Consider the following 115,343-nt stretch of genomic DNA (forward strand, 5'->3'; position numbering starts at 1 on the left):
GGTCAGCGCATCCTCGTCGACACCCGGCGCGAAGCTGATCTGGCCCTTGCGTTCGAACAGGTAGGCCACCGAACCGTCGGTACCGAGGTTGCCGCCACACTTGCTGAACGCGTGGCGCACGGCCGCGGCGGTACGGTTGCGGTTGTCGGTCATGCACTCGACCATCACCGCGACGCCACCCGGGCCGTAACCTTCGTAGGTCAGCTCTTCAACGTTGTCCGCTTCGGTCGCGCCGGCGCCACGGGCCACCGCACGATCGATGATGTCGCGGCTCATGTTGGCACCCAGCGCCTTGTCCAGGGCCAGACGCAGACGCGGGTTGGAACCCGGATCGCCGCCGCCCTGACGGGCCGCAACGGTCAGTTCACGGATCCACTTGGTGAAGATCTTGCCTCGTTTGGCATCCTGACGTTCTTTGCGGTGCTTGATGTTCGCCCACTTGGAATGACCTGCCATATCTCGCTCCGAATTCTCTTTGAAACGTTGCCCGCCGCGCACATCGCACAGCCAGCAAACAAAAAATCTCGACCTGCTCTCTATAGAAAGAAAAAAGGCGCATCCGAAGATGCGCCTTCAGGCCCGTCTTACTCAGCCTTTGGTGTTTCGCGCAAACGAATGTGCAGTTCGCGCAGTGCCTTGGCGTCCACGACACCCGGCGCCTGCGTCATCACGTCGGCAGCACTCTGGGTTTTCGGGAAGGCGATCACTTCACGGATCGACTGGGCGCCGGTCATCAGCATCACCAGACGGTCCAGACCGAAGGCCAGACCACCGTGCGGCGGTGCACCGTACTTCAGCGCGTCGAGCAGGAAGCCGAACTTCTCTTCCTGTTCCGCTTCGTTGATGCCCAGCAGACGGAATACCGCTTGCTGCATCTCCTTGCGGTGGATACGGATCGAACCGCCACCCAGCTCGGTGCCGTTCAGAACCATGTCATAGGCACGGGACAGCGCGCCAGCCGGGTTGGCTTCGAGCTCTTCCGGGGTGCACTTCGGCGCGGTGAACGGGTGGTGCAGAGCGGAGAAGCTGCCGTCGTCGTTCTCTTCGAACATCGGGAAGTCGACGACCCACATCGGTGCCCATTCACAGGTCAGCAGCTTCAGGTCGTGACCGAGCTTGATACGCAGCGCGCCCAGGGCTTCGCTGACGATCTTGGCCTTGTCGGCGCCGAAGAACACGATGTCGCCGTCGACTGCACCGACGCGATCGAGGATCACGTTCAGGTTGGCTTCCGGGATGTTTTTCACGATCGGCGATTGCAGACCTTCAACACCGGCAGCACGCTCGTTGACCTTGATGTACGCCAGGCCCTTGGCACCGTAGATGCCGACGAACTTGGTGTAGTCGTCGATCTGCTTGCGCGGCATGCTCGCCCCGCCTGGAACGCGCAGTGCGGCGATACGGCATTTCGGATCGTTGGCCGGGCCGCTGAAGACTTTGAAATCGACTTCTTTCAGCTGATCGGCTACGTCGACCAGTTCCAGCGGGTTACGCAGGTCAGGCTTGTCGGAACCGTAGCGGCGCATGGCTTCTTCGAAAGTCATGTGCGGGAATTCACCGAATTCCAGATCCAGCACTTCCTTGAACAGGTTGCGGATCATGCCTTCGGTCAGGCCCATGATGTCTTTTTCGTCGAGGAAGCTGGTCTCGATGTCGATCTGAGTGAACTCAGGCTGACGGTCGGCACGCAGGTCTTCGTCGCGGAAGCACTTGGCGATCTGGTAGTAACGGTCGAAGCCGGCGACCATCAGCAGTTGCTTGAACAGCTGAGGCGATTGCGGCAGTGCGAAGAACGAACCGGCGTGAGTACGGCTCGGCACGAGGTAGTCGCGCGCGCCTTCCGGAGTCGCACGGGTCAGGATCGGCGTTTCCACGTCGAGGAAGCCGTTCTCGTCGAGGTAGCGACGGATGCTGGTGGTCATGCGCGAACGCAGGCGCAGCTTCTCGGCCATTTCCGGACGGCGCAGGTCGAGGAAACGATAGCGCAGACGGGTTTCTTCACCGACGTCGGAGAACTCGTTCAGCGGGAACGGCGGGGTTTCCGACTCGTTCAGCACTTCCAGTTCGTAGCCCAGGACTTCGATCATGCCCGACGCCATGTTGGCGTTGGTGGCACCGGCCGGACGCAGACGCACCTTGCCGGTGATCTTCACGACATATTCGCTGCGCACGCGATCGGCGGCGGCGAAGCTCTCGGCGCGATCCGGATCGAAGACCACCTGGGCCAGACCGTCACGATCACGGATATCGAGGAAAATCACCCCGCCGTGGTCGCGGCGACGGTGAACCCATCCGCAAAGGGTAATTTCCTGGCCTTCCAGGCTTTCGTTCAGTTGGCCGCAATAATGGCTGCGCATCATGGTAGTGTTTTCGCTTCTCGTAATTCGAAATTCGGTGGAGATCCGCCGCACTCAAGCTCTGTGCGACCGGTGGATGCTCGCGCGTGTCGTAAGACCTGGGCCTGAACCCTAGTCAGATTTGTCGCCACCGGCCAGATTCTTCTTCGCGCCGGTCTTGAAATCGGTTTCGTACCAACCGCTGCCGCTGAGGCGAAAGCCTGGCATGGACAGCTGTTTCTTTAGCTCTGGTGCCTGACAGGCAGGGCAATCGACCAGCGGTGCATCACTGATCTTTTGAATGGCTTCCAACTGATGACCACAGGAAGCACATTGGTAATCGTACATCGGCATGGAGTTGTCTCGGCGATCAGATTGCCAGCTCCCGCAGGGCGGTGTGGCGAAAGAGCGGGATTATATCCATTAAATGCGGCCTGTGCAGCCGGAAGACTGCACGGGCCGCCCGGTCACTGGCAACCCCCGATAGTCACCGGGGCATCCCGCAGGCCGTGCACGACACACACCACCCGCACCAGACCGCTGAAGTTCTTCACCCCCCCGTGACGCAAGTGCACCTCACGATCGACACGGGACAGCAAGGTGCCGACCGAACAGCAATTATCCTCGGCCATACGGCCCAGAATATTCCAGTAGACCTGCTCCAGCCGCATGCAGGTCGCAAACCCGTTCAAGCGCACCGACCGGGCCAAGGGCCGGATCAATGCCATGTCGAACTCCTCAAGAAACGGCGCCACGGCCCTGTCCTGCCGCGAGCCGATGACGATTCCACTTCGCCTGTCTCCAACTTCCATATCGTTGACACTCCTTTGCCATCTCTGCTTGTTGCCAAGGCAACATCCTGTGACCTCATTAAAAGCGCAGGGACAAAGGCATGGCCAGACGACTTTTTGACCGTCCTCGTAGGATAAGCCAACAGAAAAGGGAGGATCATGGACCAGCGAAGTGCTTTCCTCGCATCCTACAAACACGAGTGCTTTTTCCTCGTCAGGACGGGCGCACGGCCGACAATTCGTGTCCGTGCGCCACGGGCGATCAGGCTTCGAGCAGCGCCCTGAGCATCCACGCGGTTTTCTCGTGGACTTGCATGCGCTGAGTCAGAAGATCAGCCGTCGGCTCGTCACTGACCTTATCCAGCAGCGGGAAAATCCCCCGCGCCGTGCGAGTGACCGCTTCCTGGCCCTCGACCAGTTGTTTGATCATGTCTTCGGCACTCGGCACGCCCACCTCTTCCTTAATAGAGGAAAGGCGCGCGTAAGTCGCATAGGCACCCGGCGCTGGGAAACCCAGAGCGCGGATACGTTCGGCGATTGAATCCACGGCCAGCGCCAGTTCGTTGTATTGCTCCTCGAACATCAGATGCAGGGTCCGGAACATCGGTCCGGTGACGTTCCAGTGGAAGTTGTGGGTCTTCAGATAGAGCACGTAGGTGTCCGACAGCAGACGCGACAGCCCTTCGACGATGGATTTGCGGTCTTCTTCACTGATACCGATATCGATTGCCATGCTTACCCCCTAACGGCGATTGAATTCATCCAGCAGGTGTCGGATCACTGTAGCAAGGCCTCCATCCCATGGCAGCCCCCGTATCGACCCGATAGAGGCGACAAATCGCCCCACGCAGTGCCGCTGGCCGGCGTGATTTGAGTAGCTGTGGGCTTTGCTGTTAAATAGGCAGTGTGTCGCTATGCCCTGTTTTCCGGGCGTTGCGCATAGGCTGATGCCGGGTACGTGTCCAACGCCTCTTATTGTTTCGAAGCGAACCGTGCGCCTTCAGCTCTTCCTTGTGAGCCGTCATAACGTGAGTCAATAAAAATGTTGAAAATCGTCCACCTGCTAATGGGCGCAGCGGCGTTGCTGCTGTCGTTCATACCTAGCTTGAAATCCGAAGCCGTTCCTTACCTGCAACAACCCGATGCACTTTACCTGGCCTTTTTCGGCCTGCTGAACCTGGTCATTGCCCCGGTGATCCCTTACTGGAACAAAGGCCCGCGCCAGCATCTGCAAAATCTGGTCAGCGCACTGCTCGTGCTGACCGTCGTCCTGCAAACCCTGACCCTGATCGCGCCGATGCCTGTCATCGCCGGCCAGCCAGCCGTGCTGTTCAGCCTGGTGATCGCCCTGGTCGCCGTGGTCCTGCACCTGGCCGTCAGCTTCTACAAATCCTCACCGGCCGCCGCCGCGCAAAGCTACGACATGAGCAACCGCGATACCGGCACCGTCAAGTGGTTCAACACCTCCAAGGGCTTCGGCTTTATCTCCCGGGATTCCGGCGATGATATTTTCGTGCACTTTCGCGCCATCCGTGGCGAAGGCCACCGCGTCCTGGTCGAAGGCCAGCGCGTGGAGTTCTCGGTAATGAACCGTGACAAAGGCCTGCAAGCCGAAGACGTGATCGCCGCCCTGCCGCGTCGCTGATCCAGAACGAAAAAAACCGCGAACAGCCTGGCTGCTCGCGGTTTTTTATTGCCCTTGCGAAATACGCAAACTCAGTAGTGCGGCGGCGGTGCGTCTTCCTCAAAGGACCCGAACTGGCCGACCATTTCCTCCTGGCGCTTGAGCAGCGCGGCCATCTGCAATTGCAGACGCTCCACGACTCGCTGCTGCTCCACCAGCACATCATTCAACGCCTGAATGGTGTCGTCCTGAAATGCCAGGCGGCTTTCCAGATCGGTAACGCGTTGTTCCAGGCTCATGATCAGCCCTCCAGAAACTTGAAGTCTTCGTCCAGCACCAGACGCAGTCGCTCGCGGATCGCGGCCACCTGCTCGGCGCTGTAAGGCCTGGCCGGGTGCTTGCCCCAGACCGGCGCCGGCCACGCGGCGTCATCACGTTTGCGCACGATCACATGCATGTGCATCTGGCTGACGACGTTACCCAGGGTGGCAACGTTCATCTTGTCGGCATCGAACGAGTCCTTGAGCACCTCCGCCAGGGCCGTGGTTTCCTGCCACAGACGCTGCTGATCGGCGACATCCAATTGAAACAACTCGCTGATATCGTCGCGACGAGGCACCAGGATGAACCACGGGTAGTTGGCGTCGTTGGACAGCAGCAACCGGCAGAGCGGGAAGTCGCCGATGGTCAGCGTGTCCTGTTGAAGGCGTGAATCTAAAGCAAACACTGGGTGTACTCCCGGCTGATCGACAATATTCAGCTTAGTGGACCTGCCCGGTGGAAGGCGCACTAAACGACAGGACGGCAGCATACCTTCGAATGCCCTGCCCTTCACGATGAAGCGGCGCCCCGCCATGGAACATTTCCGGCGATCACGCACCAGCACGAGACCCGCCGTGCCAGGCAATACGCCGAAATGACCGTGACTCACTACCGCGTTCAGGGTCATGACAGGGCTCAAGTGTTTGAATTCAGTACAGCCGAAAAAATTATTTGCACCAAAACCGTACAGCGGGTCTACGCTCAATGGCTCGGGCATCCGCCAAATACTCACTGACAGGGTGAACCGGTAACGTTTTTGGTTGTCATGCGCAAAATCGAGCGAGACAACACCAAGCGAGGAAGCGCGTCAACCCTGATCAAAAAGGCGCGCGCGAGCCCGCATTTACAAGGCTTTTACAGCAGCAAGCGGGGCCATGGAAAAATAACCGCATCATTTTTGCGGTTTGTGCACGCTTGTTGCATTCGTACTCATATGGGCTATGAACCCGCCACGGGAAGTGGTGGTTCAAACCCCGAAAAAAACAGTGGCAGGGTTGCCCGATGGAGATTCAAGTGTTTTGCCAGGGACTCTTTTTTACCGATGCAAAAAGGCCCAGAAACAGCGACAAAGTTGTCAGCCCGACTGCATGGGTACTGTGAATTTGCGACATCAACCAAGCCATTTGCGACAGCGTCGTAAAGAACATGAAAGGTTGTATGTGCAAGTATCGCCAACATTGTCGGCGTGATATAAGTTTGCGCCGACACAAAAAGAAAGAGCCGCCCAGATAATAAAACAGGTGGGACGGCAGTACTCTTCTAAAACCAAAGGAGCAAATCACGATGCGCGTGATGAAGTGGAGCATGATCGCACTGGCCGTTACAGCAGCCAGTACTCAGTTGGCTACGGCCGCACCGTTTGTTAGTGATCAATCTGAAGCCAAAGGCTTTGTTGAAGACGCAAAACTGACCGAGACGTTGAAGAACTACTACTTCAACCGCGACAACAAGAACGGCAGCCGCGACCAGAAAGACTGGACCCAGGGCTTCCTCACCAACTTCAACTCCGGTTACACCCAAGGTACTGTCGGCGTAGGTATCGACGCATTCGGTTACCTGGCTGTCAAACTGGATGGCGGTGACGGCACTTCCGGTTCGGGCAACATGAGCCGTAGCGACACCCCGAATGCCAAAGGCGTTCGTGAAGCGGACAATAGCCAAGGCAAAGCCGGCGCGGCCATCAAGTTCCGAATCTCCAAAACCGAGCTGAAAATCGGTGATCAACAGCCAAGCACTGCTCCAGTGTTCGCTGTCGGCGGTTCCCGTATCCTTCCTCAGACTGCCAGCGGCTTCCAGCTGCAGAGCAGCGAAGTCAAAGACCTTGACCTCGAAGCCGGTCACTTCTACTCGGCGACCAGCCAGGACAAGAACGCCCGTGACGGCGAGCTGTGGGCAACCTACGCCAACGTCAAGGCTGACTCGATCGACTACTTCGGCGGCAAATACGGCATCACCGACAACCTGTCGGCTTCGCTGTACGGCGCCAAGCTGGAAGACATCTGGAACCAGTACTACGCCAACGTGAACCTCACTACCCCATTCGGTGGTGACACTTCGCTGAACACTGACTTCAACATTTACCGCACCACCGACACCGGCAGCGCCAAAGCTGGCGAGATCAGCAACACTGCGTTCTCCCTGGCAACCGCCTTGTCGTTCCTGAAGGCACACACCTTCACCCTGGCCTTCCAGAAGGTCAATGGCGATACTCCGTTTGACTACATCGGTGTCGGCGGCCACGGTCCTTCGAACCGCGGTGGCGACTCGATCTTCCTCGCCAACTCCATCCAGTACTCTGACTTCAACGGCCCAGGCGAGAAATCCCTGCAAGCCCGTTACGACCTGAAAATGGCCGAGTATGGCGTTCCTGGCCTGAGCTTCATGGTTCGTTACGTCAAAGGTTGGGACATCGACGGTACCCACACTCCAGCGGGCAGCTCTTACACCGGTGCTTACGGTGAAGACGGCAAACACCACGAAACCAACTTTGAAGCCAAATATGTGGTTCAAAGCGGTCCGGCAAAAGACCTGTCCTTCCGTATTCGTCAAGCGTGGCACGTTGCTAACGCTGATGAAGGCGAAGGCGACGTTAAAGAGTTCCGTCTGATCACCGAGTACCCACTGAACATCTTGTAATCGTCAGTGGTTAGTTTGGTTGAATGAAAAAGGCCCATCTTCGGATGGGCCTTTTTTATTGCCTGTTGCTTGTAATACATGCCTGACCGATAAGTCAGGCAATTAATTAGCAACCTATCATTAAACCGCCGATTCCTGAACCACACGAATCACGCGCTGTGGAAACGGAATATCAATACCGGCTGTTTTCAAACGATCACGGGACTGTTCGTTAAACATGAACATCACATCCCAGTAGTCTGCCGTCTTGACCCAGACACGCAACGAAACAGTGATCGAACTATCGCCCAAGGTGGAAATGACAGCCTGAGGCGCCGGATCCTGCAAAACGCGATCATCTTTGGCCAGATCCAGCAGCACCTGACGGGCCTTTTGCAGATCGGCTTCGTAATCGACACCCACATCGAACACAACCTTGCGGGTTGGCTGACGGTTGGTGTTGGTAATGATGCCATTCGACAGGTTGCCGTTCGGCACGATGATGGTCTTGTTGTCGCCGGTACGCAGTACCGTGTGGAAGATCTGGATGCTGTCGACAGTACCTGCCACACCCTGAGCTTCGATCCAGTCGCCGATGCGGAAAGGACGGAACAGCAGAATCAGCACGCCGCCGGCGAAGTTCGCCAGGCTGCCCTGCAACGCCAGACCGATGGCCAAGCCGGCCGCACCGATCGCCGCGACGAACGAAGTGGTCTCGACACCGATCATCGACGCCACGCTGACGATCAACAGCACCTTGAGAATGATGTTGGCCAGGCTGCTGATGAAACCTTGCAGCGCCAAGTCGGCATTGCGCAGAGCCAGCAAGCCGCCGAGTTTTTGCGTGACCTTGTTGATCAGCCACCAGCCGATCGCCAGGGTAATCACTGCCAGCAGCACACGGCTGCCGTATTCCATGATCATCGGAATCCACGCCTGGGACGCCTTGACCAGGTTGTCTACCTCAGCATTCAAATCCATCTTTTATCTCCTGATTGCCGGCTTCCCGGGCTGAAAAAATCAGCGGCAGAACGACCGGGCCTGTGGGGGCTCAATCGTTTCTGCCGCTGCTTGGGCCTCGGACGCTGAAAACGCCGAGAGGTTCCCGACTCGGATGGCTCAGTCGCGGAAGTTGTTGAATTGCAGTGGCATGCCGAATTCCTTGGCACGCAGGGCCGCGATGGCTTCCTGCAGGTCGTCACGCTTCTTGCCGGTCACACGCACCTGCTCGCCCTGAATGGCGGCCTGTACCTTGAGCTTGGCTTCCTTGATGTGGCCGACGATCTTCTTCGCCAGTTCCTTGTCGATGCCTTCTTTCAGAACGGCGTCCTGCTTCATCAGCTTGCCCGAAGCGAACGAGTCTTTGACTTCGAGGCACTGCACGTCGATCTTGCGCTTGACCAGGGCCAGCTTGAGGATCTCGATCATCGCTTCCAGCTGGAAATCGGCTTCAGCGGTCAGGTGGACGGTCAGGTCCTTTTCCTTGAATTCGAAGCTGCCCTTGCCTTTCAGGTCATAACGACGATCGAGTTCCTTCACGGCGTTCTCGACCGCGTTGGTGAGTTCGTGTTTGTCCAGTTCGGATACCACGTCGAACGACGGCATGTAATCTCTCCAATAAAAAGGCGCGCTCGTTCAGGACGCGGCGCGCTTGGCTTGCGGTTAAAATCGGGCTCATTATAACGGGTCTTTTCCCACCGACACGGCGAGCCTTGCATGCCTGTACCTTACCGAGTGAAAAACTGATGTCCACCCCCTGGCACATCCTCGGCGCCGGAAGTCTCGGCACCCTCTGGGCCACACGTCTGGCCCGGGCCGGATTGCCGGTCCGGCTGATCCTGCGCGACATTGACCGCTTGCATGACTATGCGACGGCGGGCGGTCTGACCCTGGTGGAACAAGGCGTGGCCAGCAGTTATGCCATCCCCGGAGAAACCCCGGACAGTCCCGGACCGATCCGTCGCCTGCTGGTGGCGTGCAAGGCCTACGATGCCGAAAGCGCCGTGGCCGGCGTCGCGCATCGACTGGCGCCGGACGCAGAACTGATTCTTCTGCAAAACGGCCTCGGCAGCCAGGAAGCGGTTGCCGCGCAAGTCCCGCAGGCTCGCTGCATCAGCGCCTCCAGCACCGAAGGCGCGTTTCGCGACGGCGACTGGCGCGTGGTGTTCGCCGGCCACGGTTACACCTGGCTCGGCGATGCCGGTCATCCCGTGGCACCGTTCTGGCTGGATGATCTTGAAGCGGCAAAGATTCCTCATGAATGGAGCGCCGACATCCTCACGCGTCTTTGGAGAAAACTGGCGCTCAACTGTGCGATCAATCCCCTGACTGTGTTGCACGACTGCCGTAACGGCGGATTGCAGGACCATCATTGTGAAGTAGCCACTCTGTGCGCCGAACTGACCGAGTTGCTGGAGCGTTGCGGCCAGCCCGCGGCGGCAGACAACCTGCAACAGGAAGTCGAACGGGTGATTTCGGCCACCGCCGCCAATTTCTCCTCCATGTATCAGGACGTGGCCAGCAAGCGCCGCACCGAAATCAACTATCTGTTGGGCCATGCCTGCAAGGCTGCGCAGCGGCACCAGCTCAACCTGCCGCATCTGCAACAATTGCAGCAACGGCTGACAGCCCATCTGCACAGTCTCGGATTGCCCGTGGACTGAGCAGCGGCTACGCTGCCCACTTGTTCCTTTGTTGCGATAAGCCCGATGCCATTGCGCCAGCGCCTCGAAAACCTGCCGGTCGGCCAGAAACTGCTGGCCGCCCTGCTGGTGCTGTTGACCACCGTGTTACTGGTCGCCAACCTGACTTTCATCAGCGCGGCCTATTACATTTCCCAGGAAAGCATGGCGCCCCAGGCGCTGCAGACCATTGGCCGTCTGGTGGCGAACCCGAGCCTGATCGCCGAAGCGCTGCAATCACCGCAGAGCGCCGAACGCCTGCTCAAGGAGCTCGACAGCTACTCGCCACTGCGGGCCGCCGCCCTGTATGACGGCAAGGGCGACCGCATCGCTCAGGTTCAACGCGGCGACAAGCTCAACCTGCCGGAACGCTACCGGCACATCGAAGCCTGGCAGCTCACCGAGTTTCGCAGCAATCAATTGATCACCCTGCCCCGCCCCGGCACTGCGCCGGGTCATCTGCTGCTGGTGGCCAGCAGCGAACTGCCGATGGCGTTCTATACCGGCACCCTGACGGCGAGTCTGGGGATCCTGATTTTCAGCGTCCTGCTGTGGCTGGTGATCGCCCGTCAGATCAAGCGCCTGATCACCCGCCCCATCCACGAACTCGAAGAACTCTCCCGCCAGGTCACCCGCGAAGAGAACTACGCCTTGCGCGCCTCGCGCGGCAACCACGACGAGATCGGCAGTCTGGCCGAGGCGTTCAACACCATGCTTTCACGCATCGAGGCGCGGGAGCAGCAGCTCAAGCGCGCCCGCGATGACTCGCAAGCCGCCTACGATCAGGCACAGGGGCTGGCCGAAGAAACCCGCCACACCAACCGCAAGCTGGAGCTGGAAGTCCAGGTGCGGAGCAAAATCGAGAAGAAGCTCACGGGTTTCCAGAACTACCTCAACAGCATCATCGACTCCATGCCCTCGGCGCTGATCGCCCTCGACGAGCAGCTCTACGTCACGCAGTGGAACCAGGAAGCCAGCGCCCTCTCCGGCACCCGGCTGGACGAAGCACTGAATCAGCCGATCTTCCTCGCGTTCGAACCGCTCAAGCCGTTCCTGCCGCAGCTCAAGCAGACCGTCGAACAACACACCGTGGCGAAAATCGAGCGGGTGACCTGGTTCAAGGACGACGAGCCCAAGCATTACGCCCTGACCTTCTACCCGCTGATGGGCGGTGCCGGGCGTGGTGTGGTGATCCGGATCGACGACATCACCCAGCGCCTGTCGCTGGAAGACATGATGGTGCAGTCGGAAAAAATGCTCTCGGTCGGCGGCCTCGCGGCCGGCATGGCTCACGAGATCAACAACCCGCTGGGGGCGATCCTGCATAACGTGCAGAACATACGCCGGCGTCTGTCGCCCGACCTGCCGAAAAACCTCGAACAGGCCGAGCAACTGGGCATCGAACTGGAAACCGTGAACCGTTACCTGCAAGGCCGGGAGGTCCCGCAACTGCTCGACGGCATCCAGCAGGCCGGGGCCCGGGCGGCAAAAATCGTCACCCACATGCTCAGTTTCAGCCGCCGCAGCACTCGACAGATGGCACCGTGTGACCTGCCGGCGCTGATCGATCAGGCCGTGGAAATCGCCGGCAACGACTTCGACCTGGCCATCGGCTTCGACTTCAAGGGTCAGGCGATCATCCGTCAGTTTGACCCGGCGCTGGGTCCGGTTCCGGGCACCGCCAACGAGCTGGAACAAGTGCTGCTCAACCTGCTGAAAAACGCTGCACAGGCGATCCACCTGCGCGAAGACGACAGCGAGCCGGGTCGGATTATTCTGCGCACGAAGCTCAATCCGCCGTGGGCCGAGATTCAGGTCGAGGACAACGGCATCGGCATGAGCGAGAACGTGCGCAAACGCACCTTCGAGCCGTTCTTCACCACCAAGGAAATCGGCCAGGGCACGGGGCTCGGACTCTCGGTGTCGTACTTCATCATCACCAACAATCACAAAGGGCAGATGGAAGTGCAGTCGGCACCGGGGCAAGGCACCTGCTTCACCCTGCGCCTGCCGCTCGCGCAACCGGCACCCATCGCCGCCGAAACCAATCAACTACCGAGGTAAACCATGGGCTTTCGCTTGTCGAAGATCTACACCCGCACCGGCGACAAAGGCGAAACCGGCCTCGGCGATGGGCGCCGCGTCCCCAAGGACCATCCGCGCATCGAAGCCATTGGTGAGGTCGACACATTGAACAGTCAGGTCGGCGTGCTGCTGGCCGGGTTGATTGCCGAACGCGAAAACTGCCCCGGGCTGAATGAATTGATCGACGTGTTGGCGCCCTGCCAACATCGACTGTTCGACCTGGGTGGCGAGCTGGCGATGCCGGAATATCAGGCGCTGAACACGGCAGAAATCGAACGGCTGGAAGCGGCCATCGATGTGTGGAACGAGGAATTGGGGCCGCTGGAGAACTTCATTCTGCCCGGCGGTTCGATGCTGATTGCCCAGGCGCATGTGTGCCGCAGCCTGGCGCGCAGTGCCGAGCGGCGTTGTCAGCATTTGAATGCGATCGAACCGCTGGCCGGGGTTGGCCTGGCTTATATCAATCGCTTGTCGGATCTGTTGTTTGTGGCGGCGAGGTTGATTGCGCGACGCCAGGGCATTGCAGAAATCCTGTGGCAACCGGCGGCGAAGCCCGAAAACTGATCACTCCCACGCGTGGCGCGGGAGTGATCGGATGCCCATTCAGGCTTCAGGCCAGAACGCCCGAATCCCCGCCACGCCCTGAGCGCCGGCATGCCACGCTTTCTCGCGTTCGGCCGGGCCGACGCCCCCCAGCAGAAACACCGGTTTGCTGAAGCCTTCGATCAGTGTCGAAGCCTGCTCCCAGCCCAACGGCTGCGCATCCGGGTGAGTCAGGGTCGGCTGCACCGGCGACAGGGTGACGAAATCCACGCCCATCTGCTCGGCCAGTGCCAGCTCTTCAGCATTGTGGCAGGACGCCGCCAGCCAGCGCTCCGCCGGTAGCGGGCGCCCCGCTGCCGCGTACTTGCGCAGTTGCGCCGAGGTGATGTGCCAACCGGCGGACGGGAAATCCCCCAGCCACTCGAACGGGCCCTTGATCATCAGCTGAGCCTTGCCGGCACACAGGCCGACCGCGTCCACCGCGAGGTCGCGGTACTTCGGGTCATAGCCATTGGGCGCACGCAGCTGGATCAGCTTGATGCCACCGGCAATCGCCTTCTGGATGCCGCGCAACAGGGCCGGGGCTTCCAGGTCTTCCGGGGTGATCAGGTATTCAGCGGGCAGACGCGCCGCCGCGACGATCGGCTGGTTGGCCGCCGGGAACTCGTAGTTCGCCAGTTCTTTGGCCGAAACCCAGGCCAACGGCTGGCCTTCGGCGCCGTGGGGTTCGCCGGTGAAACTCGATACTTCCCAGACATCCAGCAATACCTGCTTGTCCGGGTAATCGTGACGGACCTTGATCAGCGGGCGTGCGGCGCCGACGACAATACCCAATTCTTCGTGCAGCTCACGGGCCAGCGCGGTCTGCACCGACTCGTCGGCTTCGACCTTGCCACCGGGAAATTCCCAGAGACCGCCCTGATGCTGGGTATCGGCCCGGCGGGCAATCAGAATCTTGCCGCTGTCGTCACGAATGACGGCGGCGGCGACGTGTACACGTTTCACGACTGCAATTCCTCCAGTCCGGCCTTTTGCCAGGCCTTGAAGGCCGGCCATTGGTAGACGGTTTCAACATAGGCTTCATCTTCGGCCGGCAGCTTCACCTGATAGGTACGCAGGCGTACGGCAATCGGCGCGAAGAACGCATCCGCCAACGACACGCGACCAAACAGGAACGGTCCCGGCTCGGTGGCAACGGCACGGCATTCAGCCCACAGCGCAAGCATGCGCTCGACATCGACCTTCACCTCTGGCGGCACCGGGTTGAGCGGTGCATCGTGGCTCAGGTTGAACGGCATGTGATTGCGCATCGCAAAAAAGCCACTGTGCATCTGCGCGCAGGCAGAGCGCGCCTGGGCGCGGGCCGCAATATCGGTCGGCCAGAGCTGTTCGGATGGAAACTGTTCGGCCAGGTATTCGGCAATCGCCAGGGAATCGGCGATGGTGCCTCGTGCGGTGGTCAGCAACGGTACCTTGCCGGTGGGCGAATGCTTGAGCAGGCGCTCGCGGGTGTCGGGCTTGCCGAGCTTGATCAGTTCTTCGGTGTAGGGCGCGCCGGTCAGCTCAAGCGCCAGTGCCGCGCGCAGGGACCAGGAGGAAAGCAGTTTGTCGCCGATGATCAGGTGAAGGCTCATGTTCGGGTCCTTTCATGGGACAGAAGAAAAGGAGGTCCGCAGACCTCCCTCTTCGGCAGGGATCAGGTGCGGTATTCGGCGTTGATCTTCACGTACTCGTGGGACAGGTCGGTGGTCCAGATGGTTTCGCTGCAATCGCCGCGACCCAGCTCGATACGGATGGTGATTTCTTCCTGCTGCATCACTGCCGAACCCTGGGCTTCGGTGTAGGTCGCGGCGCGGGCGCCACGGCTGGCGATGCACACGTCGCCGAGGAACACATCGATCTTGCTCACATCCAGATCCGGCACGCCGGCACGGCCGACAGCAGCGAGGATGCGGCCCCAGTTCGGGTCGGACGCGAACAGTGCCGTCTTGATCAGCGGCGAGTGGGCCACGGTATAGCCGACGTCCAGGCATTCCTGGTGATTGCCGCCGCCATTGACTTCAACGGTCACGAACTTGGTCGCGCCTTCGCCGTCACGCACGATGGCCTGGGCCACGTCCATGCACACTTCGAAAACGGCCTGCTTCAGCTTGCCGAACAGCTCGCCTTCGGCGCGGGTGATTTCCGGCAGCGCAGCCTTGCCGGTGGCGATCAGCATGCAGCAGTCGTTGGTCGAGGTGTCGCCGTCGATGGTGATGCGGTTGAACGACTTGTTGGCGCCGTCCAGCATCAGGTTGTGCAGCACGTCGCGGGAGACTTTGGCGTCGGTGGCGATGTAGCCGAGCATGGTCGCCATGTTCGGACGGATCATGCCCGCGCCCTTGCTGATGCCGGTGACGGTGATGGTCACGCCGTCATGCTGGAACTGGCGGCTCGCACCTTTTGGCAAGGTGTCGGTGGTCATGATGCCGGTGGCGGCAGCTTCCCAGTTGTTTTCCGACAGATCGTCCAGCGCGGCCTGCAAGGCGCCTTCGATCTTCTCGACCGGCAGCGGCTCGCCGATCACACCGGTGGAGTACGGCAGGATCTGGCTGGCATCGACGCCAGTCAAATCAGCCAGTCTGGCGGTGGTGCGCTCGGCGGCGGCCAGGCCCGGCTCGCCGGTGCCGGCGTTGGCATTGCCGGTGTTGGTCAGCAGGTAGCGCACAGCGTTCTGCACGCGCTTCTTGGCCAGGATCACCGGCGCTGCACAGAAAGCGTTCAACGTGAACACGCCCGCCACGGTCGAACCTTCGGCGCAACGCATCACGACGACATCCTTGCGCCCAGGGCGCTTGATGCCGGCCGAAGCGATACCGAGTTCAAAACCGGCAACCGGGTGCAACGTTGGCAAAGGACCAAGACCAACAGCCATGAATGCGCTCCTTACTCAATGATGTCAGCACCGCCAAGCGTAGTGGCGGTGGTGTAAATGGCAAAACGCCGCGACGGCTGGTGCCGGTCGCGGCGCGGGTATTTCAGCGATTGAAACGGGTTTTACTGGATCTGCCCGTGGCAATGCTTGAATTTCTTGCCCGAACCGCAGTAGCACAGTTCGTTGCGGCCCAGCTTCTGCTCGTTGCGAACCGGCGCGGTGGCCAGGGCCACATCGACCTCTTCACCGACCAGTGCTTCCGGCTGCTCCAGACCTGGGGCTTCGGCGTGTTCGAACTGCATGCGAGCGGCCAGTGCCTCGGCTTCCTGACGCAGACGCGCCTCTTCCTCGGCCGGATCTTCGCGGCGAACCTGAACGTGCGACAGCACACGGATCGAGTCGCGCTTGATCGAATCCAGCAACTCGGAGAACAGCGTGAAGGACTCGCGCTTGTATTCCTGCTTCGGGTTCTTCTGCGCATAACCACGCAGGTGGATGCCGTGACGCAGGTGATCCATGGTCGACAGGTGGTCTTTCCACAGGTCGTCCAGCACGCGCAGCACGATCTGTTTCTCGAAGGAGCGCAGTGCGTCGGCACCGGCCTGGTCTTCTTTCTCGTTGTACGCGGCGATCAGCTCGTTCATCAGCTTCTCGCGCAGGGTTTCTTCGTACAGGTGATCGTCTTCGTCGAGCCATTGCTGGATCGGCAGCTTCACGCCGAAGTCGCTGGCAATCGCGGCTTCCAGACCGGCCACGTCCCACTGCTCAGGCAGCGATTGCGGAGGAATGTGCGCGCTCACGGTGGCGTTCAGGACGTCCTGACGGAAATCAGCGATGGTTTCGCCGATGTTGTCCGCAGCCAGCAACGTGTTGCGCATGTGATAGATCACTTTACGCTGCTCGTTGTTGACGTCGTCGAACTCCAGCAGTTGTTTACGGATGTCGAAGTTGCGACCTTCAACCTTGCGCTGGGCCTTCTCGATGGCGTTGGTCACCATGCGGTGCTCGATCGCTTCGCCAGGCTGCATGCCCAGGGCCTTCATGAAGTTCTTCACCCGGTCGGAGGCGAAGATGCGCATCAGGCTGTCTTCCAGCGACAGGTAGAAGCGGCTGGAACCGGCGTCGCCCTGACGGCCGGCACGGCCACGCAGCTGGTTGTCGATACGACGGGATTCGTGACGCTCGGACGCGATCACCTGCAGACCGCCGGACTCCAGCACTTGCTGGTGACGCTTCTGCCAGTCGGCCTTGATCTGCGCGATCTGCTCAGGGGTCGGGTTTTCCAGCGACGCGACTTCAACTTCCCAGTTGCCGCCCAACAGGATGTCGGTACCACGACCGGCCATGTTGGTGGCGATGGTCAGGGCGCCCGGACGACCGGCCTGTGCAATGATTTCAGCTTCTTTTTCGTGGAACTTGGCGTTCAGAACCTTGTGTTCGATGCCTTCCTTCACGAGCAATGCGGACATGTGCTCGGAAGTTTCGATGGTCGCAGTACCCACCAGCACCGGACGGCCGGCAGCCATGCTTTCCTTGATGTCGTTGACGATCGCCGCGTATTTCTCTTCGGCGGTCAGGAACACCAGGTCGTTGTAGTCCTTACGGGCCAACGGCTTGTTGGTCGGGATCACGATGACCGGCAGGTTGTAGATCTGGTGGAATTCGAACGCTTCGGTGTCTGCAGTACCGGTCATGCCGGACAGTTTTTCGTACAGACGGAAGTAGTTCTGGAACGTGGTCGAAGCCAGGGTCTGACTTTCGGCCTGGATGTTCAGGTTTTCCTTGGCCTCGATGGCCTGGTGCAGGCCTTCGGACAGACGACGGCCCGGCATGGTACGACCGGTGTGTTCGTCGACCAGTACGACCTGACCGTCCTGCACGATGTATTCGACGTTGCGGTTGAACAGCTTGTGCGCACGCAGGCCGGCGTAGACGTGAGTCAGCAGGCTCAGGTTGTGCGCCGAGTACAGGCTCTCGCCCTCGGCCAGCAGACCGATGCTGGTCAGCTGGTCTTCGATGAACTGGTGACCGGCTTCGTTGAGTTCGACCTGACGGGTCTTCTCGTCGACGGTGAAGTGACCTTCCTGGGTGACTTCGCCTTCGACTTCTTCAACGTGCAGCTTGAGTTTCGGGATCAGCTTGTTGATCTCGATGTACAGCTTGGAGCTGTCCTCGGCCTGACCGGAAATGATCAGCGGAGTACGCGCTTCGTCGATGAGGATGGAGTCGACTTCGTCGATCACGGCAAAGTTGAGTTCGCGCTGGAATTTCTCTTCCATGCTGAACGCCATGTTGTCGCGCAGGTAGTCGAAGCCGAATTCGTTGTTGGTGCCGTAAGTGATGTCGGCGGCGTAGGCGGCGCGCTTCTCTTCCGGCGGCTGGAACGGCGTCACGATGCCGACGGTCAGGCCGAGGAATTCATACAGCGGACGCATCCAGTTGGCGTCACGGCGGGCCAGGTAGTCGTTCACGGTCACAACGTGCACGCCCTTGCCGGACAGCGCGTTGAGGTAAACGCCCAGGGTACCCACCAGGGTCTTGCCTTCACCGGTACGCATTTCGGCGATCCGGCCTTCGTGCAGGGTCATGCCGCCGATCAGCTGGACGTCGAAGTGGCGCATGCCCATGACGCGCTTGCCGGCTTCGCGGGCGACCGCAAAGGCTTCCGGCAACAGCTTGTCGAGGGTCTCCCCCTTGGCAATGCGGTCCTTGAACTCTGCGGTCTTGGCGCGCAGTTGATCGTCCGAGAGGGCGACCATCTTCTCTTCGAAGGCATTGACGAGCTGCACCGTCTTGAGCATGCGTTTGACTTCACGCTCGTTCTTGCTTCCAAAAAGTTTCTTTAACAAAGGCGCAAACATATCGGCAGGATCTTCCACACTAAAGGGATGGAGGGCGGCCCCGTGAGTCGCCCGTGCAGCCCTCATGGCCGCATGCGAACGAGCATTCTACCCGGAAACGGTGGTGAGGAAAGTGGCGATATTCCACGATGCTGGCACTGCGCTTTGACGGGGCTCACTTAAAATAGGGGCGTTTTGCTCAACTTCAAGCCGTTGGCGGCAGAAGTTAGTCGTTGATTTAATGGGCAAAGCAGGGACAAAAGCAATGGGCGAGTGAAATGGGGCCTATCTGCTACCATGGCGCCTCTGTAACTTCAGGTCCTAGATCATGGCATTTCGCCCTCTTACAGCCAGAGCGCCCGCCGTTCTGCTACGCGAAGCCAGGCCGTTGAAAGCCATCCTCGGCCATGCTCAACGACTGGCCCATCTGCAGCGCCTGCTAGACAGCCAGCTGCAACCTGCCGCCCGCGAACACTGCCATGTGGCCAAGTGGCGCGAAGGCGAACTGTCGCTGGTGGTCACCGACGGTCATTGGGCAACACGCCTGCGCTACCAGCAAAAACGCCTGCTGCGGCAATTGCAGATGTTCGACGAGTTCACCGGTTTGACGCGGATCAAGTTCTCGGTGCGACCACCAGCCATCCCGCCAAGAGCAGCCGGACACACGATGGATCTGTCGACGGATGCCGCAGCGACCATTCAATCCACCGCCGACGGGATCAGCGATCCAAGCCTGCGGGCGGCGCTGGAGCGACTGGCAGCGCACGCCAAGGCCAAATCCTGACCCTGGCGCGCCTGCCCAGGTCCTAGCGGCGCTTGCTGCCACCGAGCAACGACCCCATCAATCCCCGCACCAACTGCCGGCCCAACTGGTTCGCCGCCTGGCGCATCGCCGACTTCAAAGCCTGCCCCGCCGCTGTCCCGAGAAATTCTCCGGCCTTGTCCGCCAGGCTTGGCTCTTCAGGCGCCGGTTTGCCAGGTATCGCCTCGGCTTCAGGCCCCAGGTTCTTGCGTCCGGTGAGAATTTCATAAGCCGACTCGCGGTCGATCGGCTTGTCATAACGCCCCTTGAACGGTGACCCGGCAATCAGCATCGTGCGTTCAGTCTCGGTCAACGGCCCGATCCGCGATTGCGGCGGCGCCACCAGCACTCGCTGGACCATTTCCGGCGTACCCTTTTCCTGCAAGGTGCCGACCAGCGCCTCGCCAATCCCGAGTTCGGTCAACACCGACAACGTATCGAACGCCGGATTCGGCCGGAAACCGTCCGCCACCGCCCGCAGGGATTTCTGCTCCTTGGCGGTGAACGCCCGCAGACCGTGCTGCACGCGCAACCCGAGTTGCGCCAGCACGTTGTCCGGCAGATCGCCCGGTGACTGGGTGACGAAATACACGCCCACGCCCTTGGAGCGGATCAGCCGCACCACTTGTTCCAGACGTTCCTGCAAGGCCTTGGGCGTATCGCCGAACAACAAGTGCGCTTCGTCGAAGAACAGCGCCAGCAGCGGTTTGTCGGCGTCGCCCCGCTCCGGCAGTTGCTCGAACAATTCAGCGAGCAGCCACAGGAGAAACGTCGCGTAGACCTTCGGCGCTTCATGCACCAGACGACTGGCGTCCAGCAAATGAATGCGCCCGCGACCGTCGGCGGCCGGTTGCAGGATGTCTTCCAGTTGCAGCGCCGGCTCGCCGAACAAGGCTTCGGCGCCCTGCTGTTCGAGGATGGCCAGACGCCGCAACAGCGCCTGGCTGGAGCCGGTGGTGAACAACGCCGCGTCGTCGCCGAGCAGCTGCGGGTTGTCCTTGAGGTGATTGAGCAGTGCTTTCAGGTCTTTCAGATCCAGCAGCAACAGCCCTTCACGGTCCGCGACCTTGAACGCCGCGTACAGTGCCGACTGCTGGCTGTCGGTCAATTCCAGCAAGGCACCGATCAATAACGGTCCCATTTCACTCAGGGTGGTGCGCAGCGGATGACCGGACTCCCCGTGAATATCCCACAAGGTCACGGGATAAGCCTGGGGCTTGTAATTGAGCCACGGCATCCCGGCGATACGCTCGGCGACCTTGCCCTGAGGGTTGCCGGCAGCGCCGAGACCGCACAGGTCACCCTTGATGTCGGCGGCGAACACCGCGACCCCGGCGTCGCTGAAGGCTTCGGCCAGACGCTGCAAAGTAACGGTCTTGCCGGTGCCGGTCGCCCCGGCCACCAGTCCGTGACGGTTGGCCAGGCGCATCGCCTGGGCGATCGGTTGCCCGGCGAGGTCGGCGCCGATAACGAGTTGCGAGGAGTCAGGCATTTGGTCACCCAATAGTTAATCTTTGTCGAGCATGGCCGATAGAGAGGAGTGAGAGACCCGATCAAAAGTCCGGTCTGAGATTTCCCTAAGGAGAGACGGAAATATCAGTGAGCTTTCACCCCTGCCCATATTGCGCGCCTTTATAAAAGCACGCCCTGGACATTAAGACCTTAGCGGAACCCCAAGCCATGAACAAAAATCTACGCTTCAGCCATAAAATCTTGCTTGCCGCCGCCCTCATCGTCATTGCCGCCTTCGCCTCGTTCACGCTGTACAACGACTGGCTGCAGCGCAATGCAATCCGCGACGACCTGAACAACTACCTCAACGAGATGGGCGAGGTCACTGCCGACAACATCCAGACCTGGCTCAGCGGGCGCATCCTGCTGATCGAGAACGCGGCACAGAACATTGCGATCAACCCCGAGCCAGCCGCCGTCGCCAGCCTGCTGGAACAGAAAGCCCTGACGTCGACCTTCATGGCGTCTTACCTCGGCGATGCCACCGGGCACTTCACCATCCGTCCGGATGCGAAGATGCCGGACGGTTTCGATCCGCGGGTCCGCCCTTGGTATAAAGGGGCCGAAAGCAGCAGCACCTCGACCCTGACCGAACCGTACATCGACGCCGCTACCGGCCAGACCATCATTTCCATCGCCACCGCCGCGAAAAAGGCCGGTCAGAGCGTCGGCGTGGTGGGCGGCGACCTGAGCCTGCAAACCCTGATCGACACCCTCAGCGCCCGAGACTTCTCCGGCATGGGCTACGCCTTCCTGGTCAGCGCCGACGGCAAGATCCTGGTGCACCCGGACAAGGCCCTGGTGATGAAATCGCTCAAGGAAGCCTATCCGCAGGACACCCCGCGCATCAGCAGCGATTTCAGTGAAATCACTGTCGACGGCAAGACCCGCATCGTCACCTTCGCCCCGATCAAGGGCCTGCCGTCGGTGAACTGGTACATCGGCCTGTCCGTGGACAAGGACAAAGCCTTCTCGATGCTCAGCCAGTTCCGTACCTCGGCGGTGATCGCGACCGTGATTGCCGTGGCGATCATCATCGCCCTGCTCGGCATGCTGATCCGCATCCTGATCCAGCCGCTGCACGTCATGACCCGCGCCATGGAAGACATCGCCGACGGCGAAGGCGACCTGACCAAGCGCCTGACCATCCAGAACCAGGACGAATTCGGCGTGCTGGGTACGGCATTCAACCGCTTCGTCGAGCGGATTCACGGTTCGATCCGCGAAGTGTCGTCCGCCACCGGGCAAGTCAACGAAGTCGCCCTGCGCGTGGTCGCGGCGTCCAACTCGTCGATGTACAACTCCGACCAGCAGGCCTCGCGCACCAACAGCGTGGCCGCCGCGATCAACCAGCTCGGCGCTGCCGCCCAGGAAATCGCCCGCAACGCCGCACAAGCTTCGACCCAGGCCAGCGACGCCCGTGGCCTGGCCGAAGACGGCCAGCAAGTGGTGGATCGCAGCATCAAGGCAATGAATCAGTTGTCGAGCATGCTCAGCGCATCCAGCAGCAACATCGAATCGCTGAACAGCAAGACCGTGAACATCGGCCAGATTCTCGAAGTGATCACCAGCATTTCCCAGCAGACCAACCTGCTGGCGCTCAACGCCGCCATCGAAGCGGCGCGGGCCGGTGAAGCCGGTCGCGGCTTTGCCGTGGTGGCAGACGAAGTGCGTAACCTCGCCCACCGCACCCAGGAATCGGCGCAACAGGTGCAGACCATGATCGAGGAGCTGCAAGTCGGCGCCCGCGAATCGGTCAGCACCATGAGCGACAGCCAGCGCCACAGCCAAGACAGCGTAGAGATCGCCAACCTCGCGGGCGAGCGCCTGAACAGCGTGACCCAGCGCATCGGCGAGATCGACGGGATGAACCAGTCGGTGGCCACTGCCACCGAGGAACAGACCGCCGTGGTCGAGTCGATCAACGTCGATATCACCGAGATCAATACGCTGAACCAGGAAGGCGTCGAGAACCTGCAGGCGACCTTGCGTGCCTGCTCGGATCTGGAACAGCAGGCTTCGCGTCTGAAGCAACTGGTCGGCAGCTTCCGCATTTAAACCCCTCCCCCGGATGCCTTCGCAGGTCAGCCCGCGAAGGCATCTCACCTCCCGCAAAACCTCCCCCACCGCACATCCCGACCGAACATCTATTCTGGAGTAAGGTCAACACGGGACATCAACGAGCGAAGGGGCGTTCTCTGTGCATATCGCTGAAATCATGCTGACGCGCCTGCAAGGACATAGCGCATGAGTCGCGGCATTCTGTTGCTGATCGGTCTGCTGGCCGCCGTGCTGATCCCTTCGTTACTGGGCGGCGGGGAAACCTGGACGCGCCTGCAAGCCTTTCCCCTGCACTGGCTGTCGATCCTGCTGGCCATGGTTCTGCTGTGCTGGGGCATCAATACCTTGCGCCTGCGTCTGCTGCTCGGCGATCAGCGGGAACGGGTCACGCCGCTGAAGAGCCTTGGCGTGGTCATGGCCGCCGAATTCGCCTGGTGCGCCACACCCGGCGGCACAGGCGGGCCGTTGACGATCATGGCGCTGCTGGCCCGCAGCGGGGTTCGCCCGGCCCGGGGCAGCGCGGTGTTTGCAATGGATCAGTTGAGCGACCTGCTGTTCTTTCTGTGTGCGTTGGGCGGGATTCTGATTTATGCCTTGTTCCAGCATCTGAGCGACCGGATGGAATGGCTGCTGATCGTCAGCGCCATCTCGTTGTTCGGCGGGCTGTTCGGTTGTGTGCTGGTGGCGCGTTATCACCGGATGCTGATTCGCTTGAGTGGCCGGCTGCTGGCGCGCATGAACGTGCAACCCGCCACACGATGGCGCTGGGCGCGCAAGCTGCTGCATTTTCTGGCGGCGTTCACCGATGCCCTGAAACTGCCGCGACAAACGCTGTTCAAGGTGTTTGCCCTGACGTGCGTACATTGGTCACTGCGTTACAGCGTGCTGTATCTGGCGCTGCGCGGGCTGGGGGCGGACGTGCAGTGGGCCTGGACGTTCCTGATTCAGATGCTTTCGCTGGGGGCGGGACAATTCAGTCTGCTGCCGGGCGGGGCCGGGGCGGCGGAACTGACGTCGGCGGCGCTGCTGGCGCCCATGGTGGGGGCGTCGACCGCTGCGGCGGCGATCCTGATCTGGCGGGCGATGACGTTTTACTTCTACCTGCTGGTCGGCGGGCCGATTTTCCTGCTGATGCTCGGGCGTCCGCTGCTCAGGAAGCTGATGAAGGTGCGCCAGGCTTGACGTCGTCCGGCTTCTCTTCGTTGAGCTGCTCCCACAACGCGGCGGCGTCGGGGAAGTCGGTGCCATCCTCCGGGCTCAAATCATCCGGGTCATAGCGGCTCAGGCAGCCTTCGCCCAGAGTGGCGGGCGCTTTGGAGGTGGCTTTGTCCAGTGGATCGCTCATGGGCGTTTTCTCCGGGGCTGAAACAAATAAGGGCCTGAAGCGATTGAACGCCCAGGCCCTTGGTTTTTCAACCGAAAGGTTCGATCAGAACACCACGGTCTTGTTGCCGTGCACCAGCACGCGGTCTTCCAGGTGATAACGCAGGCCACGGGCCAGCACCATCTTCTCGACGTCACGGCCGAAACGCACCATGTCTTCGATGCTGTCGCTGTGGCTGACGCGCACCACGTCCTGCTCGATGATCGGACCGGCATCCAGCTCTTCGGTCACGTAGTGGCAGGTGGCGCCGATCAGCTTCACGCCGCGCAGCGACGCCTGGTGATAGGGCTTGGCGCCGACAAACGACGGCAGGAAACTGTGGTGAATGTTGATGACCTTGTGCGCGTATTCGCGGCACATGTCCGGCGGCAGGATCTGCATGTAGCGCGCCAGCACCACCACCTCGGCGTCGTGCTGTTTGACCAGACGCGACACTTCGTCGAAGGCCGGTTGCTTGTCCTGCGGATTGACCGGGACGTGGTAATAAGGAATGCCGTGCCACTCGACCATGCTGCGCAGGTCGTCGTGGTTGGAAATCACGCAGGAGATCTCGCAATCGAGCTCATCGCTGTGCCAGCGGTGCAGCAGGTCGGCCAGACAGTGAGACTCACGGCTGGCCATCAGCACCACGCGTTTTTTCTGCTCGGTGTCGGTGATGCGCCAGTCCATCGAGAACTCTTCGGCGATCGGTGCAAACTTCTCGCGCAACACCTCGATACCGAATGGCAGGGAATCGGCACGGATTTCGTGACGCATGAAGAACCAGCCGACCTGATTGTCCGAGTGGTGGCTCGCTTCGGTGATCCAGCCATTGTGGGCCGCCAGAAAGTTACTGACTTTGGCAACGATGCCAACGCGGTCCGGGCAAGAAATCACCAGCCGAAAAGTGCGCATGAGGGGGAAACTCCAGAACTTCGCAAAGGCGGACATTCTAGCGACTACGCCGCAAAACTGCAGTATCGATAAGCCTTGAGCCCCGCCAGGCCTCGCCGCAGCTTTTTTGACGCGGGCAATCGTCAGGATGATGGCGCGGCAATAGCCCTGCACCAACCGGTCTCTGTGAATATCTGTGAAGACTGCATCACATTATTTAACTGAATATTCAATTCAGGGCTTTTCAACGTAACTAATCCAAATAAAAAGCCCGGTTAAATGTTTACTTGATGAAACAGCCTGACTATTATTGCCGCACTGTCCCCTGCCATCGCGCACTCCCAATAAGGTAGTAATCATGTCCTTGATCAACGAATATCGTGCCACCGAAGAAGCCATCAAAGAGCTGCAAGCCCGTTTGAAGAACCTGTCGCAAGACGACAAACTGCAAGCCGAGCTGGAATTCGAAGGCAAACTGCGCACCCTGATGGGCGAATACTCCAAGTCCCTGCGTGACATCATCGCGCTGCTGGATCCAGAGTCCAAAACCAAGGCCCCACGTGGCGGCGCAGTAAAAACTACCGGCACCAAGCGTGCACGCAAAGTTAAACAATACAAAAACCCGCACAACGGCGAAGTCATCGAAACCAAAGGTGGCAACCACAAGACTCTGAAAGAGTGGAAAGCCAAGTGGGGCGGTGACGTGGTTGAAGGCTGGGCTACCCTGCTGGGCTAAGCCGCAACCCTTGTCGCAGACCCGTCCGCGACACAAAAAAACGCCAGCATCCGCTGGCGTTTTTTTATGCCCTCCGTTCAGGCAACGGACATGTTCGATTTCAAAGATTCAAACGTTTGCGCAATGCCTGGACATAACTCTGCCATTCAATCAGCACCTCGCGCTGTAATGGCGAGGCACTAAGCAACCATTGCTCCGCGGCCTCTGTAAAAGATTGCAAGGTATTAGGGGCGCCCCATTCAGGCTCGGACAAGCGCTGCCGACAAAAGATTTGCCAGCGTTCTTGCTCTTCGAAATTCAACGTATCCGGAAAGTTACGTGCGCGATATCGAAACAACAACTCAGGCAAACGTTCGTCATCGAACGGCCATTGCTCTCGCGTCAATTGCGCAGGATCCACCGTCCTCACTTGCTCACATAAACGACGATCACGATCGCCGATAAATCCGTCGTACAACTGTTGTTCGGGATCTTCACTCGAGGTGAAATCTTCGCTGGCATAAATCGCCGGGACTTTATCTTTCCAAACTTGTTGTGCGTCACTTAGTCGCAATGCGCGGGCCTGATACAGCGCCATGTCCAGCCCCAGACGCTGCTGATCTTCAGCCCTCAACACCGACAACGGCGCCACCACCGGGCACTTGTTGATGTGGATGAGCTTGAGTGGCACCGGCAATTCGTCTTCGGCCAGGTCGTCACGACGGGTATACAGGCGCTGGCGCAAGGTCTGCGCATCCAGATCGAGCAGGCCCTGCGGATCCAGGTGCAGATCACAGACAATCAGCGCGTTCTTGTTGCGCGGATGCCAGGCCAGCGGCAGTACCACACCGACAAAACTTCGTGCCGCCGAGAAGCGTCCGGAAATGTGCACCATTGGCTGCAACAGGCGAATCTGGTCCATGACCTTCTGCTTGCTGCGCAGCTGGAACAGCCAGTCATACAACTTGGGCTGCTTCTCGCGGATCAACCGGGCCAGGGCGATGGTGGCGCGAACGTCCGACAACGCCTCGTGGGCATTGCCGTGATCGATGCCGTTGGCGGCGGTCAGGCGTTCGAGCTTGAGCGTGACCTTGCCTTCGTCATCGGTGGGCCAGACCAGCCCGTCGGGACGCAACGCATAAGCGGCGCGCACCACATCGATCAGATCCCAGCGGCTGTTACCGCCCTGCCATTCACGGGCATAAGGATCGAAAAAGTTGCGGTACAGGCTGTAACGAGTCATCTCGTCATCGAAACGCAAAGTGTTGTACCCCGCGCCGCAGGTACCGGGAGCCGCAAGTTGCGCATGAACCCGGGTCATGAAATCGGCTTCGCTCAAACCTTGTTCGGCAAGACGGCTCGGGGTGATACCGGTGATTGCGCAGGCCGCCGGGTGCGGCAGGATGTCTTCGCTGGGCTGGCAGTAAAGATTGACCGGCGCGTCGATTTCGTTGAGTTCGTGGTCGGTGCGGATCCCGGCCACCTGCAACGGACGGTCACATCGGGGATTGATGCCGGTGGTTTCGTAGTCGTACCAGAAGATGGAAGTCACGGGCGGTTCCTGAACTGAAGATCGGCAAAGTCTAGGCGTTCGACTGCCGTCGCGGCCAGCACCGCATCATTCAGTCACCTTTGGTTGAACGATGTGAATGACATAGTTATGTCGTTTTCCCCCGAGAGGCTGCTAGCATCGGATTCACTCGCATCCCGATCCGGCAACATCAGGTAGCCCATGCTCGAGACCACAGCACCGCCAAGGAAAGCAACGCTGGCCCCGCCGCTGGACACACGGCACCAGGTCGAAACGCCGGAAGGCATCGACCTGCCGCTGCGTCCCGCCGGCCTGATGGTGCGTGCCGTGGCCTTCACCATCGACTTGGTTTTGCGCGGGGTGATCCTCGGGCTGCTGTTCATGCTGCTGGCGCTGCTCGGCAAACTCGGCGTCGGCCTGGGCTCGCTTCTGCTGTTCGCGGTGAGCTGGTGGTACATGGTGCTGTTCGAAGTGCTGCGTCAGGGCCGTTCGCCGGGCAAGCAATGGATGGGCCTGCGGGTGGTGCACGACGATGGCACGCCGGTGGGTTGGTCGGCCTCGCTGCTGCGCAACCTGTTGCGCTTTGTCGACCTGATGCCGTTCGGCTATTTCCTTGGCGCCATCAGTTGCCTGCAACATCCGACCTTCAAACGCCTCGGCGACATCGCTGCCGGCACGCTGGTGATCTACAGCGAACGCCCGCTCAAGCGCCCTCAGCTGCCCGATGCCGAACCTCGCCGCTCACCGATCCCGCTGACCCTGACTGAACAACGCGCCCTGCTCGCTTTCGCCGAGCGTCAGGGCGAACTGTCGACGGCGCGGGTCAATGAACTCGCGGCGTTGCTCGCTCAGCCACTGCACATCAGTGCGCCGAAAGCCGTCAGGGAACTCAACGGCATCGCCCGCGGCCTGCTGGGGCCGACATGAAGCAAAGCCTTTTCGAAACCCGCCACAAGGCCGAATGGGAGCGCTTCACGCTCGCCCTCGAACGCCTGGAACGCGGCAAGGACACTTCGCAGGTGGCGGAATTTCCCAAAGCCTACCGCCGACTCTGCCAGCATCTGGCCCTGGCGCAGGAACGTGGTTACAGCAGTTTCCTCGTCGACTCGTTGCAACAGTTGGTACTGCGCGGCCATCAACAGCTTTACCGTCACCGCAGCCAGCTCGGCGCCAACCTGCTGGGCTTCATCCTGGCCGGATTTCCACGGCTGGTACGCGCCGAATGGCGCTTCGTACTGGCTGCGGGGCTGTTGTTCTTTGGCAGCCTGATCGGGTTCGGATTACTGGTGTACCTGTTCCCCGAGCTGGTCTACAACCTGATCCCCGCCGATCAGGTGCGCGAGATGCAGAGCATGTACGACCCCGCCGCCGGCCACCTCGGGCGCTCGGCCGAACGTGCGGCCAGCGAAGACTGGGTGATGTTCGGCTACTACATCATGCACAACATCGGCATCGCCTTTCAGACCTTCGCCAGCGGTTTGCTGCTGGGCGTGGGCAGCGCGTTTTTCCTGTTCTACAACGGTTTGATCATCGGCACGGTGGCCGGGCACCTAAGTGAAACCGGCTTCGGCCAGACTTTCTGGTCCTTCGTGATCGGGCACGGAGCGTTCGAACTCACGGCTATTGCATTGGCCGGGGCGGCGGGACTGAAACTGGGGTGGGCGTTGATCGCGCCGGGACGCCTGACACGCGGCGAGGCCTTGAGACACGCGGCGCGCCAGAGCGTATTGCTGATCTGCGGCGTGATGCTGTTCCTGTTGATCGCCGCGTTTATCGAGGCTTATTGGTCGTCACGCACCGGGGTCACGCCGCAGACCAAATACCTGGTCGGTGCCGGACTCTGGCTCTGCGTGGCAACCTATCTGCTGTTCGCCGGAAGGGCCCGCCATGCGCCTGAGTGACGCCACCGTGGTGATCCGCCCGCGCAGCACCTGGGAAGCCATGGACCTGGGCGTGCGCATGAGCCAGCAGCACCGGCGTCTGTTGATGACCAGTTGGGCCATCGTCACCCTTCCGTTGTTTGCTGTTCTTAGCCTGTTGCTGTGGGATTCGCCTTCGCTCGCGGTGTTCATCTTCTGGTGGCTGAAACCCGCCTATGAACGCTTGCCGCTGTACATCCTGTCCAAAGCCCTGTTCGGCGAAACGCCCACGCTGAAACAGGCATTGCACCAATGGCCAAAACTGCTCAAACCGCAGTTGCTGGCGAGCCTGACCTGGCGACGCCTGAGCTTCAGTCGCAGCTTCCTGATGCCGGTGGTGCAACTCGAAGGCCTGGGCGGCATCACACGCCAGCAGCGTTTGCGGGTACTGCTGCAGCGCAATGCCGGCGCGGCCCAGTGGCTGACGATCATCGGTGTCCATCTGGAAACGGCGCTGTGGATCGGCCTGATGGTGCTGTTCTACCTGCTGCTGCCGCAACAGGTAGAAACCGATTGGGACTGGCAAAGCCTGATCTTCGCCGCCGACCACCAATGGCGCTGGCTCGAACACCTGACCAATGCCTTCTACGCACTGATACTGGTGATCTGGGAACCGATCTACGTCGCCTGCGGTTTCAGCCTCTACCTGAACCGGCGCACGGTATTGGAAGCGTGGGACATCGAACTGGTATTCCGCCGCTTGCGCCAACGTCTGAACAGCAGTGCACTCGGTTTGCTGCTGGCGGTCTGTCTGCTGCTGCCCGGATTGCCCTCGGCATGGGCCGCCGCCCCTGCCACCGCCCCGGATGCGCCCCGGCTCCTGAATCAGCCACTGACCAGCCAGGCATCCCGCGACAGCATCAAGGCCTTGCTGGAACAACCACCGTTCAAGAACAAGGAAACCGTCACCCGTTATCGCTTCGGCGAAGATCCTGCCACCGTCGAAAAGACCAAGGACAGCAAAGCCCCGCAATGGCTGAAAACCCTGCTGGGCTGGCTCAATGGTCAACACCTCGACGGGCTGGCCAAGGCGATTGAAGTGCTGCTGTGGGCCGTGGTGATCGGAGCGTTCGGCTGGTTGATCTGGCGTTACCGCGAATTTCTGCAAACGTTCGTCAGCCGTCGCCCGCGACTGCCCGAGCGAATAAAGCGCCCCATGCCACAGCAAGCCTTCGGTCTCGACCTGAGCAAGGAAACCCTGCCCGATGACATCGCCGCCAGCGCCGAACAGCTCTGGCAGACTCAGCCCCGTGCGGCGCTCGGTCTGCTGTATCGGGCGCTGCTCAGTCATCTGCTGCACGACTTCAACCTGACCCTGAAACCGGCCGACACCGAAAGCGAAGTGCTGGCGCGGATCGAACATTTGCAGCGTCCCGACCTGCTCGCCTACAGCCGTCATCTCACCGGCCACTGGCAGAACATGGCCTATGGGCACCGCGTGCCGGCGGCGTATCTGCAGCAGGAACTGTGTGATGGCTGGCGATCCCTGTTCGGCCACGGAGCTGCCCGTTGAACCGTCGCGCACTCTGGCTGATCGGCGCATTGATTGTTGCCCTGTTGGGTGCGCTGGGCGTTTATCTGTACCTCAAGGCCACGCCTTACCAGGCCGTGGTCGATCACGGTCCCTCCCCCGCCGCGCAAGCCAATCCTTATCTGGCGGCGGAGATGTTTCTACGCAGTCACGGGATTATCGTCGGCCATGCCGAGAGCCTCGCCGTGTTGCCCGAGATTGACCCGCGCCGACACACGCTGCTGCTGTTCAACGACCGTTCAAAAATGACGCCGCGTCAGGTCGATCAGGTCTTGAACTGGGCCCGGGCCGGCGGACGACTGGTGTTCGTCGCCGAGTCGCTGTGGGATGAAAAGACCGGCCAGAGCAATGACCTGCTGCTCGACCGTGTGCAACTGCATCAGTCCCTGAGCAAGGATCTGAAAGACCCGCCGCCGGATGCCGACGAAGACCCCTGGCCCAATCTGACCAAGCTCTATCTGGAAGACGAAGACGCCCCCGCCTACGCCGGGTTCGACACCGCGTTCCACCTCGACGACCCGAAAAACCTCGCCCAGGCCTGGGCCAACAGCGCCCGCGCCACGCACATGATGCAACTGCCCTACGGCGTCGGCACGATCACCGTGGTCACCGATGCCGACCTGTGGAAAACCCCGGCCATCGCCCGACACGACAATGCCTGGCTGCTCTGGTATCTGAGCGCCGACACCGCCGTGACGCTGCTGTACAACACCGAACACGACGGTCTGCTGACCTTGCTCTGGCGCTATTTCCCGCAGGCCATCATCGCTCTGCTGGCGCTGATCGGTCTGTGGTTGTGGCATGTCGGCGTGCGTCACGGCCCGGTGCAGGCTCCTGCTCCGAGCGGTCGTCGTCAGTTGATGGAACACCTGCGCGCCAGCGCCGATTTCATCCTGCGCCACAACGGTCAACAGACCTTGCTGCAAGCCTTGCAGCAGGACGTCCTGCGCCGCGCCCGCCATCGTCACCCCGGTTTCGACCAGTTGAACGTCGCCGAACAATGGCTAGCGCTGTCGCGCCTGACCCGCCAGCCGACCCGTGCCATCAGCCAGGCCCTGAGCCCGGCACCGAAGCGGCGCTTGTCCAGCGCCGAATTCTGCCGTCAGGTCGCCCACCTGCAAGCCTTGAGGAACTCGTTATGACCGAACACATCGAACCCGGCTCGCCCAGCCATGCCGCCCAGCAACGCCACCGAGCCAGTCAGTTGGCGCAAGCGGTACGCGGTGAATTGCAGAAGGCGCTGATCGGCCAGAACCCGGTGATCGACGACGTCCTGACCGCGCTGATCGCCGGCGGCCATGTGCTGCTGGAAGGTGTTCCCGGCCTCGGCAAAACCCTGCTGGTACGCGCGTTGGCGAAGTGCTTCGGCGGCGAGTTCGCGCGCATCCAGTTCACCCCGGACCTGATGCCCAGCGACGTCACCGGCCACGCGGTCTACGACCTGCAAACCGAGCAGTTCAAATTGCGCAAAGGCCCGCTGTTCACCAACCTGCTGCTGGCCGACGAGATCAACCGCGCCCCGGCCAAGACCCAGGCCGCCCTGCTCGAAGCGATGCAGGAACGTCAGGTCACCCTCGAAGGCCGGGCCCTGCCGATTGCCCAACCGTTCATGGTGCTCGCCACGCAAAACCCGATCGAACAGGAAGGCACCTATCCCCTGCCCGAAGCAGAGCTCGACCGCTTCATGCTCAAGGTGCGCATGGACTACCCCGACGCCGATCAGGAGCTGGACATGGTGCGCCAGGTCAGCCGCTCGACCCGAGCCGACATGCTCGACGTGCAACCGCTGCGCACCGTGTTGCAGGCCAAGGACGTGCAAGCCCTGCAACGTATCGCCAGCGATCTGCCGCTGGACGATCAAGTCCTCGATTACGCCGTACGCCTCGCCCGCAGCACCCGCACCTGGCCTGGGCTGAGCCTCGGCGCCGGGCCACGCGCCTCCATTGCACTGGTGCGTTGCGCCCGCGCCCGGGCTCTGTTGCGCGGTGGCGAGTTCGTGATTCCCGACGACATCAAGGGCTGCGCACTGGCGGTGTTGCGCCACCGCGTGCGCCTCGCCCCGGAGCTGGACATCGAAGGGCTGCAAGTCGATCAAGTCCTGCAGCAACTGCTCGACCAAGTGCCGGCGCCGCGCCTGTGAAACCCTCGCGCCTGCTGTTGATCTGGCTGACGATCCTGCTGGCCATCGGCATTGTGCTGGGCACGTTGCAGGCGCTGGACGTCGAAGTGCCGTCGAGCCTGTTGTCGATCAACTGGGGATTGCTGCTGGCGCTGTTTGCGCTGAGCCTGCTGGACGCGCTGCGCCTCAAACGCCTGCCCTCGCCCCGCGTGCAACGACAGATGCCCGGCAGCCTGGCCCTAGGTCGCTGGAGCGAAGTGCGGCTGGAGGTCGAACATGATTTCGACCAACCACTGCTCATACAAATCTTCGACCATGTCCCCGATGGCCTGACTTTCGAAAACCTGCCACTCGACACCGAGCTACAACCCGGCCAGCGCAGCCTGATCGGCTATCGCCTGCGCCCGCTCAAACGCGGCCACTTCACCTTCGACACCTGCGAACTCAACCTGCCGAGTCCCTTCGGCCTGTGGTCCGGCAAACGCCTGCTGAACCTCACCGACCACACCCGCGTCTACCCCGACTTCGCCCGCCTCTACGGCGGCCAGTTGCTGGCGGTCGACAACTGGCTAAGCCAGCTTGGCGTACGTCAGCGTCAACGCCGTGGTCAGGGAATGGAGTTTCATCAACTGCGGGAATTTCGCGAAGGCGACAGCCTTCGCCAGATCGACTGGAAAGCCACCGCCCGCCATCGCACACCGATTGCCCGGGAGTACGAGGACGAGCGGGATCAGCAAATTGTTTTCATGCTCGATTGCGGGCGGCAGATGCGAAGTCAGGATGGGGAGCTGTCGCATTTCGATCATGCGTTGAATGCGTGTTTGCTGTTGAGTTATGTGGCGCTGCGGCAGGGGGATGCGGTGGGGTTGATGACATTTGCCAGTGATCAGCCGCGATACGTCGCACCAGCCAAAGGGGCGGGGCAGCTCAAGGTGTTGCTCAACGGTGCTTATGATCTGGATAGCACGCAACGGCCGGCGGACTATTCGACAGCGGTGAATCAGTTGCTGGTGAGGCAAAAGCGTCGGGCGCTGGTAGTGGTGCTGACCAATTTTCGGGATGAAGTTGATGAGGAGCTGGTGAATGCTGTCAAACGCCTGACCCAGCAGCATCGGGTACTGTTGGTAAGTATATGTGAGGTGCTGCTCGACAATGTACGCCATACCCCCTTACAAACGCTGACGGACGCACTCGCCTATTGCGGGACGATGGATTACTTGAATGCCCGTAACGACCTCCGTGAGCGATTGAGTACTCAAGGTGTGATAGTGCTGGACTCACGATCCAGCAATCTGGAAATAAGGTTACTGGATAGATACTTGGCATTGAAAGAAGCAGGTGGATTCTGAGACCGAAACAAACATTGCCATTCGATTTTCAAATGGCATTACTTACCTAAAACAGCCCCCATCATCACGGATAAGTACCATCGTATTTGTTCAGAATTGAAAACAAAGGAGACTCCCTCACAAAACTGACACTCAGCACACCATCCCCCCGAGTGAATTCATCCCTAGAAGAAGATCCCTGAATTACGCTGACAGGAAACCCAGACAATAATTGATTCGTAAAATATGACGTAACTTCAATAGATGACCACGAAATAGAACCGGGAGCACCCTGGTCAGTCCAGCGACGAGCTACTACCTTGTTATGCGCTAGATCCATAGCTAGCTCCGCAATTTTCAGCCCCCATTCAGCAATTGAAAAAACCAGTGAAAATTTTCCATTCTTACTACCTCTAGAACAATCCAAGGCATAGGATATCCCTTGTTCGGTCAGTTGCTGCATCTCGGCCGACTTAAACTCTATACCCAAACTTTCGGGCGCATCGCCTTTCCATTCAACTTTTACGTTTTTATTCAGCAATCTGCTCCCCAGTTTTGGAAACAGTGTGACTACGTGCTTTGCGCCCAAGCAAGGAAATACATCGTCCTTGCTTTTTTTCACTTCAGTATCAAACTTCACCTCCAAGGCACCCTCAACATCAACGACCCACCCAGAAAGTAGCGGGGAGTGCGGCATCCACTCCCAAAAAGGCAATTTAAAAAACAGGACAAAACTTCGCCCCGTCGTTTTCAATGCAGACATAGTCCAAGTTAGGCTTTTGCCCCCCTCCTCCATCTTCACCGGCGTTCCAAAAGGCGGAAAACAATCAATGTCCTGCCCTGTTTCGCCAGGCTCGCATTGCAGACTGACAAACGACTCAGGCAGCCCAACCAACCAACTATCTGCAAAATACAATTTCAGAATAGCATTCGCACCTTCAATTAACAAAACCTCAGTAAATGACCAAGCCGCCTTCAGACCATTTACATAAGGTGTAAATTCTTGCCCCCAAACTTCATCATAAGTATGCCCGCGTATTTCTGAAGACTTCTGCACACGACTCAAGCCTGGCATCGAGAACAGTATTGAAAATGGCAAGCTACCCGTATTTGGCCTCAAGAAAAAATCCCAAGCGAGATACTTTGTATCCGACTCGATGGGACGCGAAACACCCTTCCGCGGGTCTATGATCAGACCATCCCCACCGGCACCCGGCTGTAACTCAAGAGCCAGACTGGCACCCTCCAAGCCGCGCACTGAACTTCTCTCACAGTTTACTGACAGTGTGGAAAGCTTCCCACCCACTACAGTGACAAACAGATCGTTAAATTTTATTGGGAAACCATTTAGTTCAAAATCAAATTCCCCCCATAAATTATTTAAAATATTTCCGCAAACAGTTGGTGATGCCGGCACGCCAGGAACACCATGAATATTCCAACGCAATTCAAAAGGTCCATTAGCTGCTTCCGGCCTTAACGAAATTTCCCAAGTGATAGAGGCTTGCCCAGCAATGTAAACCGCCTGTCCCAATTCCGGCTTTACAATCAAGCCGTCTATCAGTGCGCCGGGCTTCGAATCCAAACTCAAGGCCACACCCGGCAAACCTGGAAGGGCACTTCCCCCAAAGTCCAGCTTCAGCGTGACCGTTTCTTCATTTACTATATAAAACCAAAGATCAACGAAGCTTACTTCAACATCATTTATCCATACCGAAAACACCCCCCATATATCATTCAGTATATTTCCCGACAACAATGGTGACGGCAACATCCCAAGAAGCTTAGGCATTACCAACCTTACTTTAAAAGGTGCATTACCCGCATCAGGCGTCGATTGAATATCCCAACTCATGGAGCTTTCTCCATACACCATGGGTGTCAAATCGCCAAATTTCGGATTAGCAATTAAATTTGGAACACCTCCACCAGACTCGGATTCCAGGGCAACAACAGCTTCTCTCAAACCAATCAGCGGACTCCCCGAGTAGTCCAACGTCAACTTACACCCTTCTCTACCGACTATAGCCAAGTACGCATCGGACCAGTCTTTTTCTTTCCCGTTAACCAAAACAGTGAAGTCGCTCTGCCACGAAACATCAATAACTTGACCTGGCAATAATGGAGATTTCGGCATCCCCACATACTCAGGCATCTCAAATTGAAGTGAAAAATGCTCGGCCACCGCCGACTCATCCAGGCTAAACGTGTACGTAATGACTTTTTCTTCTCTCACAAGCGGAGTCAACTGCCCAAAAGGAGGGTCGCAGTTTATCCCTTGCACTTCCTTCCCCGGTGCAAATTGCAATCGTACTGACGACTCTGGATCATCACTCAAATAACTATCCTGATGATCAAAGACGAGAACATTGGTAGAACCTTTAACCAAATTCAAAGCAAGTTCTTGCCACCTGACGTAATTCCCATTCAAAAAAAGAGTGAACTGTTGAATCCAGGTATCCGTGGTTATCTTACTCATAGCCGTACACTCCAAAAAAAATTGAAAAATCTTATGAACAGCACTCACCAAAAAATGATCTCGAATACCCACGCCTAGCTCAAACCAGCCTGGTTCCCATAACTCACCCAGAACATTGCGTTCAAGAAGTCACCTCTCAAACAACGGGGGTCCCTGTAAATTCAATCTGCCTGACTACCCGCCCAACAATCCCCCCTTCAACGCTTGCTCGAAGCACTTCACTTTTGAAGGCTGGTAACCGGAACCTCAACGTCGAGTTCCCTTCGACATCTGTGGAGGTCGGTTCAAACTGCAAACCGCGAAATACCCAATCGACTTTGACGTCCACCAGAGGCCTGCCATTTCTGGCCGAGATCACATTGATTTGAGCAGTTACCGTCTCTCCTGGAGTACCGCCCGGCACATCGGCGAAAAAGGCTTCAATCTTGCGAGGTTCGTTCATGAAGTATTGGAAATCGACATACGCCGAGTCAGCGCCACCCTCTACTGACGCACGAACTGCGCCAGGACCAGGAAAGTCCTGGACGAAGCTGATCCGCGTCATGCCCCGATAATCAGTGGTCGTAAAAGTCGCCTCATGTTCCGGCCGCTCCCACTTGACCCGCATATTTGCCATCGACTTGCCGGTCAACGCACTCGTCAACCTAACTTCGCAAACAACAGATTTCCCCCAATTGACAGTCTGAAACACACCGGCGCTCGCATTGATGTGCGCAGCAATAGCTTGGGTACCCAAAGACATGGGTTGAGGAGGAGACAGTTCCAGCAAACGACTGGCGGCCAATCGGACGGACACGCTGCCGTCCTTGATATCGCCGGCACTGAACGAGTATTCCAGCCCCTCACTCGTCCAGTCCCGGAACTCACCCAACCTCTCGGTGAATTCAAGCCCGAGCTCTCTCGGGGCAGGATGACTCAGGCCGAGAGCCAGCCGTTGATTTTGCAAGGGATTGTCGTCATCGGCCTGTAGATGAAAGCTAAACAGTTCATCGCGCCTCGGGAACAAAGCACGTTGCCCCCAAAGACCATCGGATGACTCGGTGACCAATCGCAGACTTTTCCAGGGATCGTCCAGCAAGGTCTTGAATTCAAAATGCTGCTCGGCCGTTGTTTGATCGTACAGATTGAGAGCGGTCGCGCTTACGGTACTGATACCGGCGCTTTGCGACTGTGCGTCATACACTGACCAGCCATCTGAATCTGTCGGTGCGTTGACTGGTCCTGCACTCCCCACCTGCCATTCAATCAGCGAAGACTCAACCGGCCGATCAGCAAATGCCGAGTAGAACTGCGCTTGAACTCGCGCACGTTGTCCTTTGCTCAATACCGGATCAATGGCCGGCCCGAGAGCGGCAACCGATTTGATTTTATTGTGACCCAGCTTCAATTGAGTCTGCGCCGTCAGCGGCTCATCACCGACCATAACGATCTCGGTCAATGTCATCTCGGCATTGGCCGAGCTATCGGCTAAATCCAGTTCCCTGCGTGCGCCCCCTGCTGTCATGACAACATCAGTTGCCAATGGTGGGGTGATTATCAGCCCGGCGGGCATCGGTGAAACGGTGGTCTTCACCGGCAATCCGTGCAAAGCACTGATCCCTTTTGGCATCAGTGCATATTGGTGAGTAGCCCAGTGGCAAAGGTGCAGCGTGTCTTTACCCGGTTCAGCTGAAACATGATCAAGCATCGCCCGGGCCTCACTGGCGAGATCGGCGGCCAGCAGCCGCAATGGAAACTCGCGTTTTTCCGGCAAATGAGAGCTGCTGAACGCCAGGGTCGAGAATCCACTCTTGTCAGAGCCTGAGCTGATGTCCCACTCAAGGCCGGAAATGCTCATCACCCGGGCAACACCGGCTGCCGGACTCATCTGAAATCCCGGTAAAGGGGGCGTATCCCCGTTCCAGCCCAGTGCAATCGACTTGCCGATAAAACTGCTGTCCGCAAAGGGATCAATACGCAGCTTGTGGGCTCTGCCTCGTCGGCAGATTACGCCCTGCACTACCCGGTCGATCGGCTTCCCGTCCAGCAAAAAGTTGACTTGTCCGTTCCAGCCATTGGTGGACAATGCTTTGACGGAGAATGAATGCTCCTCCACAGGAGCATCTTCGTGGCGCTGTACCCGTGCGACGATATCGTAATCAGCGCCAATGGCCGGCAGGTGATCCACACTTGCCCAGCCATCCACGCCCGTGAGGGATCTGACCCTACCGGTCGGTGTATAAAACCTGACCTCGACATTGCCGACAGGTTGTCCGTCGCGCCTTTGCACATACACCATGCACGTAACGGCATCACCTTCGCCCACCACCGGCGACTTGTTCGGCCCCCAAATCTCGCCGATCTCGACTCTGTTGTAAGCCAGCGACATGGCATTGCTACGGGATAAATGCTGCAACATGGAACAACCGAGGTTCCAGTAAAACAACCCGTTGCGTTTGTCCTTGAAGTCCACTTTCCAATGGGCTGTACTGTCAGCAACAGACGCTGGAGCCCCGAAATCCGGTTGAGCAGTTGCCCCCACGTCTGTTTGAGAATCACCACTTACCCAGTTCAGGAAAAACCGGGCGGTGCTCAGAGGATGCCCCGCAGGTATGTCCAGATTGACGGAAAAAGGCTCTCCGCGCTCCGGATAGCGAGTTTGCTTCCCCCAGATGTCCGGTGCCCCGCCATCGAACCGAGCCAGCAAGGTTTTGAACGGGTCAATCGCGAATGCCCGAACCTCGAAGGTATGCGTCGCTTCGCCATCGTCGGACAAAAGACTGGCAACCGAGGCGGTAACCCTGCTCACCCCCTCCTCGGTTGGCGTGTACAGATAGGTCGCACAACCTTGAGCATCGGTGGGTGCCCGGTGCAGAACCGTCCCCGCCTTACCCTCAACCCGCCAGACCACCTCACGCGCTACCGGTGCGTGGGTATAGAAGGATTTGACCTGAACCTGCAGCACCTCCGATTGGTTGTACTCGATGACCGGGTACGTCTCGGCCTGTTTGAGCACGAGCAACTCCAAACGATGATGCCCCCAGGAAACCGACAGCGAATACGGTGGCGCCGAGTATTTGCTGTAAATCTTCGCCTTCAGTTCATAAGGCTCTTTACCTGACGGCTCTGGACAATCCAGCAACCAGTCCAGACCGATAAGCTGGGATTTTCCCAACTCGGGCTCAGCGGTAATGGCCTCCAGCGGGTTATCTTCAAGCCACAGGCTGGCCTCAAGATTTTTCCAGACACTCTGCGGATCAACCTCAAACGAAACCCTGTGACGTTGATCCCCGGTAGCACCCAGGCAGATCGGCAGGGTGCTGCCCGAGTCGAAACGTTTGCCATCATTGAGAACGGCCAGCAAATCCAGCGCCGGAAGATTCAGTTTTATCTCCAGGCCCGTCAGACGAATTTCCACAGTGCTGGGTTCTCCCACAGCCCTTGCCGGGCTGCTCATATTGATCTCCAGCTCATCACCCGCCTGTAAACCCAGGCTGTCCGGTAAATCCTTGCGCATCTCGGTCAAATCAACCGCCAAAGGATCGGCATCCTGCACCCCAGCCTTCGCCGGCAATTCGATTTCAAACTTTTCTGCACTGCTCCTTTTATTGACCACCACTAGCCCGGCCGATGAAGGGTAAGTGTTCTCGTAAAGAAAACGCAGGCTATAACGGGCCTGCGCCTGCTGTCCGATCGGCACGATCATCCTTTGCCGAACCGCCGCGCGGTTAGTCAGCGCCATGTAGGATACGTTGCCGTCGCTCCGGATATTGACACCGCCCGGATTGGCTACATCCTCCCAGTGGTCATAGCCCTCAGTCATGTCGGGGTTCTTCACGAAGTTGTAATTCGTGTCGATGTCTCTTTCGCTCATGATTGCGCTCCCTTCGCCTCGACCTTGCCCTCAGCCTCGTTCACCAGTTCCTGTACCTTTCTGGAAAAAGCCAGATCCCCGACCTTGGCGGTGTAGAACACCTTGATCACGATATCGGTCAGCGATAACAGCATCGGCTGTTGCTTCACATGCCAGGGAAACACGATCCGCCAGCGCGACACGGCACCGGTGTTTTCGAACGGCAGTGTCATGCCCTCCTCAGGCTTGAGAGAAACCATGCCGATGTCATCCACCCCGGTGGACAGGGAAACCTGCTGCCCGCTGCTCAGGTTGATCAGCACATCGACCGGCGCCACGCCCTCTCCGGAGTGCAGATACTCCAGCGATTCGCTCGACGGTTTTGTGGCGATGTAGCTACCGACCTGTATCAGGTTCGCCACCACATTTTCGAAGGGCCCGGTGAGCACTGGCAGACCGACTTCAACGCGAGAAATCTGGCGACAGTAGTGATCGTGGTAGTCACGGTCGAACAGCAGCTGAATCAGCTCGAAATCCAGTACGCCCGTTGCCAGCAAGTGCTCCAGTGCATCAGTCCAGTTGTCAAAACCCTTTGACCGGGTTGCCGGATCATTGAACAGCTGTTGCAGCGATACGGTCTTTACGATCTCCTGGCGTCGCTCCCGGCGTTGCAAATATTCCGACCGCATTCGCAACAGACCGGCCTGCAATGTTGCTCCAGCCGTCAAGCCGCGCCGCTGGTCGCGCCAGACATCGGTGTCCAGTTGATAGGCCTCGAACTCACAGGTTTCCGCTCGCAAGGCTGTCTGGGCACTCAGGCACAGTGCAACAGCGGCGTCATACGCCTGAAAGTGCAAGGTCTGCAGTTGCCCCATCAGCCACTGGTAAAGCTCCAGATTGGTCGCCCGGGCCTGCAGGAACTCGAACAGTTTGAGCGCCTGGTCATTCGCGGCAAGGGTGTGCTCCAGATTGATCCTTGCTGCATTGATGGCCCGTTCCTGGCCCGCAATCTGGGCACTGATCGCGTGCTTTTCAGTAGTGGCCTGATTACGCAGCAACCGCCATTCCTCCCGGCGGCGACGATAGCTTTCGGAGGTGGCCGTCTTGTCGGCATTGGCGCGCTGCACGTCTGCTGCGATCTGGAAACCAAACCCCACGGCGCTTACCAGGTGACCTGGCTGATGACCGCCATTGGCCAATCCGAAGATGTTGGGGAACGCATGGATGACCGCCGCCCCCAGTTGAAAGCCAGTGGCCAGAGCAACGAAGCCCGAAGCTGCTTCAACATGCTCCATGACTTTGAACTCATCGGGAGAAATGTGCTTGTCGTACAGATCGGCGTAGTGCAGCTCACGTTCTTCGGCCATGGTTCTGCTGTGTTGCAACGCCGTCAGGCTCTCGACCTCACGTGCGATGGATTCTTCCTGTGCCCGACGAGCGAATTCGCCCAGCTCGGTCAAATGGCGTTGCTGCAACGTCTCCTGCTGGACACGATCCTGATGTTCAAGCAGACGCTGTACTTCGTTCCCCAGCTCCTGCAACTGCTGCACCATCTGCAACGCGGCATCGAACAGCACGTTCCAGCGATAGACCGCCACTCGCAACTGTCCACCCATCGGTCGCACCGGTCCCGCGTTACCGGCTGCCAGGCGACTCAACAATTCTCGTGGATCCATGGCGGTAAAAAGAGGGATGGATGCAAGCTTGCCGTCGATTGTCCGACCATGACGAATGTTGTCGATACGCTGATGAGGCAAGTCAAAGAACCTCAGCAAACGCGGACTGACCGGTATCTTGAAAGAAGACGTGCCGTAGACACCCAAATGCTGAGTGCGCGCAGCCCTGACCGGCAAACCCTCCTCCTGCAGCAGTAGCGTCTTTTCAAAATCCGCAAGGGCCGATCGGGTCTGCATCTCCTTCACGAGATCACCCAGTTCCCTGGCAACCCAGCGATTGACGCTACGGGTATCCGGCCTGGCCCCCATCAACGATCGGGCCCGGACATACTGCAGCTTGGCGGCCGTCAGGCTGTCTCGCGTCATCTGGCGATAGAGCCAGTCGCCCCAGGCGATGAGGTTGTTCACGTAGTCGAGGAAAATCACGGCCTGGTAATGCCATGGCGAAGAATAGGCAATGGCATCCGGATCCCCCGGTGCAAAGACTTCATAGGCGATGTCGGGCTTTTTCACGTTCAGAGGCCGGCAATGCCAGTATTGCGGCCTTGCCGGAGTATCACCCTGCGCCGGTTTCGCGGGCGACTGCGGCTCGAAGATGAAATGCAGCCAGCGCTGGGCCGCTTCAAAACGGTTCTCGTCACGCAGCCGGGCGGCAATCAGGTGGGGCAAGTGAAAAAACAGCTCCCAGAAAAACAGACCGTTGGCGCCATCGAACGGACCGTTCGGCTCGGCCAGGCCATCGGGCATCGACGGTTCCTCCGGAAACTGCGTCGCCCAGTCCAGCAACGCACCGATCGATACACTGGAACGCAGCACCAGTTCGTGACCGATCAATGTATTGAGCCGAACATATTTCAGTTGAAGAACATCCGACGGTTGGTTGAAGGCCAGAAACTGGGCGCCCTGCGGATTGGTGTCATGGATATACGGCAGAGGTCCATGATCACCGAGCGTGTTGGAGACCGTCAGGACGAGGGTTCGTTCTCCGTAGTTTTCGGCACCTGTCAGTTTTATGGTGATCGTGCTGTCGTAGATCCCTGATCGCACGAACTCTTGCCATTTCGTTGCCCATCCACCGGAACTCGGATACTTGGAAGTATCCGGCTGCGGGTCGTCATCGGTGGAACCCTTGACGTCCAGTGTGAACTCCACCTCTGAGCCACTGCCAAGTGAGACGTGAGCACAATACCCCTGGACCCAAAGCGAATAGTTCGACTCATTGCGCACGATATAGGCCTTGATACCCAGAGATTCCGCTAGCGTGCCGTCCACGGTGATCTGACTGTCAACGGCCGGAAACAACTGCGGCCGCATTTTTTGCTGAAGCGTACGGCGCTCGACAAACAAGTCGTTGGCCAGATAATCCATGACCGCCGTTTCGTCCTTCACCTTGCGAAACAGCGAGTCACGGGTTTCATAGATAGCGACAGACAGCTTTGACAACGTACTGACTTTGGGATGGCCATTGGTCACATGTACCGCCAGTCTGCCCTTGGGATACAAGGTATCGATCTCATCGCGCAAAATCACCGCGACCAGCCGGCATCCCTTCGATACGTCCTTGTCCGTCTGCAGCAGATGCAAGCGGATGGGTGGCGACCAACTGTCGTCCAGCGCGATGAACGCCACCATGACTTCCAGCTCATGGAGGCTTTGCAGTTGACCCGCATTATCGAAAACGCCCGGGCGCCATTGGACCCAGACCATACATGGCCGGCCTTCCCAAAAGACCATCCGACAATCGAGCACAGTGTCATCGGTGGGAATGTCGGCAGGTTTCCATTCTCGCCAGGCTGTCGGGTTAACCGATGGCGAGCCGACCAGGAGCTCGATGTTCGCCTCACGCCAGAACCAGTCATAGGGTGCGACGCGTTGCCTGCCCACCAGGAAATAACGCGTCCTCAGCGGATTGGGCCCATCCAGATAACCGGTCATGACCTTCAGATTGCAAGTTCCTTCAAAACTGCGCAGGTAACGCTGCACACCCTTGAGCACCGAATCGTCAGTGATCGAGGTCTGATTCACGTAACTCTCAAGAGACTTGAACAATCCGGTTTTGCGGATGCGCACATAAGGCGTGATGTAATCCTCAGGTGTGCACAACAGCAACATCATCGCCGACCACGGCCCGTAACTGCCGGCCAGCTCCCACTCTTCCAGAAGGCCGGGATCGAACTCCCGCCCGTCGTACCCCGGTTCGAGCTTCTGGAACACCGCATGAATGTAGGCCTGCAAACAACTCACGGCCTCCGCCACCCACGAGGTTTCAATCTCATCGCTGTCCAGCGGGTCGGAGCGCAGCCACTCCCAGAGGTCATCCGCCGACTGGGTGTTCATCGGAAAGGGATGACCGGCCTTCTCATGCTTTGCGTGAAGACAGAAATCAATCAACGCATTGCGACGCCGAGCTGACAACTCACCTGAAGTTTTGTTGAGCATCATCGTCTCCTGTCACTGTTTGCGTTGCTTGCGGGGCGCTGGCTCTCGCCGGCGCGGGGAGAGGGCTGCGACAAACTTCACATCGCGAAACATAACGGCCGTCGAGTTTTCAGCCGTCGCCTTAACCTTCACGGTCAGAGGCTCGGCACTGGTGAATGTCACTTCGGTGCGTCCGTCTTTGTCAGTCACAGTCTTGATTTCACTCTGAGGAAGCGGATCGAGCTTCCAGCTCACCGATGCGCCTGCGATGGGGTTGTCGTAGTTGTCCAGGACGATGGCGCGGTAGGTCACCGGCGTTCCGGTCAGCACGGTGCTGGCGGGCACGGGGAAAGGGTTTTGGGATCTCAAATGGAGTGTGGTCATATCCGGCCCGATCTCGACCCTCGGTGCGGGCGTTTCCTCACCCAGATCGAGCCAGAAAACGGGAGTGACGCTGCCCATCCGGCTGCCCGGGAAAAATTTCACCGTCGCCGTGCCGTTGATTCCAGTGGTGATCATTGAAGTTTCAAACCGGCCCAGCGTGGTGGCGCAATGAACATTGACGTTCAATCGCGCCTGGCCTTCGCGGTTCTCTACCGTTACGGTAAATTCGGCAAATTCGCCCGGATTGTTGGCGATCAAACTGACGGGATCGGGTACCGTCGTCCAGCGCACCATCACGTCCAGCCCCACGGCCATGACGTCGTCAGCATAAGTCGGTTCGGTCGTGGTCGTCAGGCTGGCCCTGACAAGGTCTGCGACATGCTCATAGTCGGTGTATTCGCTGTCCGGTGGCAGCTTCCCAAGCTCAAGGAGTGTCCTCGCACTCTGACCGGTCTTTTTGGCAAACAAGCGAACGCGTGTCAGCACATCGAGCTGTTGCAGGGTCACGACCAAGCCTTTCGACGGGTTCACATGGGCGGCGCAGATACGCACTTCATCCACGCTCCAGTTGAACAGCTCGGCGAGCCACTTCGCGGCACGCTCCTGAACCAGCTCAAGACCGTGATTGCTCAGGTTGGCCGGCAACGCGTTTATGCGGCGCAGATAGTCGACCAGCCTCGTTTCCGGCTGATCGCTCATGCCCAGGGCACGTTTGTAGACTGTCAGGTGATACAACGTTGAAAGGTCGAATGCGTCGACCGAGTTCAGACCGAACCATTGGCGATACCCGGTCGCGATGAAGTGAGTGAAGAACTCGACGCTGAGTTCCAGCCTCTCGACCACGGCGCTGCGCCTCGAGAACTCGGCCAACACCTGCAGAACAGGATCGCTCGGCGGATCTTCCCGACGCAGCACAGTACCGCTGTCCTTGTAAGCTTCCGGCAATGCGAGTACTTGAGCCAATACGAAATGCACATTGGCGCCGGACCAGCCAAGCACCTGCAGAACCAGATCCGGCTTCAGACCGCTATACGCAGCCAACCCCTCCTGCACCATACTGTTCTGACTGGCGCGGCAACGCAGCACGACCGCCAGAATCAGCTCCACCAGACCTGGATTGCGGCTCCCCGTTTCCAACACCACGGCCCGCTCCGTCATCTCCCGGGCATGGGCTTCGTAGGTCTGATCCGCTGATTCAACAAAATCACGAATCAGTCCCTGTTCGTCAACCAACGCCCTCAACGCCCGCAACCACTGCCGATTGTTCGACAAGGGCTCGACACCGGCAATTCTCAGCATATCTTCCGTGACCTGTGCCACCGGGGCTTGCCGACGCCATTGATCGAACAGCATGAGTTGTCTTTCATCGGGCTGGTTCGCTGGCCAGACTGTCGCTTGTTGCACCACCCAGTGCACCGGTAACTGCGCGGTCCGGGCCCATTGCACGCAATCCATCAAGGCATGCATCACACTCAATACGTCCGGTGTATCAGCTGACTGTCGGTTGTTGATCTCCGGCACGCCGGCCAGCATGTTCACCCAGACCTGACCTCCTTTCAGGTTCAACAACAGGACCGCCTCGATCGGAGTAATCCCCAGTAACCGGGGCAGCCTGACCATGCGATAAAAACCGGACACGATCGGCAAGCTGCACTTGAGCTGAGTCAGGCCGTGAGCGGCAGCAATCAGGTTGGCGAGGTAAAAATAGGTTTCCAGATCAATGCCCAGGCCTGCGCACAATTGCTTGACCGTAAGCAGGTCGGCAGCGGTCACGGGAATCACCGGGAAGGATCGGTCATCAAGCACCAAAGAACGGAAAACGGTGGCACCACTGTTGAAAATCCGATCGTATTGGGCACGCTCCGTGCCGCGTCCGAAAACGGAAAGCGGCCCGATAAAAGCGGCGAATTCTTCTGCGGTGCATCCAAAGGCTTCCCGCAGTTCCTGGAACAGGCCGAGAGCTCGCAGGGTATTGGCTGTGATCCAGTAGCGAGAAGGGGTCGGCGGGGGCACTTCAGCGAGCATTGCCGCAACGATCACTTCATCAGTCTGATGATGTTCCAGGCCCAGCCAGTCGCTCAACCTTATGATTCGATTGATACGGTCAATCCGGTCTGGCGTCATCTGTTCAAAACGGTTGAGGCCGTCGACTTCCCTGTGCTGGATAGCAATGGGCAAACCTTTTGCTTCATGAATGAAAACAGATCCATGGTCCTTGCCGTTCACCGGACCGGCACCGTGGCTCATCACATATTCGGACAGCGAAGGTAAAAACGCTTCGACGGACAGCAGGGCTTCAAGGCTCGCGACATCGAGTTTCGTTCTTTCATTGAAAAGCCCCACATTCGCCAGATTGGGGCCTTCCAATGCCTTTAGGCCGAAGTACCGAGGATAGAACTCTCCCCCACCTCCTCCACCCGAGAAAAAGGCAGCCTCAATCAGCAAGGCACGCTGAGAAGGGCTTAATCGCGAGGCTTGAATCAGCGCCGTATCAGACTGATTGCTCCACGGCTTTGAACGAAGAAAGTACGGATACTGCAAATCGCACAGACGCACCACGCTGCCCACCGATTCGCCGTGCCCCTTCAGCACATGATCGAGCGTGACCCAGGGCCAGTGAAAGGGCAGCTCACGGGGAAATGCCTTCCGGCTCAACACCTCGTCGAGGTTTTGAATGGACCCCAGCGTGGCGGTGATGAAGCGCTCCATGATGTGGCTGATCACTTCCACCGACGACACTGCACCATGGACGGCCTTGACATCGATCAACAGTTTTTCGAGATCCGTACGTCGGCCCACCAGCGGAAGGTCCTTGCCATCGGTCACGCCCAGCCGATGCAATGCCCAATGCAACAGGGCTGTCAGATACGCCGCAGGCGAGTGAATGGCTTCAATCGCACCCGGCGGGCACAAAGCGTCGAAGTTCGGATTGAACAACAAGGCGTAAGTCGGACCGTTATTGAGCCCCGTACGTGCAACAGTCCTGGCATCTGCGGCAGTCAACTGGTGCTCGATGAACTGCCGCAATACCACGGTCGACAGCACATTGAGGCGCTGCTGGAACTCCCCGGCCTGTTGCCGGTTCAGGCCAAAATCGTGCATCAACCCCTCGACGCCTTTCTGTGCCAATACGGCAACCGATCCCCCCGCCTTGAAAAAGCGTGTCAGTGCCGTCGTCGACGAGCGTTTGGGTTTATCGACCGCCTGGGTGAACATCTTCTGAGCGATTTGAGCGGGAGAGCGGTTCATGTCGATGCTCCTGGGTCCGAAACGGCTTCCAGTGAAGGAACGGCGCATTTCGAATGGTGCCTGCAAAGGATTTGTCGTCATTAAGCGGGCGGCGTCTACTGTCAGAACTGACAGTAGACGCGACCATTGGTCGGATCACTCGGGAGTTGGATGACGGTGTGGCGGCTCGTCCAATGGCGCTATTTCGAATCGTTTGCTGTCAGCGGGTATGGAGCGTTGTCCACCCACGACCTGCACGGCACGGGCCCATTGCGGGCCGGCAGGCAGATTTCGTTCGGATGCGCCGGCCCAACGTCCTCCGTTGGTCACAAGAGCGTTGGCATGTTTCTCCTCGGCGTTGTGCCAGGGGAGCACATCAACCTTCGACCCTGCCAGAGCACCGCCTGCGAATCCGGCCCTTGTTGCCTCCCACTTGCCCTCCTGCGGTTCGTCAAAAGTGGGGGGGGCCGCAAGCCGCTGCAACGCTCGGGGTTCAGACCAACCCGAGTGAAATTCACCCTTGCGCTGCTCGGTGACGAGTGAAAGGTCGGTGCCGGTCTCTGGGATTTCGATCAAGCAAAACCATGTGCCATCCTCATGGACCTTGGCCCGCCCCAGCTCCATACCACCAGGCAAGGCAACCACAACTTCATCTTCCGGATAACCGAACCCGCAGATCACCGGGTTCTTTTCGACAGCCTCACCAATAGCTGGCGTTTCAATGAGTGCCTTGTCGGGAACGATCGTGACCAGCACATCCTGGCTGGGTGGCGACTCCTGATCCTTGAAGTACTGCCGGGCTTTCAGTACGCATGGCCCCAATGGCCGTGTGAAATGTTGCTTGAAATATCCATCGCCAAAAAACGGATACACACGATGGGAAACGTCGTCGAGGTAAATCTCGACCTCAGTCCGGTCGAATCCTTTCCCCGCTCTGGCATAGCCTTCTACCGTGAATGTCCGGGGGACCGATGTTCTTGTTTTTGGAAAGTCGATCCTTGGCGCAAACAACACCACATTGAAAGCGACCGAAGTGCTGGGTACCGATTGCAAATCACCCAGCACCTGTATGGCGAATACGGTGTGGGTCAGGTAGTCGAGTTCCTTGAGCGGCACCGACCAGGCATTTCCTGTTGCGAGCGCCTCTCCCAACAGGTCGTGGGTCACGTAATCGAAAACGCTGATCGTGAAGCCGTCGATCCCGCCGGTGCCTTGCAATACCGGCAAATGATCCATTTCCCCTCCGGGTGGCGGAGTGATCACCAGTACGCTCACCGCTATTTCGAAGGGCAGGGACACCGGGTTGGAGGTTTGCCCACCGAACGTCTGCGTGACCGTGACCGTGTACCTGCCGGGGCGAAACGCCGTGGGGCGCTGGAAGTCCCATTGCCCGTCCCTGTCCGTATCCGTAACCGAATGGGAGGCAGGATTGTCGCTGAACGTGATCGTCAACTGCGCTCCCGGCCAGCATTGGCCAGCGACCTTTGCAAACAAGCCGTTCGGGGTCACTTTTTCGATAACGGCAGGGGGTGCGGAGATGACTACGGAAACAGGCGGTTGAACCCATCCTGATTGCAGCGTTGTGAACCACTGAGTGGCCGTAACCTGATACGTACCGGGAGCCCAGCGTGCGGTTGCCGTGCTGGACCAGGTCGTATCTGCGCGAACGTCGACGATCGGCACGATCGCGGAGCCAGTGTTGTTCAGCCGAACCTCTACCCTGGAAGCCGGTTGACCTGCCCAGTTCCTGCCAGTACCGGAGAACGTGGGAACGCCCTCCGGACTGACGCGGAAACTCAATGTCGGGGGAGGAACAGGCACCGCCACCGAGGTGTTCTCCGGCGCCCAATCCGAATAGATCGGCTGCCCTGCACCGTCGGGCACACTTTGTCGGCCGACGATCTGCGAAGTACCCGGCAACCAATCGGGAAAGAGCACTGTCCAGGGAGACGTTGTCACGGTAAAGGAGCGGAACGGCGTCCCGTTGTTCACGACATGGAGATAGAACGTCGCGCCGATATGCCCGGTGCCTCCAAGGGTCACGTTGCCTTGGGCATCGACCTGTACCGTCAGTTTGGTTGGTTGTGGGGGTTTTATTTTAAATGGCCGATAATCGCTTCGATCGGATGGGGCACCGTTTAGCGTCTGCTGCGCCACCAAACGGACTTCCCCTGGCGGGATACTGTCAGGAAGAACAACCGGCACACTCCAGTCATTTCCTGTGACCGCCTCATCACCGACTTTAATCTGCGTCAAGTCGATGAACACCTGCATGGTGGATCCCGACACACCATTTTTTCCTGAAATTATGAACTTCCGGTCTTGGACAGTTCCCGCTAACGGCAAAGTAATCTCGGGAGTCTTATTGCTTGGAGCCAATACATAAGTGACTCGGTGGGGAACATGAGATCCACCCAGGCCGTCGTGAACAGCTTCAATAATGAATGATGTACCCGAGGTAGGTGCGACGATCTGCATTTCCCAATAGCCTCTCGCACCAGGAATGCGAGTGCCCAAAATGAGGCCAGCAGAAACATTTGTTACCGTAACAGTAGACCCCGTTATACCTTGGCCCGTTATGGTAAAGGGTTGCCCCTGAGGAAGAACTGTCCCGCCAGCGGGGAAACCAATGAACGATGGACAGTTCTTTTGCCAGGTAACAGCCCTCGAAACTCTTAGCATCGGATTACGGATCATGGCGGCAAATATTATGGTCGGATAAGTCAAGCTCGTAAGGTCGTCTTCTACTTGCCAATAACCGTTAACGTCTCTGGGCGGATACAAAGTTCGGTTTACTTCAACTACAACCTCCTCGGAAGGATTTTGCGGAACAGCCCGTCCTCGGACAATGACTTTGCTGCCCAGTAAGGCATTATTGGGCGGAAAATCAATTTGCAGTATCTGGGCCTTTTCGCCATCCAATTGTGCCGAGAATGAGTTATCCGTTCCCGGATCGATGGACTCACCAACACCACTTTCAGACTTATCCATCATCTACTCCTCAGTGGGCAATATTGCTAAACGCGAGACTTGAAACCATTGAATGCCGATAGCGTTCATTGCCACACCTGACAGATCTGACAGTCCCGACAAACGGTAACTCTTCCCACACTCCACTCCGGCAGCGTCCTGCAAGTCGTAACAGCGGGCTACGACGCCTTGTGCCATTGCCTACAAATCCCTCAGAATCCGCCGGCTTGTGCGCCTTGGCGTTGCCCCGTAACTTGATCCGTGTCGCTGCCAATCAGCGGCCGGGTTTAGTCGCCCGGCTTCAGTACGATGCGCATAAGCGTCATCCAGTCGGGTATTCCCTATCCCCGCACTCGATGGTGGCTGTTCGCAGGGCGCTCTCGGGCGCGCCGGTTCTCGTACTCGCCGGTCGACTAACCTGCTTACAGCCGCCACCCTTTTCTCGTTTAGTCGCGAGCCGATGGTGGCCCTAACGACGAGTACGAAATACATGAAGAAGCCAGTTCCAAATCCCCCTTCGGACACCGACCCAAAGGACCCGACCGATCAACCCGATCCGGTCTCCCCCTACGCATCAATCGATTCAAAAAAACTCCACGACGCAGCCCACAAGGCCCTCGACTTCTACCTCAATCCCAAGGCCGAAAAACCGCGCAACTCCGTGGATCGCGGCATGCAGATGTTCAAGGTCGATCCCGAGATCAATTCCGAGGCGATCGCCATCCAGACCTACGAGACCTTTTCTTCGGTGAGCATTCTGCTGCTGGACCTGGCCGACAGCCTGGACGACAAGCCGCGGCATCTGGCGATGGCGATCTATCAGTTGAGCGAGATGGGATTGTTGCTGGCGGAAAAGACGCTGGATAACGAGCGGGCGATTGCGATAGGCGCGTAACAAAAAAGGGTCATGACCTGTGGCAGGTCATGACCCTTTTGTTTTGTCAGGCCGAAGCCGGCAACGGCTGAAAACTGAAGTACTGCTTCAACGCCTCGACCAGTTGCCCGTATTCCGGCGGCGTGCGGAACAGGCTGAAACCGGCGTCGTAATGCCGGGGCGTGGCGTCTTCATGGCACCACAGGCAGTAGGCGTTGAGGTCGATCACCTGCTGGCAGCCGTCGCCCACGGGGATCTTCAGACGCAGTTTGAATTCGGCACCGATCATCATCGGCAACTGGCTGATGAGCATCAGCCCGTCTTCGGAGACGTTGCCCAGAAACCCGATGGGTTTGTCGGTGACGCTGTTGAACACTCGCAGAAAATACGGCAACTGGTGCCGTTCGATTCGACGGTCGGTAAACATGAGCGTATCGCCATGCAGGGCCCGGCAAACGGGCCGCACTGTGCTTCGGAACGAACCTGCCCGACAGGCCCGCTCTCCCCGCTTCCGGTGTGGCGCTCGCCACGTACTGCTCATGCCGGTCGCAGGTGTTGCGCCGGTACAGAATGCATCTGCACCAGTGTCATTCGACTATAGCTCACCTTGTACAGCCGGCCAGCTTTTGTATGACAACCGCCATCAGAAGCGGGCGGGTGGCACCACGGCGGCGCTGCGGGTCGGGTAGTGGCCCAGGCTCTGCAGGGTTTCCAGTCGCGCACGGGCGCGGTAGGCGTATTCGCTGTTGGGGTACGAGGCGATGATGAACTGATAGGTCTGCGCCGCGTCGACAAACATTTTTTGCCGTTCCAGGCACTGACCGCGCATCATCGACACTTCCGGCCACACGTAGGGGCGGGCGCGGCTGGCGCGTTCGACCTTGGACAGTTCGAGCATCACCTGCTCGCAATTGCCCCGGTCATAGGCGCTGTAGGCGTTGTTCAGATGATGGTTCATCGACCAACGGGTGCAGCCCGAAGCGGCGAGGACGCTGAGGGCAAGGGCGGCAATGGGCAACAATCGCATGGGGGTTCTCCTGTCTTGTGCTCTGTATCGACCCGTTGAGAGAAATCTTCAGAGCCGTTTGCGCCGATTGTCGCGTTCAAAAAAGAAAATCGTAAGTAGTGCAAACGAACAATGACTACACCCTTCGAGCATAGTAGCCTTCGCTGGCGCTTGAACCTGAGGAGTCTTTGCATGTCCGTCCGTCGTACCAAAATCGTCGCTACCCTTGGCCCGGCCAGTAACTCGCCGGAAGTTCTCGAACAGCTGATTCTGGCTGGCCTGGACGTCGCCCGTCTGAACTTCTCCCACGGCACCCCCGACGAGCACAAGGCTCGCGCGAAGCTGGTGCGTGACCTGGCTGCCAAGCACGGCCGCTTCGTCGCCCTGCTGGGTGACCTGCAAGGCCCGAAAATCCGTATCGCCAAATTCGCCAACAAGCGCATCGAGCTGAAGATCGGTGACAAGTTCACCTTCTCCACCAGCCATCCGCTGACCGAAGGCAACCAGCAGGTGGTCGGCATCGACTACCCGGACCTGGTCAAGGACTGCGGCGTGGGCGACGAGCTGCTGCTCGACGACGGCCGCGTGGTGATGCGCGTTGAAACCGCCACCGCCACCGAACTGAACTGCGTGGTGACCATCGGCGGCCCGCTGTCCGACCACAAAGGCATCAACCGTCGCGGTGGCGGCCTGACCGCTCCGGCCCTGACCGAGAAAGACAAGGCCGACATCAAGCTCGCCGCTGAAATGGAAGTCGACTACCTCGCCGTGTCCTTCCCGCGTGACGCTGCCGACATGAACTACGCCCGTCAACTGCGCGACGAAGCCGGCGGCACTGCCTGGCTGGTGGCGAAGATCGAACGCGCCGAAGCCGTGGCCGACGACGAAACCCTCGACGGTCTGATCAAGGCTTCCGACGCCGTCATGGTTGCCCGTGGCGACCTGGGCGTGGAAATCGGCGACGCCGAGCTGGTGGGCATCCAGAAGAAAATCATTCTGCACGCACGCCGCCACAACAAGGCGGTGATCGTGGCGACCCAGATGATGGAGTCGATGATCCAGAACCCGATGCCGACCCGCGCCGAAGTATCCGACGTGGCCAACGCCGTGCTCGACTACACCGACGCCGTAATGCTCTCGGCCGAATCCGCTGCCGGCGCTTACCCGCTGGAAGCCGTGCAGGCGATGGCGCGCATCTGCGTCGGCGCTGAAAAGCACCCGACCAGCAAGACTTCCAGCCACCGCATCGGCAAGGAATTCGAGCGCTGCGACGAAAGCATCGCGCTGGCGACCATGTACACCGCCAACCACTTCCCGGGCGTCAAGGCGATCATCGCGCTGACCGAAAGCGGCTACACCCCGCTGATCATGTCGCGTATCCGTTCGTCTGTGCCGATCTACTGCTTCACCCCGCACCGCGAAGCCCAGGCCCGCGCCGCGATGTTCCGTGGCGTGTACACCGTACCGTTCGACCCGGCTTCGCTGGCACCGAACGAAGTCAGCCAGAAAGCCATCGACGAGCTGGTCAAGCGCGGCGTGGTGGAGAAAGGCGACTGGGTCATCCTGACCAAGGGCGACAGCTACCACACCACCGGCGGCACCAACGGCATGAAGATCCTGCACGTGGGCGACCCGCAGGTCTGAGTGACTGGTTGCTGAAAACGAAAAGCCCTGCCGTGTGAATGGCGGGGCTTTTTTGGTTTTAGTGTGTTGGACCTGAATTTTGTGCCCGGCTTGAGATCCTTCCCCCCTCACCCCAACCCTCTCCCCCCAAGGGGGGTGAGGGGGAAAGGGAGCCGATCTCTATGAATTTCAAATCCGGGTTCAACTCGTAAATTCAGGTCGACGTAGAACGCCTAAGCGCCTCGGTCGGCTCCCTCTCCCTCCGGGAGAGGGTTGGGGTGAGGGCTGGCTTTTCAATGCCGTTTGATGAACCCGGTCAACGCCGCCAGTGCCTCCGGCGATCTGAGCCGCTGGGTAAACAACGCCCCCTCCTCCTCAATCACCTTGCGAATCAACTCGCGATCCGGCGCCCGCATCAACTGCTTGCTGATGCGCACTGCCTCGGCCGGTAACTCGTCAAACCGCAGCGCCATCTCCCGCGCCTTGGCCAACGCGGCTTCGCCGCTGCCCAGCGCCTCGGTGGCGATCCCCCATTGCGCCGCTTGCTCACCGGTGAAACCCTCACCGAGCAGCAACAATTCCGACGCTTTGGCCTGCCCGAGCAATCGCGGCAGGATCAGGCTGGACCCGAACTCCGGGCACAACCCGAGATTGACGAACGGCATGCGCAACCGCGCATCCCGCGCCACGTACACCAGATCGCAATGCAGCAACAGCGTCGTACCGATCCCCACCGCCGCCCCGGCCACGGCGGCGATCACCGGTTTGCGGCATTCGAGGAGCTCGAGCATGAAGTGAAACACCGGGCTGTCGAGGTCGCTCGGTGGTTGCTGGATGAAGTCGGCGATGTCGTTGCCGGCGGTGAAGCACTCGGCGCTGCCAGTGATCAGCACGGCGTTGATTTCGGGGTCGTGATTGGCTTGCTTGAGCGCTTCGGCCAACTGGCTGTACATGGCGCGGGTCAGGGCGTTTTTCTTGTCCGGGCGGTTGAGGCGAAGGGTCAGCAAACCGCGTTCACGGTGCAGGAGGATGGCTTCGGGCATGGCAGGTCTCGCGTCTGAGAAATCAGCGCTCAACCACGGCTCAGGAAGACATCGGCCAGCAGTTGATTGCGCGGCAGTCCGGCCAGGAACAGACGCTTGGCAAACGCGTCGACGCTGGCGGTCGAACCGCAGACTAAAGCCAGCGTTTGCCGGGAGACAAGGCGCAGTTGCGCCAAAGCGCCCGGCAACTCGGCCGCCGTCCACCATTCGACGCTGAGGTTTTCCCGCTGCGCGGCCAGTGCCTCAAGGGGTTTGGCCAGGTAATGCCCGCGCTCGTCATGGGCCAGGTGAATGACGCGGATGGCGCCTCGATGATCCTGACGCAAGGCCTCGCGCAGCACACCGAACAACGGGCCGAGCCCGGTGCCGGCGGCGAGCAGCCACAGCGGCCGGTCGTGCCAGTCCGGGTCATAGTGCAGCGCGCCGCCGCGCAGTTCGCCGAGGCGGATCGGGTCGCCGATCTGCAAGCGCCGGGCGGCATCGCTGAATTTGCCGGGCTGGCGACAATCGAGGTGGAATTCCAGAAAACGGTCTTCTTCGGGCAGGCTCGCCAGTGAATACGGCCGAGCGATGTGACCGGCCCACAACACCAGATGCTGGCCGGCGCTGTAGCGCAACGGTCGCTGAGGTGTCAGGCGCAGACGCAACACGCTGTCGCCGAGCCAGTCCAGCGCTTCGACCGTGGCCGGGCGACCGTCGGTAATCGGGTCGAACGTGTGCACCTGCAAGTCTTCGATCACCTGACACTGACAGGCCAGCCGCCAGCCCTGATCACGCTGCTCGGCGCTCAGGGCATCCGGGCGGCTGTCGGCGGGCAAGCCTTGCACACATTGCACCAGGCAGGCATGGCAACTGCCGGCGCGGCAGCTGTAAGGCACCGCCACACCGTTCTGATTGAGAGTGTCGAGCAGGTTGCTGCCCGCCGCCACCGACCATTGTCGTTCACCGACCCGCAGTTCAGGCATCGACGTTCTCCCACGCGGCGGCGCAACGGTTGCGCCCGTCACGCTTGGCCCGGTACAGCGCCTGATCGGCGCGCTGCAAGGCGTCATCCAGATCATCGCCCAGCTCCAGCAGGGTCATGCCCGCCGACAGGCTCAGGTTTTTCACATTCAGGCCCACCAGTTCGACGTCGGTGAAAGCGATGCGCAGGCGTTCGCAGCAAGCGGTCAGGCGCTCGGCGTTGCAATCGGGCAGCAGCACCACGAATTCCTCACCACCATAACGCGCCAGCACGTCGCCGTCGCGCAGACAGGCTCCGGCCACGCCGGCAAACGCCTGCAGCACCTGATCGCCGGCGGCATGACCGTGCAGGTCGTTGATACGTTTGAAGTGGTCGAGGTCGATCAGCGCCAGACCATGCACGACGTCGGCTTCCATCGCATTCAATTCGCGGGTGGCCAGGCGCAGGAAATGCCGGCGGTTGAACAGCCCGGTCAGTTCGTCGGTGGCCACCAGATCTTCGAGCTGGCGCATCATTCCGCGCAACGTGTCCTGATGCGCCTGCAAGGCAAAGCGGCGCTGGCGCATGCGTTGCCGTGAGGTCTGGACGAAGCGTGCGTAAATCACCAGCCAGGCCAGCACGATCAGCAGGATGCAGGCCTGCAACGCGGACAGCGCCGGGTCGTGCAACCGAAAGTGGTAACCGTCCCACAGCGTGATGGCACAGAAGCTGAAGAACACCAGCATCGCGCAACGCACAAAGGCCCGCCGCGACAGATGGAACAGGCCGAACAGCAGGATCAGCACATAGAAGACCAGGAACTCGCCCCGGGCTTCTTGCAGATGCGCGATCAGCCACGTCTGCCAGCCGAGGCCGAGCAGCACTTGCGCTTCGGTCAGGCTCGGGTCGGAGAAGCGCAGGTTGGCGCCCGAGAAAAACACCGCGAACAGGGTCGCCTGGCTGATGACCACCAGGGCGCTGCCGACGGCGACGCCTGCCAGCGAATCTTCGTAGTGTCCGGTGAAATACGCCAGCCACAGCAACAGCAAGGCCAATCCGTAGGTGGCTGCAGCGAGGGCGAAGCGTTTGAGCAAAAGACGTTGAATGGCGTTATGGGTCAATCGTTGACTCACCGTGCGATAAGAGGCTGACCGAGTGTCCTACTCTACAGACCGGCTGCCACTTTAGTGGCCCAGTCGATAAATGACCATTGATTTTCGGGCCGGATATTTGGCGTCAAAAAAGCCCTTGAGCCCGTCCCTCCCGGGTTCCCGGAGCGCCCGCCAAAAGCGCCGGTCACGCGTGATTTTTTGTCGGCCTTCACGGCCCCGGAACAGCGCGCCGGACACGCGTGCGGAAAACCACGACGACCGGCTCCCGCCATGCGACCAACGAATGACTGCCGGCGCGTGTCACCACCAAGTAGGCGCGGTATACTGCCGCGCCTTTTTAGCGTCGCGCCAGCAGCCCCGGCGTGCCTTGAAAGGTGTCTGCGACCGACCGATGCACCCAAGCCGCAGGCACCTTATTGAATGTTCCCGTCTTTTAGAGGAGCGCGACTCATGACCGTGATCAAGCAAGACGACCTGATTCAGAGCGTTGCCGACGCCCTGCAATTCATTTCCTACTACCACCCCGTGGACTTCATCCAGGCGATGCACGAAGCCTACCTGCGCGAAGAATCGCCAGCGGCCCGTGACTCGATGGCGCAGATCCTGATCAACTCGCGCATGTGCGCCACCGGCCACCGGCCGATCTGCCAGGACACCGGCATCGTGACCGTGTTCGTGCGTGTGGGCATGGACGTGCGTTGGGATGGCGCGACCATGAGCCTGGACGACATGATCAACGAAGGCGTGCGCCGCGCCTACAACCTGCCGGAAAACGTCCTGCGTGCCTCGATCCTCGCCGACCCGGCGGGCGCTCGTAAAAACACCAAGGACAACACCCCGGCGGTCATCCACTACTCCATCGTCCCGGGCAACACCGTGGAAGTGGACGTGGCGGCCAAGGGCGGCGGTTCCGAGAACAAGTCGAAAATGGCCATGCTCAACCCGTCCGACTCGATTGTCGACTGGGTACTGAAGACCGTTCCGACCATGGGCGCCGGCTGGTGCCCGCCGGGCATGCTGGGCATCGGCATCGGCGGCACCGCCGAGAAAGCCGCTGTGATGGCCAAGGAAGTGTTGATGGAATCCATCGACATTCACGAGCTGAAAGCCCGTGGCCCGCAGAACCGTATCGAAGAAATGCGTCTGGAGCTGTTCGAGAAGGTCAACCAGCTGGGCATCGGCGCCCAGGGCCTCGGTGGCCTGACCACCGTGCTCGACGTGAAGATCATGGATTACCCGACCCACGCAGCCTCCTTGCCGGTGTGCATGATCCCGAACTGCGCCGCCACCCGTCACGCGCACTTCGTGCTCGACGGTTCCGGCCCGGCTTCGCTGGAAGCGCCACCGCTGGACGCCTACCCGGAAATCGTCTGGGAAGCCGGTCCGTCGGCCCGTCGCGTCAACCTCGACACCCTGACCCCGGAAGACGTGCAGAGCTGGAAGCCGGGCGAAACCGTCCTGCTCAACGGCAAGATGCTCACCGGTCGCGACGCCGCGCACAAGCGCATGGTCGAGATGCTGAACAAGGGCGAAACCCTGCCGGTGGACCTGAAGGGTCGTTTCATCTACTACGTCGGCCCGGTTGATCCGGTCGGTGACGAAGTGGTTGGCCCGGCCGGCCCGACCACCGCCACGCGGATGGACAAGTTCACCCGTCAGATCCTCGAGCAGACCGGCCTGTTGGGCATGATCGGCAAGTCCGAGCGCGGCCCGACCGCCATCGACGCGATCAAGGACAACAAGGCTGTGTACCTGATGGCCGTCGGCGGCGCCGCTTACCTGGTGGCGCAAGCGATCAAGAAGTCCAAGGTCCTGGCGTTTGCCGAGCTGGGCATGGAAGCGATCTACGAGTTCGAGGTCAAGGACATGCCAGTCACCGTCGCGGTGGACAGCAAAGGTGAATCGGTGCACATCACCGGTCCTGCGATCTGGCAACAGAAGATCAGCGAAAGCCTGGCGGTGGAAGTGCAGTAAGCGCTTCAGCTGCTTGTGAAAAACCGGGCGGTCAGCGATGACCGCCCGGTTTTTTTTCGCCTGCCGTCAGTCGGCACCTGTCAGATCTGACAGGTGCCGCAGCCAACACCCTCTGTTAGCGTGGAAACTCGGCGTTCACAGGTTGCGTTGCCATGGCCCTTGATGCAGATGCGCTTGTCACTCCTCCCTCCATTGCCAAGACTGCGTCCATTGCAACGAACGGACGCAGTTGGGGGGAGATCGGTGCGACCGGGCAGCGTTCTTATACCCTGCCCCTCCCGACCCTGAATGCGCGCACGCTCAATCCCGAGTTGCAACTGGTCTACGACGGCAACGCGGGCAACGGCAAATGCGGGCTCGGCTGGGATCTGCCGCTGCCCGCCATCTCGCGCAAGACCAGCAAGGGTGTGCCGAAATACGAGGCCACCGATGTCATGCAGGCCGACGGCACCGACCTGCGGCCCGAGCTGACGGCCCGCGGCAGGATCAAGGCAACCCGGCGCACTCGAGGAAAAGGCAAGAACGCCAGAAAATTTTCCGTAATGCGCTACATCCCTCGTCTGGAAAGCACGTTCGACCGTTACGAGTTCTGGACACCCGATACCGGTCATCCCTTCTGGGTGGTGTCCCGTGCCGACGGTTCGCAACATTGCTACGGCAACTCTCCGCAATCGTGCATTTACGACCCTGAAGATCCGACCCGCGTTGCCGTGTGGCTGCTGGTGGAAATCAGGAACACCGTCGGGGAAAACATCTTCTTCGAATACAAATCCGACGACACCGACGCAGACCTTCGCTTTGACTATCGGGCCCAGCGCTACCTGCGCCAGGTCTGCTATTGCAACAAGACCGCCAGTACCGATCTGTATTGCCTCGATCATGCACAACCAGAGCTGCTGGACTGGCTGTTCCGATTAATCGTTGACTACGGGGAGCGCGTCACCCGTAGAGAGGCTGTTCCATCTTTTTTGGCCGCCGAAGATAAATGGCTACCTCGCAGCGACCCGTTCCGCAGTCATCGCTTCGGCTTCGAGTTAGGCACCCGACACCTGTGCCGGCAGTTTCTACTGTTCAACCACATCGGCCCAGAGCCGACGCTGGTCAATCGCCTGTTGCTGGAACATGAGCCGACACTGCATGGATACAACCACCTGAAAGCCGCGCACTACATGAGTTACGACGCTACAGGTCGCGTCAAGCACATGCCGCCCCTCGAATATTTTTATGAAGCGCTGATACTCGACACCACGCCCAAACCGTTCCTGCAACTCGATCACATGCCTGGTCTCAACGACGGCCAGCCCTACCATTGCGTCGATCTTTACGGCGAAGGCCTGCCCGGTTTTCTCTGCCAGTACGACGGGGCCTGGTACTACCGCGAGCCCTTGCGTGGAGCGCCCGGCAGTGACGAAATCGTCTACGGTCCCTGGACTTTACTACCGCTGATACCGAATGCAGACAGCAGCAAAACGGTGGTGCAGATCCTCACCGACCTCACCGGTGACGGGCGTCTGGACTGGGTCGTCGCGCAGCCCGGCGGCAGCGGGTATTACACGCTCAACCCGGACGGCACCTGGTCGCTGTTCAAACCGTTCAGCCGGTTCCCAGTGGAATTTTTCCATCAACTGACACGGATGGGCGATTTGAGCGGCGCAGGTCTGGACGACCTCGCGCTGATCGGCCCGAACAGCGTCCGGGTGTATGCCAACCTGAGGGAAAAAGGATTCGCGCCCGGCAAGGATGTGCCTCATTCCCCGGATCGCTTGCCGCTGTTCAGCGACGCCCGTTCCGAACTGGTGTCATTCAGTGGCATGGGCGCCAGCGGCATGGAGCTGTGCCGGATTCGCCACGATGAAATCCGCTGCTGGGCCAGCCTCGGACATGGTCGGTTTGGAGTGGGTTTCAAACTGAGCGACCTGCCGTTCGACCATGGCGAATTCGATGCGGACCGGGTGCGCATCGCCGATCTGGACGGCTCCGGCGCCCCGGCCTTCATTTACCTGTCTTCGGATTACTTCGAAATCTGGTTCAACCAGGGTGGCAATGGCCTGGCCTCGACCCCCGTGCGTGTCCCATGGCCAACCGGCATTCGCTACGACAACCTCTGCCAGGTGACCTTCGCCGACCTGCGCGGCATCGGTTGCGCCAGCCTGCTGTTCACCAAACCGCACATGACACCGCAGCACTGGGTGTATCACTTCGTCAGTGAGCGGCCGTACCTGCTCACCGGCTGCAACAACAACATGGGCTACAGCGCCACACTGCAACATCGCAGCAGTGCGCAGTTCTGGCTGGATGAAAAACATCTGGAACTGATGGCGCGCCGGCGTCCCGTCTGCCTTCTGCCCTTTCCCCAGATGGTGCTTCACTGGTTGCGCCAGGATGATGAAATCACCGGCAATTACCTGATGCAGTTCCACGAATATTTCGAGGGTTACTACGACGGTTACGAACGTGAGTTTCGCGGCTTCGGCAAAGTCTGCCAGACCGACAGTGAGCTGGAACCGGGCAAGGCCGAAAGTGGCCACACGGCGCCGATGCGCGTGACGCACTGGTTTCATACCGGCAGAAGCATCGATCTCGTCTTGAAAGGCACCTGCGAACTCGACGACGAGATCACGCCGCTAGGCCCCACAGCTATTTCAACGTTCGATGCCAAAGGCCGAAAGGAGCGTGTTCGCAAAAGGCGCAAGGCCGACGACCATCGCGAAATTGCCTACGCCCTGGCCGGTCGCCCGTTGCGCACCGAGGTGTGTCAGGCGGATGACCCAGCCCCGGCGCGCCTGTTCTCCCTCAGCGAATCGCGCTATCGGGTACGGGTGGTCAAAGACAATCCGTCCAGCGTGCTGGTACTCGAACTGGAAACCCGCAGCCATCAATACGAAAAGTTCATGGACGATCCGCGTTGCGAGCATACGGTCAATCTGGAACGGGACGAGTACGGCCATCTGACTCACGGTTTCACGGTAGCCTGTGCTCGCCGCCGCATCGAGACGGACAAACCGCCCTTTGATCGGGAGGATCAAATGCGAGCATGGGAGGACAGTCACGATGAACAACAGCGGTCTTTCTATCTGACAGAAACCCTTGCCGGATTCACTCACCTGACCACTGAAGGCCACTGGCTGCTCGGCCTGCCCGAGCGTCAGCGCGGCAACGCAATGAAGCTGCCCAAGGGCGCACTGCCGGGTGGGTTGCGCGCGGCGGACATCAGTTTCGAAAATTTCGATCGGTATAAAGACAGCGCCGAATGGACAGCCGCGCGGGAATTGACCTCGCTCGCGCAACACACGTATCTGGAGGCTGCCGGCAAGATCCTTTACCCGCCTCGACAAGGGCCGACCGAACAGGCTGTGTTTGACAAAAAGGCCCTGGCGGCCTACGACGACGTTCCGATTGTCATTCGGGACGAGCTGACAAAGATTGGCTACTCGCCCATGAAGCTGTTCTTCCCGGAAGACCCTGCACAGGATCTGCTGCAAAACCTGTGGTCAGCGCAAAGCGGCTTTTTCACCTACGCCGATGCCAGCGGTTTTCATCACGTCACCGAGGTGCAGCAGACCGCCAGCCATGGTGTAACGCACATCACCTGGGACGCAGACCATCTGCTGACCATTGCCATCACCCTGCCGGACGGCTGCGTGACATCGGTGAAATACGACATGCACACCCTGCAGCCGCTCAGCATCACCGATCCCAACGAGAACATTCAGGAAGTTCTTTACGACGCAGGCGGTCAGCCCATGGTGCTCAGTTTTCATGGCAGCGAAGAAGGATTGCCGGCCGGATTCGTGCCTTTGTCCGCTTACCCGCCGCAGTCTGATCTGAGCGTCGAATACGCCCTTGCCCATCCGAAAACAGTAGTGGCATCCGCCGCCAGCGCAGTACGCACCGAGCTGTTCAGCTGGATGCCCGTACTCTCGCGCAAAACCCTGTCGCGCAAAAGAAAGGAATGGATCGCCAAGGGCCTGATCCTGCCCGATGGTCACATCCGTGCTTCGGCACTGCGCTGGCTGAACCAGCGTAAAAAACGCACGGCCAGCGAGCAGACACTGCTCAGGATCATCCGCACCGCCCCGAGGCAACCGGTGCATAGCCTCAGGCTTGTTGCCGACCGCTACCCCAATGATCCACTGCAGTTGATTCAGATGATCATCGCTTACTTCGACGGCTTTGGCCGCGAGTTGCAAAGCAAACAGCTCGTGCCGCCGGGCGATGCCTTTGTGGCCACCCCCGAGGACAATCTCGCAACGGGCGCCGACGGCAAGCCGATTGAACTGCCGGCCATTCAGCGCTGGCGGGTGCAGAGTCGCGTCGAATACAACCACAAGGGCGAAACCATCCGGGTCTACCGGCCCTATTTCCTCAACACTCATCGCTGCATCAATGACAGCGCGATGCGCCAGCACGGCTACCACGACCGGATGTTCTACGACGCCCCGGGCCGGCCGATCCAGACGATCAATGCCCTCGGTCATCTGGCATTCGACGTTCTGCATCCGTGGTTCAAGCTCAGCTACGACTTCAATGACACAGACGACTCGCTACTGGCCAGACCCGCGAAAAGACCGGCGCCTGCCAGACCCGCAAAACGGATCAAGTCATGAAAGCCAACGTGCACCATCTCACACCGACGCTGTCGGTCATCGGCCCTCGCGGCGAAGCCGTCAGACAAGTCGAGTACCTGCGCACGGTGGCCGGAGAAGAAGTGCGCGCGCTGATCAGTCGTCTGCAATATGACGCCGTCGGTCATCTGGCTGCACAACAGGATCCGCGTCTGCCCACGCCCAATACAACAACGGTGTACAGACTGGACGGCACGGCGCTCAAGACCCGCAATGTCGACGGTGGCGAAAACACGCTCCTGCCAGGACTCGGCGGCGAACTTTTGCAGAATTGGGATGCGAACGGCAATCACCGGGAGATGAGCTACGACCCGCAGATGCGTTTGCGGGCCGTTGCAGAGAACGGTTCATCGAGCTTCGAAACGTTCAGCTATGAAACCGCTTCGGCCGACCCGACATACAACCTGCGCGGACAAATGACAGCGTTGAGCGATCCATCGGGCACGGTGCAAATCAACAGCTTCACGATGAGCGGCCAGGTACTGGGAGAAACCCGCACCTTCGAGGATGGCAAAGTCTGCACCAGCCGTCAGCGCTACAGCGCCAACGGTGCACTGCTGCAAACCAACGACGCTGGCGGGCATGTTCAACAATCGACTTACGACATCGCCGGGCAGCTTGCCAAGGTGCAACTGCAACTCAGCGGGCAATCCTTCCAAACCATTTTGAACGGCGCGGATTACAACGCCGCCGGCCAGATCATCGAACAGCGCCTCGGCAATGGCGTAACCAGCCACTGGCACTACCGGGAGGCCGATGGAAGCCTGCTTCGGCACTATGCGCAAAAGGCTTCGGAACCGGCGGTTCAGGATTTCGAGTATGAATATGACGCTGCAGGAAACGTCACCCGCATCATCGATCACACCTACACACTGACGTTTTTCCGCAACCAGCGGGTCGACGGTGAACGCACATTTGGCTATGACTCGGTGTACCGCCTGACCCGCGCCACCGGTTACAGCGACGCCCCGCCCGCGGACAACCCCGGGCGGCCGCAACCCACCGATCCCAATGACCGACGCAACTATGTCGAGTCTTTCGAATACGACGACGGCAACAACCTGAAAAAACTGACCCACGTACGCGACGGCAATACCTACACCCGCGAGATGTTCATCGACCCTGCCAGCAATCGCGGTGTGCGCTGGAAACCGACGGATCCGGTCCCTGACTTCAGCACCCTTTTCGACCACGCCGGTAATCTGCTGGCCCTGCAGCCCGGCCAGCCGATGAAGTGGAACAGCCGCAATCAGCTGGAATCGCTGATCCTCGTGGAGCACGCCAGCGGGCCGCCCGACCAGGAGCTTAATCACTACAGCCAGGGCGCAAGGGTCTACAAACGCCATGAAACCCACACCGGCACCGTCAGCCATATCGCTGAAGTGCATTACGTTGGGAGTCTGGAAATCCGCACCAAAAGCAGCGGAGAAGAGTTGCACCGGATCACCGTCGCCACCGGTGTCGGCGAGGTAACGTGTCTGCACTGGGTCGCGGGCAAACCACCCGGTATCGATGCTGATCAGGTGTGTTATTCCCATTCCGACCACTTGGGATCGAGCGTGACGCAGATTGATCAACGGGCACAGATAATCAGCCGCGAAAGCTACTACGCATTCGGCAACACCGCGACGATGGCAGCCCGCTCGCTGATCGAAGCGGACTACAAGCTCACCCGCTATTCGGGCAAGGAAATGGATGTCACCGGGCTTTATTACTACGGGGCGCGATATTACGCGCCCTGGTTGTGTCGCTGGGTGAGCGCCGATCCGGCCGGGGATGCGGACGGGCAGAACCGGTATGCGTTTGTCGGAAATAGTCCGCTGCGTTACGTTGATCCGTCGGGAGGAACCAGAGCCGAAGCCACCATCATGTTATACGCGGGCTTCCTGGGCTACGTGAGTGAATATGCGGAGCAAACCAATGCACAACTTCACAACATCATTCACCAGAAAGGCTTCAAAAATGCGCTGTTGACCAACGCTGTGGTGGAAGGCGTAAAGGGCACCATCGGCTATGAAGCCGGGTTGATCGGGGGTGCGCAAATTGACATGGCAATGCCACATGGACTCACTCTTCCACCCCATTTGACCACCGGAGGGCTGATCGGAGGAAACATCGGCGGCGATGTATCCGGCGCGATGGCGGATGTCCCCCTGAATACTGTCGGTCTCATCGGCGGCGGGATGATTCCGAAAACCTCGAAGATGTCCGTTGATGCGATTGATCACGACCTGGGAATCAAGCGGGCCGTCGGGGATATTCGTAACTTCAGCGATTTCATGAATGAGCGAGGCACACCGGCGCTCGACAAAATCCTCAATCCAGAGTTCATGATGAACAGGGTTATGGCCACATGGATTTCGATCATTCCCGGCGCAATCAATATGTTTGCCCTGGCTATCGAAGTCGAAGACATCAAGAACCGCCTGGACCCGGTCAAGGTCGGAAAAATCGAGACAATGCTCAGTGACTGGCAGACCGCGCTCGAAGAGCGTTCGGCATGGATGGAAAACGCTTTCGATGCAATGGGCACAGACGTCCTCTATCCAGCCGATGTGCTGCCGAATGTAAACAACATGACCACAAAAGAAACGCTGGCACCGATCACCCGTTCGGGGTTGCGCCGGCAAACCGCAGCCACCCGATATGAAATCGCTCACGCCCAGCGTGGTCTGGCCGCCTACAAAGAGATGGGCACTACGGACAATCAGTACTTGCGACGCATGGCTCACCCGCCCAAACAGCGCTCCGGCAACTGGTTCACCCGAACTGCGTAGCCAGGCCCAGGTTCAGGGTCAATCCGGCGGGGGATAACGCGCGAAGCACAACGCCTCATGGTATGGTGCCAGCCCCATTTCCCCCTCAGTTCCTCAGCATGCTGCCGACTTCCCGTACCCTGCGTCTGTCGTTGTATACCCTGCTGATCATCGCCGGTGCCGCCCTCGCCGCGACGCTTGCGATCCGCCATGCCGAGCGCCAGGCGCTGGAAGAAGACGCCGCGCGGGCCAATCAACAGCTGGCGCTATACGCCAATTCGCTGCACACCCTGATCGACCGCTACCGCGCCCTGCCCGCCGTGCTGGCGCTGGACCCGCAATTGCGTGCGGCGCTGGCAGGTCCCGTGGATGCCGAACAGCAAGCGGCGCTGAATCTGAAGCTGGAAAAGATCAACGGCGCTGCGCAGTCCTCGACGCTTGAGCTGCTTGATCACACCGGCCTGGCGGTGGCGGCCAGCAACTGGCGTCTGCCCAGCAGTTACGTCGGCCACAACTACGGCTTTCGCCCGTACTTCAGTCAGACCCGCACCCAGGGCACCGGGCGTTTCTACGCGGTCGGCGTGACCAGCGGGATTCCCGGTTACTTCCTGTCCAGCGCGGTGCTTGGCGACAACGGCGAGTTCCTCGGGGCGATGGTGGTCAAGCTCGAATTCCCGGAGCTTGAACGCGAATGGAGCCATGGCAACGACACCCTGCTGGTCAGCGATGCCCGGGGCATCGTCTTCATCGCCAACCAGCCCGAGTGGCGCTATCGCCTGCTGCACCCGCTGACCCCGGCCGATTACCGGGAGATCAAGGCTACCCGCCAATACGACAAACAGTCGCTGGTGCCGCTGACTCATCTGTCGCTGCGCCGCTTCGACGACAACAGCGACCTGCGTCGTGTCGAGGCTCCGCAAGGCACGGCGGATTACCTGTGGGAATCCCTGCCGCTGATCGCCGAAGGCTGGACCCTGCACCTGTTGCGTCGCCCGCAATTGTCCTTCGAGGACCAGCGCAATGCCGGACTCGCCGCTGCCGGGGTGTGGCTGGCGCTGGTGTTCCTGTTGCTGTTCCTCAACCAGCGCTGGCGTCTGGCGAAAATGCGCCAGCGCAGTCGCGAAGAGCTTGAGCAACTGGTCGAGGAACGCACCCGGGATTTGCGCACCGCCCAGGATGGTCTGGTGCAATCGGCAAAACTCGCGGCACTCGGGCAGATGTCCGCCGCGCTGGCCCACGAAATCAATCAGCCGCTGACCGCCCAGCGCATGCAGCTTGCAACGCTCAGGCTGCTGCTCGATCACGGCCGGGTCGATGACGCCTACAAGGCACTCAAACCGGTGGATGAGATGCTCACGCGCATGGCGGCCCTCACCGGTCATTTGAAAACCTTCGCCCGCAAGAGCCCCAGCGGTTTGCGTGAGCGGCTGGACCTGTCGACGGTGGTCGATCAGGCCCTGCAATTGCTCGATGCGAGGATGCGCGACGAGCAGGTCAGTCTGGTGCTGCACCTGACCCGTCCGGCCTGGGTGCGCGGCGATGCGATCCGCCTCGAACAGGTGCTGATCAACCTGCTGCGCAACGCCCTCGATGCGATGCAGGGCAAACCTTGCAAGCGCCTGGAAATCCGCCTGGAGGCCGACGAGCAACTGTGGCGCCTGAGCGTCATCGACAATGGCGGCGGCATCGCCGAAGAACATCTGGGTCAGGTATTCGATCCGTTCTTCACCACTAAACCGGTGGGTGACGGCCTCGGTCTCGGACTGGCAGTATCCTTCGCCATCGTCCACGAATCCGGCGGGCGCCTGAGCGCCGAGAACGGCGACAACGGCGCGGTGTTCAGCCTGACCCTGCCAATCGATCTGGAGGCGCACCTCTGATGCTGAATCACGTGATGGTGGTCGATGACGAAAGCAGCATTCGCAGTGCGGTCGAACAGTGGCTGAGCCTGTCCGGGTTCGAGGTGCAACTGTTCAGCCGCGCCGAGGAATGCCTGGCGGCGCTGCCCGCGCATTTTGCCGGAGTGATTGTCAGCGACGTGCGCATGCCCGGCCTCAGCGGTCTTGAACTGCTGGCCGAAGTGCAACGCCGGGATGCCGACCTGCCGGTGATTCTGCTCACCGGCCACGGCGATGTGCCGATGGCGGTCGAAGCGATGCGCGACGGCGCCTACGATTTTCTGGAAAAACCCTTCAGCCCCGAGACCCTGCTCGGCAGCCTGCGCCGGGCGCTGGACAAGCGCCGACTGGTGCTGGAAAACCGCGCCCTGCACGAGCAGGCTGACAATCGCGCGAAACTCGATGCCACGCTGCTCGGTGTGTCCCGTGGTTTGCAGACCTTGCGCCGGCAGGTGCTGGATCTGGCGACGCTGCCGGTCAATGTGCTGATCCGTGGCGAAACCGGCAGCGGCAAGGAACTGGTCGCCCGCTGCCTGCACGACTTCGGCCCGCGCGCCGACAAACCCTTTGTGGCGCTGAACTGCGCGGCGATCCCCGAGCAGTTGTTCGAGGCCGAGTTGTTCGGGCATGAAAGCGGCGCGTTCACCGGAGCCTCCGGCAAACGCATCGGTAAGCTGGAATACGCCGATGGCGGCACGCTGTTCCTCGATGAAATCGAAAGCATGCCGCTGGCCCAGCAAGTGAAGCTGCTGCGGGTGTTGCAGGAACAGAAACTGGAGCGGCTGGGATCGAACCAGAGCATTCGGGTGGACTTGCGCATTGTTGCGGCGACCAAACCGGATCTGCTCGATGAAGCCCGGGCCGGGCGTTTTCGCGAAGACCTGGCGTATCGCCTGAACGTCGCCGAATTGCGCCTGCCGCCGTTGCGTGATCGTCGGGAAGACATTCCGTTGTTGTTCGAGTCCTTCGCCCAGAGCGCCGCCCAGCGCTTGGGCCGGACTTTCCCGCCGCTCAGTGGCGCGCAATTGAGCCACCTGCTGAGTCATGACTGGCCGGGCAACGTTCGCGAGTTGGCGAACGTCGCCGAACGGCAGGTCTTGGGACTGGATGAACCGGTGCAGGGCATCGATCCGGGCCAGTCGCTGGCGGCGCAGCAGGAGGCGTTTGAAGCGCAGTGTTTGCGGGCGGCGTTGACCCGGCACAAGGGAGATGTGAAAGCCGTACTTGAAGAGCTGCAACTGCCGCGTCGCACGTTTAATGAAAAGATGCAGCGACATGGACTGACCCGGGAAATGTTCGTACCTGAATGAGCGGAAATCCGCTCATTCATTCCGGTCCATCGGCAAAATCCCGCTCAACCCATCTCCCCACCCCCTCTAAACCGGCCCTCTCCCCGTTGGCACAGCTCCTGCTATAGCCCCCGCAGGCTGCGTTTCAACGCGCTCCACAAAAACAATTAAACGAAGGATCCTTCAATGGATAACTCCAACGCCCTGCCTCTTGGGTCGGCTGCCGTGCCGGTCAAAGAACGAACCACCGCCAGTCGCATCAAGTCGATCTTCAGCGGTTCCGTCGGCAACATGGTCGAGTGGTACGACTGGTACGTCTATGCCGCCTTCTCGCTGTACTTCGCCAAGACCTTCTTCCCCGCCGGTTCCACCACCGCCCAGTTGATGAACACCGCCGCGATCTTCGCCGTGGGCTTTCTGATGCGCCCGATCGGTGGCTGGCTGATGGGCCTGTACGCCGACAAGGTCGGCCGTAAAAAAGCGCTGATGGCCTCGGTGTACCTGATGTGCTTCGGCTCCCTGCTGATCGCCCTCAGCCCGAACTACGAAACCATCGGCATCGGCGCGCCGATCCTGCTGGTGTTCGCCCGTCTGCTGCAAGGCCTGTCGGTCGGTGGCGAATACGGCACCTCCGCCACTTACCTGTCGGAGATGGCGACCAAGGAACGTCGTGGCTTCTTCTCCAGCTTCCAGTACGTGACCCTGATTTCCGGCCAGCTCATCGCGCTGGGCGTGCTGATCGTGCTGCAGAACATGCTGACCACCGAACAGCTGTACGCCTGGGGCTGGCGCATCCCGTTCGCCATCGGCGCGCTGTGTGCAATCGTCGCGCTGTACCTGCGTCGTGGCATGGAAGAAACCGAGTCGTTCACCAAGAAAGAGAAGTCCAAGGAAAGCGCCATGCGCACCTTGCTGCGCCATCCGAAGGAATTGCTCACCGTGGTCGGCCTGACCATGGGCGGTACGCTGGCGTTCTACACCTACACCACCTACATGCAGAAATACCTGGTGAACACCGTCGGCATGAGCATCTCCGATTCCACCACCATTTCCGCCGCCACGTTGTTTCTGTTCATGTGTCTGCAACCGATCATCGGCGGCCTGTCCGACAAGATCGGTCGTCGCCCGATCCTGATCGCCTTCGGCGTGCTCGGTACGATCTTCACCGTGCCGATCCTGATGACCCTGCACACCATCCAGACCTGGTGGGGCGCGTTCTTCCTGATCATGGCGGCGCTGATCATCGTCAGCGGCTACACCTCGATCAACGCCGTGGTAAAGGCCGAGCTGTTCCCGACCGAAATCCGCGCTCTGGGCGTCGGCCTGCCGTACGCACTGACCGTGTCGATCTTCGGCGGCACCGCCGAATACATCGCGCTGTGGTTCAAGAGCATCGGCATGGAAACCGGTTACTACTGGTACGTGACCGCGTGCATCGCGGTGTCCCTGCTGGTGTACATCACCATGAAAGACACCCAGAAACATTCGCGCATCGTCACTGACTGATCGCAAAAAAAAACGCGCGAAGGTGCAAGACCTTCGCGCGTTTCTTTCCTGTCCGATATCCCGATCAGGACAACTCGGCAACGCCCTGTTTGCTGCCATAGCGCTTCTGCGCATAAGACGCGCCCACGATCATCACCAGCAGAATCCCTGCCAGCACCGCCGACGAACCGATGGTGCCGAAGTCCAGTCCACCCTTCTCATGGGACTTGGTCATCAGGTCGCCCAGGGTCGCGCCAAACGGCCGGGTCAGCACGAACGCCACCCAGAACAGCGCCACCGACGAAATCTTCGTGAAGTACTTGAGCAGTACCACCACCGCAATCGCCGAGCCGATCAACAGCGCGCCACCGGCAAAGCCCAGGCCCGAGTCGTCCGCCAGGTAATCGCCGAGCGCGGTGCCAAGGGTGTTGGAGAACAGGATCGCCATCCAGTAGAACATCTCGCCGCGAAAGCTCTGCACCTTGGTGACGTTGAGCGAATCGCCGCTCAGGCGCCACGCCGCGAAGATCGCCAGCAGGATCGCGATCAGGATCATGGAACCGGTGGCGTAGCCCAGCTCCAGCGTGCGATCCATGAAGTCGGACATGGTGGTACCGGCGGTGCTGGTCGACAGGATCACGATCCAGTACAGCAGCGGCTTGTAGGTCTTGGACATCAGTTGCGTGACCAGCGTCAGGACGAACACGCTGATCAGGATCAGCGAGCTCATGGCGTAGCCGACGTTCAGGGTCATCGACAGCAAATCCCCCGCGGTTTCCCCCAGGGTCGTCGCGCAGATTTTCATGACCCAAAAGGCCAGGGTGATTTGAGGCAGTTTGTTCATTGCAGGTAAAGCTCCAGTGTGAGACGGCCGGTTCTTGGTTTTCTGGCCGCCGGCAGACTGGCGTTACGAGGGTGAAAAACCGGTCGGGAATGTATGAAAAATCTGTCACACAACCCAAAAGCGGCGATTAATCACCGGTTAATGCCCCTGCTGCATCCTGCACCTACCTGATCGATGACCTGCGCGACGCTCGCTCCGACGACGAAAGCGAATTGAATGCGTCGCCCTTAATATCAAGTTAATCGATTGTTTTTAGCATTATTTTGCGCTTTTTAATCAATTTATTTGGCGTAGCATGAACCCCATGCAAGACACACCGCCAACGAATATCGAATCTGGAGAACGACCATGAAAACCAAACTGATCCTCGCCCTGACCCTGTCCGTACTGGCCGCCAACACCTTCGCCGCCGATGGCTCGGACAAAACCAAATCCGCCGATTTCATCAACGGCGCCAGCGCCGCCATCGAAACCAGCCACTCGGGCGCCTACGCTGCCGATGGTTTCGATAAAACCAACGTCGGCAAAGCCGTTGCTGCCGATGGCTTCGACAAGACCGGTACTGCTGCTGCCATCGCGGCTGACGGTTTCGACAAGACCGGCACCGCTGCTGCCATCGCAGCCGACGGTTTCGATAAAACCGGCACTGCTGCAGCCATCAGCTGATCGGCAGAATGCAGACACCAAAGCCCGGCCATTGCCGGGCTTGTTCATTTCCAAAGGTCGGGATTTGATCTTCGCGGACCGGACTTGCACTATTGGCCGCTTATAAAAGCCTTCAGGAACACCCCGCCATGCCCGATGACATCCATTTCTACGAACCGGCCAACGGCCACGGTCTGCCCCACGATCCTTTCAACGCGATCGTCGGTCCGCGCCCCATCGGCTGGATTTCTTCGCAGGATGCCGAGGACCGGTTGAATCTGGCGCCCTACAGCTTTTTCAACGCGTTCAACTACATTCCGCCGATCATCGGGTTCTCCAGCGTCGGGCGCAAAGACAGCCTGAACAACATCGAGCAGACCGGTGAGTTCGTCTGGAACCTCGCGACCCGGCCGCTGGCCGAGCAGATGAACCAGAGCTGCGCAGCGGTCGCGCCGGGGGTCAACGAGTTCGAACTGGCGGGGCTGACGCCGGTGGCGTCGAAGGTGATTGCCGTGCCGCGCGTGGCCGAAAGCCCGGTGTCCTTCGAGTGCAAGGTCACGCAGATCATTCAATTGCAGCGCGCCGACGGCGAGACGGTGCCGAGCTGGCTGGTGCTCGGCGAAGTGGTCGCCGTGCACATTGCCAAATGGCTGTTGAAGGACGGGATCTACGACACCGCCGCCGCAGAACCGATTCTGCGCGGCGGCGGGCCGGCGGATTATTTCCAGCTGGGGCCGGAGGCATTGTTCAAGATGTGGCGCCCGGGCGCCGTCAAGTAAACGGAGTTACCAGATCAGCTCGGCGTCATCAGTGACGCCCTTGAGCTTGTCCAGCTCATTGATGGCCGCTTCATCGGCGGCAATGGCGCCAGGGAAGACCTGGTCATTCAACAGTTTGTGAAAGCGTGGCGCACCGCCGTCAACCAGGGCCTTGACCGCGATTGCCGCGAAATAACCCTTGTTGCTGCCCAATTCGACGGGGACTACAGCGGAAACCGCTTCGAAGTGTTCGAACTCTTTACGTGCCATGTCGCAGGTCCTGGCTCAGTCAGATAGGCCGGCCATTAAACCCTCAACCGGCAAGTTTGTGTATCGGCGCGCAACTCTGACCCAGCGCCTGCGCTGCCGACACGTCTTTAAACGTATGGAAATCCAGGCTGTTGACCACCAGGTCCTGCACCAGCTCGGCAAAAACCTCCATCGACGGGCTGCTGAAATAGGCGGTCATCGATTGCTGGTTATTCCAGAAACCGGAAACCAGCCACAACTCCGGATCACACTGCGAATGCTGCAGGGAAAAGCTCAGGCAACCGGCGGCGGCACGGGATGGTTCGATCAACGCGCTGAGGCGCATGCCGAGTTCCGCCGAGCGCCCGGCGCGCGCTCGAACGAAGGCCATATGACTGACGGGAATCTGCTTGGACATGTTCAACCCTCCCAGGGAGTCGCGTGGCAGCCGGGGACGGGCTGCGACAGGATCCAAGGTTAAGGGCCGGGCAATGCTCGCCGTTAGTCGATTCCTGCCGTCGCGTTGCACAATCCTGCGAGACTGTCTTCCAGACCTGTAACAGATCGTGAATTGCTGTCACCGTCCTGTCACACCGGTTTCGAGCAAGTTTTCCGGGAGGCGCCCTGTCATGTCTGGGCAGGCCAGCAACGCCATGCAGGATCAGGCAAGCATTTCGCAGGATGTGTCTACCGCTTGCGCTTGCACAAACTTATGCTCTGCTCCCATTCCATCCCTTGCCGAGGAGGCTGTGCATGACGTCATTCGATCGTTTTCAGGCGCCGCGCGATGCCGACATGGAAGCCGACATGGAAAAGCAGCGCGAGGAACTGGCGGCGATCATTCGTCGCAACACCTCCGAAGATGGCAGTTATGCCACCGCCGTCGGCTCGCTGTTCATGTCGCGCCACACCAAATCCCACGATTTCGCCCCGGTGCTCGCGCAACCGGCGCTGTGCATCATGGCTCAGGGTCGCAAGGAGGTACGGCTGGCGGACGAGTACTTCAATTATGATCCGCTGAATTACCTGGTGGTGTCGGTCTCGATGCCGTTGAGCGGTCGGGTGGTGAATGTCTCGCCTCTGGAACCGATCCTCGCCGTGCGCCTGGACATCGACCCGGCTGAAATCACCGCGCTGATCGCCGACGCCGGCCCCATGGGCGTGCCGACCCGGCCGACCGGGCGTGGTCTGTATGTGGAAAGGATCGACAGCGCGATGCTCGATGCGGTGCTGCGCCTGGCCCGACTGCTCGACACGCCGAAAGACATCGCCATGCTCGCGCCGCTGATCCGCCGGGAGATTCTCTATCGCCTGCTGCGCAGCCCGCAGGGCCATCGGCTGTACGAAATCGCCATCGCCAACAGCCAGAGTCACCGCATCAGCCAGGCGATCAAATGGCTCAACGGCAACTTCGAACAGCCGTTGCGCATCGATGATCTGGCGAAGGAAGTGAACCTTAGTGTCTCGACCCTGCATCACCGCTTCAAGGCGATGACGGCGATGAGTCCGTTGCAGTATCAGAAGCAGCTGCGCCTGCAGGAGGCGCGGCGTTTGATGCTGGCCGAAGGGTTGGAGGCTTCGGCGGCGGGGTATCGGGTGGGGTACGAAAGTCCGTCGCAGTTCAGCCGCGAGTACAGCCGGTTGTTTGGGGCGCCGCCGTTGAGGGATCTGGCGCGCCTGAGATTGAGTGTCTGACTCTCAAAAGCCCCTCACCCTAGCCCTCTCCCGGAGGGAGAGGGAACCGATTGGGGAATATTCTAGAAATACACCGACCTGAAATTGCTTTACCGAATCCATAATCGACTCGATCTCTCAGGTCGACGGATAGCGCGAGACACCTCGGTCGGCTCCCTCTCCCTCGGGGAGAGGGCTGGGGTGAGGGGGATTAGGGGGCAAGTCCGTATCAGGCGCCGAGCACCCGACACGCCTCACTCGGCAACGTCACCGAAACCGGATGCCCGATCCCCAACCCAATCCCCTGACACGGCGTACTCAGCGCCGTAAACGTCACCCCGGAACACTCCACCGTAGTCTCGATAGTCGCGCCGATATCCCGCACAAACGTCACCTTGCCCAGCAAGCGATTGCCCGCCGTGGCCTGGGGCGCCGACAGTTGCAGATCCTCGGGGCGAATCAACATCTTCACTTTCTGCCCGACCACGATGCTGCTGCAGATCGGCACTTGCAGGGCATCGCCGCCCGGCAGCACGACCTTGCCGTCGCCCAGCGCGGTGGCCGGGAAGATATTGCCGGAGCCGATGAAGTCCGCCACGAATTCGTTGGCCGGGTGCCGATAGATTTCAATCGGCGTGCCCACTTGTTGTACCCGATGTTCACCGAGGACCACCACGATATCGGCCATGGTCATGGCCTCGCGCTGATCGTGGGTAACCATGATGGTGGTGATGTTCAGGCGTTGTTGCAGTTGGCGGATTTCCACCTGCATCGACTCACGCAATTTGGCATCCAGCGCCGACAGCGGTTCGTCGAGCAACAGGATTTTCGGGTGCGAGGCAATCGCCCGGGCAATCGCCACTCGCTGACGCTGACCGCCGGAGAGTTTCGCCACCGGACGGTCGATCATCGGTTGCAGCTGGATCAGTTCCAGCAACTCAACGACCCGCGCCTGTTGATCAGCCTTGCTCACGCCGCGCAGTTTCAGCGGATAGGCGATGTTCTCGCCCACGGTCATATGCGGGAACAGTGCCAGCGACTGGAACACCATGCCGAAGTTGCGCAGGTGCGCCGGGGTGTGGCCGATGTCTTCGCCGTCCAGGCGGATCTCGCCGCCGGTAAGGGTTTCCAACCCGGCGATCATTCGCAGCAAGGTGGTCTTGCCGCAGCCCGACGGACCGAGGAAACACACCAGTTTGCCCTCGGGCAAATGCAGGTTGACGTCTTTTACCGCGCAGGCCGAGCCGTAGTGTTTCTCGACGTTTTCCAGAATCAGTCCAGTCATGTTGCACCTCACAATCAAAAGGAAACGCCGCCCTCGCCCACCAGCTTCTCCAGCGCCCAGATCAGGACGAAGTCGATCAGCACGATCAGCACGGCAAACGAGAACACGGTAGGGTCGAGCGATGACACGGTGCGGCTGTACATCCAGATCGGCACGGTCATGACGTCGATGGTGTAGAGGAAATAGGTCACGGTGAATTCGTTGAACGAGACGATGAACGCCAGCAGCATCCCCGCCAGAATCCCCGATTTCATCAACGGCACCACCACATCGACGATGGCCCGCAGCGGCGAAGCGCCGAGCATCTGCGCCGCCTCTTCGACTTCACTGCCGATGGAAAGCATGGCCGCCGTGCAGTTCTTCACCACGAACGGCAGCGCCAGAATCACATGGGCAATCACCAGCCGCGAGGTGGTCATGTGGAACGGCAGGCTATCGAACACCAGCAGCAAGGCCAGTCCCAGCACCACCATCGGAAACACCAGCGGCAGCGACATCAGTTGCAGCGCCACGCCCTTGCCACGGAACTCGCAACGGGTCAGTGCGTAAGCCGCCGGCACTGCAATCAGCGTGGCGAAAATCATCGTCAGGCACGCCACCAGCAGACTGGTGCCCATGGCCTGGCCGAGGCTCAGCACATCGCTGGCGTCCGGCGAAACGAAGGTGTGCCACGCGGCCTTGTACCACTGCAGGCTGTAGCTGCTCGGCGGGAAGTCGAGGTTCGACGCACCGCTGAACGACATCACGATCATGGTCAGGATCGGCAACACGGCCAGGAACAAAATGATCCCGGAAAGAATGCCGGCTAACTTGCCGGTATCGCCCGGCAACAGCGACTGGCGCTTCTTGATCAGGGCACTCATTGCGAAGCCTCCAGCAGACGGCGACGGCGGCCGGTGATGTATTCGGACAAGGTCATGATCGCCAGGGTGGTGACGATCAGTACCACCCCGGCGGCGGACGCGGCGGGCCAGTTCATCAGCGGGGCGATCTGGTCATGCACCATCACCGCGAGCATCGGCACGCGCCGACCGCCGAGCAGCAACGGCACCACAAAGCTGCTGGCGTTGTAGGCGAACACCAGCGTCGCGCCGGTGATGATCCCCGGCAGACTCATCGGCAACACCACCTGACGGAACACCTGGAAACGGCTGGCGCCAAGCGTCGCGGCAGCTTCTTCGTAGCTGCGGGCGACGCCGCGCATGGCGCTGGCAATCGGCAGCACGGCCAGCGGAAACGCGGTCTGCACCAGGCCCATCAACACGCCGTTCTGGTTGTAGAGCAACATGATCGGACGCTTGATCAGACCGAGGCCCATCAGGGTCTGGTTGAGCATGCCGCCGGGGCCGAGGATCACCAGCCAGCCGTAGCTTTGCAGCAGCAGGTTGACCAGCAACGGCAACAGCACCGCCGCCAGAAAGATCCGTCGCACGAATGGCGATGTCAGGCGCGACATGGTGTACGCCACCGGGATCGCCAGCACCACGGCGATCACCGCGCTGATCAGCGCCAGACGCAAGGTCAGCAGCAACGATTTGAGGTAGTAGGGTTCGAGCAACTGGGCGTAACTGGCCAGGCTGAAACCGGACCACTCCGCGCCCTTGGTGCCGACGCTCATGCGCAACACCAGCAGGCTGGCGGCAATCAGCACGCCGAGAAACAGCATCGACGGCGTAAGGAAAAACCATGCTCGCGCAGTCGGCGAAACACCGCGCGCCGGGCGCACGTCGCCCGCGCCGACCGGTTGGGTCAGGGATTGATGTTCCATAGCAATGATCTCGTCAATGGAAAAACAACTGACAGACACAGATTTCCAAACCACCGCGAGCCTTGTGGGAGCTGGCTTGCCAGCAATGACGGCCTACCTGTCGACCATGATGTCACTGACAAATTGCTATCGCTGGCAAGCCAGCTCCCACAGGTACTTCGGTGTTTGAAGAACCTGCGTCCATCACTCGATCAGGAAGAAAAGATTTCCGTGTAGCGACGAATCCACTGGTCATGCACGGTCGCCAGGAAGGCGTTGTCATGCATGATCGCCTTCTCCGCGATCTGCTCCGGGGTGAGGATGAACGGGCTCTTGCGCGCTTCGGCGGAGATGATCGCCTTGGCGTTGACCGGGCCGTTGAAGATGTCCTCGGCCATCTTGCCCTGCACCAGCGGGTCGAGGGAGTGATCGATGAAGGCGTAGGCCAGGTCGGTGTCGCCCGGACGGTTCTTCGGCATCACCGAGAGCATCAGGTCGGTGTAGAAACCTTCCTTCATGCCAAACGTGGCACCGAGGCCATAGTTCGGGTCGCGGATCTGCTTGGGGAAAAACGCCGGGGCGTAGAGGCCGCCCATGTCCAGGGAGCCGGTGCGGAACAGCTCGGCAATCTGGTTGGGGTTTTCGCCCAGGGTCACTACGCGGTCTTTCAACTCCGCGAGTTTCTTGAAGCCCGGCTCGATGTTGTGCTCGTCACCACCGGCCAGTTTGGCGGCGATGATGATCAGGTCCATCGCCTCGGTCCAGTTCGGTGGCGGCAAGAAAATGTTCGGTGCCAGATCGGCGTCCCACAGCGCGGCGTAACTGTCCGGCGCTTCCTTCTGGGTGCGCGTGCTGTAGACCAGACTGTTGCACCACAGCAGGTAGCCGATGCCGTGACCGTTTGCCCCGGTGCGGTATTTTTCCGGGACGTCGATCAGGTTGGGAATACGGTTGAGGTCGGGTTTTTCCAGCAGTCCGGCAGCGGCCAGACCTTCGGCGCCGACCCCGGCCAGGGTGATGATGTCGTACTGCGGACGGTCACCGCCGGCCTTGAGTTTGGCGACCATTTCCGAGGTGCTGCCGGTGCGGTCGGCAATCACTTTGGCGCCGGTCTTGGCTTCGAACGTTGCAGCGATGTTGCGCAGTGCGGCCAGACCCGTGTCATCGGACCAGGTCAGCAGGCGCAGGGTCTTGCCGGCAAATCGGGTGTCGCTGGCGCTGGCCCGGATGAAGGGCATGCTCATGGCCGCCGCAGCCACCGAGGCCACGCCGACGGTTTTGATGAATTGACGCCTGTTCAGATCGTGCTCGCCCATTTGGGACTCCCATTATTCTTGTAAGTATGAGATTGACCGCAACCCTTGCCGTGCGTGATCGGAATCGCTCAAGCCCCCGATTTCAAAGGGCTTGAACGTGATCAGCGGGTTCATCCTGAGGTCGTGCAAAACACCTGACTATCGATAAAAACTCATTGGAGCCATGACGCCGGCGCATGCCTCGTTGCGAGGCATGCGCTGACCTTTTTCGGGCATTCAGAGCGCGCGGATCACGTGCTTGATTTCCTGAAATGCCGCCAGACCCCACGGCCCCAACTCGCGGCCGATACTGCTCTGTTTGTAGCCACCCCACGCCGTCTGCGGAAAGATCACCTGCGGTGCGTTGAGCCACACCAGCCCCGCCTGCAAGGCGTTGGCGACCCGATCCGCGGTTTCGGCATTGCGCGTGACCACACTGGCCACCAGACCGAACTGACTGTCGTTGGCCAGGGCAATCGCCTCCGCTTCCGAAGCAAAACTGCGCACGCAGATCACCGGGCCGAAGATCTCTTCACACCACAGCGCACTGTCGAGGGGCACTTCGGTGAAGATCGTCGGCTGCAAGAAATATCCGCGCGGCAGATCTACAGGACGATTGCCGCCACAGATCAGCTTGGCACCGGCGCTCAGACCGCGGTCGATGTGACCGAGCACACGCTGGTACTGCGCCTGATTGACCAGCGCGCCCATCTCGACTTCAGGATCGAACGGGTCGGCCACACGGATTTTTTCCGCACGGGCCTGCAGACGAATCAGGAATTCATCGGCCAGCTCATCGGCGACCAGCACCCGGCTGGTGGCCGAGCACATCTGCCCGGCGTTGAAGAAACCACCGCCGCAGGCCAGTTCCACCGCCAGATCAAGGTCGGCATCTTCCAGAATCAGCAGCGAGGATTTGCCGCCCAGTTCCAGGCTCACGCCCTTCACGGTCTCGGCGGCGCGCTGCATCACTTGCACACCCACGGCGTTGCTGCCGGTGAAGGAAATCTTGGCGATGCGCGGGTCCGCCGACAGCGGCGCACCGACCGCCAGGCCGGTGCCGCACACCAGGTTGAACACGCCTTTGGGCAGGCCGGACTCGGCGATGATGGCTGCCAGTTCCAGCTCCGGCAGCGGCGTGACTTCCGACGGTTTGAGCACCACGCAGCAACCGGCGGCCAGGGCTGGCGCGAGTTTCCATGCGGTGGTGACCATCGGGAAATTCCACGGCACGATCAGGCCGACCACACCGCACGGTTCGCGGCGCAGACGTGCGCTGAAGTCGTCGCTCGGCAACGGCACATCGCTGTCCTGTTTCACATCGAGGCCTTCGGCGAGTTCGGCGTAATACTCGAAGGTGGCGATCACGTCATCGACATCGATGCCCGCCTCGAACTGCGGTTTGCCGTTGTTGCTCGACTGCAACTTCATCAAGTGATCACGTCCGCTGCGCACGCCATTGGCGATGTTGCGCAGGATCGCGCCGCGCTCGGCACCGGTGGTTTTCGACCAGTCCTTGAAGGCTTCGGTTGCGGCCGTCACCGCTTGGTTGACGGCGCTTTCGTCACCGCCATTGACCGTGGTCAGCAGCGCTTCGGTGGCCGGGTTGATCACGCGCAGGTGTTCGCGGCCGGCGGACCATTGGCCGTTGATGTACAGGCCGTCGAGTGTGGTCGGGAAATTGATCATTTGGCCACCGCCTTCATCCATTGGGTCTGGTCGATTTCGATCAGGGTCGGGCCCTGACGATCGGTGGCGGCGCGCAGGGCGCCACGCAAATGTTCAGCCGAGCTGATCGCTTCCGCCGCGCACCCCAGGGCCTTGGCCACACCGATGAAGTCCGGGGTGTAGATGTCCACGCCCACTGGTTCGATGGCGCGGTTGACCATGTATTTCTTGATCTCTTCGTAACCCTGGTTATTCCACAGCAGGATGATCACCGGGGTGCGGGCTTCCACGGCGCTGGCCAGTTCCGGCAGGGTGAATTGCAGACCGCCGTCGCCGATCAGGCACACCACCGGCGGACGTGCGCCGTGTTCGAGGTTGCCGCCGAGCCACGCGCCAATCGCCGCCGGCAAGGCGTAACCGAGGGTGCCGTAACCGGTGGACGAGTTGAACCAGCGACGCGGACGCTCCGGGTTGAACGTCAGGTTGCCGGTGTATACCGGTTGCGTGGAGTCACCGACGAACACTGCGTTCGGCAGTTCGTGCAGCACGGTTTCGAGGAAACGGGTCTGAGCCAGCGTCGGCGCGTCCCAGGTTGCGGACAGGTCTTCACGCAGACGCGCGGCGCGTACCTGACCCCAATCGTTGCGGCGTTCGGCCAGCGGCTTGTGCGACAGCGCGCTCAGCAATGCTTGTGCGGCGTTGCGCGAATCGGCAACTAGCGCCACGTGCGGTGGATAGTTGCGCACGGTCTGGTCCGGATCGATGTCCACGCGCAGCAGTTTGCCGGGGATTTCAAAGCCGCCGGCGAAGGTGACGTCGTAGTCGGTTTCCGCCAGTTCGGTGCCGATTGCCAGGATCACGTCGGCATCCGCCACCAGGGCGCGGGTCGCCACCAGGCTCTGGGTCGAACCGATCAACAGCGGATGACTGGACGGCAACATGCCTTTGGCGTTGATGGTCAGGGCCACTGGTGCATCGAGCAGTTCGGCCAGTTCGGTGAGTTCGGCAGCCGCGTCGATGGCGCCGCCACCGGCAAGGATCAGCGGACGCTGGGCGCCGGCCAGCAGTTCAGTCATGCGGCTCACCGCAGCCGGCGCAGCACCGGCGCGGTCGATGTGGACCGGCACGCTGGCCAGCAGGTCATCGGCTTCTTCGACCAGAACGTCCAGCGGAATCTCGATGTGCACCGGACGCGGACGCCCGGCCTGGAACAGCGCAAACGCACGGGCCAGTACACTCGGCAATTCGGACGCCGACATCAGGGTGTGAGAGAACGCCGCCACGCCGCCGACCAGTGCGCTCTGGTTCGGCAGTTCATGCAGCTTGCCGCGACCGCCGCCCAGTTGACTGCGCGACTGCACGCTGGAGATCACCAGCATCGGGATCGAATCGGCGTAAGCCTGGCCCATGGCCGTGGTGATGTTGGTCATGCCCGGGCCGGTGATGATGAAGCACACACCCGGTTTGCCGCTGGTGCGGGCGTAGCCGTCGGCCATGAAGCCGGCGCCTTGCTCGTGACGCGGAGTCACATGGTTGATGCTCGAACGGGCCAGCCCGCGATACAGCTCCACGGTATGCACCCCGGGAATGCCGAACACCTGCTCGACCCCGTAACCTTCGAGTAACTTGACCAGTACTTCGCCACACGTCGCCATGTCTTTGCCCTTCTTGTTCGTTGAGGCACCGGGCCTTTAGGGAACCGGTGAATGGCCTCATTGAAACGGGCGACCCGTAGCCGCAACAATCGATAAAAGCTCATACTAGCCATGTCCTCACGTCATACCTTGGATCCACATGAAACGACTGCCTCCCCTGCCCGCCCTGCACACGTTTCTGATCACCGCGCAGTGCTGCAACTTCACCCGGGCCGCCGAGCAGTTGCACATCACCCAAGGTGCGGTGAGCCGGCAGATCGCCGGGCTGGAGGAGCATCTGGGTTATGAGCTGTTCATTCGCCTGGCCCGGGGCCTGGAGCTGACGGCCGAAGGTCGCGAATGGCTGCCACGGGTGCAGCAGGTATTCAGCCTGATCGGCGATTCGATGGAGCAGATCGGCGCCAAGCGCGAAACCCTGCAACTCAAGGCCCCGAGCTGCGTGATGCGCTGGTTGTTGCCGCGCCTGCTGCAATGGCAGCGCGAACGCCCGGACGTGCCGGTGAAACTCACGGCGTCGTTGCAACACGGGGTGGACTTTCATCGCGAGCAGTTCGACGCGGCGGTGATCTACGGCACCGCGCCCCACGACTCCCCTGCCACGCTGCATCTGTTCGATGAACAACTGACGCCGGTCTGTTCGCCAACGCTGCTCAACAGTGGCCCGGCGCTGCACACGCCGGCAGACTTGCAACAACACCTGCTGCTGCATCCGACTCACACCGATGACGACTGGACGCTATGGCTTGAAGCCGCCGAACTGCACTTGAGCAACATCAGCAGCGGTCAGCATTTCGAGACGCTGGATCAGGCGATGTCGATGGCGTCCCACGGGACGGGCGTGGCGATTGGCGACTGGTCACTGATCGGCGATGACTTGAATGCCGGGCGGCTGGTGATGCCGTTCGATCTGAAGGTGAAGACGGGATTGGGTTATTACATCGTGGCGCCGGCGTCGGAGCCGTCGGCGAAATTGCAGGAATTGATGGGGTGGCTGGTGGAGCAGGCTCATACGCGGTGAGCCCGCCTTCACCTGATGATCGTTCCCACGCTCTGCGTGGGAACGATCAATACTGTCAGTAACCGACCGTAAACCGCTGACGCGAATGCTTCGGCGTTTCCACTTCGTCGATCAGCGCAATCGCGTAGTCGGCAAAGCTGATCGAGCTCTGGCCTTCAGCACTCACCAGCAAGTCATCCTTGCCGACGCGGAATTTGCCGGTGCGCTCGCCTTCGAAAAACAACGCCGACGGCGACAGGAACGTCCAGTCCAGCTCCTTCTCCTGACGCAGGGCTTCGAGAAACGCCGCACCGGCACTAGCCTCGGCCTTGTACTCGGCCGGGAAACCGGCGCTGTCGATGACGCGGGTGCCGTCCGGCAGCAACAGCGAACCGGCACCGCCGACCACCAGCAGACGTTTCACCCCGGCCTGTTTCACCGGGCCGAGCAGCGCGCTGGCCGGTACCGTGGCGAAATGCGCGGCGCTGATTACCACATCGTTACCGGCGACTGCCGCTTGCAGTGCGGCGGCATCCAGCACGTCGACGTTCTTGCTGACCACACCGGCACGGGCGCCGATCTTCGAGGTATCCCGGGCGATGGCGGTGACGCTGTGGCCGCGACGCAGGGCTTCTTCCAGCAGTTGGCTGCCGGCACGGCCGGTGGCACCAATGATTGCGATCTTGCTCATGACATTCTCCAGTTGGCTTGAGAGTGCTGCGTTTTCAGAATCGGGTTACCACTTCATTTCGCCCTTGGCGACTTTGGCGCTCAGCTCCAGGGAGCTTTCCTCGCCCAGTTTCGGGTAGCGTTTTTTCATCGCGGCGATCAGCGCGGCAGAGTCCTTGGCCTTGGCGGTTTCTTCGTCGAAGGCCTTGATGTAATCGGCGGTGAACTTCACGGCGGCCAGCGAACGGGCGCTGTCACCCAGGTAGTGACCCGGCACCACGGTTTTCGGTTTCAGGGTTTCGATCGAGTGCAGGGTTTCCAGCCAGTCGGCGTGGGATTGTGCAGTCTGGGTATCGGCCATCCAGACGTGGATGTTCTCGGCAACGACGACACCACCGACCACGGCTTTCAGCGAAGGGATCCACACGAAGCTGCGATCCGGTTGCTTGCCTTCCAGGCCGACCACCTGCAGTTTCTGGCCTTCGAGCATCAGGCTGTCGCCCTTGAGCACACCCGGCACGATGGTTTTGGCCGGCACGTCGGCGCCCATTTTCGGCCCCCAGAATGCGAGCTTGCCGTCGACGGTTTGCTTGATGTGATCAACGGTCGGCTGCGAGGCCAGCACCTTGGCATTCGGGAAGGCCTTGGTCAGGGTGTCGAGACCGAAGTAGTAATCCGGGTCGCCGTGGCTGATGTAGATGGTGGTCAGTTGCTTGCCGCTGGCGCGGATCTTTTCCACCACTTGCTCGGCCTGGGATTTGCCGAACTGCGCGTCTACCAGAATCGCGTCCTTCTCGCCGCTGACCAGCACCGAGGTCACCGGGAAGATCGCGTTGGTGCCCGGGTTGTAGACGTCGAGGCTCAGGTTCGCGGCCGCTGCGTGGGCAGCAAAGCCGAGGGTGGCGGTGGCCAGTAAAACGCGCTTGAGAGTGGTGAAGCCGATCATGGGTTGCTCCGCTGTTCGAATGCCGTGCTTGGCGATGGGACAGAGCTTAGTTGCCAGACTCGTTACAAAAAATGCGATGCTTAAACATAGTTTGTTTCTGAAAGCGGGCAAATCATGGATCGTCTCCAAGCAATGCGGGTGTTTGTCACGGTAGTGGATCTGGGCAGCCAGTCGGCGGCGGCCGATCACCTGGACCTGTCCCGGCCGGTGGTGTCGCGGTATCTGGCGGAACTGGAAGACTGGGTCGGCGCGCGCCTGATGCACCGCACCACGCGCAAACTGAGCCTTACCGCCGCCGGCAACGAAATCCTGCCGCGCTGCCGGCAGATGCTGGAACTGTCGAGCGACATGCAGGCCGCCGTCAGCGAGCCCGACGATGCACCGCGGGGTCTGCTGCGAATCAGCGTCAGTACCTCGTTCGGCCAGGCGCAACTGGCCGATGCCATGGCCGCGTTCGTCAAGCGCTACCCGGGCGTCAACATCGACCTGCAAATGCTTGATCGCACGGTGAACCTGGTGGACGAACGCATCGACCTGGCGATCCGCACCAGCAACGACCTCGATCCCAACCTGATCGCCCGCCGCCTGACGGTATGTCGCTCGGTGGTCTGCGCCGCGCCCGCCTATCTGCTGGAACATCCACAGCCGCAACGGGTAGAAGATCTGAGCCGGCACAACTGCCTGACCCACTCCTATTTCGGCAAGAGCCTGTGGCATTTCGAAGAGGATGGCGAACCGGTCTCGGTGCCGGTGCAGGGCAACATCAGCGCCAACGAGGCCAGCACCCTGCTGCGCGCGACCCTCGCCGGTGCCGGGGTGGCGATGCTGCCGACCTATCAGGCCGGCGTGCATATCCACAGCGGCGAACTGGTGCGCCTGCTGCCCAACGCCGAACCTCGGCGGATGAACATCTACGCCGTATATGCCTCACGCAAGCACATGCCGGCGGCACTGCGCAGCATGCTGGATTTCCTGGTACTGCGCTTTCCCGAAAATCCGCAATGGGATGTCGGGTTGTAAACCCGTGCGCAGAGCGGCTGGCAACTCCCCGGCGCTGACCTATGCTGAAAGTAGTACCCAAGGGTATTCGTTCAGAGGTCAACGCCATGATCATGAGCACCAGAACAAGAAGATACCTCGCGATTTTCATCACCTGCGCGGCCACGCTGGCGCTGTACGGCACCGCGGCATGGCGCGTGGAGCAGTTGCGGCAACTGCCCCGTGAGTACGCGAGCTGCAACTTCGAGCGCTGCATCCCTCACAACGCCACCCTCAACGCCCTGCGCTGATACAGGACGTCAGGCGTCGTCGTTCTGCTCGGCCTTCAAGCGGTCGCGGAACGCCTTTGGCGAGATCCCCACCCGGCGCCGGAACAGGCGCGTGAAGTTGGTCGGATCGGAAAAACCCAATACCTCGGACATCTCGTAAATCGTCATGCTGGTGTACGTCAGCAGACGCTTGGCTTCCAGCAACTGACGCTCATGCATGATCTGCAACGCCGGCTGCCCCGCCAGTTCGCGGCAGGTGCCGTTGAGGTGCGAGACGGAAATCCCCAGACGATGGGCCAGGTCTTCGACCTTCACATGCTGGCGGTACGTCTCTTCCACCAACTGAATAAAACCGTTGAGGTACTCACGTTGACGCTGTGGACGTTGGCTCGCGTTATGCCGGCGGATCGCCTGACGGCTGACCCAGACCATGATCACGCTCACCAGCGAATGCATGAGCATTTCCCGCGCCGGTTGATGGCCGTTGTACTCGGCCTGCAACGCGGCAAACAGACTGTTGAGATACTCCGCGTCCTGCCCCGCCGGATAGCTTTCGGCCTGGGCCAGAGCCTGCACCGCGCTGCCCAGTTGCGCCTGCAAATGGTTGATCAACGGTGTGGCGAGGGTGACGACGAATCCTTCGACGTCCTCGGAAAAACGGAAACCATGCACCGATAACGGTGGCAGGATCTGGATGGCGGCTTCGTTCAGTTGCGTGCGTTGACCTTCGATTTCAAGCTCTGCCTGACCTTTGAATACGAAGAGCAACTGGCACAAATCGGCGTGGCGGTGGGGTTTGATTTCCCATTGATGTTCGCGGCTGCGTTTGGAAATGGTTTCACAGTGCAGCAAGTCAGGGGTCGGCCAGTCCAGGCTTTCACCGTAGAGCTTGAACACCGGAATCGAAGGCAGGTCAGGCTTGTTCATCACTTCAATCCAGGCCTCGAAGGTTGCGGGCGATAATCGCACCGATTGGCAGAATGTACAGGTATCGGCTCAGTTTTCACCTTCAATTGACAGACCCGCAAGGGAAAAATGCAAGCACTCGAATCCTGAAAATCATTCACCGGCCATTGTCGTGTGAAGCTTGCGAGTCATAAAAACAATGAAAACGCTGAAAACCCAAGTCGCCATCATTGGCGCCGGTCCGTCCGGATTATTGCTCGGCCAACTTCTGCACAACGCCGGCATCGACACCCTGATCATCGAGCGCCAGACACCTGAATACGTGCTCGGCCGAATTCGCGCCGGAGTCCTTGAACAGGGCATGGTAGAGCTGTTGCGCGAGGCTGGCGTGGGTCAGCGGATGGACGCCGAAGGGCTGGTCCATGGTGGGTTCGAACTGGCCCTCGACGGGCGTCGGGTGCACATCGATCTGCAGGCGCTGACCGGTGGAAAAACCGTGATGGTCTATGGCCAGACCGAAGTCACCCGCGACCTGATGGCCGCTCGTCGGGAGACCGGCGGACAGACCGTCTACGAAGCACGCGATGTCGTTCCCTGTGGCATGAAAAGCGACGAAGCCTTCGTCACGTTTGAAAAGGACGGCGAAACCTGGCGCGTCGATTGTGATTACATCGCCGGTTGCGACGGTTTCCATGGCGTGGCTCGTCAGTCGATTCCAGCCGAATGCCTGAAGATTTTCGAGCGCGTCTATCCGTTCGGCTGGCTGGGGATTCTCGCCGACACACCACCGATTCACGACGAACTGGTCTACGCCCGCCACGAACGCGGCTTCGCCCTGTGCAGCATGCGTTCGGCAACCCGCACCCGCTATTACCTGCAAGTGCCGGCCGAAGAGAACGTCGACGACTGGTCGGATCAGCGCTTCTGGGATGAACTGCGCAATCGTCTGCCGGAGGATCTCGCGCAGAAACTGGTGACCGGTCCGTCGATTGAAAAGAGCATCGCGCCGCTACGCAGTTTCGTGGTCGAGCCGATGCAGTACGGGCGCATGTTTCTGGTGGGCGACGCGGCGCACATCGTTCCGCCGACCGGGGCCAAGGGTTTGAATCTGGCGGCCAGTGACGTCAGCACGCTGTTCAGGATTCTGCTGAAGGTCTACCGCGAAGGGCGCACGGAGTTGCTGGAGAAGTATTCGCAAATCTGCCTGCGTCGGGTGTGGAAAGCCGAGCGGTTTTCCTGGTGGATGACTTCGATGCTGCACCGTTTCGACGAACACGATGACTTCAGCCAGCGCATCAGTGCATCGGAACTGGACTACTTTGTCAGTTCAGAAGCGGGACAAAAAACCATTGCAGAAAATTACGTCGGACTTCCTTATGAGGCTATCGAATAGCCTGCTACCGACTTACACTGGCGAGCATCCCCGCTCGCCTGACGATCTGCGGGACCCTCACTGCCCGCAGGTTTTGCCCGTGACCAATCTCAACCACCCCGAAACGCCCAAACCGGCCATTCGCAGCGTGCTGGTCGCGCTGATGCTGGCGATTTTCCTTGGCGCGCTGGACCAGACCATCGTCGCGGTTTCCATGCCGGCCATCTCCGCGCAATTCAAGGACGTCAGCCTGCTGGCCTGGGTGATTTCCGGCTACATGGTGGCGATGACCGTGGCGGTGCCGATCTACGGCAAGCTCGGTGACCTGTACGGGCGGCGCAAACTGATGCTGTTCGGCATGGGCCTGTTCACCCTCGCCTCGCTGTTCTGCGGCATGGCCCAGAGCATGGAACAACTGGTGCTGGCGCGGATTTTCCAGGGCATCGGCGCTGGCGGGATGATCTCGGTGAGCCAGGCGATCATCGGCGACATCGTGCCGCCCCGCGAGCGTGGTCGCTATCAGGGTTACTTCTCCAGCATGTACGCGGTGGCCAGCGTGGCCGGCCCGGTGCTCGGCGGTTACATGACCGAGTATCTGTCATGGCGCTGGGTGTTCCTGATCAACCTGCCGCTGGGCCTTGGCGCGTACTGGGTGGCGCGACGCAATCTGGTCGGCCTGCCGATTCCCCAGCGCAAACCGGTCATCGATTACCTTGGCACACTGCTGATGATCATCGGCCTGACGGCGCTGTTGCTGGCGATCACTCAGGTCGGCCAGGGTCATGCGTGGCGCAGCAGAGAAGTGCTCGGTCTGTTCGCTTGCGCGGTGGCGGTGCTGGCGGTGTTCGTCTGGCATGAGCGTCGTGCCCGCGAGCCGTTGCTGCCGATGCACCTGTTTACCAACCGCAACGCCCTGCTGTGCTGGTGCACGATTTTCTTCTGCAGCTTCCAGGCGATTTCGCTGATTGTGCTGATGCCGTTGCGCTTCCAGAGCGTGACCGGTGCCGGCGCCGACAGCGCGGCCCTGCACTTGCTGCCGCTGGCGATGGGTTTGCCGATCGGCGCGTATTTCGCCGGGCGCCGCACCTCGATTACCGGGCGCTACAAACCACAGATTCTCACCGGCGCGCTGCTGATGCCGATCTCGATCCTCGGCATGGCCTTCAGCCCACCCGATGCGACGCTGATCAGCAGTCTGTTCATGTTGCTCAGCGGTATCGCCGGCGGCATGCAGTTCCCGACCTCGCTGGTCGGCACGCAGAACTCGGTGGAACAAAAAGACATCGGCGTCGCCACCAGCACCACCAACCTGTTCCGCTCGTTGGGCGGCGCGGTGGGCGTGGCGTTGATGTCGGCGCTGCTGCTGGCCTTGTTGCAGGACTCCAGCTTTGCCCACCTGACCGGCGCCTCGCTGATCGGCGAAGGTCACTCCGGCAACGTACTGCTCGATGGCCTGAACGCGGCGCCCGGCGATGCACAGAATGCCTTGCGCGCCGAATTGCTGGTGACGTTCCGGCATTTGCTGATGGTCAGCGCCGGGGTGTCGCTGCTCGGGCTGGCGGCGGCGATTGCTATGCCGAACCGCTTGTTGCGCGGGCGTGAGCACGGCGCCCGCTGATGGATGCATTGGCTCCCACGCAGTGCGCGGGAGCCACAGGGATCAAGCGCTGTAATAACCGACCGCCACCAGGAACCCGCCGACCTTCTTCAGGTAGGCATGCTTGTCCTCGACCTTGCCGGTCACCGGGTTCTTCCAGCGGTATTCGTACTCGCCCTCATCCTGCTTGCCGATCAACGTCAGAATCGGTTCGCCCACCGGTTTGCCTTCCGGGTCCTTGACCTTGGCGAAGTCGGTGTTGATCAACCGCAGGTTGGTGCCATGGGCGACGTAGCGCTGGGTGTTCAGATCCACCACGAACACGTACAGGTCATCCTGCAGGTAACCGCCCTTGAGCGAGTTGATCGCCGTCAGCGTGCCCTTTTCGTCCTTGGTCAGATCGGTGGCGGCTTTGTCGAGTAACGATTTCGCCTGCTCCGCCGACGCCCGTGGCAAGTAGTAACCCACCGCCAGAATCCTCTGACCGATGCGTTGATAGAACACGTGCTTGCGCTCGACCTTGCCGTCGGCCTGGTTCTGCCAACGGTACTCGGCCTGCTGGATGCCGTTGCCTTCCGGCACTTTCAACGCGTCCTTGAACGCCTTCTGCAAATCCGGACCAAGCACTTCGCTCACATCCCGGCCGATCAACGCCGAAGACGGCCCGCCGCTGGCGAGCATCACGCCTTTGGTATCGACCACGAACACGTAGCGATCCTTGTCGACGAATTCACCCTGGCGGCTGAAGGCCGCGAACGCCTTGTCGCCGTTGTCGTGATAGTAGGCCAGAGCCTTTTCCAGCAAGGCGATGGCGGCCTTGCTGTCGTCCTTTTCCGTGGCCGCATTGGCCTGTCCGAAACTCAGCAACAGCACCGCGCCGAGCCAGGCCAGTTTTTGCACAAACCCCATGACGCATCCCTCGTTCTTGTTGGTGTTTCAAGAGCGTAGACGGCCTGAAGGCAGGTATGGATATTCAGAAAGCTTCTGAATGTTGCGAGGGGGTTGCGGCGAGGGAGCACGTTCCCTCGCCACAGAAGGGGCTTACGGCCGGGCGTTGATCTGCTGTTGCAGGTTCTGGATCTGCGCCTGCAGGGTGTTGATGTTGCGGGTCATCTGCCCACGAAACGCATCGAACTCGGCGGTGCTGGAGCCGCCCTGCGCAGCGGCCGGACGGTTGTCCTGCTCGCTCTTGAGTACGACGATTTCCTGCTCCAGACGCTCGATGGCGGCGTTCGAACTGCCTTGTTTCTTCAGCGCCGTGATGTCGGCACCGAGGCTCTTGAATTGCGCGTCGAAGCCCTTGAGTTGCGCATCGACCTTACTGGTATCGGCCGGTGTGCTTTTCAGTGTCGCCAGCTCTGCACTCAGGGCTTTGACCTGAGCCTGCAATTGAGTGTTGGCGTTCTGTTGCTCAGTGGTCTGGGCGGTCATCTGCGCGAGGCGCTTGTCCAGATCCGTCGCCTGTCCGGCCACACCCTGCTGCTGTTTGCTCTGATCCTGCAGTGCGCTTTGCAGCTGTTTGATCTGCAGTTTCAGCGCTTCGCTGTCGGTGTTGACGTTTGTCTGGCTGGCCACGACCTTGCCGGAAATGTCCTGCAGGCGCCCCGCCGCTTCTTCGCTGATCCGCGCGAAGCTTTCCTGGGTCGCCACCAGTTGCTGCTCCATCAGCGAGATCTGCTGGAAACTCCACCAGGCCAGGCCGATGAACGCAAAGAACAACGCACCGACCAGCGCCCACAGCGGCCCGGTGCTCGCAGACTTGACCTTGACCACCGGCGGCGTGCGCGAATGCACGGAAGTGCGGGCGGTGGTCGGGAAATCGTCGTCATCGAGTGTGTCGGCGCGCAGGCTCGGAACATCGTCGAAATCGTCGTGGGCATCGTTACGCATGGACATTGAGGCAACCTTTGTGAAACCCGGTAATGGCTGATTGCGGCGCAGTATAAACCCCGCAGCCGCAGGGATTGACCCCCAACCCGCGGCGGGGTTCAGCACTTCGTATCAACGAATGTCCTGGGCCTTCCACCAGCCACAGAACTCATCGAGGGCCGTCCAGAGACTGACTTTCGGATCGTAGTCCAGATAATGCCGGGCGCGACTGATGTCGAGGGTGAAATTTTTGTTCATCACCTGCATGCCCAGGCGCGACAGGGTCGGCTCGGGCCGTCCCGGCCAGAGTTTGCACGCGCCTTCGTTGAGCGCCGCCACACTGTAGGCCAGCCCGTAGGACCGGTACTTGGTGACCTGTGGGACTTCCATCTTGCGCATGACGTAATTGACCACATCCCACAACGGCACCGGTGCACCGTTGCTGATGTTGTAGGCCTTGCCCAACGCCGAACCGGCCGCCAGCAGACTGCTCAGCAAGGCTTCGTTGAGATTGTGCACGCTGGTGAAGTCGACCTTGTTCAAGCCGTTGCCGATGATTGCCAAACGCCCCTTGCGCTGCATCTTCAGCAGACGCGGAAAAATGCTCATGTCGCCGGCGCCAGTGACGAAACGCGGACGCAGGGCCAGGGTTTCGAGGCCGAATTCCTGGGCGCCGAAGACCTTTTGCTCCGCCAGATATTTAGTTGCCGCGTAATGATGTTTGAAACGCTTGGGCACCTGCTCTTCGGTCAGGCCAAGGTGATCGCGGCCGTCAAAGTAGATCGATGGCGATGACAGATGCACCAGGCGCCGCACCCGCTGCTTGAGGCAGGCTTCCACCACGTTTTCGGTGACCTGCACATTGCCCTGATGAAAGTCCTGATAGCGCCCCCACAGCCCGACCGCGCCGGCGCAATGCACCACGGCTTCGACGTCGGTGCAGAGCGCACGCACCAGGTCCGGGTCGCTCAGGTCGCCCTGGACGAACTCGGCGCCGCGACGCACCAGATGCTCGACGCCTTCGGCCCGGCGGCCGTTGACCCGCACGTCCAGGCCCTGCTCCAGGGCAAAACGCGCAAAGCGTCCGCCAATGAAGCCGCTTGCGCCGGTGACCAGAATTTTCATGTAGAGCTCCGCTGTCTTTCGTTTTGCCTGATTCGTGAGTCTTGACGCTGGCCGTCAGTCCAACGGCACCAGCCATTGCGACGACGAACGCACCAATTGCTCGGTCAACAACCCCAGCAACTGGCCGCCATTGCGCCAATGATGCCAGTACAACGGCACGTCGATCGGTTTATCTGGCAACAGTTCGCGCAACACGCCGCGTTCCAGTTGCTCGCGCACCTGTAATTCCGGCACCAGCCCCCAGCCGAGCCCGGCTTCGGTCAGGCGGATGAAACCTTCGGACGACGGGCACAAATGATGTTCGAAACCACCATCGACGCCGAGGGACGCAAGGTAACGGTGTTGCAGAAAGTCGTCCGGGCCGAACACCAGCGCTGGAGTGCGCGGTAATTGTTCAGCCCGCACGCCGTCGGGGAAATGCCGCTCAATGAACGCCGGGCTGGCCAGCGCCCGATAACGCATGGCGCCGAGCAGCACGCTGCGGGCGCCCGCCACCGGTCGTTCACTGGCACACAGGCAGGCGGCTACTTCGCCGGCGCGCATGCGCTTGAGGCCGACGGTCTGGTCTTCGACGATCAGGTCCAGCAACAGATGCTGTTCGGCACAGAAGTCGCCCACCGCCTCGGCCCACCAGGTGGCGAGGCTGTCGGCGTTCAGGGCGATGCGCAGACGTTCCGGCAGGCCTTCTTCGTCCAGTGCCGGCACCAGCGTCTGCAGATCCCGTTCGAGCAGGCGCACCTGCTGCACATGGTTGAGCAGGCGCCGACCGATCTCGGTGGGTGACGGCGGTGTCCCGCGCACCAGCACCGGCTGGCCGACCCGCGCTTCCAGCAGTTTGATCCGCTGGGAAATCGCCGATTGCGAAAGGCCCAGCACCTGCGCCGCCCGTTCGAATCCGGCCTGCTCGACCACGGCGGCCAGAGCGGAAAGCAATTTGTAGTCGAACATCAGTTTTCCTAATGAGCGATCAGCACTATTGGTTTTTCTTATACAGCGTCTGCCCGGAGAATAGCCAGCAAGCACTCTTTATCAAGGACCCTCCCCATGGCTGGCGAAACCTCGTTGTCCACCCTGCTGCGCAGCATGAGCCCGCAACTCAATGCCGGCGAATATGTGTTCTGTACTTTGCGCGACGGGCAGTTGCCGAGCGGTCTGGAAGTTGTCGGAAGTTTCCGTGAACAGGAAGGCCTGACGGTGATTCTCGAACGCTCCCACGCCGAACGCGCCGGTTTCAGCTTCGACTATGTCGCGGCCTGGATCACCTTGAACGTGCATTCGGCGCTGGAAGCCGTCGGCCTGACCGCCGCCTTCGCCACTGCATTGGGCAAGGCCGGTATCAGCTGCAACGTGATTGCCGGCTATTACCACGACCATTTGTTCGTCGGCCAGGCCGACGCTGATCGGGCCATGCAAGTGCTGCGCGATCTCGCAGCCAACGCGGAGTAATTGTCATGTGGCAAAGCTATACCAACGGTCTGCTGGTGGCCTTCGGGCTGATCATGGCGATCGGCACCCAGAATGCTTTTGTACTGGCCCAGAGCCTGCGTCGCGAGCATCACCTACCGGTCGCCGCGCTGTGCGTCGCCTGCGATGCGTTGCTGGTAGCGGCTGGCGTATTCGGACTGGCCACGGTGCTGGCGCAGAATCCGACGTTGCTGGCGGTTGCCCGCTGGGGCGGTGCGGTGTTCCTGATCTGGTACGGCAGCCAGGCGTTGCGCCGGGCGTTCTCGAAACAGAGTCTGCAACAGGGTGAAAACCAGACCGTGCGTTCATTGCGGGCGGTGATGCTCAGCGCGCTGGCGGTGACCTTGCTCAACCCGCACGTCTATCTGGACACCGTGCTGCTGATCGGCTCCCTTGGTGCGCAACAGTCGGTGCCCGGCGCCTATGTAGTGGGCGCGGCGAGTGCTTCGCTGCTGTGGTTTTTCACCCTGGCGTTCGGCGCGGCATGGCTGGCACCGTGGCTGGCGCGGCCGGGCACCTGGCGAATTCTCGATCTGTTGGTGGCGGTGATGATGTTTACCGTGGCCGGGCAATTGATATTGGCTTCGTGATTTATTCCAAAAGGCTCTGGAACCTCTATCCCACACAGTTGTTGCGTGGTTATGCCGCACCCCCGGTGCTATGATCCGAACCCTGCGCCGCAAAGAGTAAAAACTCGCCGGTGCATTTCTGGCCGCCCGTGATCGGCCTTGCGCTCACCGCAACAGACCTGATTAGGAGAATCATCATGGCTTTCGAATTGCCGCCGCTGCCTTACGCACACGATGCCCTGCAGCCGCACATTTCCAAGGAAACCCTGGAATTCCACCACGACAAGCACCACAACACCTACGTCGTGAACCTGAACAACCTGGTGCCAGGCACCGAGTTCGAAGGCAAGACCCTGGAAGAGATCGTCAAGACTTCCTCGGGCGGCATCTTCAACAACGCCGCTCAGGTCTGGAACCACACCTTCTACTGGAACTGCCTGGCGCCAAACGCCGGCGGTCAACCAACCGGCGCACTGGCTGATGCCATCAACGCGGCGTTCGGTTCGTTCGACAAGTTCAAGGAAGAGTTCAGCAAAACCTCGATCGGCACCTTCGGTTCCGGCTGGGGCTGGCTGGTGAAAAAGGCTGACGGTTCCCTGGCCCTGGCCAGCACCATCGGCGCCGGCAACCCGCTGACCAGCGGCGACACTCCGCTGCTGACCTGCGACGTCTGGGAACACGCTTACTACATCGACTACCGCAACCTTCGTCCGAAGTACGTCGAGGCGTTCTGGAACCTGGTCAACTGGAAGTTCGTGGCCGAGCAGTTCGAAGGCAAGACCTTCACCGCTTAAGCTGCGCGCCAGACAAAAACCCGGCTATTGCCGGGTTTTTTTATATCTGTGCAATCAGGTCGGCGAATCCCGTCACAAACAAGGCCATTTCCCACACGCAAAGCAGCCCTTGCCCCCTTGCTCCCAAGCCACAGCGGACTAACATCAAACAGAGGAAAAATTGTCCGACGCCCCTCAAGTTGGAGAGCAAAACTACCGACACAGTACAATCAGGGCCAATACTCCAGGCAGCCGCATTTCGGCCAAGGCCACGGACAAACTTTCCGCGGTTCGATTGTCCCTTTGACTGCCAACACGGGATTGCCAATACTCATGGCAACTTGACGCTACCCGCACGGAACAAGGAATAACCCTTTGAAGCTGGAACTCAAGAACAGCTTGTCGGTGAAGTTGCTCCGGGTCGTGCTCCTGTCGGCATTGATCGTCGGCGTGGTCTTGAGCTGCGCGCAGATTGTCTTCGATGCCTATAAAACCCGTCAGGCCGTCGCCGGCGATGCCGAACGCATCCTCGACATGTTCCGCGATCCTTCCACTCAGGCGGTCTACAGCCTGGACCGGGAAATGGGCATGCAGGTGATCGAAGGCCTGTTCCAGGACGACGCCGTTCGCCAGGCTTCCATCGGGCATCCCAACGAAGCGATGCTCGCGCAAAAGTCCCGTGAGCTGCAGCAATCCAGCAGTCGCTGGCTGACCGACCTGATCCTCGGCCAGGAACGAACCTTCACCACCCAACTGGTGGGGCGCGGTCCCTACAGCGAATATTACGGCGACCTGAGCATCACCCTCGACACCGCCACCTACGGCCAGGGTTTCATCGTCAGTTCGGTGATCATCTTCATTTCCGGCGTACTGCGCGCCCTGGCCATGGGCCTTGTGCTGTATCTGGTCTATCACTGGCTGCTGACCAAGCCGCTGTCGCGGATCATCGAGCACCTCACCGAAATCAACCCGGACCGCCCCAGCGAACACAAGATTCCGCAGCTCAAGGGTCACGAGAAGAACGAGCTCGGGATCTGGATCAACACCGCCAACCAGTTGCTCGAATCCATCGAACGCAACACCCATCTGCGCCACGAAGCGGAAAACAGCCTGCTGCGCATGGCCCAGTACGACTTTCTCACCGGTCTGCCGAACCGCCAGCAGTTGCAGCAGCAACTGGACAAGATTCTGGTGGACGCCGGCAAGCTGCAGCGCCGGGTCGCGGTGTTGTGCGTCGGGCTGGATGATTTCAAAGGCATCAACGAACAGTTCAGCTACCAGACCGGCGACCAGTTGCTGCTGGCCCTGGCGGATCGACTGCGCGCCCACAGCGGCCGCCTCGGCGCCCTCGCCCGCCTGGGTGGCGACCAGTTCGCCCTGGTGCAGGCCGACATCGAGCAGCCTTACGAAGCAGCGGAACTGGCGCAAAGCATCCTCGACGACCTGGAAGCTCCGTTCGCCCTGGATCATCAGGAAATCCGCCTGCGCGCCACCATCGGCATCACCCTGTTCCCGGAGGATGGCGACAGCACCGAGAAGCTGTTGCAGAAAGCCGAGCAGACCATGACCCTGGCCAAGACCCGCTCGCGTAACCGCTATCAGTTCTATATCGCCAGCGTCGACAGCGAGATGCGCCGCCGTCGTGAACTGGAAAAAGACCTGCGCGATGCCCTGCTGCGGGATCAGTTCTACCTCGTCTATCAACCACAGATCAGCTACCGCGATCACCGTGTGGTCGGTGTCGAGGCGCTGATTCGCTGGCAGCATCCGGAGCACGGACTGGTGCCGCCGGACCTGTTCATTCCACTGGCCGAACAGAACGGCACCATCATCGCCATCGGCGAGTGGGTGCTGGATCAGGCCTGCAAGCAACTGCGTGAATGGCACGATCAGGGTTTCGTCGACCTGCGCATGGCAGTCAACCTGTCCACCGTGCAACTGCACCACGCCGAGCTGCCGAGAGTGGTCAACAACCTGTTGCAGATGTACCGCCTGCCACCGCGCAGCCTGGAACTGGAAGTCACCGAAACCGGCCTGATGGAAGACATCAGCACCGCCGCCCAGCACCTGCTGAGCCTGCGCCGCTCCGGCGCACTGATCGCCATCGACGACTTCGGCACCGGCTATTCCTCGCTGAGTTATCTCAAGAGCCTGCCGCTGGACAAGATCAAGATCGACAAGAGCTTCGTCCAGGACCTGCTGGATGACGACGATGACGCGACCATCGTTCGCGCCATCATTCAACTGGGCAAGAGCCTGGGCATGCAGGTGATCGCCGAAGGCGTGGAAACCGCCGAGCAGGAGACCTACATCATCTCCGAAGGCTGCCACGAAGGTCAGGGCTATCACTACAGCAAACCGCTGCCGGCGAGGGAACTGAGCGTGTATCTCAAGCAGGCACAACGCAGCAACGCCGCCATTCTCTGAAACCTCCGGCACTGGACTCCCCGCCGCCGATACCGGGAAGAACCCACGCCGTTGATCCAGCGCAACCCCTGCGCAAACAGGAAATATTTCCAGCTACAACCCTTTACACATAATGCGAAAGATTTGCATTATGTCGCAGCTTTTGCGCACCCCCGCGCCTGTCCACTCAATTACCGAAGCAGGATGTTCGCCATGATTCGTATGCCTCTGGCTACCGCCAGTCTGCTGGCCATCGCCATTTCCCTCGCCGGTTGCGGCGAAGGTAAAGACAAGGCCGCCGCTCCAGCTGCGCCGACGCCAGCCGCCAGCACCGCCGCACCGGCGACGCCTGCCGCTGCCGGTAAAGTCGACGAAGCCGCTGCCAAGGCTGTGGTCGCGCACTACGCCGACATGGTCTTCGCCGTCTACAGCGATGCCGAATCCACCGCGAAAACCCTGCAGACCACTATCGACGCATTCCTCGCCAAGCCGAACGCCGATACGCTGAAAGCCGCACGTGAAGCCTGGATCGCCGCCCGCGTTCCTTACCTGCAGAGCGAAGTGTTCCGCTTCGGCAACACCATCATCGACGACTGGGAAGGTCAGGTTAACTCCTGGCCGCTGGACGAAGGTCTGATCGACTACGTCGACAAATCCTACGAACACGCACTAGGCAACCCGGGCGCCACCGCCAACATCATCGCCAACACCGAAGTACAGGTCGGCGAAGACAAGGTCGACGTCAAGGACATCACTCCGGAAAAGCTCGCCAGCCTGAACGAGCTGGGCGGCTCCGAAGCCAACGTTGCCACCGGCTACCACGCCATCGAATTCCTGCTCTGGGGCCAGGACCTGAACGGCACCGGCCCTGGTGCCGGCAACCGTCCGGCGTCGGACTACCTGGAAGGCGCCGGCGCTACCGGCGGTCACAACGATCGTCGTCGTGCCTACCTGAAAGCCGTGACGCAGTTGCTGGTCAGCGACCTGGAAGAAATGGTCGGCAACTGGAAGCCGAACGTGGCCGACAACTATCGCGCCACCCTGGAAGCCGAACCGGCTGAAAGCGGCCTGCGCAAAATGCTGTTCGGCATGGGCAGCCTGTCCCTGGGCGAGCTGGCCGGCGAGCGCATGAAAGTGTCCCTGGAAGCGAACTCCCCGGAAGACGAACAGGACTGCTTCAGCGACAACACTCACAACTCGCACTTCTACGATGCCAAAGGCATTCGTAACGTTTACCTGGGCGAGTACACCCGCGTCGACGGCACCAAGATGACCGGCGCCAGCCTGTCGTCGCTGGTGGCCAAGGTTGACCCGGCTGCCGACACCGCCCTGAAAAACGATCTGGCCGCTACCGAAGCCAAGATCCAGGTCATGGTCGATCACGCCAACAAGGGTGAGCACTACGACCAGTTGATCGCCGCCGGCAATACCGCCGGCAACCAGATCGTCCGTGACGCCATCGCCTCGCTGGTCAAGCAGACCGGTTCGATCGAAGCGGCTGCCGGCAAACTGGGCATCAGCGACCTGAACCCGGACAACGCCGATCACGAGTTCTGATCGACACTGTCTGACTGAACAAGGCGACCTTCGGGTCGCCTTGTTCGTTTCGGCCGGCCTGACTTGTATCAAGCAAACGATAATTCCTCTTATTCAAACCCCCTCGCCCTGTTAGACTTTGCGCCTTTATTTTCGCCCGTCCGCAGGAAGTCTGATGCCGTCGCTGCCTCTTCGCTTGTCCGCACTGTTTCTGGCCCTTGGCCTGAGTGCCTGCGATGACGCCCCGCGTTTCACCAAGGCCGAGCCCGGCGAAGCCCGCTCCGGCGGTGCCGCGACCGTGCGCAAGACCGATCAGAATTCATTCTCCCTGCCCTCGGCCAACCTGCCACCTTCGCGTCGGGTGGATTTCAGCGTCGGCAACAGTTTCTTTCGCAGCCCCTGGGTGATCGCGCCGTCGACCACCACCGCCCGCGATGGCCTCGGCCCGTTGTTCAACACCAACGCCTGCCAGGGTTGCCACATCAAGGACGGTCGCGGACATCCGCCGCCTCCGGATGCGCCAAACGCCGTATCGATGCTGGTGCGTCTGTCGATTCCCGATGCGCCGCAGTACGCCAGATTGATCGAGCAGGTCGGCGTGGTGCCGGAGCCGGTCTACGGCGGACAGTTCCAGGACATGGCCGTGCCTGGCGTCGCGCCGGAAGGCAAGGTGCGGGTCGATTACACGCCAGTGCCGGTGCGCTTCAAGGACGGCACCGAAGTCGAGCTGCGCAAACCGGTGTTGCAGTTCTCTCAGCTTGGCTACGGGCCGATGCACCCGGACACCCGTTTCTCCGCCCGCGTTGCGCCGCCGATGATCGGTCTGGGTCTGCTCGAAGCGATCCCCGAAGAAGCCATCCTCGCCAACGCCACCGCACAGGCCAAAGAGAAAAACGGCATCAACGGCCGGCCCAACCGGGTCTGGGACGACGCGCAGCAAAAGACCGTGATGGGCCGATTTGGCTGGAAAGCCGGGCAACCGAACCTCAATCAACAAAATGTTCACGCGTTTTCTGGTGATATGGGCCTCACCACGAGCCTGAGACCGTTTGATGACTGCACCGACGCGCAAATCGCCTGCAAACAGGCGCCGAATGGCAATGGCCCGGACGGCGAACCTGAAGTCAGCGACAACATCCTGCGTTTGGTGCTGTTCTACACCCGCAACCTCGCCGTTCCCGCACGCCGTGGCGTCAACGATGCTCAGGTGCTGGCCGGCAAGAACCTGTTTTTCCAGGCGGGGTGCCAATCCTGTCACACGCCGAAATACACCACCGCCGCCAACGCGGCCGAACCTGAACTGGCCAATCAAGTGATTCGCCCGTACAGCGATCTGCTGCTGCATGACATGGGCGAAGGCCTGGCCGACAACCGCAGCGAATTCCAGGCCAGCGGCCGCGACTGGCGCACCCCGCCGTTGTGGGGCATCGGTCTGACACAGGCAGTCAGCGGTCACACCCAGTTTCTGCACGACGGCCGCGCCCGCAACCTGCTCGAAGCCGTGCTCTGGCATGGCGGCGAAGCCCGGGCGGCGCAGCAACAGGTTTTGTCTTTCAATGCCGAGCAGCGTGCCGCGCTGCTGGCGTTCTTGAATTCACTTTAAACACTTAAAAGAATCGGGAGCCCGACATGTTCCGTCCCAAGCTGTTGTTCACCAGCCTTGCCGCACTCGCCCTCGGCGCCTGCTCACCGCAGGATCCGCAAGCCGTCACCTCGGCCGCCATCGCCAAATCGGTGATCCTGCCGACCTACACCCGCTGGGTCGAAGCTGACCGGCAACTGGCCGTCAGTGCCCTCGCCTACTGCCAGGGCAAGGAAAACCTGGAGACCGCCCGCGCCGATTTCCTGCACGCGCAGAAAGCCTGGGCCGAACTGCAACCGCTGCTGATCGGCCCGCTGTCCGAGGGTAACCGCTCGTGGCAGGTGCAGTTCTGGCCGGACAAGAAAAACCTCGTTGGCCGTCAGGTCGAGCAATTGGTCACCGCCCAGCCGCAGATCGACGCCGCCGCCCTGGCCAAGTCCAGCGTTGTGGTGCAAGGCCTGTCGGCCTACGAATACATCCTGTTCGACGCCAAGCCTGACGTGGCCAACGACGAACAGAAAGCCAAATACTGCCCGTTGCTGGTAGCCATCGGCGAACGCCAGAAACAACTGGCCGAAGAGATTCTGAGCAACTGGAACAACACCGACGGCATGCTCGCCCAGATGAGCAAGTTCCCCAACCAGCGCTACGCCGACTCCCACGAAGCAATCGCCGATCTGCTGCGGGTGCAGGTCACCGCCCTCGACACCCTGAAGAAAAAACTCGGCACCCCGATGGGCCGTCAGAGCAAAGGCGTGCCGCAACCGTTCCAGGCCGATGCATGGCGCAGCCAGTCGTCGCTGACGGCGATGGAAGCCAGCCTCGCCGCTGCCAAGACCGTGTGGGAAGGCGTCGACAACAAAGGCCTGCGTGGTTTGCTGCCAGCCGAGCAGAAACCGTTGGCGGACAAGATCGATGCGGCGTACGCAGCCTCGCTCAAACTGTTCGGCAGCACTCAGCGCTCGCTGACCGAAATGCTCGAAGACGACGCCGGTCGCCAGCAGCTCAACGACATCTACGACAGCCTCAACGTCGTCCATCGCCTGCACGAAGGCGAACTGGCCAAGGCGCTGGGCATCCAACTGGGCTTCAACGCCAACGACGGTGACTGATGAGGGCATCTGCCATGCTGCGACGCCAGGCTCTGACTTTAGGTAGTTTGCTGCTGGGAGCAGTGACACTGGGCGGCTGGACGCTGTTCAAGCGCAAGGATCAGAGCCCGCTGCTGCTGTCGGCGCGGGACGACACCGACGGCAAACATTACGCCGTCGGTTATCGGCTGGACGGCACCCGGGTGTTCGCCACCGAAGTCGGCCAGCGCTGCCACGACATCATCAATCACCCGTCGCTGCCGATCGCGCTGTTCGTCGCCCGGCGTCCGGGTACCGAGAGCTACCTGATCGACCTGCGCGACGGTGCGTTGCTGCAGACCGTGACCTCGCAGCCAAACCGGCATTTCTACGGCCACGCGGTGATCCACCACAGCGGCGATTACCTGTACGCCACCGAGAACGACACCACCGATCCGGGCCGTGGCTTGCTCGGGGTGTACAAGTTCGAGGGTGAACGGCTGGTACACAGTGGGGAGATTTCCACCCACGGCCTCGGCCCGCATCAAGTGTCGTGGATGCCCGACGGCGAAACACTGGTGGTGGCCAACGGCGGGATCCGCACCGAGGCCGAAAGCCGGGTCGACATGAACCTCGACGCCATGGAACCAAGCCTGGTGCTGATGCAACGCGACGGCACCCTGTTGAGCAAGGAAACCCTCGCCCAGCAGATGAACAGCGTGCGCCACCTGGGCATCGCCAGCGATGGCACCATCGTCGCCGGCCAGCAATTCATGGGCCCTTCCCAGGAGCGTTCCGAACTGCTGGCGATCAAGCGTCCGGGCCAGCCGTTCGTGGCGTTCCCGGTGCCGGAGCATCAGTTGCAGTCGATGGGGCACTACACCGCCAGCGTCGCCGTGCACAGCGAACTGCGTCTGGTGGCACTGACCGCACCGCGTGGCAACCGCTTCTTCATCTGGGATCTGGACAGCGGCGAAGTGCGCCTCGATGCACCGTTGCCCGACTGCGCCGGCGTCGGTGCGGTGAAGGACGGATTTGTCGTGACGTCGGGGCAAGGACGTTGCCGCTACTACGATTGTCGCCAGGATGAACTGCTGGCCAAACCGCTGGATCTGCCCGCAGGGCTCTGGGACAACCATCTGCACCTGATGGCCTGAACATCGCCGCCGGCCGTTCGGTCGGCGGTGCTCCCCTCCTCCACCTCATCCCCTCCTACCCTGTAAAAACTGGCAGTTGGAATCCCTGCCGGAGTCGGGGTAATGTTCCCGCCTGTCTCGCCTGATTTTCTCCAAGGAACTGGAATATGCTGCGTCGCCGCATGCTGATCATGTTGGGTGTTGTACTGCTGATCGTTCTGCTTCTCGCCGGTTACAAGGCCTTCTCGATCTACACCATGATCCAGGGCTTTGCCAAACCGAAACCGCCGATCAGCGTCGCCGTGGCCACAGCCGCCGAGCGCCCGTGGCAGATGCGCCTGCCCACCGTCGGCACGCTAAAGGCACTGCAAGGTGTCGAGCTGAGCCTGGAAGTGGCCGGCACCGTGACCGAGCTGAAGTTCGAATCAGGCCAGAAGGTCAAGGCCGGGCAACCGCTGCTGCAACTCGACAGCGCCGTCGAATCCGCACTGCTGGAAACCGCCAAGGCCGACCTCGGACTGGCGCAACTGGACTTCGGTCGCGGCAGCCAGCTGGTGGGCAGCAGCGCCATCTCCAAGGGCGAATTCGACCGACTCTCGGCGGTGCTGCAGAAGAACCGCGCCACGGTCAATCAGCTCAATGCATCGCTGGCGAAAAAACGCATCGTCGCACCGTTCAGCGGCACCATCGGCATTCGTCAGGTGGACGTCGGCGACTACCTCGCCAGCGGCACGAAAATCGCCACCCTGCAGGACCTGAGCAGCCTCTACGCCGACTTCTATGTGCCCGAACAATCAGTGCCGAAACTGGCCATCGGCCAACCGGTGCAGATGTCGGTAGCCGCGTATCCCGGGCAGAATTTTCCCGGCGCCATCAGCGCAATCAACCCGATTGTCGAAAGCACCACCCGCAACATTTTGGTTCGCGCGACGCTGGCCAATCCGGATGGCAAGTTGTTGCCGGGCATGTTCGCCAGCCTTGAAGTGCTGCTGCCGGACCCGCAGAAGCACATCGTCGTACCGGAAAGCGCGATCACCTACACCCTCTACGGCAACTCGGTCTACGTGGTCGGGCAGAAGAAAGCCGAGGACGGCAGCGTCGAGAAGGACGACAAGGGCCAGCCGGTGCTGATCGCCGAGCGCCGTTTCATTGAAACCGGTGAGCGCCGCGAGGGCCTGGTGATGATCAACAAGGGCGTGCAGAGCGGCGAGCAAGTGGTGACGGCCGGCCAGATCAAACTGGACAACGGCGCCCACATCGCCATCAGCGAAGACAAGACCCTCGGCGAGCAGAACAGTCCGCGTCGCGCCGACTGATCAAGGAATCCTCATGGCCTTTACCGATCCGTTCATTCGCCGCCCGGTGCTCGCCACCGTGGTCAGCCTGCTGATTGTGCTGCTGGGCTTCCAGGCCTGGAGCAAGCTGCCGTTGCGCCAGTATCCGCAGATGGAAAACGCCCTGATCACGGTGACCACTGCCTATCCCGGGGCCAACGCCGAAACCATCCAGGGCTACATCACCCAGCCGATGCAACAGAGCCTGGCGAGTGCCGAGGGCATCGACTACATGACCTCGGTCAGTCGCCAGAACTTCTCGGTGATTTCAATCTACGCACGCATTGGTTCCAACAGCGACCGACTGTTCACCGAACTGCTGGCCAAGGCCAACGAGGTGAAGAACAAACTGCCGCAGGATGCCGAAGACCCGGTGCTGAGCAAGGAATCCGCCGATGCCTCGGCGCTGATGTACATCAGCTTCTTCAGCAAGGAATTGAGCAACCCGCAGATCACGGACTACCTGTCGCGGGTGATCCAGCCAAAACTGGCGACGCTGCCAGGCATGGCCGAAGCCGAGATTCTGGGTAACCAGGTGTTCGCCATGCGCTTGTGGATCGACCCGGTGAAGCTCGCCGGTTTCGGCCTCAGCGCCAGCGACGTGACCAACGCGGTGCGCCAGTACAACTTCCTCTCCGCTGCCGGTGAGGTGAAAGGCGAGTACGTGGTCACCAGCATCAACGCCAACACCGAACTGAAGTCTGCCGAAGCCTTCGGCAAGATTCCGCTCAAGGTCAGTGGCGACAGCCGCGTGCTGCTGAGCGATGTGGCGCGTGTGGAAATGGGCGCGGAGAACTACAACTCCATCAGCTCCTTCGGTGGCACTCCCTCGGTATACATCGGGATCAAGGCAACCCCCGGCGCCAACCCGCTGGACGTGATCAAGGAAGTACGCAAGATCATGCCGGAGCTGGAAGCCCAGTTGCCGCCCAACCTCAAGAGCGAGATCGCCTACGACGCCACGCTGTTCATCCAGGCCTCCATCGACGAAGTGGTGAAAACCCTGTTCGAAGCCGTGCTGATCGTGATCGTCGTGGTGTTCCTGTTTCTCGGCGCCCTGCGTTCGGTGGTGATCCCGGTAGTGACCATTCCGCTGTCGATGATCGGCGTGATGTTCTTCATGCAGATGATGGGTTACTCGATCAACCTGCTGACCCTGCTGGCGATGGTGCTGGCCATCGGTCTGGTGGTGGACGATGCCATCGTGGTGGTGGAAAACATCCACCGGCATATCGAGGAAGGCAAGACCCCGCTGGAGGCCGCACTCGAAGGAGCCCGGGAAATCGCGATGCCGGTGGTATCGATGACCATCACCCTGGCGGCGGTTTATGCGCCGATCGGTTTTCTGACCGGGTTGACCGGGGCGCTGTTCAAGGAGTTCGCGCTGACACTCGCCGGGGCCGTGGTGATTTCCGGTATCGTCGCCCTGACGCTGTCGCCGATGATGTGCGCCCTGCTGTTGCGTCACGAGGAGAACCCCAGCGGACTTGCCCACCGACTCGACCGGATCTTCGATAACCTCAAGCGACGCTACCAGAGCATGCTCCACGGCACGCTCAACACCCGGCCGGTGGTGCTGGTGTTCGCAGTGATCGTGCTGTGCCTGATTCCGGTGCTGCTCAAGTTCACCAAATCGGAACTGGCGCCGGACGAAGACCAGGGCATCATTTTCATGATGGCCAACGCGCCGCAACCGACCAACCTCGATTACCTGAACACCTACACCGAAGAATTCGTGAAGATCTTCAAGGAATTCCCGGAGTACTACTCCTCGTTCCAGATCAACGGCTACAACGGTGTTCAGAGCGGCATCGGTGGTTTCCTGCTCAAGCCATGGAACGAACGCAGCCGCACCCAGATGCAGATTCTTCCCGAGGTGCAGGGCAAGCTCGGCAGCATTCCGGGTTTGCAGATCTTCGGCTTCAACCTGCCCTCCCTGCCCGGCACCGGCGAGGGCCTGCCGTTCGAATTCGTGATCAACACGGCCAACGACTACGAGCTGTTGCTGCAGGTGGCCGACCGGATCAAGAAACGTGCGATGGAGTCGGGCAAATTCGCCTTCGTCGACCTCGATCTGGCCTTCGACAAACCGGAAGTGGTGGTCGATATCGACCGCGCGAAGGCTGCACAGATGGGCGTGTCGATGCAGGATCTGGGCGGCACGCTCGCCACCTTGCTGGGCGAAGCGGAAATCAACCGCTTCACCATCGAAGGTCGCAGCTACAAGGTAATCGCCCAGGTTGAACGGGCCTATCGCGACAACCCGGACTGGCTGAACAACTACTACGTGAAAAACACCCAGGGCGAACTGTTGCCACTCTCGACCCTGATCACCGTGACCGACCGGGCACGTCCGCGACAGCTCAACCAGTTCCAGCAACTCAACGCGGCGAAGCTGTCCGGATTCCCGCTCGTCAGCATGGGCGAAGCCATCGACAGCGTCGTGCAGATCGCCCGGGAAGAAGCGCCTGCCGGTTTTGCCTTCGATTACGGCGGTGCCTCGCGGCAGTTCGTCCAGGAAGGCAGCGCGCTGTGGGTCACCTTCGCGCTGGCGCTGGCGATCATTTTCCTGGTGCTGGCGGCGCAGTTCGAAAGTTTCCGCGACCCGCTGGTGATTCTGGTGACCGTACCATTGTCGATTTGCGGGGCGCTGATTCCGCTGTTCCTCGGCTGGTCGAGCATGAATATCTACACCCAGGTCGGGTTGGTGACACTGATTGGCCTGATCAGCAAACACGGGATCCTGATCGTCGAATTCGCCAACCAGTTGCGCAAGGAAAAAGGCCTGACGGCCCGCGAGGCCGTTGAAGAGGCGGCGGCAATTCGCTTGCGGCCGGTGCTGATGACCACCGCAGCCATGGTGTTCGGCATGGTGCCGCTGATCATCGCCAGTGGCGCGGGCGCCGTGAGCCGTTTTGATATCGGGACGGTGATTGCCACCGGGATGTCGATCGGGACCTTGTTTACGCTGTTCGTCCTGCCCTGTGTCTACACCGTGCTGGCCAAACCCGATCCCGCACCTTCCCCATAGCCACCGTTTTCACACGCGCACAAAAAAGGCCTCGCATCTGCGAGGCCTTTGGCACTCTTCAATCGATTCAACTCTGCGGCCTCATCCCTTGAGAAAGCCCGAACATGAACAGCAACAAATCATGGTCGGGTTTGGTTGCCACGGAGGCTTTCGCCACCCGCGGCATCGGACAATGGGCATCGCTGCTCGATGCCCCGATCACTTGCATGCGTGGCTGTTCCCAGGCCGCCACCGCCAAAGATGCAACTGCCAAGGCTCCTACCAGAAACAAACCTCGCGCAATTTCTAGTTTCATCGCTATAAACCCTTGATAGCGCTGCCAAACGCCGTCTCATAAAAATAGACGAGTTTTTTCCAGTCCGTAGGGCTGAACGACGAGTGGCGGCGCAATTGTTTCATGTCATGGGAGGCCGCACGGTAAGCGGTCAGACGCTGACGGCATTTTTCCAGATCGATCAGGGCCACTTCGACCTTGGCCGAGTCGCCTTCGCCGGTAACGCGGACAAATACGTGCTTGATGTAAATGCAGCTGTGCTGCCAACGGCCCTTGTGCATGCGGGCCAGGTTTTCGGCGAGGTCCTTGAGCACGCGCTCATACACGGCTTCACCGTACTGCTCGCGACCACCTGCCGCTTCCCACTGTTCAAGTTCCTGGAAACCGTCCAGCGACTTGGTGACCAGCAACGCCCGCCACTTGTGCTGCGGATCAGGCTGGGCCCCGCAAAAAACGATTTCCGGCACCCGGACGCCAAGTCTGGCTACGCCGGTCAGCGCATCCAGTTCACGCAATACGGTCGGCCGCCCGAACGGATGCAACCAGCTGCGATAGATATGTCCTGTCTGGCGTTTGGCATACAGCAGTTGACCATCGCGCCCCACCACCCGCTGCACGCCACTTTCGCCACCACGACGCACGTTGGGTTCTTCCACCCACTCACCGCGCTGGTTCCAGTAGTAGTCAAAGCGATCCTGGGGAGCGACTCCCGTTTCTGCTGCAAATTGCACTGCCATCCTCTTACCTCTTGCGTAATACGTAAACTCGCCACATGGCATAGAGCGGAATGAAGTCCAGTTGTTCCTGGATCCTGAATCCTGCCTCTTCGAATTCCTTTTCAACCGTAGCGGCCGGTAGCACAAACCGGTTCTGATAACCTTCCTGGCCGCGTCGTTTCTCGGCGCGCTTGCGTTTCCAGGCCTTGAAATTGCCGTCTACCCACAACGAAACGATCACACTGTCCCGGGTAACGCGCTCGAACTCGCGCAAAATCGTCCGCCGATGCTCGGCCTCGCCGATGTGATGCAGCAGACGCATGCAGAAAATGCTGTCCACGGAGTTGTCAGGCAGCGCGATATCGAACGCCGAGGTGTGCAAGGGTTGTACCCGCTTCACCACATCCGCCGGCTGGGCCTGCATCGCCGTCTTGATCATCGACTCGGAATTGTCTGCCCCGATGATTACCCGATTGGGCTTTTCTGCCAGCAACGGCCAGAAACGTCCGGCACCGCACGGCAGATCCAGCACCAGTCCCGGTTCGCCAACCAGCGTCAGCGCCTTGCGGGCCAACTGCTGATCACGCCAGTTGGACAGGCGACGCCCCAGACCATCCTGGTGCTTGCGCAGATATTTCTGCGCATGGTTGTCGTCGTACTTCTCGGAAAAATCGAGTTTTATCGGGCCGGCCATCATCGGGACTCCTGAATTGCTGATATCCCCACCTTATGCAGGGGCGTGTCAGCGTCAGGTCATCCCTTTGTGAAAAAAACGTCGCGTAAACCCACGAACTATTTCAAGGTTATACAGGTTTCGTTCAGGTTGGCAGCTTTTTTGTGCCATTTGGGAGGGATTCTTGTTTGCCCAGATCTACCTCGAAACGGCAGCCATTGGGCTCCATCGTACTCAAAGTGACGCTCCAGCCCTGGTTTTCACAGATGCGCTGCACCAATGACAACCCCAGTCCAAGGCCTTCTCCGCGTTTTTCGCTGCCGCGCACGAAGGGTTTGAACATTTCCTCGCGCTTTTCCTCGGGAATGCCTACACCCGAGTCCTCGACCACGAAGCCGTTGTCGTTGAGCGTCAGCCGGATGAAACCCTGCTCGGTGTAGTGCAGGGCATTACGCAGCAGGTTACCCATCACGGCATTGAGCAGTGTGGCGTTGTAACGGGTGTCCGGCGGATTGCCCGGCTCGAAAATCAGCTTCAGCCCTTTGGATTCGATCGGCTCGCGCCACACGCCCAACAGATTGTCCGCCACCTGACCCAGACTGTGCCGCGGCGCCGCCCCGGCATCTTCGCGCTGGGCACGGGCCAGCATCAGGAAGGTCTGCACCAGTTCGCGCATTTCTTCGCTGGCACGAGCAATACGCTCGACCTGGGCGCGGCCGCGCTGATCGATGCCCGGGTTTTCCAGCAGCAGTTCACAGGAGGTGGCCAATACCATCAGCGGTGTGCGCAATTCGTGGCTGACGTCACTGGTGAACAACCGCTCACGGGTCAAAGCCTGACGCAAACGCCCGAGCGTCGCATCGAAGGCCACCGCCAGCTCACCCACTTCGTCAGCGGCGTAGTCGGGCGCCAGCGGCGGGGCCAGCCCCAGCAACTGATCGCGATGACGCACCTGACGCGCCAACCGGACCACCGGTGCCATCACCTTGCGCGCCAGCACCCAGCCAAGGAAAACCGCCAGCGCCAGACTGAGCACGAAGCCCACCAGCACCACGGCAAACAGCACGCGCTCGCGCTCTTCGAAATCGCTTTGATCCTGCAGCAACACGTAACGCCGACCGTCGACGATTTCGACCATCGCGTGATAGGACAGATGTTCGCGGAAGACTTCGTGGAACCCCGAATCCAGATGCCGCAGGTCCTTGGGCAACTCGAAGTCCCCCGGGCCGCCGCTGAAGTAGAACAACTGGTCCGGCTCCGGCCGATGGCTCCAGTCCGAAACGTTGTCCATCAGCAACAGACGCTGCAGGTCGCCGCCCAGTCCAGCAGAAATCAGTTTTTCTTCCACCAGGTGCACGGTCGCGACAATGCCCATGGCGAAGGCCCCCGCCACCAGTGCGCTCATCAGCGCAAAGGCGATGATGATCCGCTGGGCAAGGCTCTGCTTAAACTCCATCGCGGCCCTCGGCCAAGCGATAACCCACGCCGTGCACGGTGTGCAGCAGTGGTTTGGCGAACGGCTTGTCGATCACCTGACGCAATTGGTGAACGTGGCTACGCAGGCTGTCGCTGTCCGGGCAATCGTCGCCCCACAGGGCTTCTTCGAGAATTTCCCGACGCAGGACATGCGGGCTCTTCTGCATCAGAACCGCGAGCAATTTCAGCCCGACCGGGTTGAGCTTGAGCAGTTTGCCTTCGCGGGTCACTTCCAGCGTGTCGAGGTCGTAGCTCAGGTCGCCGACCTGCAGGGAACGGCGGCCACCGCCCTGGGTGCGGCGCATCACGGCTTCGATTCGTGCAGCCAGTTCCGACAGCGCGAAAGGCTTGACCAGGTAATCGTCAGCCCCGGACTTGAAGCCCTGCAAACGATCATCGAGCTGATCGCGGGCGGTGAGCATGATCACCGGCGTGTCGCGGCGGGCATCTTCACGCAGGCGTTTGCACAGGGTGTAGCCGTCGATGCCCGGCAACATGATGTCGAGCACGATCAGGTCATAGTGCTCGGTGGCTGCCAGATGCAGGCCCGACAGACCGTCCTGGGCGCAATCGACGGTATAGCCTTTCAGGCCCAGGTAATCGGCCAGGTTGGCCAGGATATCGCGGTTGTCTTCGACCAATAGAATTCGCATGGGCACCTCTTCCGTACACAGTAACGGCCGTCATGGCCCGCGCAGCTTAAGGCCTGTTTCGGCTCAGGGCCAGCGCTGGTGCCCCGGCGGATGAAATTGCCCGGAAGAAATAAATCTTTAACAAAGTTTTCACTATCGATTCACAACCTGACTACAGTGGCGCCGCGAAACTCTCGCGCCATTGATAAAAGGAAAAGAAAACAATGGGTTTCTTCAAGACAGCGCCTATGCGCTATCTGTTGTTGGTCACCGGCGCCTGGCTGGTCGTGTTTCTCCTCACCCGCACCGTACTGCTGCTGACTCATCTGGATGAGGCCGGTGGCGGTGCGCTGTCCGTGTTCGGCGTCGGTCTGGTCTACGACCTGGGCTTTCTCGCCTACGCGGCCCTGCCGATGGGCCTGTATCTGCTGCTGTGCCCGCCGGGCCTGTGGCGGCGGCGCGGTCACCGCTGGTTCCTGCAGGGGCTGTTGACGGTCAGCCTGTACGCCATGCTGTTCACGGCGGTGGCCGAGTGGCTGTTCTGGGATGAGTTCGGGGTGCGCTTCAATTTCATCGCCGTCGATTATCTGGTGTATTCCGACGAAGTGCTGAACAACGTGCTGGAGTCCTACCCGATCGGCAAGTTGCTGAGCATCCTGGCGGTGCTGGCCATCGCGTTGAGTTTCGCACTGCGCAAACCGTTCAACGCGGCGCTGGATGCCCCGCTGCCGCCATTGCGCGGGCGGCTGCTCAATGCATTGGCCTTGCTGGTTGTCGCGGGTCTGAGCCTGCAACTGATCAGCCAGGACGCACCGCGCGCCCAGGGCGGCAACGCCTATCAGAACGAACTGGCGAGCAACGGCCCGTATCAGTTCTTCGCCGCGTTCCGTAACAACGAGCTGGACTACAGCCAGTTCTACAAGAGCCTGCCAGCGGACAAAGTCGCCGGTCAGATGCGTGCCGAATTGAACGAGCCCAATGCCCGCTTCGTCGGTCAGGATCCACAGGACATCCGTCGCGATATCGATAACCCGGGCGTCACCCGCAAACCGAACATCGTGCTGGTGACCATCGAAAGCCTCAGCGCCAAATACCTGGGCAGCAATGGTGATGGCCGCAACCTGACGCCGAACCTCGACGCATTGCGCAAGCAGAGCCTGTATTTCAACAATTTCTACGCCACCGGCACCCGTACCGACCGGGGTCTGGAAGCCATCACCCTGGCCATTCCGCCGACCCCGGGCCGTTCGATCGTCAAGCGCATCGGTCGCGAGAGCGGTTTTGCCAGCCTCGGCCAGCAACTGAGCGCGGTCGGCTATGACAGCGTGTTCGTCTACGGTGGCCGTGGCTACTTCGACAACATGAACGCGTTCTTCAGCGGCAACGGCTATCGCGTTGTCGACCAGAGCAGCGTCGATGAGTCGGAGATTCACTTCAAGAATGCCTGGGGCATGGCCGACGAGGATCTGTACAAGCAGACGCTGAAACTGGCGGACGCCGACTACGCCAAGCAGCAACCTTTCCTGTTGCAGTTGATGACCACCTCCAACCATCGCCCGTACACCTACCCGGAAAACCGCATCGACATCAAATCCGGCAACGGTCGCGATGGTGCGGTGAAGTACACCGACTACGCCATCGGCCAGTTCCTGGAGCAGGCGCGGCAGAAACCGTGGTTCGACAACACGATCTTCATCTTCGTCGCCGACCACACCGCCGGCAGCGCGGGCAAAGAAGACCTGCCGATCACCAACTACCAGATCCCGCTGTTCATCTATGCACCGAAGCTGATCGAGCCACGGGAAAACGCACAACTGGCCAGCCAGATCGACCTCGCGCCGACGCTGCTAGGGCTGTTGAACCTGGATTACCAATCGACGTTCTTTGGTCGCAACCTGCTGGCGGACAACCCGCTGCCACCTCGGGTCGTGGTGGGCAACTATCAGCATCTGGGGCTGTTC

General features: G+C 60.2%; 90 protein-coding genes and 1 pseudogene (2 of these 91 cut by a window edge). 43 read left to right on the forward strand and 48 right to left on the reverse strand.

Translation table 11 applies throughout. The annotated features are described in order from the left end of the window. The 5 genes from IF189_RS21940 to IF189_RS21960 all read right to left on the reverse strand — a co-directional run. Nucleotides 1–456: the 5' portion of a YebC/PmpR family DNA-binding transcriptional regulator gene (locus IF189_RS21940; RefSeq protein ID WP_085709622.1), read on the reverse strand. It extends 291 nt beyond the left edge of the window; 456 of the gene's 747 nt are visible here — the first part of the coding sequence; it begins with the start codon at nucleotides 454–456; its stop codon lies off the left edge, out of view. 128 nt (nucleotides 457–584) lie between these two features. Then, nucleotides 585–2,360 carry an aspartate--tRNA ligase gene (gene aspS, locus IF189_RS21945; protein ID WP_085709621.1) on the reverse strand — a complete coding sequence of 592 codons (1,776 nt, stop codon included), beginning with the start codon at nucleotides 2,358–2,360 and terminating at the stop codon, nucleotides 585–587. Between the two features lie 108 nt (nucleotides 2,361–2,468). Then, nucleotides 2,469–2,690: an FmdB family zinc ribbon protein gene (locus IF189_RS21950; RefSeq protein ID WP_007951210.1), complete on the reverse strand. Its 222-nt coding sequence runs from the start codon at nucleotides 2,688–2,690 to the stop codon at nucleotides 2,469–2,471. A gap of 113 nt (nucleotides 2,691–2,803) precedes the next feature. Continuing rightward, on the reverse strand, nucleotides 2,804–3,148 hold the full coding sequence (locus IF189_RS21955; protein WP_085709620.1) for a ribbon-helix-helix domain-containing protein: 345 nt from the start codon (nucleotides 3,146–3,148) through the stop codon (nucleotides 2,804–2,806). A gap of 241 nt (nucleotides 3,149–3,389) precedes the next feature. Beyond that, entirely contained in the window at nucleotides 3,390–3,860 is a 471-nt protein-coding gene (locus IF189_RS21960) for a Dps family protein (protein WP_039766007.1), read from the reverse strand. 309 nt (nucleotides 3,861–4,169) lie between these two features. Between IF189_RS21960 and IF189_RS29030 the strand changes: the two genes are divergently transcribed. Further along, nucleotides 4,170–4,772 (forward strand): cold-shock protein, encoded by a 603-nt coding sequence (locus tag IF189_RS29030; RefSeq protein ID WP_114885073.1) that lies wholly within the window; start codon nucleotides 4,170–4,172, stop codon nucleotides 4,770–4,772. A gap of 71 nt (nucleotides 4,773–4,843) precedes the next feature. On the opposite strand, the gene IF189_RS21970 is transcribed toward IF189_RS29030, so the two are convergent. Next, nucleotides 4,844–5,050, reverse strand: a complete 207-nt coding sequence (locus IF189_RS21970) for a SlyX family protein (protein ID WP_085709618.1) — start codon at nucleotides 5,048–5,050, stop codon at nucleotides 4,844–4,846. 2 nt (nucleotides 5,051–5,052) lie between these two features. Next, nucleotides 5,053–5,478, reverse strand: coding sequence for an HIT family protein (locus IF189_RS21975; protein ID WP_134827888.1), 426 nt, complete (start codon nucleotides 5,476–5,478; stop codon nucleotides 5,053–5,055). Between the two features lie 878 nt (nucleotides 5,479–6,356). On the opposite strand from IF189_RS21975, the gene IF189_RS21980 reads away from it, so the two are divergent. Next, nucleotides 6,357–7,709, forward strand: coding sequence for an OprD family porin (locus IF189_RS21980; RefSeq protein WP_134827889.1), 1,353 nt, complete (start codon nucleotides 6,357–6,359; stop codon nucleotides 7,707–7,709). Nucleotides 7,710–7,829: 120 nt separating this feature from the next. Here the strand turns inward: IF189_RS21980 and IF189_RS21985 are convergent, their stop codons facing one another. Beyond that, complete coding sequence (locus tag IF189_RS21985) at nucleotides 7,830–8,669, reverse strand: mechanosensitive ion channel family protein (protein ID WP_007951217.1); 840 nt, start codon at nucleotides 8,667–8,669, stop codon at nucleotides 7,830–7,832. Nucleotides 8,670–8,807: 138 nt separating this feature from the next. Continuing rightward, nucleotides 8,808–9,293, reverse strand: coding sequence for a YajQ family cyclic di-GMP-binding protein (locus tag IF189_RS21990; RefSeq protein WP_007951218.1), 486 nt, complete (start codon nucleotides 9,291–9,293; stop codon nucleotides 8,808–8,810). Between the two features lie 140 nt (nucleotides 9,294–9,433). Between IF189_RS21990 and IF189_RS21995 the strand changes: the two genes are divergently transcribed. From IF189_RS21995 to IF189_RS22005, 3 genes are read left to right on the forward strand one after another with little or no spacing between them, the layout of a single operon-like run. Then, complete coding sequence (locus IF189_RS21995; protein ID WP_134827890.1) at nucleotides 9,434–10,351, forward strand: putative 2-dehydropantoate 2-reductase; 918 nt, start codon at nucleotides 9,434–9,436, stop codon at nucleotides 10,349–10,351. Between the two features lie 45 nt (nucleotides 10,352–10,396). After that, entirely contained in the window at nucleotides 10,397–12,433 is a 2,037-nt protein-coding gene (locus IF189_RS22000) for an ATP-binding protein (protein ID WP_134827891.1), read from the forward strand. Nucleotides 12,434–12,436: 3 nt separating this feature from the next. Next, a complete protein-coding gene (locus IF189_RS22005) occupies nucleotides 12,437–13,018 on the forward strand; it encodes a cob(I)yrinic acid a,c-diamide adenosyltransferase (RefSeq protein WP_134827892.1) in 582 nt (193 codons plus the stop codon). Nucleotides 13,019–13,057: 39 nt separating this feature from the next. Here IF189_RS22005 and IF189_RS22010 read toward each other — a convergent pair whose 3' ends face one another. From IF189_RS22010 to secA, 4 genes are all read right to left on the reverse strand, one after another. Then, entirely contained in the window at nucleotides 13,058–14,002 is a 945-nt protein-coding gene (locus IF189_RS22010) for a Nudix family hydrolase (protein ID WP_134827893.1), read from the reverse strand. Further along, nucleotides 13,999–14,631 carry a glutathione S-transferase family protein gene (locus tag IF189_RS22015; RefSeq protein WP_192552252.1) on the reverse strand — a complete coding sequence of 211 codons (633 nt, stop codon included), beginning with the start codon at nucleotides 14,629–14,631 and terminating at the stop codon, nucleotides 13,999–14,001. Before IF189_RS22015 ends, IF189_RS22010 begins: the two co-directional genes overlap by 4 nt. A 62-nt stretch (nucleotides 14,632–14,693) precedes the next feature. Beyond that, nucleotides 14,694–15,911, reverse strand: a complete 1,218-nt coding sequence (argJ, locus tag IF189_RS22020) for a bifunctional glutamate N-acetyltransferase/amino-acid acetyltransferase ArgJ (RefSeq protein ID WP_192552253.1) — start codon at nucleotides 15,909–15,911, stop codon at nucleotides 14,694–14,696. A 122-nt stretch (nucleotides 15,912–16,033) separates the two neighbouring features. After that, nucleotides 16,034–18,772: a preprotein translocase subunit SecA gene (secA, locus tag IF189_RS22025; protein ID WP_085709609.1), complete on the reverse strand. Its 2,739-nt coding sequence runs from the start codon at nucleotides 18,770–18,772 to the stop codon at nucleotides 16,034–16,036. 307 nt (nucleotides 18,773–19,079) lie between these two features. Between secA and IF189_RS22030 the strand changes: the two genes are divergently transcribed. Continuing rightward, on the forward strand, nucleotides 19,080–19,535 hold the full coding sequence (locus IF189_RS22030) for a DUF721 domain-containing protein (protein ID WP_192552254.1): 456 nt from the start codon (nucleotides 19,080–19,082) through the stop codon (nucleotides 19,533–19,535). Nucleotides 19,536–19,557: 22 nt separating this feature from the next. On the opposite strand, the gene IF189_RS22035 is transcribed toward IF189_RS22030, so the two are convergent. Continuing rightward, nucleotides 19,558–21,045 (reverse strand): helicase HerA-like domain-containing protein, encoded by a 1,488-nt coding sequence (locus IF189_RS22035; protein ID WP_085709744.1) that lies wholly within the window; start codon nucleotides 21,043–21,045, stop codon nucleotides 19,558–19,560. A 332-nt stretch (nucleotides 21,046–21,377) separates the two neighbouring features. Between IF189_RS22035 and IF189_RS29205 the strand changes: the two are divergent. The 3 genes and pseudogenes from IF189_RS29205 to IF189_RS22045 form a co-directional block, all read left to right on the forward strand. Beyond that, nucleotides 21,378–22,217, forward strand: a pseudogene (locus IF189_RS29205) (cache domain-containing protein); the annotation flags it as partial. Nucleotides 22,218–22,358: 141 nt separating this feature from the next. Beyond that, nucleotides 22,359–23,123: a methyl-accepting chemotaxis protein gene (locus IF189_RS29210; protein WP_371320922.1), complete on the forward strand. Its 765-nt coding sequence runs from the start codon at nucleotides 22,359–22,361 to the stop codon at nucleotides 23,121–23,123. 189 nt (nucleotides 23,124–23,312) lie between these two features. After that, nucleotides 23,313–24,308 (forward strand): lysylphosphatidylglycerol synthase transmembrane domain-containing protein, encoded by a 996-nt coding sequence (locus IF189_RS22045; protein WP_192552256.1) that lies wholly within the window; start codon nucleotides 23,313–23,315, stop codon nucleotides 24,306–24,308. Here the strand turns inward: IF189_RS22045 and IF189_RS22050 are convergent. Next, complete coding sequence (locus IF189_RS22050; RefSeq protein WP_134827899.1) at nucleotides 24,277–24,471, reverse strand: hypothetical protein; 195 nt, start codon at nucleotides 24,469–24,471, stop codon at nucleotides 24,277–24,279. The genes IF189_RS22045 and IF189_RS22050 overlap by 32 nt on opposite strands. A gap of 84 nt (nucleotides 24,472–24,555) precedes the next feature. Then, nucleotides 24,556–25,404, reverse strand: a complete 849-nt coding sequence (purU, locus tag IF189_RS22055; RefSeq protein ID WP_007912774.1) for a formyltetrahydrofolate deformylase — start codon at nucleotides 25,402–25,404, stop codon at nucleotides 24,556–24,558. 337 nt (nucleotides 25,405–25,741) lie between these two features. On the opposite strand from purU, the gene mvaT reads away from it, so the two are divergent. Then, a complete protein-coding gene (gene mvaT / locus IF189_RS22060) occupies nucleotides 25,742–26,119 on the forward strand; it encodes a histone-like nucleoid-structuring protein MvaT (protein ID WP_046054737.1) in 378 nt (125 codons plus the stop codon). A 100-nt stretch (nucleotides 26,120–26,219) separates the two neighbouring features. Here mvaT and sbcB read toward each other — a convergent pair whose 3' ends face one another. After that, nucleotides 26,220–27,650, reverse strand: coding sequence for an exodeoxyribonuclease I (gene sbcB, locus IF189_RS22065; RefSeq protein ID WP_134827900.1), 1,431 nt, complete (start codon nucleotides 27,648–27,650; stop codon nucleotides 26,220–26,222). A 180-nt stretch (nucleotides 27,651–27,830) separates the two neighbouring features. Between sbcB and IF189_RS22070 the strand changes: the two genes are divergently transcribed. Genes IF189_RS22070 through IF189_RS22095 form a run of 6 tightly spaced genes read left to right on the forward strand, consistent with a single transcriptional unit; the run spans nucleotide 27,831 to nucleotide 34,547 of the window. After that, nucleotides 27,831–28,556, forward strand: a complete 726-nt coding sequence (locus tag IF189_RS22070) for an RDD family protein (RefSeq protein ID WP_134827901.1) — start codon at nucleotides 27,831–27,833, stop codon at nucleotides 28,554–28,556. Next, nucleotides 28,553–29,530 (forward strand): stage II sporulation protein M, encoded by a 978-nt coding sequence (locus IF189_RS22075; RefSeq protein WP_192552257.1) that lies wholly within the window; start codon nucleotides 28,553–28,555, stop codon nucleotides 29,528–29,530. The genes IF189_RS22070 and IF189_RS22075 overlap by 4 nt, the downstream gene beginning before the upstream one ends. Next, a complete protein-coding gene (locus IF189_RS22080; RefSeq protein WP_192552258.1) occupies nucleotides 29,517–31,061 on the forward strand; it encodes a DUF4129 domain-containing protein in 1,545 nt (514 codons plus the stop codon). Before IF189_RS22075 ends, IF189_RS22080 begins: the two co-directional genes overlap by 14 nt. Continuing rightward, a complete protein-coding gene (locus tag IF189_RS22085) occupies nucleotides 31,058–32,221 on the forward strand; it encodes a DUF4350 domain-containing protein (protein WP_192552259.1) in 1,164 nt (387 codons plus the stop codon). Before IF189_RS22080 ends, IF189_RS22085 begins: the two co-directional genes overlap by 4 nt. Then, nucleotides 32,218–33,219, forward strand: a complete 1,002-nt coding sequence (locus IF189_RS22090; protein ID WP_085709599.1) for an AAA family ATPase — start codon at nucleotides 32,218–32,220, stop codon at nucleotides 33,217–33,219. Before IF189_RS22085 ends, IF189_RS22090 begins: the two co-directional genes overlap by 4 nt. Continuing rightward, nucleotides 33,216–34,547 (forward strand): DUF58 domain-containing protein, encoded by a 1,332-nt coding sequence (locus IF189_RS22095; RefSeq protein WP_192552260.1) that lies wholly within the window; start codon nucleotides 33,216–33,218, stop codon nucleotides 34,545–34,547. The genes IF189_RS22090 and IF189_RS22095 overlap by 4 nt, the downstream gene beginning before the upstream one ends. A gap of 64 nt (nucleotides 34,548–34,611) precedes the next feature. On the opposite strand, the gene IF189_RS22100 is transcribed toward IF189_RS22095, so the two are convergent. The 5 genes from IF189_RS22100 to IF189_RS22120 form a co-directional block, all read right to left on the reverse strand. Beyond that, entirely contained in the window at nucleotides 34,612–37,005 is a 2,394-nt protein-coding gene (locus IF189_RS22100; RefSeq protein ID WP_192552261.1) for a hypothetical protein, read from the reverse strand. A gap of 136 nt (nucleotides 37,006–37,141) precedes the next feature. After that, nucleotides 37,142–40,858: a hypothetical protein gene (locus IF189_RS22105; RefSeq protein ID WP_192552262.1), complete on the reverse strand. Its 3,717-nt coding sequence runs from the start codon at nucleotides 40,856–40,858 to the stop codon at nucleotides 37,142–37,144. Next, on the reverse strand, nucleotides 40,855–44,952 hold the full coding sequence (locus IF189_RS22110; RefSeq protein ID WP_192552263.1) for a neuraminidase-like domain-containing protein: 4,098 nt from the start codon (nucleotides 44,950–44,952) through the stop codon (nucleotides 40,855–40,857). Before IF189_RS22110 ends, IF189_RS22105 begins: the two co-directional genes overlap by 4 nt. Nucleotides 44,953–44,964: 12 nt before the next feature. After that, nucleotides 44,965–48,564: a Tc toxin subunit A gene (locus IF189_RS22115; protein WP_192552264.1), complete on the reverse strand. Its 3,600-nt coding sequence runs from the start codon at nucleotides 48,562–48,564 to the stop codon at nucleotides 44,965–44,967. A 135-nt stretch (nucleotides 48,565–48,699) separates the two neighbouring features. Beyond that, a complete protein-coding gene (locus tag IF189_RS22120; RefSeq protein ID WP_192552265.1) occupies nucleotides 48,700–51,534 on the reverse strand; it encodes a carboxypeptidase regulatory-like domain-containing protein in 2,835 nt (944 codons plus the stop codon). 469 nt (nucleotides 51,535–52,003) lie between these two features. Here IF189_RS22120 and IF189_RS22125 point away from each other — a divergent pair, with 469 nt between their 5' ends. After that, a complete protein-coding gene (locus IF189_RS22125; protein ID WP_119427834.1) occupies nucleotides 52,004–52,408 on the forward strand; it encodes a DUF6124 family protein in 405 nt (134 codons plus the stop codon). Nucleotides 52,409–52,454: 46 nt separating this feature from the next. Here the strand turns inward: IF189_RS22125 and IF189_RS22130 are convergent, their stop codons facing one another. Together IF189_RS22130 and IF189_RS22135 are read right to left on the reverse strand one after the other, a co-directional pair. Beyond that, the gene (locus tag IF189_RS22130; protein ID WP_192552266.1) at nucleotides 52,455–52,814 is read right to left on the reverse strand and encodes a PilZ domain-containing protein; all 360 of its coding nucleotides are present in this window, start codon (nucleotides 52,812–52,814) and stop codon (nucleotides 52,455–52,457) included. Nucleotides 52,815–53,030: 216 nt separating this feature from the next. Then, nucleotides 53,031–53,414 carry a tetratricopeptide repeat protein gene (locus IF189_RS22135; RefSeq protein WP_085709591.1) on the reverse strand — a complete coding sequence of 128 codons (384 nt, stop codon included), beginning with the start codon at nucleotides 53,412–53,414 and terminating at the stop codon, nucleotides 53,031–53,033. 171 nt (nucleotides 53,415–53,585) lie between these two features. On the opposite strand from IF189_RS22135, the gene pyk reads away from it, so the two are divergent. Beyond that, on the forward strand, nucleotides 53,586–55,037 hold the full coding sequence (gene pyk, locus IF189_RS22140; RefSeq protein ID WP_085697206.1) for a pyruvate kinase: 1,452 nt from the start codon (nucleotides 53,586–53,588) through the stop codon (nucleotides 55,035–55,037). A gap of 272 nt (nucleotides 55,038–55,309) precedes the next feature. Here the strand turns inward: pyk and IF189_RS22145 are convergent, their stop codons facing one another. From IF189_RS22145 to IF189_RS22155, 3 genes are read right to left on the reverse strand one after another with little or no spacing between them, the layout of a single operon-like run. Then, complete coding sequence (locus IF189_RS22145; RefSeq protein ID WP_085689493.1) at nucleotides 55,310–56,059, reverse strand: enoyl-CoA hydratase-related protein; 750 nt, start codon at nucleotides 56,057–56,059, stop codon at nucleotides 55,310–55,312. Between the two features lie 29 nt (nucleotides 56,060–56,088). Next, entirely contained in the window at nucleotides 56,089–57,024 is a 936-nt protein-coding gene (locus IF189_RS22150; RefSeq protein WP_192552267.1) for an iron-sulfur-binding ferredoxin reductase, read from the reverse strand. After that, complete coding sequence (locus IF189_RS22155) at nucleotides 57,017–58,123, reverse strand: sensor domain-containing diguanylate cyclase (RefSeq protein WP_134827912.1); 1,107 nt, start codon at nucleotides 58,121–58,123, stop codon at nucleotides 57,017–57,019. Before IF189_RS22155 ends, IF189_RS22150 begins: the two co-directional genes overlap by 8 nt. 441 nt (nucleotides 58,124–58,564) lie before the next feature. Between IF189_RS22155 and IF189_RS22160 the strand changes: the two genes are divergently transcribed. The 6 genes from IF189_RS22160 to IF189_RS22185 all read left to right on the forward strand — a co-directional run bounded on the left by IF189_RS22160 (nucleotide 58,565) and on the right by IF189_RS22185 (nucleotide 72,162). After that, on the forward strand, nucleotides 58,565–60,088 hold the full coding sequence (locus tag IF189_RS22160; protein ID WP_007960181.1) for a fumarate hydratase: 1,524 nt from the start codon (nucleotides 58,565–58,567) through the stop codon (nucleotides 60,086–60,088). A gap of 152 nt (nucleotides 60,089–60,240) precedes the next feature. Beyond that, a complete protein-coding gene (locus IF189_RS22165; RefSeq protein WP_192552268.1) occupies nucleotides 60,241–64,695 on the forward strand; it encodes a SpvB/TcaC N-terminal domain-containing protein in 4,455 nt (1,484 codons plus the stop codon). Beyond that, nucleotides 64,692–67,490: an RHS repeat-associated core domain-containing protein gene (locus IF189_RS22170; protein ID WP_192552269.1), complete on the forward strand. Its 2,799-nt coding sequence runs from the start codon at nucleotides 64,692–64,694 to the stop codon at nucleotides 67,488–67,490. The genes IF189_RS22165 and IF189_RS22170 overlap by 4 nt, the downstream gene beginning before the upstream one ends. Nucleotides 67,491–67,588: 98 nt before the next feature. Next, nucleotides 67,589–69,349 carry a sensor histidine kinase gene (locus IF189_RS22175; protein WP_192552270.1) on the forward strand — a complete coding sequence of 587 codons (1,761 nt, stop codon included), beginning with the start codon at nucleotides 67,589–67,591 and terminating at the stop codon, nucleotides 69,347–69,349. Next, on the forward strand, nucleotides 69,349–70,677 hold the full coding sequence (locus IF189_RS22180) for a sigma-54-dependent transcriptional regulator (RefSeq protein ID WP_192552271.1): 1,329 nt from the start codon (nucleotides 69,349–69,351) through the stop codon (nucleotides 70,675–70,677). Before IF189_RS22175 ends, IF189_RS22180 begins: the two co-directional genes overlap by 1 nt. Nucleotides 70,678–70,842: 165 nt before the next feature. Beyond that, the gene (locus tag IF189_RS22185; RefSeq protein ID WP_192552272.1) at nucleotides 70,843–72,162 is read left to right on the forward strand and encodes an MFS transporter; all 1,320 of its coding nucleotides are present in this window, start codon (nucleotides 70,843–70,845) and stop codon (nucleotides 72,160–72,162) included. A 64-nt stretch (nucleotides 72,163–72,226) separates the two neighbouring features. On the opposite strand, the gene IF189_RS22190 is transcribed toward IF189_RS22185, so the two are convergent. Then, the gene (locus tag IF189_RS22190; RefSeq protein WP_192552273.1) at nucleotides 72,227–72,985 is read right to left on the reverse strand and encodes a hypothetical protein; all 759 of its coding nucleotides are present in this window, start codon (nucleotides 72,983–72,985) and stop codon (nucleotides 72,227–72,229) included. Between the two features lie 348 nt (nucleotides 72,986–73,333). Here IF189_RS22190 and IF189_RS22195 point away from each other — a divergent pair, with 348 nt between their 5' ends. Beyond that, on the forward strand, nucleotides 73,334–73,651 hold the full coding sequence (locus tag IF189_RS22195; protein WP_114885136.1) for a hypothetical protein: 318 nt from the start codon (nucleotides 73,334–73,336) through the stop codon (nucleotides 73,649–73,651). Nucleotides 73,652–73,779: 128 nt separating this feature from the next. Beyond that, nucleotides 73,780–74,409 (forward strand): flavin reductase family protein, encoded by a 630-nt coding sequence (locus IF189_RS22200; RefSeq protein WP_192552274.1) that lies wholly within the window; start codon nucleotides 73,780–73,782, stop codon nucleotides 74,407–74,409. Between the two features lie 6 nt (nucleotides 74,410–74,415). Here IF189_RS22200 and IF189_RS22205 read toward each other — a convergent pair whose 3' ends face one another. Both IF189_RS22205 and IF189_RS22210 read right to left on the reverse strand, forming a co-directional pair. Further along, on the reverse strand, nucleotides 74,416–74,658 hold the full coding sequence (locus IF189_RS22205) for a hypothetical protein (protein WP_065258578.1): 243 nt from the start codon (nucleotides 74,656–74,658) through the stop codon (nucleotides 74,416–74,418). A gap of 43 nt (nucleotides 74,659–74,701) precedes the next feature. After that, nucleotides 74,702–75,055, reverse strand: a complete 354-nt coding sequence (locus IF189_RS22210) for a putative quinol monooxygenase (protein ID WP_085709576.1) — start codon at nucleotides 75,053–75,055, stop codon at nucleotides 74,702–74,704. 335 nt (nucleotides 75,056–75,390) lie between these two features. Between IF189_RS22210 and IF189_RS22215 the strand changes: the two genes are divergently transcribed. Beyond that, entirely contained in the window at nucleotides 75,391–76,332 is a 942-nt protein-coding gene (locus tag IF189_RS22215) for an AraC family transcriptional regulator (RefSeq protein ID WP_192552275.1), read from the forward strand. A gap of 208 nt (nucleotides 76,333–76,540) precedes the next feature. Here IF189_RS22215 and IF189_RS22220 read toward each other — a convergent pair whose 3' ends face one another. From IF189_RS22220 to IF189_RS22245, 6 genes are all read right to left on the reverse strand, one after another. Continuing rightward, nucleotides 76,541–77,596 carry an ABC transporter ATP-binding protein gene (locus tag IF189_RS22220; protein WP_108563115.1) on the reverse strand — a complete coding sequence of 352 codons (1,056 nt, stop codon included), beginning with the start codon at nucleotides 77,594–77,596 and terminating at the stop codon, nucleotides 76,541–76,543. A 14-nt stretch (nucleotides 77,597–77,610) separates the two neighbouring features. After that, a complete protein-coding gene (locus IF189_RS22225) occupies nucleotides 77,611–78,459 on the reverse strand; it encodes an ABC transporter permease (RefSeq protein ID WP_134827929.1) in 849 nt (282 codons plus the stop codon). Further along, a complete protein-coding gene (locus IF189_RS22230) occupies nucleotides 78,456–79,364 on the reverse strand; it encodes an ABC transporter permease (protein ID WP_007960163.1) in 909 nt (302 codons plus the stop codon). The genes IF189_RS22225 and IF189_RS22230 overlap by 4 nt, the downstream gene beginning before the upstream one ends. Nucleotides 79,365–79,555: 191 nt before the next feature. Continuing rightward, nucleotides 79,556–80,659 (reverse strand): ABC transporter substrate-binding protein, encoded by a 1,104-nt coding sequence (locus IF189_RS22235; RefSeq protein WP_011335694.1) that lies wholly within the window; start codon nucleotides 80,657–80,659, stop codon nucleotides 79,556–79,558. A gap of 216 nt (nucleotides 80,660–80,875) precedes the next feature. Beyond that, nucleotides 80,876–82,327: an aldehyde dehydrogenase family protein gene (locus IF189_RS22240; protein WP_192552276.1), complete on the reverse strand. Its 1,452-nt coding sequence runs from the start codon at nucleotides 82,325–82,327 to the stop codon at nucleotides 80,876–80,878. Further along, complete coding sequence (locus tag IF189_RS22245) at nucleotides 82,324–83,961, reverse strand: 5-guanidino-2-oxopentanoate decarboxylase (RefSeq protein WP_192552277.1); 1,638 nt, start codon at nucleotides 83,959–83,961, stop codon at nucleotides 82,324–82,326. Before IF189_RS22245 ends, IF189_RS22240 begins: the two co-directional genes overlap by 4 nt. A 139-nt stretch (nucleotides 83,962–84,100) precedes the next feature. Between IF189_RS22245 and IF189_RS22250 the strand changes: the two genes are divergently transcribed. Further along, nucleotides 84,101–84,979 carry a LysR substrate-binding domain-containing protein gene (locus tag IF189_RS22250; protein WP_134827933.1) on the forward strand — a complete coding sequence of 293 codons (879 nt, stop codon included), beginning with the start codon at nucleotides 84,101–84,103 and terminating at the stop codon, nucleotides 84,977–84,979. A gap of 55 nt (nucleotides 84,980–85,034) precedes the next feature. Here IF189_RS22250 and IF189_RS22255 read toward each other — a convergent pair whose 3' ends face one another. Then, the gene (locus tag IF189_RS22255) at nucleotides 85,035–85,649 is read right to left on the reverse strand and encodes an NAD(P)-dependent oxidoreductase (RefSeq protein ID WP_192552278.1); all 615 of its coding nucleotides are present in this window, start codon (nucleotides 85,647–85,649) and stop codon (nucleotides 85,035–85,037) included. Nucleotides 85,650–85,694: 45 nt separating this feature from the next. Beyond that, nucleotides 85,695–86,573 carry an MBL fold metallo-hydrolase gene (locus tag IF189_RS22260; protein ID WP_096818389.1) on the reverse strand — a complete coding sequence of 293 codons (879 nt, stop codon included), beginning with the start codon at nucleotides 86,571–86,573 and terminating at the stop codon, nucleotides 85,695–85,697. 114 nt (nucleotides 86,574–86,687) lie between these two features. Between IF189_RS22260 and IF189_RS22265 the strand changes: the two genes are divergently transcribed. Both IF189_RS22265 and IF189_RS22270 read left to right on the forward strand, forming a co-directional pair. Further along, complete coding sequence (locus tag IF189_RS22265) at nucleotides 86,688–87,593, forward strand: LysR family transcriptional regulator (protein ID WP_134827935.1); 906 nt, start codon at nucleotides 86,688–86,690, stop codon at nucleotides 87,591–87,593. A gap of 41 nt (nucleotides 87,594–87,634) precedes the next feature. Then, nucleotides 87,635–87,862, forward strand: coding sequence for a hypothetical protein (locus IF189_RS22270; protein ID WP_085730216.1), 228 nt, complete (start codon nucleotides 87,635–87,637; stop codon nucleotides 87,860–87,862). A gap of 9 nt (nucleotides 87,863–87,871) precedes the next feature. Here IF189_RS22270 and IF189_RS22275 read toward each other — a convergent pair whose 3' ends face one another. Then, nucleotides 87,872–88,768: a helix-turn-helix domain-containing protein gene (locus IF189_RS22275; protein ID WP_114885158.1), complete on the reverse strand. Its 897-nt coding sequence runs from the start codon at nucleotides 88,766–88,768 to the stop codon at nucleotides 87,872–87,874. A gap of 178 nt (nucleotides 88,769–88,946) precedes the next feature. Between IF189_RS22275 and pobA the strand changes: the two genes are divergently transcribed. Together pobA and IF189_RS22285 are read left to right on the forward strand one after the other, a co-directional pair. Next, nucleotides 88,947–90,140 carry a 4-hydroxybenzoate 3-monooxygenase gene (gene pobA / locus IF189_RS22280; RefSeq protein ID WP_192552279.1) on the forward strand — a complete coding sequence of 398 codons (1,194 nt, stop codon included), beginning with the start codon at nucleotides 88,947–88,949 and terminating at the stop codon, nucleotides 90,138–90,140. Nucleotides 90,141–90,219: 79 nt separating this feature from the next. Then, entirely contained in the window at nucleotides 90,220–91,737 is a 1,518-nt protein-coding gene (locus IF189_RS22285; protein WP_114885162.1) for an MDR family MFS transporter, read from the forward strand. 42 nt (nucleotides 91,738–91,779) lie between these two features. On the opposite strand, the gene IF189_RS22290 is transcribed toward IF189_RS22285, so the two are convergent. The 4 genes from IF189_RS22290 to IF189_RS22305 form a co-directional block, all read right to left on the reverse strand. After that, a complete protein-coding gene (locus IF189_RS22290; protein ID WP_114885164.1) occupies nucleotides 91,780–92,625 on the reverse strand; it encodes a cache domain-containing protein in 846 nt (281 codons plus the stop codon). Between the two features lie 132 nt (nucleotides 92,626–92,757). Beyond that, nucleotides 92,758–93,612, reverse strand: a complete 855-nt coding sequence (locus tag IF189_RS22295) for an ATPase (protein ID WP_192552280.1) — start codon at nucleotides 93,610–93,612, stop codon at nucleotides 92,758–92,760. A 105-nt stretch (nucleotides 93,613–93,717) separates the two neighbouring features. Continuing rightward, complete coding sequence (locus tag IF189_RS22300; RefSeq protein ID WP_085709559.1) at nucleotides 93,718–94,710, reverse strand: NAD-dependent epimerase/dehydratase family protein; 993 nt, start codon at nucleotides 94,708–94,710, stop codon at nucleotides 93,718–93,720. A gap of 54 nt (nucleotides 94,711–94,764) precedes the next feature. After that, nucleotides 94,765–95,658: a LysR family transcriptional regulator ArgP gene (locus IF189_RS22305; protein WP_065258594.1), complete on the reverse strand. Its 894-nt coding sequence runs from the start codon at nucleotides 95,656–95,658 to the stop codon at nucleotides 94,765–94,767. Nucleotides 95,659–95,754: 96 nt separating this feature from the next. On the opposite strand from IF189_RS22305, the gene IF189_RS22310 reads away from it, so the two are divergent. The 10 genes from IF189_RS22310 (at nucleotide 95,755) to IF189_RS22355 (ending at nucleotide 109,611) form a co-directional block, all read left to right on the forward strand. Further along, complete coding sequence (locus IF189_RS22310; RefSeq protein WP_134827938.1) at nucleotides 95,755–96,156, forward strand: ACT domain-containing protein; 402 nt, start codon at nucleotides 95,755–95,757, stop codon at nucleotides 96,154–96,156. Nucleotides 96,157–96,161: 5 nt separating this feature from the next. Continuing rightward, the gene (locus IF189_RS22315; protein ID WP_085709557.1) at nucleotides 96,162–96,764 is read left to right on the forward strand and encodes a LysE/ArgO family amino acid transporter; all 603 of its coding nucleotides are present in this window, start codon (nucleotides 96,162–96,164) and stop codon (nucleotides 96,762–96,764) included. A 176-nt stretch (nucleotides 96,765–96,940) separates the two neighbouring features. Beyond that, nucleotides 96,941–97,537 carry a superoxide dismutase gene (locus IF189_RS22320; protein ID WP_016773431.1) on the forward strand — a complete coding sequence of 199 codons (597 nt, stop codon included), beginning with the start codon at nucleotides 96,941–96,943 and terminating at the stop codon, nucleotides 97,535–97,537. Between the two features lie 354 nt (nucleotides 97,538–97,891). Beyond that, complete coding sequence (locus IF189_RS22325) at nucleotides 97,892–99,943, forward strand: putative bifunctional diguanylate cyclase/phosphodiesterase (RefSeq protein ID WP_085709556.1); 2,052 nt, start codon at nucleotides 97,892–97,894, stop codon at nucleotides 99,941–99,943. 192 nt (nucleotides 99,944–100,135) lie between these two features. Then, a complete protein-coding gene (locus IF189_RS22330; protein ID WP_114885174.1) occupies nucleotides 100,136–101,479 on the forward strand; it encodes an imelysin family protein in 1,344 nt (447 codons plus the stop codon). 154 nt (nucleotides 101,480–101,633) lie between these two features. After that, nucleotides 101,634–103,061, forward strand: coding sequence for a di-heme oxidoredictase family protein (locus tag IF189_RS22335; RefSeq protein WP_134827939.1), 1,428 nt, complete (start codon nucleotides 101,634–101,636; stop codon nucleotides 103,059–103,061). Nucleotides 103,062–103,087: 26 nt separating this feature from the next. Beyond that, nucleotides 103,088–104,152, forward strand: a complete 1,065-nt coding sequence (locus IF189_RS22340; protein WP_134827940.1) for an imelysin family protein — start codon at nucleotides 103,088–103,090, stop codon at nucleotides 104,150–104,152. A 14-nt stretch (nucleotides 104,153–104,166) separates the two neighbouring features. After that, nucleotides 104,167–105,267: a DUF1513 domain-containing protein gene (locus IF189_RS22345; RefSeq protein ID WP_192552281.1), complete on the forward strand. Its 1,101-nt coding sequence runs from the start codon at nucleotides 104,167–104,169 to the stop codon at nucleotides 105,265–105,267. Nucleotides 105,268–105,413: 146 nt separating this feature from the next. Continuing rightward, nucleotides 105,414–106,562 (forward strand): efflux RND transporter periplasmic adaptor subunit, encoded by a 1,149-nt coding sequence (locus IF189_RS22350; protein ID WP_134827942.1) that lies wholly within the window; start codon nucleotides 105,414–105,416, stop codon nucleotides 106,560–106,562. Between the two features lie 13 nt (nucleotides 106,563–106,575). Next, on the forward strand, nucleotides 106,576–109,611 hold the full coding sequence (locus IF189_RS22355; protein ID WP_134827943.1) for a multidrug efflux RND transporter permease subunit: 3,036 nt from the start codon (nucleotides 106,576–106,578) through the stop codon (nucleotides 109,609–109,611). Nucleotides 109,612–109,678: 67 nt separating this feature from the next. On the opposite strand, the gene IF189_RS22360 is transcribed toward IF189_RS22355, so the two are convergent. The 5 genes from IF189_RS22360 to colR all read right to left on the reverse strand — a co-directional run bounded on the left by IF189_RS22360 (nucleotide 109,679) and on the right by colR (nucleotide 113,403). Continuing rightward, nucleotides 109,679–109,906 (reverse strand): hypothetical protein, encoded by a 228-nt coding sequence (locus IF189_RS22360; RefSeq protein WP_114885184.1) that lies wholly within the window; start codon nucleotides 109,904–109,906, stop codon nucleotides 109,679–109,681. A 2-nt stretch (nucleotides 109,907–109,908) separates the two neighbouring features. Then, a complete protein-coding gene (locus IF189_RS22365; protein ID WP_119427800.1) occupies nucleotides 109,909–110,622 on the reverse strand; it encodes a lipopolysaccharide kinase InaA family protein in 714 nt (237 codons plus the stop codon). A gap of 4 nt (nucleotides 110,623–110,626) precedes the next feature. Next, nucleotides 110,627–111,295 (reverse strand): class I SAM-dependent methyltransferase, encoded by a 669-nt coding sequence (locus IF189_RS22370; protein ID WP_085709742.1) that lies wholly within the window; start codon nucleotides 111,293–111,295, stop codon nucleotides 110,627–110,629. Between the two features lie 124 nt (nucleotides 111,296–111,419). Then, entirely contained in the window at nucleotides 111,420–112,730 is a 1,311-nt protein-coding gene (locus tag IF189_RS22375; RefSeq protein WP_192552282.1) for a sensor histidine kinase, read from the reverse strand. Beyond that, nucleotides 112,720–113,403: a two-component system response regulator ColR gene (gene colR / locus IF189_RS22380; RefSeq protein ID WP_085709546.1), complete on the reverse strand. Its 684-nt coding sequence runs from the start codon at nucleotides 113,401–113,403 to the stop codon at nucleotides 112,720–112,722. The genes IF189_RS22375 and colR overlap by 11 nt, the downstream gene beginning before the upstream one ends. A gap of 203 nt (nucleotides 113,404–113,606) precedes the next feature. On the opposite strand from colR, the gene IF189_RS22385 reads away from it, so the two are divergent. Next, a protein-coding gene (locus IF189_RS22385; RefSeq protein WP_192552283.1) for an LTA synthase family protein crosses the window boundary here: on the forward strand, nucleotides 113,607–115,343 show its 5' portion. It continues 213 nt past the right edge of the window; only the first 1,737 of its 1,950 coding nucleotides appear in the window; its start codon is at nucleotides 113,607–113,609; its stop codon lies beyond the right edge, outside the window.

Source organism: Pseudomonas sp. IzPS59 (assembly GCF_014863505.1).
Lineage (GTDB): Bacteria > Pseudomonadota > Gammaproteobacteria > Pseudomonadales > Pseudomonadaceae > Aquipseudomonas > Aquipseudomonas kribbensis.

Bases quoted from the DNA above. Each gene is read 5' to 3' on its own strand.
- IF189_RS22125 (WP_119427834.1), top strand. From the start codon at position 52,004: ATGAAGAAGCCAGTTCCAAATCCCCCTTCGGACACCGACCCAAAGGAC.
- IF189_RS22235 (WP_011335694.1), bottom strand. From the start codon at position 80,659: ATGGGCGAGCACGATCTGAACAGGCGTCAATTCATCAAAACCGTCGGC.
- IF189_RS21960 (WP_039766007.1), bottom strand. From the start codon at position 3,860: ATGGCAATCGATATCGGTATCAGTGAAGAAGACCGCAAATCCATCGTC.
- IF189_RS22270 (WP_085730216.1), top strand. From the start codon at position 87,635: ATGCTGAAAGTAGTACCCAAGGGTATTCGTTCAGAGGTCAACGCCATG.
- IF189_RS22195 (WP_114885136.1), top strand. From the start codon at position 73,334: ATGAAAACCAAACTGATCCTCGCCCTGACCCTGTCCGTACTGGCCGCC.
- mvaT (WP_046054737.1), top strand. From the start codon at position 25,742: ATGTCCTTGATCAACGAATATCGTGCCACCGAAGAAGCCATCAAAGAG.
- IF189_RS22100 (WP_192552261.1), bottom strand. From the start codon at position 37,005: ATGAGTAAGATAACCACGGATACCTGGATTCAACAGTTCACTCTTTTT.
- IF189_RS22045 (WP_192552256.1), top strand. From the start codon at position 23,313: ATGAGTCGCGGCATTCTGTTGCTGATCGGTCTGCTGGCCGCCGTGCTG.
- IF189_RS22165 (WP_192552268.1), top strand. From the start codon at position 60,241: ATGGCCCTTGATGCAGATGCGCTTGTCACTCCTCCCTCCATTGCCAAG.
- IF189_RS22145 (WP_085689493.1), bottom strand. From the start codon at position 56,059: ATGCCCGAAGCCATCCTCCTGCACCGTGAACGCGGTTTGCTGACCCTT.
- IF189_RS22070 (WP_134827901.1), top strand. From the start codon at position 27,831: ATGCTCGAGACCACAGCACCGCCAAGGAAAGCAACGCTGGCCCCGCCG.
- IF189_RS22185 (WP_192552272.1), top strand. From the start codon at position 70,843: ATGGATAACTCCAACGCCCTGCCTCTTGGGTCGGCTGCCGTGCCGGTC.
- IF189_RS22050 (WP_134827899.1), bottom strand. From the start codon at position 24,471: ATGAGCGATCCACTGGACAAAGCCACCTCCAAAGCGCCCGCCACTCTG.
- IF189_RS21990 (WP_007951218.1), bottom strand. From the start codon at position 9,293: ATGCCGTCGTTCGACGTGGTATCCGAACTGGACAAACACGAACTCACC.
- IF189_RS22200 (WP_192552274.1), top strand. From the start codon at position 73,780: ATGCCCGATGACATCCATTTCTACGAACCGGCCAACGGCCACGGTCTG.
- IF189_RS22005 (WP_134827892.1), top strand. From the start codon at position 12,437: ATGGGCTTTCGCTTGTCGAAGATCTACACCCGCACCGGCGACAAAGGC.
- IF189_RS29030 (WP_114885073.1), top strand. From the start codon at position 4,170: ATGTTGAAAATCGTCCACCTGCTAATGGGCGCAGCGGCGTTGCTGCTG.
- IF189_RS29210 (WP_371320922.1), top strand. From the start codon at position 22,359: ATGTACAACTCCGACCAGCAGGCCTCGCGCACCAACAGCGTGGCCGCC.
- IF189_RS22240 (WP_192552276.1), bottom strand. From the start codon at position 82,327: ATGATCAATTTCCCGACCACACTCGACGGCCTGTACATCAACGGCCAA.
- IF189_RS21970 (WP_085709618.1), bottom strand. From the start codon at position 5,050: ATGAGCCTGGAACAACGCGTTACCGATCTGGAAAGCCGCCTGGCATTT.
- IF189_RS22000 (WP_134827891.1), top strand. From the start codon at position 10,397: ATGCCATTGCGCCAGCGCCTCGAAAACCTGCCGGTCGGCCAGAAACTG.
- purU (WP_007912774.1), bottom strand. From the start codon at position 25,404: ATGCGCACTTTTCGGCTGGTGATTTCTTGCCCGGACCGCGTTGGCATC.
- IF189_RS22260 (WP_096818389.1), bottom strand. From the start codon at position 86,573: ATGATCGGCTTCACCACTCTCAAGCGCGTTTTACTGGCCACCGCCACC.
- IF189_RS21980 (WP_134827889.1), top strand. From the start codon at position 6,357: ATGCGCGTGATGAAGTGGAGCATGATCGCACTGGCCGTTACAGCAGCC.
- IF189_RS22220 (WP_108563115.1), bottom strand. From the start codon at position 77,596: ATGACTGGACTGATTCTGGAAAACGTCGAGAAACACTACGGCTCGGCC.
- IF189_RS22290 (WP_114885164.1), bottom strand. From the start codon at position 92,625: ATGGGGTTTGTGCAAAAACTGGCCTGGCTCGGCGCGGTGCTGTTGCTG.
- IF189_RS22110 (WP_192552263.1), bottom strand. From the start codon at position 44,952: ATGCTCAACAAAACTTCAGGTGAGTTGTCAGCTCGGCGTCGCAATGCG.
- IF189_RS22080 (WP_192552258.1), top strand. From the start codon at position 29,517: ATGCGCCTGAGTGACGCCACCGTGGTGATCCGCCCGCGCAGCACCTGG.
- IF189_RS22160 (WP_007960181.1), top strand. From the start codon at position 58,565: ATGACCGTGATCAAGCAAGACGACCTGATTCAGAGCGTTGCCGACGCC.
- colR (WP_085709546.1), bottom strand. From the start codon at position 113,403: ATGCGAATTCTATTGGTCGAAGACAACCGCGATATCCTGGCCAACCTG.
- IF189_RS22320 (WP_016773431.1), top strand. From the start codon at position 96,941: ATGGCTTTCGAATTGCCGCCGCTGCCTTACGCACACGATGCCCTGCAG.
- IF189_RS22175 (WP_192552270.1), top strand. From the start codon at position 67,589: ATGCTGCCGACTTCCCGTACCCTGCGTCTGTCGTTGTATACCCTGCTG.
- IF189_RS22365 (WP_119427800.1), bottom strand. From the start codon at position 110,622: ATGGCAGTGCAATTTGCAGCAGAAACGGGAGTCGCTCCCCAGGATCGC.
- IF189_RS22015 (WP_192552252.1), bottom strand. From the start codon at position 14,631: ATGAGCCTTCACCTGATCATCGGCGACAAACTGCTTTCCTCCTGGTCC.
- IF189_RS22255 (WP_192552278.1), bottom strand. From the start codon at position 85,649: ATGAGCAAGATCGCAATCATTGGTGCCACCGGCCGTGCCGGCAGCCAA.
- IF189_RS22310 (WP_134827938.1), top strand. From the start codon at position 95,755: ATGGCTGGCGAAACCTCGTTGTCCACCCTGCTGCGCAGCATGAGCCCG.
- IF189_RS22205 (WP_065258578.1), bottom strand. From the start codon at position 74,658: ATGGCACGTAAAGAGTTCGAACACTTCGAAGCGGTTTCCGCTGTAGTC.
- IF189_RS22130 (WP_192552266.1), bottom strand. From the start codon at position 52,814: ATGTTTACCGACCGTCGAATCGAACGGCACCAGTTGCCGTATTTTCTG.
- IF189_RS22120 (WP_192552265.1), bottom strand. From the start codon at position 51,534: ATGGATAAGTCTGAAAGTGGTGTTGGTGAGTCCATCGATCCGGGAACG.
- IF189_RS22135 (WP_085709591.1), bottom strand. From the start codon at position 53,414: ATGCGATTGTTGCCCATTGCCGCCCTTGCCCTCAGCGTCCTCGCCGCT.
- IF189_RS22090 (WP_085709599.1), top strand. From the start codon at position 32,218: ATGACCGAACACATCGAACCCGGCTCGCCCAGCCATGCCGCCCAGCAA.
- aspS (WP_085709621.1), bottom strand. From the start codon at position 2,360: ATGATGCGCAGCCATTATTGCGGCCAACTGAACGAAAGCCTGGAAGGC.
- IF189_RS22230 (WP_007960163.1), bottom strand. From the start codon at position 79,364: ATGGAACATCAATCCCTGACCCAACCGGTCGGCGCGGGCGACGTGCGC.
- IF189_RS21995 (WP_134827890.1), top strand. From the start codon at position 9,434: ATGTCCACCCCCTGGCACATCCTCGGCGCCGGAAGTCTCGGCACCCTC.
- IF189_RS22075 (WP_192552257.1), top strand. From the start codon at position 28,553: ATGAAGCAAAGCCTTTTCGAAACCCGCCACAAGGCCGAATGGGAGCGC.
- IF189_RS22355 (WP_134827943.1), top strand. From the start codon at position 106,576: ATGGCCTTTACCGATCCGTTCATTCGCCGCCCGGTGCTCGCCACCGTG.
- IF189_RS22305 (WP_065258594.1), bottom strand. From the start codon at position 95,658: ATGTTCGACTACAAATTGCTTTCCGCTCTGGCCGCCGTGGTCGAGCAG.
- IF189_RS22315 (WP_085709557.1), top strand. From the start codon at position 96,162: ATGTGGCAAAGCTATACCAACGGTCTGCTGGTGGCCTTCGGGCTGATC.
- IF189_RS22345 (WP_192552281.1), top strand. From the start codon at position 104,167: ATGCTGCGACGCCAGGCTCTGACTTTAGGTAGTTTGCTGCTGGGAGCA.
- IF189_RS22340 (WP_134827940.1), top strand. From the start codon at position 103,088: ATGTTCCGTCCCAAGCTGTTGTTCACCAGCCTTGCCGCACTCGCCCTC.
- IF189_RS22330 (WP_114885174.1), top strand. From the start codon at position 100,136: ATGATTCGTATGCCTCTGGCTACCGCCAGTCTGCTGGCCATCGCCATT.
- IF189_RS21955 (WP_085709620.1), bottom strand. From the start codon at position 3,148: ATGGAAGTTGGAGACAGGCGAAGTGGAATCGTCATCGGCTCGCGGCAG.
- IF189_RS22030 (WP_192552254.1), top strand. From the start codon at position 19,080: ATGGCATTTCGCCCTCTTACAGCCAGAGCGCCCGCCGTTCTGCTACGC.
- IF189_RS22265 (WP_134827935.1), top strand. From the start codon at position 86,688: ATGGATCGTCTCCAAGCAATGCGGGTGTTTGTCACGGTAGTGGATCTG.
- IF189_RS22105 (WP_192552262.1), bottom strand. From the start codon at position 40,858: ATGAGCGAAAGAGACATCGACACGAATTACAACTTCGTGAAGAACCCC.
- IF189_RS22375 (WP_192552282.1), bottom strand. From the start codon at position 112,730: ATGGAGTTTAAGCAGAGCCTTGCCCAGCGGATCATCATCGCCTTTGCG.
- IF189_RS22225 (WP_134827929.1), bottom strand. From the start codon at position 78,459: ATGAGTGCCCTGATCAAGAAGCGCCAGTCGCTGTTGCCGGGCGATACC.
- IF189_RS22150 (WP_192552267.1), bottom strand. From the start codon at position 57,024: ATGCCTGAACTGCGGGTCGGTGAACGACAATGGTCGGTGGCGGCGGGC.
- IF189_RS22180 (WP_192552271.1), top strand. From the start codon at position 69,349: ATGCTGAATCACGTGATGGTGGTCGATGACGAAAGCAGCATTCGCAGT.
- argJ (WP_192552253.1), bottom strand. From the start codon at position 15,911: ATGGCTGTTGGTCTTGGTCCTTTGCCAACGTTGCACCCGGTTGCCGGT.
- IF189_RS22035 (WP_085709744.1), bottom strand. From the start codon at position 21,045: ATGCCTGACTCCTCGCAACTCGTTATCGGCGCCGACCTCGCCGGGCAA.
- IF189_RS22250 (WP_134827933.1), top strand. From the start codon at position 84,101: ATGAAACGACTGCCTCCCCTGCCCGCCCTGCACACGTTTCTGATCACC.
- IF189_RS22115 (WP_192552264.1), bottom strand. From the start codon at position 48,564: ATGAACCGCTCTCCCGCTCAAATCGCTCAGAAGATGTTCACCCAGGCG.
- IF189_RS22350 (WP_134827942.1), top strand. From the start codon at position 105,414: ATGCTGCGTCGCCGCATGCTGATCATGTTGGGTGTTGTACTGCTGATC.
- IF189_RS22370 (WP_085709742.1), bottom strand. From the start codon at position 111,295: ATGGCCGGCCCGATAAAACTCGATTTTTCCGAGAAGTACGACGACAAC.
- IF189_RS22215 (WP_192552275.1), top strand. From the start codon at position 75,391: ATGACGTCATTCGATCGTTTTCAGGCGCCGCGCGATGCCGACATGGAA.
- IF189_RS22295 (WP_192552280.1), bottom strand. From the start codon at position 93,612: ATGTCCATGCGTAACGATGCCCACGACGATTTCGACGATGTTCCGAGC.
- pobA (WP_192552279.1), top strand. From the start codon at position 88,947: ATGAAAACGCTGAAAACCCAAGTCGCCATCATTGGCGCCGGTCCGTCC.
- IF189_RS22245 (WP_192552277.1), bottom strand. From the start codon at position 83,961: ATGGCGACGTGTGGCGAAGTACTGGTCAAGTTACTCGAAGGTTACGGG.
- IF189_RS21985 (WP_007951217.1), bottom strand. From the start codon at position 8,669: ATGGATTTGAATGCTGAGGTAGACAACCTGGTCAAGGCGTCCCAGGCG.
- IF189_RS21950 (WP_007951210.1), bottom strand. From the start codon at position 2,690: ATGCCGATGTACGATTACCAATGTGCTTCCTGTGGTCATCAGTTGGAA.
- IF189_RS22210 (WP_085709576.1), bottom strand. From the start codon at position 75,055: ATGTCCAAGCAGATTCCCGTCAGTCATATGGCCTTCGTTCGAGCGCGC.
- IF189_RS22170 (WP_192552269.1), top strand. From the start codon at position 64,692: ATGAAAGCCAACGTGCACCATCTCACACCGACGCTGTCGGTCATCGGC.
- pyk (WP_085697206.1), top strand. From the start codon at position 53,586: ATGTCCGTCCGTCGTACCAAAATCGTCGCTACCCTTGGCCCGGCCAGT.
- IF189_RS22275 (WP_114885158.1), bottom strand. From the start codon at position 88,768: ATGAACAAGCCTGACCTGCCTTCGATTCCGGTGTTCAAGCTCTACGGT.
- IF189_RS22190 (WP_192552273.1), bottom strand. From the start codon at position 72,985: ATGAACAAACTGCCTCAAATCACCCTGGCCTTTTGGGTCATGAAAATC.
- IF189_RS22360 (WP_114885184.1), bottom strand. From the start codon at position 109,906: ATGAAACTAGAAATTGCGCGAGGTTTGTTTCTGGTAGGAGCCTTGGCA.
- IF189_RS22335 (WP_134827939.1), top strand. From the start codon at position 101,634: ATGCCGTCGCTGCCTCTTCGCTTGTCCGCACTGTTTCTGGCCCTTGGC.
- secA (WP_085709609.1), bottom strand. From the start codon at position 18,772: ATGTTTGCGCCTTTGTTAAAGAAACTTTTTGGAAGCAAGAACGAGCGT.
- IF189_RS22300 (WP_085709559.1), bottom strand. From the start codon at position 94,710: ATGAAAATTCTGGTCACCGGCGCAAGCGGCTTCATTGGCGGACGCTTT.